The organism is Streptosporangium sp. NPDC000563 (genome assembly GCF_040299985.1).
Lineage (GTDB): Bacteria > Actinomycetota > Actinomycetes > Streptosporangiales > Streptosporangiaceae > Streptosporangium.
The window spans coordinates 37,793-153,135 of sequence record NZ_JBEPDA010000017.1; the positions used below are offsets into that span (position 1 = coordinate 37,793).

The 115,343-nt window shown below is 68.8% G+C and carries 83 protein-coding genes and 1 tRNA gene (1 of these 84 cut by a window edge); 46 read left to right on the top strand and 38 right to left on the bottom strand.

The window, feature by feature from the left end; all coding sequences use genetic code 11:
• A partial coding sequence (locus tag ABT352_RS29290; RefSeq protein WP_350948178.1) for a hypothetical protein occupies nt 1-192 on the bottom strand: 192 nt, incomplete at its 3' end.
• Between the two features lie 34 nt (nt 193-226).
• Between ABT352_RS29290 and ABT352_RS29295 the strand changes: the two genes are divergently transcribed.
• The 5 genes from ABT352_RS29295 to ABT352_RS29315 all read left to right on the top strand — a co-directional run bounded on the left by ABT352_RS29295 (nt 227) and on the right by ABT352_RS29315 (nt 7,811).
• Nucleotides 227-3,703: a non-ribosomal peptide synthetase gene (locus ABT352_RS29295; RefSeq protein WP_350948179.1), complete on the top strand. Its 3,477-nt coding sequence runs from the start codon at nt 227-229 to the stop codon at nt 3,701-3,703.
• A gap of 85 nt (nt 3,704-3,788) precedes the next feature.
• Nucleotides 3,789-4,724: a thioesterase II family protein gene (locus ABT352_RS29300; RefSeq protein WP_350948180.1), complete on the top strand. Its 936-nt coding sequence runs from the start codon at nt 3,789-3,791 to the stop codon at nt 4,722-4,724.
• Entirely contained in the window at nt 4,703-5,740 is a 1,038-nt protein-coding gene (locus tag ABT352_RS29305; RefSeq protein ID WP_350948181.1) for an LLM class F420-dependent oxidoreductase, read from the top strand. Before ABT352_RS29300 ends, ABT352_RS29305 begins: the two co-directional genes overlap by 22 nt.
• Nucleotides 5,741-6,136: 396 nt before the next feature.
• Nucleotides 6,137-6,919, top strand: coding sequence for a HipA family kinase (locus ABT352_RS29310; RefSeq protein WP_350948182.1), 783 nt, complete (start codon nt 6,137-6,139; stop codon nt 6,917-6,919).
• A 22-nt stretch (nt 6,920-6,941) separates the two neighbouring features.
• Nucleotides 6,942-7,811 carry a DUF3037 domain-containing protein gene (locus ABT352_RS29315; protein ID WP_350948183.1) on the top strand — a complete coding sequence of 290 codons (870 nt, stop codon included), beginning with the start codon at nt 6,942-6,944 and terminating at the stop codon, nt 7,809-7,811.
• Nucleotides 7,812-7,967: 156 nt separating this feature from the next.
• Here the strand turns inward: ABT352_RS29315 and ABT352_RS29320 are convergent, their stop codons facing one another.
• Together ABT352_RS29320 and ABT352_RS29325 are read right to left on the bottom strand one after the other, a co-directional pair.
• The gene (locus ABT352_RS29320; protein ID WP_350948184.1) at nt 7,968-8,165 is read right to left on the bottom strand and encodes a DUF397 domain-containing protein; all 198 of its coding nucleotides are present in this window, start codon (nt 8,163-8,165) and stop codon (nt 7,968-7,970) included.
• A gap of 200 nt (nt 8,166-8,365) precedes the next feature.
• Nucleotides 8,366-8,989, bottom strand: coding sequence for an O-methyltransferase (locus ABT352_RS29325; RefSeq protein ID WP_350948185.1), 624 nt, complete (start codon nt 8,987-8,989; stop codon nt 8,366-8,368).
• Nucleotides 8,990-9,403: 414 nt separating this feature from the next.
• On the opposite strand from ABT352_RS29325, the gene ABT352_RS29330 reads away from it, so the two are divergent.
• On the top strand, nt 9,404-13,978 hold the full coding sequence (locus ABT352_RS29330) for a bifunctional nitrate reductase/sulfite reductase flavoprotein subunit alpha (protein WP_350948186.1): 4,575 nt from the start codon (nt 9,404-9,406) through the stop codon (nt 13,976-13,978).
• 223 nt (nt 13,979-14,201) lie between these two features.
• Here the strand turns inward: ABT352_RS29330 and ABT352_RS29335 are convergent, their stop codons facing one another.
• From ABT352_RS29335 to ABT352_RS29365, 7 genes are all read right to left on the bottom strand, one after another.
• A complete protein-coding gene (locus tag ABT352_RS29335) occupies nt 14,202-14,411 on the bottom strand; it encodes an MbtH family protein (RefSeq protein WP_350948187.1) in 210 nt (69 codons plus the stop codon).
• A complete protein-coding gene (locus ABT352_RS29340) occupies nt 14,408-20,062 on the bottom strand; it encodes a type I polyketide synthase (RefSeq protein ID WP_350948188.1) in 5,655 nt (1,884 codons plus the stop codon). The genes ABT352_RS29335 and ABT352_RS29340 overlap by 4 nt, the downstream gene beginning before the upstream one ends.
• Before the next feature lie 201 nt (nt 20,063-20,263).
• A complete protein-coding gene (locus ABT352_RS29345; RefSeq protein WP_350948189.1) occupies nt 20,264-25,555 on the bottom strand; it encodes a non-ribosomal peptide synthetase in 5,292 nt (1,763 codons plus the stop codon).
• A gap of 348 nt (nt 25,556-25,903) precedes the next feature.
• On the bottom strand, nt 25,904-29,089 hold the full coding sequence (locus ABT352_RS29350) for a non-ribosomal peptide synthetase (protein ID WP_350948190.1): 3,186 nt from the start codon (nt 29,087-29,089) through the stop codon (nt 25,904-25,906).
• Nucleotides 29,086-36,129 (bottom strand): non-ribosomal peptide synthetase, encoded by a 7,044-nt coding sequence (locus ABT352_RS29355; RefSeq protein WP_350948191.1) that lies wholly within the window; start codon nt 36,127-36,129, stop codon nt 29,086-29,088. The genes ABT352_RS29350 and ABT352_RS29355 overlap by 4 nt, the downstream gene beginning before the upstream one ends.
• 145 nt (nt 36,130-36,274) lie before the next feature.
• Entirely contained in the window at nt 36,275-36,889 is a 615-nt protein-coding gene (locus ABT352_RS29360; RefSeq protein ID WP_350948192.1) for a GNAT family N-acetyltransferase, read from the bottom strand.
• Between the two features lie 346 nt (nt 36,890-37,235).
• Nucleotides 37,236-37,312 (bottom strand) — tRNA-Leu (locus ABT352_RS29365).
• Between the two features lie 113 nt (nt 37,313-37,425).
• On the opposite strand from ABT352_RS29365, the gene ABT352_RS29370 reads away from it, so the two are divergent.
• From ABT352_RS29370 to ABT352_RS29395, 6 genes are all read left to right on the top strand, one after another.
• Nucleotides 37,426-38,028, top strand: coding sequence for an ANTAR domain-containing response regulator (locus tag ABT352_RS29370; protein WP_350948193.1), 603 nt, complete (start codon nt 37,426-37,428; stop codon nt 38,026-38,028).
• Nucleotides 38,029-38,383: 355 nt separating this feature from the next.
• Nucleotides 38,384-39,538, top strand: a complete 1,155-nt coding sequence (locus ABT352_RS29375; RefSeq protein ID WP_350948282.1) for a branched-chain amino acid ABC transporter substrate-binding protein — start codon at nt 38,384-38,386, stop codon at nt 39,536-39,538.
• Nucleotides 39,539-39,756: 218 nt separating this feature from the next.
• On the top strand, nt 39,757-40,725 hold the full coding sequence (locus tag ABT352_RS29380) for a branched-chain amino acid ABC transporter permease (protein WP_350948194.1): 969 nt from the start codon (nt 39,757-39,759) through the stop codon (nt 40,723-40,725).
• On the top strand, nt 40,722-41,891 hold the full coding sequence (locus ABT352_RS29385; RefSeq protein ID WP_350948195.1) for a branched-chain amino acid ABC transporter permease: 1,170 nt from the start codon (nt 40,722-40,724) through the stop codon (nt 41,889-41,891). The genes ABT352_RS29380 and ABT352_RS29385 overlap by 4 nt, the downstream gene beginning before the upstream one ends.
• An 80-nt stretch (nt 41,892-41,971) precedes the next feature.
• Nucleotides 41,972-42,736 (top strand): ABC transporter ATP-binding protein, encoded by a 765-nt coding sequence (locus ABT352_RS29390; protein ID WP_350948283.1) that lies wholly within the window; start codon nt 41,972-41,974, stop codon nt 42,734-42,736.
• Nucleotides 42,726-43,544 (top strand): ABC transporter ATP-binding protein, encoded by an 819-nt coding sequence (locus ABT352_RS29395; RefSeq protein ID WP_350948196.1) that lies wholly within the window; start codon nt 42,726-42,728, stop codon nt 43,542-43,544. The genes ABT352_RS29390 and ABT352_RS29395 overlap by 11 nt, the downstream gene beginning before the upstream one ends.
• A gap of 285 nt (nt 43,545-43,829) precedes the next feature.
• Here ABT352_RS29395 and ABT352_RS29400 read toward each other — a convergent pair whose 3' ends face one another.
• Nucleotides 43,830-44,399, bottom strand: a complete 570-nt coding sequence (locus tag ABT352_RS29400) for a DUF4352 domain-containing protein (RefSeq protein ID WP_350948197.1) — start codon at nt 44,397-44,399, stop codon at nt 43,830-43,832.
• Nucleotides 44,400-44,639: 240 nt separating this feature from the next.
• On the opposite strand from ABT352_RS29400, the gene ABT352_RS29405 reads away from it, so the two are divergent.
• The 3 genes from ABT352_RS29405 to ABT352_RS29415 are packed head-to-tail and all read left to right on the top strand — an operon-like array spanning nt 44,640 to nt 47,146.
• Nucleotides 44,640-45,503, top strand: a complete 864-nt coding sequence (locus tag ABT352_RS29405) for an ABC transporter substrate-binding protein (RefSeq protein ID WP_350948198.1) — start codon at nt 44,640-44,642, stop codon at nt 45,501-45,503.
• 3 nt (nt 45,504-45,506) lie between these two features.
• A complete protein-coding gene (locus ABT352_RS29410; RefSeq protein ID WP_350948199.1) occupies nt 45,507-46,355 on the top strand; it encodes an amino acid ABC transporter permease in 849 nt (282 codons plus the stop codon).
• A gap of 2 nt (nt 46,356-46,357) precedes the next feature.
• On the top strand, nt 46,358-47,146 hold the full coding sequence (locus tag ABT352_RS29415; RefSeq protein ID WP_350948200.1) for an amino acid ABC transporter ATP-binding protein: 789 nt from the start codon (nt 46,358-46,360) through the stop codon (nt 47,144-47,146).
• A gap of 294 nt (nt 47,147-47,440) precedes the next feature.
• On the opposite strand, the gene ABT352_RS29420 is transcribed toward ABT352_RS29415, so the two are convergent.
• A complete protein-coding gene (locus ABT352_RS29420; RefSeq protein WP_502992902.1) occupies nt 47,441-47,863 on the bottom strand; it encodes a hotdog fold thioesterase in 423 nt (140 codons plus the stop codon).
• Nucleotides 47,864-47,931: 68 nt separating this feature from the next.
• Here ABT352_RS29420 and polA point away from each other — a divergent pair, with 68 nt between their 5' ends.
• From polA to ABT352_RS29485, 13 genes are all read left to right on the top strand, one after another.
• Nucleotides 47,932-50,667, top strand: coding sequence for a DNA polymerase I (gene polA, locus ABT352_RS29425; protein ID WP_350948201.1), 2,736 nt, complete (start codon nt 47,932-47,934; stop codon nt 50,665-50,667).
• A 486-nt stretch (nt 50,668-51,153) separates the two neighbouring features.
• Nucleotides 51,154-52,239, top strand: a complete 1,086-nt coding sequence (locus ABT352_RS29430; RefSeq protein ID WP_350948202.1) for a polysaccharide deacetylase family protein — start codon at nt 51,154-51,156, stop codon at nt 52,237-52,239.
• Nucleotides 52,240-52,460: 221 nt separating this feature from the next.
• Entirely contained in the window at nt 52,461-53,969 is a 1,509-nt protein-coding gene (gene rpsA, locus ABT352_RS29435) for a 30S ribosomal protein S1 (RefSeq protein WP_350948203.1), read from the top strand.
• 193 nt (nt 53,970-54,162) lie between these two features.
• Nucleotides 54,163-54,612, top strand: coding sequence for a GNAT family N-acetyltransferase (locus ABT352_RS29440; protein ID WP_350948285.1), 450 nt, complete (start codon nt 54,163-54,165; stop codon nt 54,610-54,612).
• Nucleotides 54,613-54,769: 157 nt separating this feature from the next.
• A complete protein-coding gene (coaE, locus tag ABT352_RS29445) occupies nt 54,770-55,369 on the top strand; it encodes a dephospho-CoA kinase (protein WP_350948204.1) in 600 nt (199 codons plus the stop codon).
• A 57-nt stretch (nt 55,370-55,426) separates the two neighbouring features.
• Nucleotides 55,427-56,605, top strand: a complete 1,179-nt coding sequence (locus ABT352_RS29450; RefSeq protein WP_350948205.1) for an ArsB/NhaD family transporter — start codon at nt 55,427-55,429, stop codon at nt 56,603-56,605.
• 295 nt (nt 56,606-56,900) lie between these two features.
• Nucleotides 56,901-59,960 (top strand): AfsR/SARP family transcriptional regulator, encoded by a 3,060-nt coding sequence (locus tag ABT352_RS29455; protein WP_350948206.1) that lies wholly within the window; start codon nt 56,901-56,903, stop codon nt 59,958-59,960.
• Between the two features lie 429 nt (nt 59,961-60,389).
• On the top strand, nt 60,390-65,825 hold the full coding sequence (locus ABT352_RS29460; protein ID WP_350948207.1) for a LamG-like jellyroll fold domain-containing protein: 5,436 nt from the start codon (nt 60,390-60,392) through the stop codon (nt 65,823-65,825).
• 567 nt (nt 65,826-66,392) lie between these two features.
• Nucleotides 66,393-66,641, top strand: a complete 249-nt coding sequence (locus ABT352_RS29465) for a hypothetical protein (protein WP_350948208.1) — start codon at nt 66,393-66,395, stop codon at nt 66,639-66,641.
• 830 nt (nt 66,642-67,471) lie between these two features.
• Nucleotides 67,472-68,785, top strand: a complete 1,314-nt coding sequence (locus ABT352_RS29470; protein WP_350948209.1) for a CE1 family esterase — start codon at nt 67,472-67,474, stop codon at nt 68,783-68,785.
• Nucleotides 68,786-69,146: 361 nt separating this feature from the next.
• Entirely contained in the window at nt 69,147-70,397 is a 1,251-nt protein-coding gene (locus ABT352_RS29475; protein ID WP_350948210.1) for a cellulose binding domain-containing protein, read from the top strand.
• Nucleotides 70,398-70,554: 157 nt separating this feature from the next.
• Nucleotides 70,555-71,940: a glycoside hydrolase family 10 protein gene (locus ABT352_RS29480; protein WP_350948211.1), complete on the top strand. Its 1,386-nt coding sequence runs from the start codon at nt 70,555-70,557 to the stop codon at nt 71,938-71,940.
• A 316-nt stretch (nt 71,941-72,256) separates the two neighbouring features.
• Complete coding sequence (locus tag ABT352_RS29485; RefSeq protein WP_350948212.1) at nt 72,257-73,114, top strand: SAM-dependent methyltransferase; 858 nt, start codon at nt 72,257-72,259, stop codon at nt 73,112-73,114.
• Between the two features lie 127 nt (nt 73,115-73,241).
• Here ABT352_RS29485 and ABT352_RS29490 read toward each other — a convergent pair whose 3' ends face one another.
• Nucleotides 73,242-73,460, bottom strand: coding sequence for a DUF397 domain-containing protein (locus tag ABT352_RS29490; RefSeq protein WP_350948213.1), 219 nt, complete (start codon nt 73,458-73,460; stop codon nt 73,242-73,244).
• Nucleotides 73,442-74,269, bottom strand: coding sequence for a helix-turn-helix domain-containing protein (locus ABT352_RS29495; RefSeq protein WP_350948214.1), 828 nt, complete (start codon nt 74,267-74,269; stop codon nt 73,442-73,444). Before ABT352_RS29495 ends, ABT352_RS29490 begins: the two co-directional genes overlap by 19 nt.
• Nucleotides 74,270-74,521: 252 nt before the next feature.
• On the opposite strand from ABT352_RS29495, the gene ABT352_RS29500 reads away from it, so the two are divergent.
• Complete coding sequence (locus ABT352_RS29500) at nt 74,522-74,941, top strand: ATP-binding protein (protein WP_350948216.1); 420 nt, start codon at nt 74,522-74,524, stop codon at nt 74,939-74,941.
• Entirely contained in the window at nt 74,938-75,156 is a 219-nt protein-coding gene (locus tag ABT352_RS29505; RefSeq protein ID WP_350948217.1) for a hypothetical protein, read from the top strand. The genes ABT352_RS29500 and ABT352_RS29505 overlap by 4 nt, the downstream gene beginning before the upstream one ends.
• 304 nt (nt 75,157-75,460) lie before the next feature.
• Here the strand turns inward: ABT352_RS29505 and ABT352_RS29510 are convergent, their stop codons facing one another.
• From ABT352_RS29510 to ABT352_RS29545, 8 genes are all read right to left on the bottom strand, one after another.
• The gene (locus ABT352_RS29510) at nt 75,461-76,258 is read right to left on the bottom strand and encodes a neutral zinc metallopeptidase (RefSeq protein ID WP_350948218.1); all 798 of its coding nucleotides are present in this window, start codon (nt 76,256-76,258) and stop codon (nt 75,461-75,463) included.
• Between the two features lie 130 nt (nt 76,259-76,388).
• Nucleotides 76,389-77,210 carry a DUF4259 domain-containing protein gene (locus tag ABT352_RS29515; protein ID WP_350948219.1) on the bottom strand — a complete coding sequence of 274 codons (822 nt, stop codon included), beginning with the start codon at nt 77,208-77,210 and terminating at the stop codon, nt 76,389-76,391.
• A 169-nt stretch (nt 77,211-77,379) separates the two neighbouring features.
• Nucleotides 77,380-78,636: an amidohydrolase gene (locus tag ABT352_RS29520; RefSeq protein ID WP_350948220.1), complete on the bottom strand. Its 1,257-nt coding sequence runs from the start codon at nt 78,634-78,636 to the stop codon at nt 77,380-77,382.
• 48 nt (nt 78,637-78,684) lie between these two features.
• On the bottom strand, nt 78,685-79,404 hold the full coding sequence (locus tag ABT352_RS29525; protein ID WP_350948221.1) for a trimeric intracellular cation channel family protein: 720 nt from the start codon (nt 79,402-79,404) through the stop codon (nt 78,685-78,687).
• A gap of 145 nt (nt 79,405-79,549) precedes the next feature.
• Complete coding sequence (locus tag ABT352_RS29530; RefSeq protein ID WP_350948222.1) at nt 79,550-79,756, bottom strand: hypothetical protein; 207 nt, start codon at nt 79,754-79,756, stop codon at nt 79,550-79,552.
• Between the two features lie 413 nt (nt 79,757-80,169).
• Complete coding sequence (locus tag ABT352_RS29535; protein WP_350948223.1) at nt 80,170-80,943, bottom strand: sporulation protein; 774 nt, start codon at nt 80,941-80,943, stop codon at nt 80,170-80,172.
• Nucleotides 80,944-80,973: 30 nt separating this feature from the next.
• A complete protein-coding gene (locus tag ABT352_RS29540) occupies nt 80,974-82,224 on the bottom strand; it encodes an SPFH domain-containing protein (RefSeq protein WP_350948224.1) in 1,251 nt (416 codons plus the stop codon).
• Nucleotides 82,224-83,849, bottom strand: a complete 1,626-nt coding sequence (locus ABT352_RS29545) for an SPFH domain-containing protein (protein WP_350948225.1) — start codon at nt 83,847-83,849, stop codon at nt 82,224-82,226. The genes ABT352_RS29540 and ABT352_RS29545 overlap by 1 nt, the downstream gene beginning before the upstream one ends.
• A gap of 199 nt (nt 83,850-84,048) precedes the next feature.
• On the opposite strand from ABT352_RS29545, the gene uvrB reads away from it, so the two are divergent.
• Nucleotides 84,049-86,160: an excinuclease ABC subunit UvrB gene (gene uvrB / locus ABT352_RS29550; RefSeq protein WP_350948226.1), complete on the top strand. Its 2,112-nt coding sequence runs from the start codon at nt 84,049-84,051 to the stop codon at nt 86,158-86,160.
• A gap of 1 nt (nt 86,161) precedes the next feature.
• Here uvrB and ABT352_RS29555 read toward each other — a convergent pair whose 3' ends face one another.
• From ABT352_RS29555 to ABT352_RS29570, 4 genes are all read right to left on the bottom strand, one after another.
• Complete coding sequence (locus ABT352_RS29555) at nt 86,162-86,761, bottom strand: Uma2 family endonuclease (RefSeq protein WP_350948227.1); 600 nt, start codon at nt 86,759-86,761, stop codon at nt 86,162-86,164.
• A gap of 264 nt (nt 86,762-87,025) precedes the next feature.
• On the bottom strand, nt 87,026-87,640 hold the full coding sequence (locus ABT352_RS29560; protein WP_350948228.1) for a hypothetical protein: 615 nt from the start codon (nt 87,638-87,640) through the stop codon (nt 87,026-87,028).
• Nucleotides 87,641-87,857: 217 nt separating this feature from the next.
• Nucleotides 87,858-88,451, bottom strand: a complete 594-nt coding sequence (locus tag ABT352_RS29565; protein ID WP_350948229.1) for a DUF4126 domain-containing protein — start codon at nt 88,449-88,451, stop codon at nt 87,858-87,860.
• A 28-nt stretch (nt 88,452-88,479) separates the two neighbouring features.
• On the bottom strand, nt 88,480-89,301 hold the full coding sequence (locus ABT352_RS29570; protein WP_350948230.1) for an acyltransferase: 822 nt from the start codon (nt 89,299-89,301) through the stop codon (nt 88,480-88,482).
• 186 nt (nt 89,302-89,487) lie between these two features.
• On the opposite strand from ABT352_RS29570, the gene pyrG reads away from it, so the two are divergent.
• The 11 genes from pyrG to der all read left to right on the top strand — a co-directional run bounded on the left by pyrG (nt 89,488) and on the right by der (nt 101,168).
• Nucleotides 89,488-91,158, top strand: coding sequence for a CTP synthase (gene pyrG / locus ABT352_RS29575; RefSeq protein WP_350948231.1), 1,671 nt, complete (start codon nt 89,488-89,490; stop codon nt 91,156-91,158).
• An 80-nt stretch (nt 91,159-91,238) separates the two neighbouring features.
• Complete coding sequence (locus ABT352_RS29580) at nt 91,239-91,862, top strand: NUDIX domain-containing protein (RefSeq protein ID WP_389770175.1); 624 nt, start codon at nt 91,239-91,241, stop codon at nt 91,860-91,862.
• A gap of 12 nt (nt 91,863-91,874) precedes the next feature.
• Nucleotides 91,875-92,801, top strand: a complete 927-nt coding sequence (locus ABT352_RS29585) for a tyrosine recombinase (protein ID WP_350948287.1) — start codon at nt 91,875-91,877, stop codon at nt 92,799-92,801.
• Nucleotides 92,802-92,900: 99 nt separating this feature from the next.
• Nucleotides 92,901-93,848 (top strand): ParA family protein, encoded by a 948-nt coding sequence (locus ABT352_RS29590; RefSeq protein ID WP_350948232.1) that lies wholly within the window; start codon nt 92,901-92,903, stop codon nt 93,846-93,848.
• A 30-nt stretch (nt 93,849-93,878) separates the two neighbouring features.
• Nucleotides 93,879-94,712 carry a segregation and condensation protein A gene (locus tag ABT352_RS29595; RefSeq protein WP_350948233.1) on the top strand — a complete coding sequence of 278 codons (834 nt, stop codon included), beginning with the start codon at nt 93,879-93,881 and terminating at the stop codon, nt 94,710-94,712.
• Complete coding sequence (scpB, locus tag ABT352_RS29600) at nt 94,705-95,334, top strand: SMC-Scp complex subunit ScpB (RefSeq protein WP_350948234.1); 630 nt, start codon at nt 94,705-94,707, stop codon at nt 95,332-95,334. The genes ABT352_RS29595 and scpB overlap by 8 nt, the downstream gene beginning before the upstream one ends.
• Nucleotides 95,334-97,268 (top strand): pseudouridine synthase, encoded by a 1,935-nt coding sequence (locus tag ABT352_RS29605; RefSeq protein ID WP_350948235.1) that lies wholly within the window; start codon nt 95,334-95,336, stop codon nt 97,266-97,268. Before scpB ends, ABT352_RS29605 begins: the two co-directional genes overlap by 1 nt.
• A 75-nt stretch (nt 97,269-97,343) precedes the next feature.
• Nucleotides 97,344-97,703, top strand: coding sequence for a chorismate mutase (aroH, locus tag ABT352_RS29610; protein ID WP_350948236.1), 360 nt, complete (start codon nt 97,344-97,346; stop codon nt 97,701-97,703).
• Between the two features lie 34 nt (nt 97,704-97,737).
• Entirely contained in the window at nt 97,738-98,820 is a 1,083-nt protein-coding gene (locus ABT352_RS29615) for a prephenate dehydrogenase (protein ID WP_350948237.1), read from the top strand.
• A gap of 291 nt (nt 98,821-99,111) precedes the next feature.
• Nucleotides 99,112-99,747: a (d)CMP kinase gene (gene cmk / locus ABT352_RS29620; RefSeq protein WP_502992904.1), complete on the top strand. Its 636-nt coding sequence runs from the start codon at nt 99,112-99,114 to the stop codon at nt 99,745-99,747.
• A complete protein-coding gene (der, locus tag ABT352_RS29625) occupies nt 99,744-101,168 on the top strand; it encodes a ribosome biogenesis GTPase Der (protein ID WP_350948239.1) in 1,425 nt (474 codons plus the stop codon). Before cmk ends, der begins: the two co-directional genes overlap by 4 nt.
• Nucleotides 101,169-101,223: 55 nt before the next feature.
• Here der and ABT352_RS29630 read toward each other — a convergent pair whose 3' ends face one another.
• From ABT352_RS29630 to ABT352_RS29640, 3 genes are all read right to left on the bottom strand, one after another.
• Nucleotides 101,224-101,634: a DUF397 domain-containing protein gene (locus ABT352_RS29630; protein ID WP_350948240.1), complete on the bottom strand. Its 411-nt coding sequence runs from the start codon at nt 101,632-101,634 to the stop codon at nt 101,224-101,226.
• A 94-nt stretch (nt 101,635-101,728) separates the two neighbouring features.
• A complete protein-coding gene (locus tag ABT352_RS29635) occupies nt 101,729-102,424 on the bottom strand; it encodes a response regulator (RefSeq protein ID WP_350948241.1) in 696 nt (231 codons plus the stop codon).
• The gene (locus ABT352_RS29640) at nt 102,421-103,425 is read right to left on the bottom strand and encodes a sensor histidine kinase (protein WP_350948242.1); all 1,005 of its coding nucleotides are present in this window, start codon (nt 103,423-103,425) and stop codon (nt 102,421-102,423) included. The genes ABT352_RS29635 and ABT352_RS29640 overlap by 4 nt, the downstream gene beginning before the upstream one ends.
• A gap of 173 nt (nt 103,426-103,598) precedes the next feature.
• On the opposite strand from ABT352_RS29640, the gene ABT352_RS29645 reads away from it, so the two are divergent.
• From ABT352_RS29645 to ABT352_RS29660, 4 genes are read left to right on the top strand one after another with little or no spacing between them, the layout of a single operon-like run.
• A complete protein-coding gene (locus tag ABT352_RS29645) occupies nt 103,599-103,943 on the top strand; it encodes an SPFH domain-containing protein (RefSeq protein WP_350948243.1) in 345 nt (114 codons plus the stop codon).
• Nucleotides 103,944-103,977: 34 nt separating this feature from the next.
• Nucleotides 103,978-104,280, top strand: coding sequence for a cation:proton antiporter regulatory subunit (locus ABT352_RS29650; RefSeq protein WP_350948244.1), 303 nt, complete (start codon nt 103,978-103,980; stop codon nt 104,278-104,280).
• Nucleotides 104,281-104,324: 44 nt separating this feature from the next.
• Entirely contained in the window at nt 104,325-104,786 is a 462-nt protein-coding gene (locus ABT352_RS29655) for a CBS domain-containing protein (protein ID WP_350948245.1), read from the top strand.
• Complete coding sequence (locus tag ABT352_RS29660; RefSeq protein WP_350948246.1) at nt 104,783-106,069, top strand: ArsB/NhaD family transporter; 1,287 nt, start codon at nt 104,783-104,785, stop codon at nt 106,067-106,069. Before ABT352_RS29655 ends, ABT352_RS29660 begins: the two co-directional genes overlap by 4 nt.
• 162 nt (nt 106,070-106,231) lie before the next feature.
• Here the strand turns inward: ABT352_RS29660 and ABT352_RS29665 are convergent, their stop codons facing one another.
• The 9 genes from ABT352_RS29665 to ABT352_RS29705 form a co-directional block, all read right to left on the bottom strand.
• Nucleotides 106,232-107,782 (bottom strand): MFS transporter, encoded by a 1,551-nt coding sequence (locus ABT352_RS29665; protein ID WP_350948247.1) that lies wholly within the window; start codon nt 107,780-107,782, stop codon nt 106,232-106,234.
• A 37-nt stretch (nt 107,783-107,819) separates the two neighbouring features.
• The gene (locus ABT352_RS29670; RefSeq protein WP_350948248.1) at nt 107,820-108,500 is read right to left on the bottom strand and encodes an LppX_LprAFG lipoprotein; all 681 of its coding nucleotides are present in this window, start codon (nt 108,498-108,500) and stop codon (nt 107,820-107,822) included.
• A gap of 59 nt (nt 108,501-108,559) precedes the next feature.
• On the bottom strand, nt 108,560-109,024 hold the full coding sequence (locus ABT352_RS29675) for a MarR family winged helix-turn-helix transcriptional regulator (RefSeq protein WP_350948249.1): 465 nt from the start codon (nt 109,022-109,024) through the stop codon (nt 108,560-108,562).
• Nucleotides 109,025-109,144: 120 nt separating this feature from the next.
• Entirely contained in the window at nt 109,145-110,587 is a 1,443-nt protein-coding gene (locus ABT352_RS29680; protein WP_350948250.1) for an aminopeptidase P family protein, read from the bottom strand.
• A gap of 157 nt (nt 110,588-110,744) precedes the next feature.
• Nucleotides 110,745-112,037 (bottom strand): ABC transporter substrate-binding protein, encoded by a 1,293-nt coding sequence (locus ABT352_RS29685; protein ID WP_350948251.1) that lies wholly within the window; start codon nt 112,035-112,037, stop codon nt 110,745-110,747.
• 4 nt (nt 112,038-112,041) lie between these two features.
• Nucleotides 112,042-113,217 carry a branched-chain amino acid ABC transporter permease gene (locus ABT352_RS29690; protein ID WP_350948252.1) on the bottom strand — a complete coding sequence of 392 codons (1,176 nt, stop codon included), beginning with the start codon at nt 113,215-113,217 and terminating at the stop codon, nt 112,042-112,044.
• Nucleotides 113,210-114,100 (bottom strand): branched-chain amino acid ABC transporter permease, encoded by an 891-nt coding sequence (locus tag ABT352_RS29695; protein WP_350948253.1) that lies wholly within the window; start codon nt 114,098-114,100, stop codon nt 113,210-113,212. The genes ABT352_RS29690 and ABT352_RS29695 overlap by 8 nt, the downstream gene beginning before the upstream one ends.
• Nucleotides 114,097-115,041: an ABC transporter ATP-binding protein gene (locus ABT352_RS29700; RefSeq protein WP_502992903.1), complete on the bottom strand. Its 945-nt coding sequence runs from the start codon at nt 115,039-115,041 to the stop codon at nt 114,097-114,099. Before ABT352_RS29700 ends, ABT352_RS29695 begins: the two co-directional genes overlap by 4 nt.
• Nucleotides 115,038-115,343, bottom strand: the end of a protein-coding gene (locus tag ABT352_RS29705; protein WP_350948254.1) for an ABC transporter ATP-binding protein. Its footprint extends 522 nt past the window's final position; only the last 306 of its 828 coding nucleotides appear in the window; the start codon falls outside the window, past its right edge; the stop codon is at nt 115,038-115,040. The genes ABT352_RS29700 and ABT352_RS29705 overlap by 4 nt, the downstream gene beginning before the upstream one ends.

The window sequence follows — 115,343 nt, forward strand, 5'->3', positions numbered from 1 at the left end:
GACGGCGGGGACGGCGGGGACGGCGGGGACGGCGGGGACGGCGGGGACGGCGGGGACGGCGGGGACGGCGGGGACGGCGGGGACGGCGGGGACGGCGGGGACGGCAGGGACGGCAGGGACGGCAGGGACGGCGGGAATATCACCGGGCGAGGAGACGATCCGTTGCGGGGACGACCGCCGGGGTCTGCTCACGGCGCTCGCCCGGCTGTGGACGCTCGGCTGTCCGGTGGACTGGGTCGCGCTCGACCCCGACCACCCTCTGCAGCGACTGCCCGTCCCCGGCGGGCACCGCCCCGCCGAGGTGACGCCCGTTCCCGTACCGGCACCCGAAGTGCGGGAACGTGGGAATGCGTCGCCGGCTCCCGAGGCGCGGGAACGCGAGAACGCGTCACGGCTCCCCGAGGGCCTGCCGGAGCCCGCGGAGCCACTGCGCAGGCCCGAGGCGGTCCCGTACTCGTTCTGGGTGCTGGAGCAGCTCGCCGGGTCGAGCGGGGTGTCCAACCTGGCGGTGGCGTTCAGGACCCGGCAGCCGCTGCGCAGGCTCCCGCTGCAGATCGCGGTGAACCGCCTGCTCAAGCGGCACCCGGCGCTGCGCCTGCGGTTTCCCGAGGTGGACGGCGCACCCGTACGGCACCTCACCGCCCCGAAGGACGCGCAGATCAAGCTGGTGAACGGCGAGACCACGCCGGAGACGCTCGTCGCCGACCTGCAGAGTTTCCTGGACGAACCCTTCGACCTGGGCCGTGACCTGCTCTTTCGGGCCGGGCACTTCACGCTGCCCGACGGCGGCGGGAGCGTGGTCTGCCTGGTCGCGCACCACATCGTGATCGACGCCACCTCGATGCAGTTCCTCGTCGAGGAACTGGGCGGTTTCTACGACGCGCAGACGAGCCAGGAGCCGCTCCCCGCCGCGCTCGCGGGCACCGCGCCCATGCTGGAGCCCAAAGCGGCGTCCCGGGAGTCGCTGGACTACTGGCTCGACAGGCTCAGGGACGTCGACCCGGCCGCGATGGTGCTCCCCGGCAGCAGGCCGTCGCCCGCCCGGCCCACCTTCGCCGGGCACACCTGCTCCTGGGAGGTGGACGCGGACACGCGCCGGGCGCTCGACACGCTGCGGACCGGCCTGCGCACCACCGACAACATCGTGCTCGCCGCCGCGTTCATGCTCACCCTGCGCGCGCACGGCGCCGGTCCCGATCTGGTGGCCGCGATGCCGGTCACCACCAGGACGGCCGCGATGCGCGGCCATGTCGGCTACGGCGTCAGCACCCTGCCGATCCGGGTGCGCGCCGATCCGCAGGAGGGTTTCGCGGCCCTGGTCAGACGGGTCGAGGACGTCTTCTTCGAGGGCGTAGAGCACGCGGACGCCTCGGTGGAGGCGGTGCTGGTCGAGCGCGGGCACGGCACCGGCGACTGGAGGGTGCCGCTGTTCCGGCACATGTTCAACTACCGGCCGTGGACCGACGACCAGGTGAGCATCCTGGGCTCCGTCCCCGAGTACGTCGAGGACCTGTTCGACCGCAGCCGCCTGGACCTGCAGTGCATCGCGGTGCAGGAGCCCGGCAGGCTCACGCTCAGGGTCTGGCACAGCACGGAGGTCCACGACGAGGCCGAGATCGCCGCGTTCGTCGCGCGGATGACCGCGCTGCTGCGGCGGGCCGCGAAGGACGCGCACCGGCCCCAGCGGGAGCTGGACTCCCTCTCGGCGGGCGACCGGAGGCTGCTCGACCGGCTCAACGACACCGCGCGGACCTGGGAAGGACCGGCCACGCTGCTGGAGCGGATCGTCACCCGCACCGGGGGCTTCGAAACCGGCGACGGGCAGGTCGGCCGCGAGCGCGGTGTCGGGGCGGTGATCCGTGACGGTCTGCCCGGGGTCGTTCGCGAGAGCGGTGCCGGGGCGGTGATCCGTGACGGCCTCCCGGAGGTCGTGCACGGGAGCGATGCCCAGGCGGTCATCGGTGACGGCGATCCGGAGGCCGCCCGCGAGCCTCGCACCGTGACGGCGATCCGTGACGGCGACCGGGAGGTCACCTACGGCGAGCTGCTCGACTGGGCGGCCTCCGTGCGGGACACCCTCGTCGCGCACGGCGCGGGCCCCGGCGACATCGTGGCGCTCGGCCTGAGCCGTTCGGCGGAGATGGTCGCCGCCGTGCTCGGCGTCTGGGCGGCCGGAGCCGCCTACCTGCCGCTGGACCCGCGCCAGCCCGAGCTGCGCCTCGCCTACCAGGTGGAGGACTGCGGTGCCCGCCTGGTCGTCGCCGACTCCGAGGCTCCCTGGGCGGGGGAGACGCCCGTACTCCTCATGCCGCAGGCCCCCGCGTCCGGCGCCGAGGCGGATCAGGGGGCGCGAAGACCGCTGGATCCGGCCGAGGTCTCCGCGACGATATCCGGGGAGTCGATCGCCTACGTGATCTACACCTCGGGGTCCACCGGCAGGCCCAAGGGAGTGGCCGTCACCCACGGCAACCTGGCCAACCTCGTCCTCGACTTCGCCGGCCGGCTGGGATCGGGCGCGGCCGACGCGGTGCTGTGGTCCACCACGACCTCCTTCGACATCTCGGCCCTGGAGCTGATGCTCCCGCTCACCGTCGGCGGCACCCTGGTCGTCGCCTCCGACGACGACCAGCTGCAGCCGCGCAGGTTCCTGGAACTCATCGCGGCACGGGACGTACGCGTCGTGCAGGCCACCCCGACGGCGTGGCGGCTCATCGCCCCCGAGGCGCGCGACGAGCTGGCCGGGCGCGTCGTGCTCTGTGGCGGAGAGCCCATGCCGGCCGCGCTCGCCACTGACCTGCTGGGCCTGGGCTGCCGGTTGTTCAACGTCTACGGGCCGACCGAGACGACCATCTGGTCCACCGCCGCCGAGATCCTCGGCCCCCCGGCCGATCCGGTGCCGATCGGGGTGCCGCTCGCCAACACCCGGATCTTCGTCAGGGACGCCGACGGGCGCGAGGCCCCGCCGGGCGTGCCCGGCGAGCTGTGCGTGGCGGGCGACGGGGTGGGCGCAGGGTACGTCAACCGCCCTGAGCTGACCGCCGAGCGGTTCGGCGAACATCCCCGCCACGGGCGCTTCTACCGGACAGGGGACATGGCCAGGCTCAGGCACGACGCGACCCTGGAACTCCTCGGCCGCGACGACCGCCAGATCAAGCTGCGCGGACACCGCATCGAGCTGGGCGAGATCGAGGCGGTGCTGCACCACCACGACGCCGTAAAGGTCGCGGCCGTCATCGTCCACGACGACCGGCTGGTGGCGTTCGTGCAGCCCACGGACCCGCCCGACGGGGAGACCGAGGCCGCGCTGCGGGAGGAGCTGTGGAGGTACGCGGGGACGCGGCTGCCGGACTACGCGGTCCCCTCGGGGATCGTCCTGGCCGGCGAGTTCCCGACGACCGCGAACGGCAAGATCGACTATCGGGGGCTCACCGTCCCCGAGGACGCCTCCCCGTCCGGCCCCCGTGCCCCGGCGAGCTCGGAACTCGCCGAGGGGGTGCTGCGGCTCTGGCGGGAGGCACTGCGCCGCCCGGGACTCGGCGAGCACGACAACTTCTTCCTCAACGGGGGGCACTCGGTGCTCGCCGTACGGCTGATCGCACCGCTGGAGGAGCTCGCGGGCCGGGCGATCAACGTCCGCGCGGTCTTCGACCATCCCACCCCGGCCGAGCTGGCCGCGTTCATCCAGGAAGGGGCGGGTTCGTGACGTCCATCCCCGTCGTACGGCTCCCGGCCTCCTTCGCGGGACCGGGCTCCCCGGAGTCCGGCGTCTCGGCACCGGAAGGAACGCGATGACCGCGCCGTGGTTCGTGCCGGTGGGGGAGCGGCAGGGGGGCCGGATCCGCCTGTACGTCTTCCCCAACGCGGGCAGCGGTCCCGCCTCGCTCACCGACCTGGCCGGGCGGTTCCCCGACGAGGTCGACGTGTGGTCGGTGAACCTCCCCGGCCGCCAGGCCAGGCTGGCGGAGCCGCCCGTCGAGGACCTGGACGCGCTCGTCGACGTCCTGGCCCGCGACCTGCTGGCGAACGCCCGCGAGCCGTACGCGCTGTTCGGCTACTGCAGCGGCGCGCTGCTGGCCTACCTGGTCTGCCGCCGCCTCACCGAACTCGCCCCCGCCTCCGGGCCGTCCGGGACCGTACCCCCGGGGCCGTCCGGGACCGTACCCCCGGGGTCATCCGGGACCGTACCCCCGGGGGCGTCCGGACCCGTACCCCCGGACTCGTCCGGGCCCGCCGTACGCGCAGAAGACCCGCCACCGGAGTCCGCCGGATCGGATCCCTCGGCCGGGCCGGGAGGGCGATGGCCCCAGCGGCTGCTCGTGGGGTCCTTCGCCGCGCCGGACGTCACGCTCCTGCTGCGCAGGCTGCCCTCCCTGCCGTCGTGGCTGTTCTGGGACCAGCTGATCGAGCTGGGCGGGGTTCCGGCGGAGGTGGCCGAGCGCGAGGTGCTCAGGCCGATCCTCGAACCCGCACTCCGCGCCGACTTCGGGATGCTCGCCCGGTACCGGCACCGGCAGGGGCCGCCGCTGCCCGTACCCGTCACCGTCCTGTACGGCAGCCGCGACGGCTCCATGTCGCGCGGCGGGCTGCTCGGCTGGCGCAGGCAGAGCGTCTTTCGGCCGTCGATGCGCGAGCTCGACGCCTCACACTGGCTGGCGGAGGAGACCCCCGACCTGCTCGCCACCGTCATCGCAGAGGAGATCGGATGCGTCTCGGTTACAGCATGAGCTACTGGGGCGGTGCCGGGCTCGGTCCCGCCGACCACCTCACCCTGGTCCGCGAGGCCGAGAGGCTGGGCTACGAGTCGGTGTGGGCCGCCGAGACCTACGGCACCGACCCCGCGAGCCTGATGGCGTGGATCGCGGGACAGACCGAGCGGATCGCGCTGGGCACCGGCGTGCTGCAGATGTCGGGCCGCAAGCCCGTGGTGGCGGCGATGACGGCCGCCACCGTCGACCAGATCTCCGGCGGCCGGGCCCGGCTGGGTGTGGGCGTGTCGGGGCCGCAGGTCGTGGAGGGCTGGCACGGGGAGCGTTTCGACCGGCCGGTGGCCCGCGCCCGCGACTACCTGTCGGTGCTGCGTCTCGCCCTGGCCGGACGCCCGGTGAGCTACTCGGGCGAGACCGTGACGCTGCCGCTCCCCGGCGGGCAGGGCAAGGAGCTGTCCCTGGGCGTCTCCCCGGTCCAGAAGCACCTCCCCGTCTATCTCGGCGCGATGGGCCCGCAGACGACCGCGCTCGCCGGGGAGCTGGCCGACGGCTGGCTCGCGATCCACTTCCCGCCCGAGCACCTCGCCGAGCGCACGGCCCAGCTGCGCGCCGGCGCGGCACGGGCGGGCCGTACCCTGGACGGCTTCGACGTCGCCCCGATGATCCTCACCCTCGTCGACGACGACGAGGAACTCGCCTTCGACATGATGCGGCCGATGCTCGCCCTCTATCTGGGCGGCATGGGCTCGCGCCGTACCAACTTCTACAACCGTCTGGCCCGCTCCCTCGGCTTCGAGAAGGAGGCCGAGGCGGTCCAGGAGGCGTTCCTGGGCGGGCGTCAGGGCGAGGCGATGTCGCTGCTCCCCGACGGCCTGGTCGACGCGATGACGATGTGCGGGCCGCCCGGCAAGCTCCGCGAACGGGTCGCCGCCTACCGCGAGGCGGGCGCCACCTCCCTCGTCGTCGGCCTGGTCACCCCGACCCTCCGCCTCCGCCTGGAACAACTGGAACTGGTGGCGGACCTGGTCGCCTGACGTTCCATCGGATCCGCCGGGATCGTACGGCCCACGGCAAGGGATGCGACTGCCTCAGGTGGCCCTCCAAGCAGGGTGCCGTCGCTGATGTAATCGGCCATTCTTTCGGCTATTTACTCATTTAGGATGTTAGATATATCTCTTGGGTAATCTGTGTTTTTTCGTGGCGACTCTTGTGGGTTGCGTCGCCCGTTTGGATCGACAAAAATAATTATCTAACGTGCTGAATCAGTAAAAACACGGATCGACTGAGATGTGGTTCACTCTCGCCTGCGGTTAATTTGAAAAGGTGAGACCATTGGATTCTTGTATGGCAAAATCGGGTGACGGGTCACCGCTGCTGTTCTATGGTTACGGCAGGCGAAGCCCTTCGGATCGATTAAGAAAAGGGCGGCCGTGTTGGTTGGGCTGGAAGACTGGGCTGGGCTGGTCGGCAGTCGAGATGACAGCTTCAACGATTTGATTATGACCATGCCCTTAACCCCCGGTGGGAACACTTTCGCGAGCCCGTTTCTGGCCGTTGCCAGTGATGATCGCCGTTATTGGGTCAAATGCGTTGACGCCTGCGAAGATCACACCAAGATGTCGGTGGCTATCGAGTATGTGGTGTCGGGCGTTGGTCGACTGATCGGTGCGCCCGTGTGTAACGGCAGCCTCATCCGCATTCCTGAGGAATTCGTCGGCTGGCCGGTAGGTCGAGGACACCTTGAAGCAGGGCTCGCACACGCCAGCCTCGCCATCCCCAATGCGATCGAACGCCGTCCCGTCCTGGCCTCCCGATCGCGAGACGACAACCAGAGGCGACAGGTGGCTGTGTATGCGTTATGGGACTGGTGCTTCGGCTGCGACCCGCAGTGGCTGTACGACCTCGAAAACGACGAAAGCATCTACAGCCATGATCATGGCCTGTACTTTCCGGCGAACGATGGACAGTGGAAGAAGCCCTACCTGATCCAGTGTGCCGACGAACCCAACGAGCTCCCCGACGCCTCGGATGGTCTCAGCGAGGAGGCGGTCGAGCAAGTGGCAGCAGCACTTGAGAAAATCAACCGTGATGCTCTCGTCAACGTCCTGCGTGGCGTGCCAGCATCGTGGCCAGTTAGTGACGACGATCTGGAGGCACCGGCTGGTTCCTTGAGTACAGGGCACCTGCTGTTGCCGATCGCGTTCGAGCACTGATGGGAAGGGAGGTCGAGTCAAGATGAGCCGTTACCTATATTCGATCATCAGATGTCTTCCCGATCCACGCACGGGCGAGTTCGTCAACTACGGGGCGATAGCCGGAGATCCCGTCACGGGGGACTGGGAGATCCGTCAACTCAGCAAGACTGACCGGATACGCAAGTTCGCGCCTGTCGCGGTGCTGGAGATCGCCGGTAGCTTCATGCTGCAACTTGGTGCGGACATCGACGCGCATCGCGCGCTCATGGAAGAGGGTGGCGAACCTCTGGGCGAGGAGTGGTTGCAGAGGCTGCACCACGACCATCGCAACGTTGTTCAGCTCAGCCCGCCGACGCCGATCCTGGCTGACAACGCCCGCGAGGCGCTGGAACGCGTGTTCCAACACGTGATCATTGATCCTGTCACCCAACCCCGCCTGGGAGTGACAAAGGACGTCCTCACTCGTCGGTTGCGTGATGTCTACCATCGTGCGGACATCGACGAGTCGTTGATACACCACCGTCCCCATGTGTTCGTCGGCGCTCATGTCAACTACACGATGGACTTTGCGATCGCGAACGGTCGCGCGGTGCAGTTGACGCAGGCATGGTCGTTCAGGCGATCGAGCTTGGATGGTGTGTCCATGCAGGTCAAGGCGTGGGGATACGCCATAGACAGACTCCGTCAGGGCGATGAGGCCCGGGTGATCGACTCGAACAATCAGCGAGTCAGCACAATCGACAGGAACGTGGACCTGCAGGTGGTCATCGCCCCCCCTGAGACATCGGCGCAGGAACATGTCTTTGAGGAAGCTCAGGAAATTTTCGCCAGCCTGTCCGCCCAGGTTCACTCACTCGAGGACGTCGAAGCTGTGGGCGCTCGCGCCGAGATGCTTTTGAGGCGTTTGTAACCGATGCCCTTCTCGCCCCGACCTGGTCACCTGACGGTCTTTGTTGGGATCGTGCGGCCCATGGCCCGTACGATCCCAACGCCGGGTGCCCAAAACTCACCGCCCGTCGAGGCGAGCGGCCGTCTCCCCTCCGGCTCCGGTCCCGGTCCCGGGGAGTTACACGTCGTTCTTCAGCTGCGTGACGAAGGCCGACCAGGTGCCACGGGTGAAGACGAGCCTGGGGCCGCCGGGGTTCTTGGAGTCGCGGACGGCCACGACGTCGCCCAGGTTCGCGACCTCCACACAGTCGCCGTTGGCTCCGCTGAGCGAACTCTTGTGCCACGCTGCGGTGGTCAGGTCTACCGGATCGGACATCGCTCGCCCCTTCGGTCGGACACTCACGCCGGGTTGTTCAGCGCGTTTGTCAGCATAGTCGCCGTGTCGGCAGGACTGAGGGCCGCTGCCCGAAGGTAATCGAACACCGAGACGTACCGCCGCGCACCGACAACCGCGATCGGGTCTACCCGGGCACCGTCGATGTCGCCTCGATCAGGAAGCCGGCTGCGTGACCCGGTTCAGTGATCCGTCATGCTGGACGTCTCGGTGAAACGGCGAGTGGCCACGAGCGCGGCCAGATCCGGCGCGAGCCGAAGTTCCGCCGCATCCAGCCCGGGGTGATCAAGCCAGTGCATCCGCGCCTGGTCGACAGCGCCGTCGAATCGCGGTGGCCAGTGCCGGGCCGGGGTCAGGTCGTCAATGACCAGAGTGCCTCCTGGCCTGAGTAACCTGTGCGGATCAGCGGGCTTCTCACCGCCCTTGCCTTGGCCGCCTCCATCGAGCACGAGCAGGTCATAGGGGCCGTCTCGATAGATCTCCCGCCAGTCGCCACGGATCACCAAGACCTGTGGATGATCGAGGAAGACCTGGGCAGCCAGGGACGCTCGATGTGCGTCCCGTTCAACGCTGACCAGGCGTGCCTCCGGTCGGGCGCCTGAGGCCAGCCATGCCAGGCCCACTCCGCACCCGGTGCCGGTCTCTCCGATCACGTCGGCGCCGGCCGCCAGGGCGTACAGCAGTCGCCCCTGCTCAGGACGGCAGGAAGGAGCGAAGCCCGCCCCCTGTGCTGTTTGGAGCGCACGCCTGACCAGTGGAGGTAATCCCGCGAGATCGACATACGCCGCCGTACCGCCAACCGACATCGCCCCAGGTTAAGGCGATTGACGTCACAGATCCATGGGCCGGTCTCCAATGCGTGCGAATTGCTGAAGTCGCGATGTGGTCGATCCTGCCTTTCCGGGAGGTGCTCACCGCCCAACACGGGGATGCCCATGCCGAGAGGCTCATGAAGCACCTGGAGTTAGGGGAGTACGTTCCGCTTCGGTATGGCGTGGGGCGTTTTCGGGTGTTCGAGGCCAGGAGAGTCTCGGAGAGAGTCGCGCGTGGCCGGGGGAGATCGGCGGTGATGTGGATGTAACAGGCGGACGCGGACAGATGTGACATCTACGTAACGCCTGTTTCTTATGTTTCCGTCGTTGGATCCGCCCGATGCGGCTTTGGTGTCCCCGCTGTTCGGCGGAGGGCGTCACGGGCCCCTGCTCAGGGAGAAGGGACCTATGGCGGCGTCAGAGAAAGTGAAGACGGTCTGCTCGTACTGCGGTGTCGGCTGCGGGATCGTCCTGGAGGTGGACGGGCGGCGCCGGGTCGTCAAGGCATCCGGTGACAAGAGCCACCCGGCCAACGCCGGTCGGCTGTGCACCAAGGGGGCGACCACCGCGGACATGCTCGCCGCCCCCGGCCGCCTGGAAAGCGGGCTGGTCAGGCCGGATCGGGGCGCCGAGCCCAGGCCGACGAGTGTGGACGCGGCGATCGGCGAGACCGCTCGCGGGCTGCGGCGGATCCTGGACGAGCACGGGCCGGACGCCCTGTCGTTCTACGTGTCCGGCCAGATGACGCTGGAGGCGCAGTATCTGGTCAACAAGCTCGCCAAGGGCTTCGTCGGCACCAACCAGATCGAGTCGAACTCCCGGCTGTGCATGGCCAGCGCGGGCAGCGGCTACAAGCTGTCGCTGGGGTCGGACGGCCCGCCGGGCTCTTACGAGGACTTCGACCGCGCCGACCTGTTCTTCGTGATCGGCGCGAACATGGCCGACTGCCATCCGATCCTGTTCCTGCGCATGATGGAGCGGGTCAAGGCCGGTGCCAAGCTCATCGTGGTCGATCCCCGCCGTACCGCCACCGCCGACAAGGCCGACCTGTTCCTGCGGATCAGGCCGGGCACCGACCTCGCCCTGCTCAACGGGCTGCTCCATCTGCTGGTCGAGGGCGGCCACGTCGACCACGAGTTCGTCGAGCGGCACACCGAGGGATGGGAGGCGATGCCGGACTTCCTGCGGGACTATCCCCCCGAGACGGTCGCCGGCCTCACCGGTATCCCCGAGGACGACCTGCGCCGGGCGGCCGAGTGGATCGGCGCGGCGGGGGAGTGGATGAGCTGCTGGACGATGGGGCTCAACCAGAGCACGCACGGCACCTGGAACACCAACGCGCTGTGCAACCTGCACCTCGCCACCGGCGCGATCTGCCGCCCCGGCAGCGGCCCGTTCTCCCTGACCGGTCAGCCCAACGCGATGGGCGGACGCGAGATGGGCTACATGGGGCCGGGCCTGCCGGGCCAGCGCTCGGTGCTGGTGGAGGAGGACCGCCGTTTCACCGAGGAGCTGTGGAACCTGCCGTCCGGCACGCTGCGCACCGAGGTCGGCCAGGGGACCATCGAGATGTTCTCCCGCATGGCCGAGGGTGAGATCAAGGCGTGCTGGATCATCTGCACCAACCCGGTCGCCAGCGTCGCCAACCGCAGGACCGTCATCGCGGGCCTGGAGGCCGCCGAGTTCGTCGTCACCCAGGACGTCTTCGCCGCCACCGAGACCAACGCCTACGCCGACGTGGTCCTGCCCGCGGCCATGTGGGCCGAGACCGAAGGCGTGATGGTCAACTCCGAGCGGAACCTCACCCTGCTGCGGCAGGCCGTGGAACCGCCGGGACAGGCGCTGCCCGACTGGCAGATCATCGCCCGCGTCGCCTGCGAGATGGGCTTCGAGGACGCCTTCTCCTACACCTGCGCGGAGGAGGTGTTCGAGGAGATCAAGCGGGCGTGGAATCCCAAGACCGGCTACGACCTGCGGGGCGTCACCTACGAGCGGCTGCGCGAGACCCCCGTCCAGTGGCCGAGCGCGCCCGACGGCGGTGAACGCAACCCCGTCCGCTACCTCAACGACGGCACCAGCCAGGCGACGCTGACCCGGCCCGACGGCAGCCGTCCGCGTCTCGCCTTCGCCACCCCGAGCGGCAGGGCCGCCTTCCTGCCCCGCCCGCACCTGCCCGCCGCCGAGCTGCCCGACGACGCCTACCCGTTCCTCCTCAACACCGGCAGGCTGCAGCACCAGTGGCACACCCTGACCAAGACGGGAAGGGTCGCCAAGCTCAACAAGCTCAACCCCGGGCCCTTCGTCGAGATCAACCCGCGCGACGCCGCCGAGCAGGGGATCGGCGAGGGCGACCTGGTGGAGATCGCCTCCCGGCGCGGCAGGGCCGTGCTGCCCGCCCGCCTGACCGACCGGGTCATGCCGGGCGACTGCTTCGCGCCGTTCCACTGGAACGACCTGTTCGGCGAGTATCTCAGCGTCAACGCGGTCACCAGCGACGCCGTCGATCCCATCTCGTTCCAGCCCGAGCTCAAGGTGTGCGCGGTCTCCCTCACCAGGGTCGCCTCCGAGGCGTCCCCCGCGGCTCCCGAACACGGGGCCTCCTCGGTTTCCGGGCACACAGGGAGGGCGGGAGCCCTCGCGGTACCCGAGCAGGCCGGGGCGTCCGCGTTCCCCACGGTTCCCGGGTACGCGGGGGCGTCGGCCTTCCCGGCGTCCTCAGCGGCCCCGGGATACACGGGAACCGCCCCGGAGAGTTCCCGGCCCGCCCGGATCGCCGCGCTGGCCGGTCTGCTCGGGGTGGCCGACCTGACGCCGCCGGTGCTCGCCGACCACGAGCGCCGCTACATGGCCGGTTTCCTGTCGGCGCTCGACGGCGCGGCGTTCGCCATGGAGGGAGCGGGGTCCGCTCACGACGGTTCGGCGTCCGCGGGTACGCTCGTGCCGGTCCTGCCGGACCACGCCCCCGTCGATCCCGCCCACGCCCTGTGGATCAACGGGGTGCTGGCCGGGATGTTCTCCCGGACCCTCGCGCCGCCACCCGGGCGAGCGAGCGGCGATCCGGTGCCGCCGACGCGCGACATCGTCGTCCTGTGGGCCTCCCAGACCGGAAACGCCGAGGAGTTCGCCGTCGCCAGCGCCGACAGGCTGACCGGCGCGGGGCGCGCCCCCCGGCTGATCAGCATGGCCGACTGCGCTCCGGACAGCATCCCCCGTGGCGCGGACCTGCTCGTCATCTCCAGCACCTTCGGTGACGGCGAGGCCCCCGACAACGGCGTCGGGTTCTGGGAGGCCCTCATCGGGTCCGGCGCGCCCCGGCTCGACGGCGTGCGCTACGCCGTACTCGCCTTCGGCGACTCCAGCTACGACGACTTCTGCGGTCACGGCCGGCGGCTCGACCAGCGCCTTGAGGAGCTGGGCGCCCAGCGCCTGGCACCCCGGGTGGACTGCGAGCCCGATGACCACTCGCGGGCCCTCGGCTGGCTTGAGCGGTTGCTCACCGCCCTCGCCGAACCTTCAGTCCCCTCCCCGACGACACCTTCCGCCTCCTCCCCGGCGAGTTCGGCGCCCGAGCCCACGCGCGCGGGGGTGGAGGCGACGCTCTCACCTTCCGATCCGGCCCTCTCGGGCCACGGATCGACACCTCCGGGACTCGATCCGTCTCCCTCGGCCTCCGGCCCGACGCCGGACTCCGGTCCGATGTCAGGTCCGGGACGCACGTCGAGTCCCGGTCCGATGTCAGGTTCGGGACGCACGTCAGGTCCTGGTCCGATGTCAGCCTTCGGTTCGACGTCGTCCGGGCCTGAGCCGACGCCTTCGGGTCTCGGGGCGACGCCCGCGGTGCCCTCGGGCACCGAGTCGCCGGCGGGGTCCGGCAGGGCCGCGCCGTTCGGCGCGCCCCTGGCCGGTAACCGGCTGCTCAGCCTGCCGGGGTCCGCCAAGGAGGTGCGGCGGTTCACCTTCGACACCGGGGGCGAGCTGACCTACCAGGCCGGCGACGCGCTCGGGGTGCTGCCGGTCAACGGCGCCGACCTGGTCGCGGAATGGCTCGCCGTGACCGGCCTCGATCCCACGGACACCGTCGAGATCCCCGACGTCGGCCCCCTCCCGTTCGGTGAGGCCCTGCGGAGCCGACTGGAGATCACCAGGATCACCCCCGGTCTGCTCAGGTTCGTCGCCGACCGTACCCGCGACCGCGACCTCACCCGGTTCCTGCGCCCGGGCAACGGGGGCGAGCTGGCGAAGTGGACGTGGGGCCGCCAGGCCGTCGACGTGGTCGGTGAGCTTCCCGTCCGGGCCACCGCCCAGGAGTGGGCGGACGTACTCAAACGCCTGAAGCCGCGCCTGTACTCCATCTCCTCCAGCCCGCTCGTCGCCCCCGACCGGGTGAGCCTGACGGTCTCGGTCGTCCGGTTCGAGAACCCACGGGGTACGGAGCGCAGAGGGGTGTGCTCGTCCTTCCTCGCGGACAGCCCTGAGCACACCCCGGTGCCCGTCTTCGTCCAGCGCAACAGGCACTTCCGTCCTCCCGCGGATCCGGCCGCGTCGATGATAATGATCGGCCCGGGTACGGGTGTCGCGCCCTTTCTCGGTTTCCTGGACGAGCGCCGGGCACTGGGGCACTCCGGCCGCAACTGGCTCTTCTTCGGCGAGCAACGCCGCTCCACCGACTTCTACTACCGCGACGAACTCGACGCCTCGTACCGCGGCGGGCTGCTCACCCGGCTGGATCTCGCCTTCTCCCGCGACCAGCGCGCCAAGGTCTACGTCCAGGACCGCATGCGCGAGCACGGCGGCCGGCTCTGGTCCTGGCTTCAGGACGGCGCCCACCTGTACGTCTGCGGCGACGCCAGCCGGATGGCCAAGGACGTCGACCGGACCCTGCGCGAGATCGCCGTCACCCACGGCGGCCTCGGCGACGACGAGGCCACCCTCTACGTCAAACAGCTCGCCGCGAGCAGACGCTACGTGCGCGACGTGTACTGAGGCCGCGCCGCCCTAGTGTTCGCGAGGACCGATGCCCGGACCACCGGGGGAAGCGGGACATCCGAGATGCGCGCCGACCGGTGCGGATCGACCGGTCGGCGCGCTCGTCGGTATGGGCACGCCGATGTCGTGGACGGCGGACTCGGGTTCGAAGCGGGCGGGAACCACGTTCGCTCCCGCCCGGAACCCGGAGGAGGACGGGAAGACGTCCTCCTCTATTCGGTCATCCCGCCCCTCCCGCGTTCATCGCCTCGCGCAGGCTGCGCGGACGCATGTCGGTCCAGACCTGCTCGATGTGGGCCAGGCACTCGTCCTTGGTGCCGGTGAAGCCCGCGTCGTGCCAGCCGTCCGGATTGTCGCGGCCCGAGGGCCAGATGGAGTACTGCTCCTCGTCGTTGAGGACGACCTTGGTGTCGGGAAGGGATTCGGTCACTGCTGCTCACTCCTGCGGGGGAGACGGGGGATCGTGGACTGGGTGGACTGGTTCGCGGCCGGGGCGGTCTCCGCCGCCGGCGTGGTGGCACGGGCCTGCTCGATCAGCGAGGTGACCCCGGCCACCGTGGGCTCCTCGAAGAGGCTGCGCATCGGCAGCCGCACACCGAGCTCCTTGCGGATGAGGGCGATGAGCTGCACGGCGATGAGCGAGTTGCCGCCGAGCTCGAAGAAGTCGTCGTCGACGCCGATGCGCTCGCCGCCGAGCACCTCGCTCCACAGCCGGGCGATGGCGGCCTCGACCTCACCGCGCGGCGCCACGTAGTCGTCGGTCGCCGCGCCGGTACGGGGACGGTCCGACACGGCGGCCGGGTCCAGCTCCGTCTCGACCGTCTCCTGGGTGACCGACCCGACACCGGCCAGGTAGGCGGCGATCGGGGTCGCGGCGATCACCACCTGCGCGCCGAGCGGGGTGGCGAGCAGCCGGTGGAACGCCTCGGCGCCCTCGGCGGGGCGGATGCCGACCGCGTCGGGTCCTCCGGCGGCCGTCGTGACCTGGCCGCCGGAGTCGGGGGCGGCGACGGTGCCGGTGCCGGCCCGCTGGGCTCCGGCGTCGGCCGTCACCCCGGCCACCACGGCGTCGGTGTTGATGCGGCGCAGCACGTAGTCGGAGATCTCGGTGACGATCGCGCCTTCTGCGTCGATGAGCGTCACGTCGACCGCGAGCACCTCGTCGGTGCCGCTGTCGCGGAAGCGCATGTGGCTCCAGAACCTGCCGGGCAGCCGGTCCCTGACGGTGATGCGGCCGTAGCCGAGCGGCAGGTAGTGGCCGACGACGTCGACCCAGGTGAAGGAGGTGGCGCTGTCGAGCAGTGCCGGGTGCAGGCCCCAGCCGTCCAGGTCCTCGGACAGCTCCTCGGGCAGATCGAACAGTCCCAGGGCCTCGTTCTGGCCGATGTACCACTTCTGCATGTGACCCCAGTGGGGGCCGAGCGTGAGCAGCCCGGACAGCGGCACCCCGCCCTGCTCGTCGGACGCGAGGGTGCAGCGGTCGATGATCGCCGCCACGTCGGCGTGCCCGGCGGATCCGGCGTCGACCTTGGCCGCGGTGCCGCGCGCGTGGGTGCGCTGCTCGCCGCCGATGACGCTGCGCACCTGGAAGTCGGCGCCGTCCGTCTCGGTGCTGAACGTCACGCGTATCTCGGCGGAGGCGCCGTCGGCCACCGAGAGCGGTTCGACGAACACCACGTCGCGCAACTCGATGGCGCCGGTGCCGGGCAGCACCACCTCTCCGGCGCAGCGGGCCAGCTCCAGATGCCCGGTGCCGGGCAGCACCGGCACCCCGGAGATGCGGTGCCCGTCGAGCGCCCAGTGGGTGTCGGGGGAGAGGCTGCCCCCGGCCCAGCCGAGCCCTTCGCCGTCGGCCTCGTGCCAGGCGGACAGCACCGGGTGGTCCACGGCCCTGATCCGGTCGCCGCGCTGCAGCGCCACGAACCCGGCGGGCGCGGCGACCTCGGCCGCCATGCCGACCTCGAGCCACTTGCCCCAGTTGGCGGAGACGACCGTGGCCGCGCCCCAGCCGTGCTCGCCCCTGGCGTGCGCGTCGAGGAAGTTGTTGGCCGCGCAGTAGTCGACCTGGCCGAATCCGCCCGCGACCGCGGTGATCGACGAGCAGAGCACGACGGCCTCCAGGTCGAGGTCGCCGAAGGCCTCGCGCAGCGCGAGCGTGCCGACCACCTTGGGTGCGAGCACCTCTTCGGCGGCGGCCCGCTCCTTGATCTCGGCCATGCCGCCGCCGGGCAGTCCCGCGGCGTGCACGATCACGTCCACCCGGCCGAACCCGGCGATCGTCTCCTCCCGCACCCTGCGCATGTCGGCGGGGGAGGTGACGTCGGCGGCGAGCACCAGGACCTCGGCCCCGGCCTCCTCCATCCTGCGGATCGCGGCGATCGCCCGGCCCGCGCGGCCGGTCTCGTGCGCGTCCCACTCCGCCCGGTCGGGCAGCCCGGTCCTGGACAGCAGGACCAGCCGTACCCGGGCCCGCGCGGCGAGGTCCTCGGCGAGCGAGACGCCGATGCCGCCCAGGCCGCCGGTGATCAGGTAGACCTGCCCGTCCCGGGGGCCCGCCTGCCCGCCGACCGCCTCGGCCGTCTCCGGCGAGGACGTCCCGGCCGCGGGCACCTCCAGCTGCTCGTAGTGCTGCAGCCAGCGGCGGCCGCCCCTGATGCTCACGGTGGGCAGCAGTCCCGCCTCGTCCGGTTCCGGCCTCCTGCCCAGCTCCGCGGCGGCGTGCCTGATCCAGTCGCGTCCCTCGACGTCGATGTGGCGCACCCGCAGCCACGGCGTCTCCAGCGGCACCACCCGGGGGAAACCGGCGAGGGTCGCGTGCTCGGGGCGGAGCAGGTCGCCGCCGGTGACGTCCTGCGCCCCCGAGGTGAGCAGAGTCAGCTCCACCCCGCCGGTGGAGTCGGCGGGCTGCGCCGAGGTCAGCGCCTGCACCAGCGCGAGCACGCTGAAGAAGCCGCGGTCCTGCGCCCGCCAGGTCCCCTCGGCGCCGGCGGCCGGCTCGTCGCCGACGGTCCACGCGTGGACCACCCGCCCCGGCACCTCGCCCACGGCCGCCAGCAGCGCGTCGTAGTCGGCGCGCTCGGCGGGACGGACGGTGTGGACGCCGTCGGAGCGCTCCGCGGAGAACCCGTCGCCCGGCCTCACCTCGATCACCTCGGCCCCCGTCGCGCGCAGCGCGTCCACCAGGGCGGCCGAGCCGTCGTCGGCGAAGACCAGGGCGCGGGTGACCGGCGACAGGGGCGCCGGCCCCGGCGGGACCTGCCGCCACACCGGCACGCTGAACCAGCGGTCCAGCGGCAGGTCCTCCTCGACCGGCGCGTGGTTGGCCACGCCGCCGACGAACGTCCCGTGCGGGTCGGGGTCGATCCAGGCGCGCCGGCGCTCCCACGGGTAGGTCGGCAGCGAGACCCGGTGCCCCTCCTCGCCGAACGCCTCCAGCGCGACACCGTTCACCCACAGGGTGCCGTACGCGGCCGACAGCACGCCCACGTCGCCGGCGGCGTCCTTGGGGCCGGGCAGGGAGGGCAGCGGCGCGACCGCGCCCGGCGGGGTCTGTGCCCTGGCGAGCCCCGCCAGCTGCTTGCCGGGGCCGCACTCGATCATGATCCAGTCGCCCTCGGCGAGCAGGGCCGTCACGCAGTCGCCGAACAGCACCGGCTCGCGCATGTGCCGCGCCCAGTACGACGGGTCCGTCGCCTCGGCCGCGGTGATCCAGGTGCCGGTCACGTTCGACAGGAACGGCAGGCTCGGCGCCGACCGTTCGACACCGGCGACCAGCGCGCGGAACTCACCCAGGATCGGGTCCATCATCGAGGAGTGGAAGGCGTGCGAGGTACGCAGCTCCATCCGGCCGATGCCCTCCTCCTCCAGCATGTCCGCCAGCTCGGCGATCGAGGCACCGGGACCGGCCACCACACACGTCCCGGGGCCGTTGACGGTCGCCACCGACACGTCGTCGGGCAGCAGCGGCCCGATCTCGTCCGGTGCGAGCTGCACGGCGAGCATCGCTCCGGCGGGCATGCTCTGCACCAGGCGTCCCCTCGCGGCCACCAGCCGCAACGCGTCCGGCAGGCTGAAGACCCCGGCCACGGTCGCCGCGACGTACTCGCCGATGCTGTGGCCGATCATCCCGGCGGGCTCGACGCCCAGCGAGCGCCAGAGCGCGGCCAGGGCGTACTCCACGGTGAACAGGGCGGGCTGGGTCAGCGCCGTCTGCCGCAGCCGCTCACCGGCCTCCTCGCCGGTGGCGAAGATCAGCTCACGCAGGTCCTCGCCCAGCACGGGCCGCAGGATCTCGGCGCACTCGTCGACCGCGTCCCTGAAGACCTCCTCGGTGCGGTACAGCTCGGCGCCCATGCCCGCGTACTGCGACCCCTGCCCCGAGAACAGGAACGCGATGCTCGGGGTGCGCCGGGAGGCGGCACCGGAGATCGTCCGCTTGGGGTCGCGGAGCGCGGCGATCGCGTCGGCGACGTCGGAGGCGACCACCGCGCTCCTGCGCGACAGTTCCCTGCGCCCCACCCGCAGGGTGTGGGCGACGTCGGCCAGGTCGACGCCGGGGTGGGCCTCCAGGTGCGCGGCGAGGCGCTCGGCGGCGGCGGCGAGCGCGGTGTCGGTCCTGCCCGACAGCCGCAGCAGGTGCGCCGGGCGGGCTTCGCGCTCCTCGCGGACCGGTGCCGGAGCCTCCTCCAGCACGATGTGCGCGTTGGTGCCGCCGATGCCGAACGAGCTGACGCCCGCGCGCCGGGGGAAGCCGTTGCGCTCCCACTTGGTGGGCGTCCCCGTCACGTAGAACGGGCTCCTGGGGAAGTCGATCTTCGGGTTGGGGCTCTCGTAGTGCAGCGTGGGCGGGATCAGACCGTTCTCCAGGGCGAGCACCGCCTTGATGATGCTCGCGATGCCCGCCGACTGGCCCAGGTGTCCGATGTTGCTCTTGACCGAGCCGATGCCGCACCACTGGGTGTCGTCGGTGTCCTGGCCGAACACGCTGCTCAGCGCCGCGACCTCGATCGGGTCGCCCAGCGCGGTGCCCGTGCCGTGCGCTTCGACGTAGGTGACCGTGCGCGGGTCGACCCCGCCCACCCCGAGCGCCTGGGCGATCACCGCGGCCTGGCCGTCCATGCTGGGCGCGGAGAACCCGACCTTGCCCGCGCCGTCGTTGTTGATCGCGTTGCCCAGGATGACCGCCCGGACGTTGTCGCCGTCCTCGATCGCCTCCGACAATCGCTTCAGCACGATCACACCGCCGCCGCTGCCCCAGATCGTCCCGGCCGCCTTGGCGTCGAAGGCCCGGCAGTGGCCGTCGGGGGAGACGATGCCGTCCTCGTCGTACACATATCCCTGGCCCTGCGGCAGGTCGAGCATCGCGCTGCCCGCCAGGGCCATGTCGCACTCGCCGTTGCGCAGTGCCTCGGCGGCGACGTGGATCGCGACCAGCGAGGTCGAGCACGCGGTGTGCAGGGTGTAGCTCGGGCCACGCAGGTCCAGTTTGTACGACGACAGCGTGGCGCAGTAGTCGACGTGGTTGCCGACCATGACGGCGAGCCAGCCCGCGTTCGCGTGGGCCTGCGCGTTGCTCCTGATGTTGATCCACTGGTAGAAGTCCGAGCCGGAACCGGCGTAGACGCCGATCTCGCCCGGATACCTGAACGGGTCGTAGCCCGCGTCCTCCAGGGCGGTGTGCGACAGTTCGAGGAAGAGCCGGTGCTGCGGGTCCCGGATCTCCGCCTCCCTGATCGACATGCCGAAGAACGCGGCGTCGAATCCCTGGTGGTCGTCGAGCATCATCGCGGCCGGTACGAAGTCGGGGTCGTCGAGAACGTGGTCGGGCACGCCGAGCGCGCGCTGTTCCTCACGGGTGAAGTGCGTCAGCGACTCGACGCCGTCGGCGAGGTTGCGCCAGAACTGCCTGGCGTCCCCGGCTCCGGGCACCCGGCACGAAAGGCCGATGATCGCGATCGGTTCGACGGTGGGCTCCTCGGCCATGCGGGGGTCCCTTTCTTCCTTGCCGGTCGCGGTCGGCTCCGGCGCGGGGGGTTGGACGGGCATCAACTCGGTCTCCGGCGGGGTCGCCGGTTCGGTCACCGGCTCGACGGTCTGCCGGGCGCCGGTCGGGTCGGCGGGTCGGTTCGTGGCTCGGTTCGCGGTGCGGGACGTCGTGCGGTCGCCGGTCGGGGCGCCGCCCCGGTCGCGGGAGAGGGCGGGGGGACGGGGTCCGGTCCGGCCGCGAGGGCCGGAGGGGGGCGGACGTCGGTTCGAGGTCGGATACGGGGGATCGTGCGGCTGTCAGCTCGGCTTCCTTGAGCGGTCCTTGAGGCGGTCTCGCCGCACGGCGAGCCGCCGTGCGGCGCGGTCGAGGCCGGCGGTGGGGCCCCCGCCGTCGAGGTGCGCGGCGAGGGCGCGGATGGTCGGGTGGCGGAACAGGTCCACGATCGGGATCTCCCTGCCGAGGGCCCTGCCCAGGCGGGCCTGGACGGCGGCGATCGCGAGCGAGTGGCCGCCGATCTCGAAGAAGTTGTCGGCCGCCCCCACCCGAGGCACGCCGAGCACGGCCCGCCACACCTCGGCCACGGCCCGCTCGGTCGGGCCGGACACCTCCCCGCCCGCCTCGCCTCCCGGCCGGGACACGGGCCGGCGCAGCGCGGCGCGGTCGACCTTGCCGTTGGGGGTGAGCGGGAGCGCGGGAACCACGAACACCTCGGCGGGCACCGCGTGCTCGGGCAGCACCGCGCGCAGGTGGTCGAGCAGCCCCGGCGGGGCCGGACCCGGCCTGCGCGGCACCGCGTAGGCGTGCAGCACCGTCTCGCGCCGCTCGTCCCGGTCGGCCACCGCGACGGCGGCGCGGACCTCGGGGTGGGCCGACAGGGCCGCCTCCACCTCGCCCAGCTCCACCCGGAAGCCGCGGATCTTCACCTGGTCGTCGCGCCGTCCGGCGATCGTCACGGTCCCGTCGGGGTTGAGGCGGCCGAGGTCGCCGGTGGCGAAGGCGTCACCGGTGAAGCGACGCCGGGTGAGTTCGGCGTCGAGATAGCCGTTCGCCAGGTTGGCGCTGCGGACGACCACCTCGCCCAGCTCACCCACCCCGGCCCGGCCACCGTGCTCGGCGGTCACGACCAGCTCGCTGCCCTCGATGCCACGTCCGGCGGGGACGGGTTCGGCGCTCTCACGCACCCCGGAGGGGATCTCGTACCAGGCGTGGGCCTGCGGGGTCTCGGTGGTGCCGTAGAAGGCCACCAGCCGGGCGGCGGGGACGAGGCGGCGCAGCCGCGCGGCGTCGGCGTGGGTGAGCCGGTCGCCGCCGGTCGCCACCAGCCGCACCTCGGGCAGCACCGCGCCGGTCCCGCAGAGCATCCTGGCCAGCTGCGGGGTCAGGTGCGCCACGGTGACGCGGTGCTCGCGCAGCCACGCGACCAGCCGGACGGGGTCGCGCAGCAGGTCCCCCTCCGGCACGCACAGCCGGGCGCCGGTGGCGAGCGGCACGAACACGTCGCGCAGCGCGGGGTCGTGCGCCAGGCCCGACAGCAGGGCGAAGCGATCGGCGGGGGTCACCGCGAAGGTCGCCGCGTACCAGGCGACGAAGTGGGCGAGCGGCCCCTCACCGGTCACCACCGGCTTGGGGTCGCCGGTGGTCCCCGAGGTGAGCGAGAGATAGCCCCGCTCGGGATGCGGCGTGGTTCCCGGGGGCGAGGTCTGCGGGAGCTCGATCTCCGGAAGGCCCGTCAGAGGGGGCGCGCCCGGACAGCGCAGGGCCGCCACGGCGCCGGCGGCGGCGGCCTGGCGGGCCAGCACCGGAGCCGGGTGCGCCGGGTCGAGGATCACCCAGCGGGCCCCGGCGGCCAGCACTCCCAGCAGCAGCCCGGGAAGCTCGGGGACCCGCGCGGCGAGCACCGCGACCGCCTGGCCGGGTTGCACCCCGGCCGCGCGCAGCGCCGAGGTCGTACGGTGGCGCAGCATGGTGAGCTCCGCGTGTCCCAGGCTCCGCCCCGCTCCCTCCACCACGACGTCGCCGTGCAGGGTGTCCAGCGGCCCGGGACCGTCCCAGACCGGCAGCGCGGCGGCAGGTTCTCCCGGGGTGAGCCGGGCCTCGCGCGCCGCCTGTCCCGGGTCGGCGAGCAGGTCGCCCAGCAGGTGCGCGTAACCGGCCAGCAGGGCGTCCATCCTGGCGGCGGAGAACAGGTCGGGGTTGTAGACGAGCTGCAGGGCGTATCCGTCGCCGCGCTCGCTGACGTACATCGTCAGGTCGAACAGCGCGCCAGGCAGCCCGGCGGGCAGCGGCTCGGTCACGCACCCGGGCAGGTCCAGCTTGGCCTCGGCGAAGTTGTACATGTTGAACAGCACCTGCGTCACCGGGTTGCGTCCCAGGTCGCGCGGGACGCGCAGCGCCTCCACGACGCGCTCCAGCGGTACGTCGCCGTGGGAGACGACCTCGGCGAGCTCGTCGCGGCAGCGCCTCACGTGCTCCTCGAACGAGACCCCGGGGTCCTGACGCAGCCGTAGCGGCAGCATCCGCACGCACATGCCGATCAGCGACTCGAACGCGACGTGCCCCCGGTCGGCGTACGGGGTGCCGACGAGCAGGTCCCGCTGCCCGGACAGCCTGGAGAGCAGCTGCGCGAAGGCGGCGAGCAGCACCGGGTACGGGGTGACCCCCAGCCGGACCGCGAGCCGCCTGACACGATCTGCGGTCTCGTTGTCAATCTCCGCGGTTCGGAGCGCTCCAAAAAAAGTCTGGACGGGAGGGCGCGGGGTGTCCCTGGGCAGGTCGAGCACCATCGGGGCGTCCTTCAGGTGCTCACGCCACCAGTCGACCCCGTCGCCGTCCGGCCGCTCCCTCGCCCAGCGCGCGTAGTCGGCGAAGGACGCACCCGTCGGCCCCTGGAGGTCGCCGCGGTAGGCGGCGCTCAGGTCACGGTAGAAGACGTCCTGGGACCAGCCGTCGAAGACGATGTGATGCGCGGTCACCGCGAGCACGTGGTCGTCCTCGGCCAGCCGGATCAGCCTGGCTCGCAGCAGCGGATCGCGCGCCAGGTCGAACCGCGTCCGCGCCTCCGTCTCCAGAATCGTTTCAAGAGCCTTCTGCAGTGCGGCCTCCGGAGCCGCCTCCGGTGTGCTCTCCGGAGCGGTCTTCAGCGTGGTCTCCGGAACCGCTTCCGGCTCGCTCTCCGAAGCCGGTTTCGACGTGCTCCCCGGAGTCGTCTCCGGCGTGCTCTGTGGAACCGTCTTCGGCGCGGTCTCCCAAGCCGGTTTCGACGTGCTTGCCGGAGTCGTCTCCGGAGCGGTCTCGGGACGGGCGAGCGCCGAGAGGTCGTCGAGCGGGAGCGGCACCTCGCCCGGCGGGACGACCGACACGTGGGGCACGCCGTCGCGGGAGGTGATCCGCCAGCGCAGCGTCTCGTGCCTCGCCACCACCGACTCCAGGGCGCTGCGCAGCGCGCCGTGGTCCAGCGGGCCGCGTAGGCGCTCGGCCATCGCGATGTTGTGGGCGGGGGTGTCGGGGGCGAGTCGCTCCACGAACCACATGCGTCGTTGCGCGGGCGACAGCGTGGGGGGCGCCGAGCCCGCCGAGTTCGCCGAGGTCCTCGCCGGCGGGGTCTCTCCCGCCGGCGCGGTGTCCCGCGCGCCGGCGTTCTCGACGCCGGACGAGAGGATGTTCTCGACGTCGGAGAAGGGGGCGTTCTCGACACCGGACGAGAGGGCGCCGTAGGTGCGGGCCGTGTAGACGTCCTCGACCGAGACGTCCCTGCCGAGTTCCGCCCTGATGGCCGACACCAGGCGCATCGCCCGCAACGAGTGCCCGCCGCGTTCGAAGAAGTCGTCGTCGGGGCCGGGGGGAGGCGCGTCGAGCACCCGTGCCCAGATCCCCGCCAGCCCTGAGAGCTCCGAGAGCCCGGCCGCGCCGCCGGTCGTACCCCCGGCCGTGTTCCCGGCCGTGCCCCCTGCGGTGTCCCCGTCGCCGTCCCGGTCACCGGTCGTGTTCCGGGAGGTGCCCGAGGATTGCCCGGCGAGGTCGCGCAGGGCGGCGAGGTCGACCTTGCCCGAGGAGTTCAGCGGCAGGGCGGGCACGTGCACCACGCGGGTGGGCAACATGTAGATCGGCAGCCGTCCCGCGCAGTGCACCCGCAGGGCCGCGAGTCCGGGAGCGTCCAGCGGCGCGACGTAGGCGACCAGCTCGCCCGGGGCGTCGACCACCGCCTGCGTCACCTCGGGGTGCGCCCGCACCACGGACTCGACCTCGCCGATCTCGACCCGCTGTCCCTGGATCTTCACCTGCCGGTCCAGCCGCCCCATGAAGGCGATCCGGCCGTCCGCCTGCCAGGCGACGTGGTCGCCGGTGCGGTAGAGCCGCGCGCCGGGCGCGGACTCGAAGGGGTCGGGTACGAACCTCTCGGCCGTCATGCCGGGCAGGCCCAGGTAGCCGCGGCTCACCTGAGGCCCGCCGATGTACAGCTCGCCGGGGACGCCGACGGGACACTCGCGCATGTCCTCGTCCAGGACGTGCGCCCGGCAGCCGCGCAGGGGGTACCCGATCGGCAGCGAACGCTCCCAGGTCCCCGACAGCTCGGTGCCGACCACGCAGACGGTCGTCTCCGTGGGGCCGTACCAGTTGTGGAAACGGGTGTGCGCCGACCAGCGGGCCACCTGCTCGGGACCCGGCGGCTCCCCTGCCGTGATCAGGTCGCGCAGGTGCGGCAGCCGGGCCGGGTCGACCAGCGGCAGCAGTGCGGGCGGGACGAACCCCCAGGTGACGTCGTGCGCCTCCAGGAACCGCTGCAGCCGCGCCGGGTCGGTCCTGTCCTCGTCCGGCACCAGCTGCGCGCAGCCGCCCACGGTGAGCGGCGCGAGCATGTCGAGCACCGAGACGTCGAAGCCGAGTGCGGAGAACGCGATCGACCGGCATGTGCCGTCCAGGCCGAAGTGGGCCGTCGCGGCGGAGGCGAACGCGACCGCGGAGGCGTGGCTCACCACCACGCCCTTGGGCCGCCCGGTCGATCCGGACGTGTACAGAACATAGGCGGCGTTCCCCGGCAGCGCAGGACCGCCGCCGACGTTCTCGCCGCTTCCCGTCCCCGTTACGGCAGAGGGCCCGGAGGCGGTTCCGGAAGTAATTTCGGACACGGCCGCGACGCCCGTCTCCGGCTCGACCAGGGGGCGCCCGCATCCGTCCAGCATCGCGCGGCCGTGGCCGTCGGCCACGACGACCGCGATTCCCGCGTCGTCGAGGACCTCGTCGAGTCGCCGGCGTGGATGCGCGGGGTCGAGAGGGACGTACGCGCCGCCCGCCATCATGATGCCGAGGGCGGCGACGGTCATCAGCGGTGTGCGCCTGGCGCAGAGCCCGACCCGATCCTCAGGGCCCACCCCGAGGGCACGTAATCGCAGCGCGAGCGTGGTGGCGGCGTCGACCAGTTCGCGGTAGGTGAGGCCGGCGTCCCACTGACGGATCGCCGGCGCGGAGGGCGTACGCGCCGCCTGGGCGACGATCAGGTCGCACAGCAGCGCGTCCGGGGCGATGTGGGGTGGCCCGGTCGTCCAGGCGACGGGCGCGGGAGCCGGTGAGGTGAATGACGGACCGGGCAAAGAGGCGGACGACGAGTCCCCCCGCATCGCTTCGAGCATCCACCCCCCATAGCCCCAAACAGGGTTTTTGCCCTGCCAAGTATTCACAAGCAATAAGCCAGGTCATTCCTATTATTTGCGTCATCGGACAGTCAAGGATTGAAAGTTAAACGTGTGGCGTAATGCCGGTTTCGGCCGTAGGGGAAGATCTTCGAGCGTCGTGACGCTCCGGGATCGCCGCAGTTGGTGGCGATCCGGTGAACGGAAGGTGACCTACCGCTTCCGTGCGTCGTGAAGCGTCTCACTCCGTGGACACCGGCCGTGGCCGGAGGCTACCAAGAGCAAGTGTCCTAAATACCTATTTCGGTCCTAGTTCACTCCGCCGTCATTGTGGTCGTACTCCTCGGCGATCCGCTCGGCCTCCTCGTCCGTGAGCCGGTCGATCTCGGCGGCCAGGCACTCCTCGACCACCAGCGCGAGCCCGCGGACCGAGCGCGTGGTGAACAGGGCGTTGAGCGGCAGGTCGACGCCCACCGTCGAGCAGATCCTGGCGACGACCTTGGTACCGAGCAGCGAGTGCCCGCCGACGTCGAAGAAGTCGTCGTCGATCCCGATGCCGCTCCTGCCCAGCACCTCGCACCAGATCTCGTGCACCAGCTCCTCACTCGCCGTGCCCGGTCTCGTGGGTGCCGCCGGGACCTCCTCGGAGACGGGGGAGGGCAGCGAGGCGCGGTCGAGCTTGCCGTTGGGCAGCTTCGGGAAATCCCGTACCGGCACGAAGAGGCTCGGCACCATCGTGGCGGGCAGCCGCGTCGCCAGGAACGCCCTGAGCTCCCCGGCCGTCGCCTCCGCGCCCCTCCCGGCGCCCGCGGCCGGGCTCACCCCGGTGCCCGCGCCCGTCTCGGCGTCCGTGTCCATGTCCAGGTACGCGACCAGCGCCCGGCCGCCGGGGGCGTCGTCCCTGACCGCGGCGACCGCCCGGCGCACCCCCGGGTAGGCCGCCAGCGCCGCCTCCACCTCGCCCAGCTCGATCCGCACCCCCCGCACCTTCACCTGGTCGTCCGCGCGTCCGAGGAACTCCAGGGTGCCGTCGGGCAGCCGCCGCACGAGGTCACCCGTCCGGTAGAGACGCCCACCCCGGCCGAACGGGTCGGGGACGAACCGCTCGGCGGTCAGCCCCGGCCGCCCCCGGTAGCCGCGGGCGACCCCGTCGCCGCCCAAAAACAGCTCCCCCACCACACCGGAGGGCACCGGCTCCATCGCCTCGTCCAGCACGTACGCGGTGGTGCCCGCGACCGGCATGCCGATCGACATCGACTCCGTGCCCTTCGGCACCCGGTGCGCGAACGACCAGATCGTCGTCTCCGTCGGCCCGTAGAGGTTCCACAGCTCGTCGGTGACCCGGTGGATCCGCCCGGCGAGCGACACCGGGAGGGGCTCCCCGCCGCTGAACACGCGCGGCAGCCCCGCGGGCAGCCGTTCCAGGATCTCCTCCAGCACCGACGGCGGCGCCTGCACCGTCGTCACCCCCGCCTCCGCCACCAGCTCGCCCAGCCGGCCCGTGCCGTACGGGGGAGCGAGCACCACCGCGCCGCCCGCCGTGAGCGGGCCGAAGATCTCCAGCGCGGCGATGTCGAACGACAGCGAGGTGAGCAGCAGCATCCGCTCCCGCTCGGTGAACCCCAGGGCGGTGACCAGGTTCACCACCCCGCGGTGCGGCACCACCACCCCCTTGGGCACCCCCGTCGACCCCGAGGTGTAGATCACGTAGGCGGGCGAGTCCGGGGAGACGGGGTCGGGGACGAACTCGGACGTTCCGCCCGAGGGCATCGCGTCGAGCAGGATCGCCGGGGGATGGTTGGACGGCAGCCGCTCCACCAGCGTCGCGCGGGTCAGCAGCAGACGGGTCCCCGAGTCGGCCAGCATGAGCCCCAGCCGCTCCTTCGGATACTCCGGGTCGAGCGGCACGTAGCAGCCACCGGTCTTCAGCACCGCGAGCAGCGCCACGATCAGCTCGGCGCTCCTCGGCAGGCACACGGCGACCGGGCTCTCCGCCCCCACCCCGCGCTCGCGCAGCCGCCGGGCCAGCGCGTTCGCCCGCTCCTCAAGCCGCCCGTAGGTGAGCGTCCCCTCCGAGGAGACGACCGCGGGGGCGTCCGGCGTCCGCCGCGCCCGCTCGGCGATCAGCTCGTGCAGGCAGCGCTGCGGGTAGGCGGCCTCGGGGCCGTGCCAGGAGGACAGCAGACGGGCACGCTCGGCCCCGTCCAGCAGCGGCAGCCGGGAGATCGGCAGCCCCGGGTCGTCGACGGCCGCGCCGAGCAGCGTCAGGTACGCCGACACCAGGCGGCGGATCGTGTCCTCGTCGAACAGGTCCGTGCTGTACTCGACCCAGCCCTCCAGCCTGCCGTCCGGATTGTGGAGCTCCATGGTGAGATCGGCCTTGGAGGTGCCGTTGCCGTACCGGCCGCGCGCGTCCACCGCGATCTGGTTGAACCCCACCTGGAACAGCGGCGTCCTGCCGGGGTCGCGGGGCGGGCTCACCGCCTCCACGAGCTTCGCGAACGGCACGTTCTGGTGGTCGAACGCCTCGAGCACGGTCGTGCGGACCCGGTCCAGCGCTTCGTCGAACGCGGGGTCGCCGCCCAGGTCGGTACGGAGCGGCAGCGTGTTGACGAACATGCCGATCAGCGCGTCCAGCTCCGGCAGCTCCCGCCCGGCGACGGGGGAGCCCACCACGACGTCGCTCCGCCCGCTCCAGCGCGCCAGCAGCACCGAGAACGCGGTGAGCAGCACCGTGAACGGCGTGGTGTTCCGCCCTCTCGCCAGCGCGCCCACCCGCTCGGTGAGCTCCTCCGGCACCGCGAAGTCCAGCACCGAGCCGGTGTATCTCATCTCCGCGGGGCGCGGCCGGTCGGACGGCAGCTCCAGCGGTACGCTGCCGCGCAGCCGCTCCCGCCAGTAGGCCAGGTCGCCGTCCAGTTCGCCGCCGCCCAGCCGGTCGCGCTGCCAGACCGCGTAGTCGGCGTACTGGATCGCCGGTTCGGGCAGCTTGGGGTCGCGGTCCTCGCGCAGCGCCTGGTAGACCTCCACCAGCTCCCGCCACAGGATGGTCGACGACCAGGCGTCGAAGATCGTGTGATGCAGGACGAGCAGCAGCCGGCACTCCTCGCCGCCCATCGTCACCAGCCGCACCCGCCAGAGCGGGGCCTGGTCCAGCCGGAACGGCGCGCGCGCCTCCGCCGCCGCGACCCGCTCGAACTCCTCGGCCGCCTCCCGTGGGGGCAGCCCGGAAAGGTCGGTCCTGGCCACCGAGACCGGTACCCGGTCCGCGATCGTCTGCACGACCTGCTCGTCGCGCAGCTCGAACGACGTCCGCATCGACTCGTGCCTGTTCACGAGCACCGCCAGGGCCCGCTCCAGGAGATCGGGGTCCACCGGCCGCAGGTCGGTCGCCTCCAGGCGGACGGGGATGTTGTACACGGCCAGGTCCGGCAGGAGCTCGTGCAGGAACCAGATCCGCTCCTGGGCGAACGAGGCGGGAAAGACGTCTGTCACACCTTCTCCTTGAGACACTCACGAAGCTGTTCCGCGATCACGGGCAGGGCGGCGGTCTCGCCCAGGGTGGCCAGCCAGTGCCACTGCTCCAGGGCGTGGCAGAGCCGGTAGAACGCGAGGCGCTCCGGCCAGTCGCCGGGCAGGTCGCCGTACCCCTCGAGCAGGTACCGCCGACGCTCCGCGTCACCCCTGACCGCGAAGTAGTCGGTCCGCGCCAGGTCCATCAGCGGGTCGCCGCCCAGCGCGTTCTCCATGTCGATGACCCCGGTCATCCGCAGCGGGCTACCGGGGCCTTCGCTCTCGGCGACCATGACGTTGCGCTCGTGGAAGTCGTTGTGGCACAGCACGGGCGCGTCGCAGCGCGTCAGGAGGTGGCGGTCGCGCCGCACGTGGGCGCTCAGCTCCGCGTGCAGCTCGGGATCCCCGCCGAACTCGACGAACTGCGCGAGCCTCAGGTCCAGCTGCCCGCCCACGTACGCCTCGTTGGAGCTCTCCTGCGGCCCGTCGATCGGCCCGAACCTCTCCACCCGAACCCCGTGCACCGCCCGCAGCGTGCGGCCCATCTCCCGGTACAGACCCGCGATCTCCGCAGCCGAGAGCCCGCCGGAGACCTCCGACAGCGGGCGGCCGGGAACCTTCGTCATCACCGCGTACGCGTGCGGCAGGTCGCGTCGCGAGACGTCCCAGTGCACCATCTCGGGACAGGAGGCGCCGCTGCCGCGCAGCAGCTCGTAGACGTGCACCTCCTTGTGCAGCCGCGCCGTCAGCACATCGGGGTAGATCTTCACGATGAGGTCGCGGTCGGCGCACCTCACCTCGTACACCGCGCTGATCTCCCCGCCGGTGCGCAGCACGACCTCCCGCACCTCCGCGTCCGGATACGGGGTGCGCAGCAGCACCTGTGCGCGTTCCGGCGACAGCGGCATGGTGATCGCCTTGGCGAACGCGGGGGCGGTCCAGGCCACGCTCACCCGGTTGCCCGCCCGCTCCCGCAGGATCTGGGCGCCGACCAGGTCGTCCGCCGGGGCGTCCGGCATCTCGTCGTCGAACGTCGACAGCACCCGCGTGCGCATCGAGATCAGCACGTGCACCGCGATGCCCAGGCCCAGCACGATGTACATGAGCGCCACGCCACGGCCGGGCCCGACGCCGATCACCGAGCCGACCGTCGGTGCGAGCGCGCCGCCGGGCACCAGCAGCGGGTTGAGCAGTCGCTCGCCCAGCGGCGCGACCACCGCCATGCCGATCGGCAGCGTCGACCACGACACCATCTGGTTGAGCGACTGCACGCGGCCGTGGAAACGCTGGGGCACCTTCGTGTGGATGATCGTCAGGAAGGTGCCGTTCACGATCGACAGGCAGCCCCACAGGCCGAACGCCCCGATGCCCACCACCCACGCCGAGGGCCGCAACCCGGTGATCACCGCGAAGACCGAGAGTCCCAGCGTCGCCAGCATCACCCCGCGCATCCGCCGCCGCTTCGGCCCGCCCCACAGCGCGATCACCATGCCGCCCAGCGCCCCGCCCAGGCCGCCGACGAAGGAGATCTGCCCGGCGACGGTCAGCGTGGAGAACGACAGCACCAACGGGGTTATCGAGAGCAGCAGCGCCGCGAGCATCACGTTGAGCGAGGCGAAGTAGATCATCGCCGCCCGCAGGTGGCGGTTGCCGATCGACATCCGCAATCCCTGCGCGATCTCCTTCGAGAGCGGTTCCCTGGGCGAGTGCGCCATCGTGTCGGGGAAGCGGATGAGCAGCAGGGCGCCCAGCACCAGGAGGAAACTCGCCACGTCGACGACGAGGATGCCGCCCAGGCCGATGCCGGACAGCAGCGCGACGGCCAGCAGCGGTGCGGCGAACTGCGCGGTGCCGATCACCATCTGCACCACCCCGGCCGCGTGCCCCATGTACTCCTTGGGGACGAGCTGGGGGAGCGCGGTGGTGAAGCCGAGCCGCTGGAAGATCAGCGCGATCGACAGGCACGCGGTGAGCGGGTAGATGTGCCAGATCTCCAGCGTGCCCGTCCAGAACAGGGCGCCCAGGACGAGCTGGGTGCCCCCGGCCATGCAGTTGCCGAGGATCATCATCGAGCGACGGCTCGACCGGTCGACGATCGCTCCCGCGAGCGGCGCGATCACCACTCCCGGCATGATCGACAACGCGACGAACAGGGCGAAGTCCACCAGTGACCCGGTGGTCAGGTAGATCCACACCGGGATCGCGAAGTCGGTGACCGCGGTGCCCACCATCGACACCAGCTGGAACCCCGCCACCACCAGGAACCGCCGCAGGCTCGGCGGCGGTGCCTTCGTCCCGATTCGTGACCCGATTCGTGACCCGGCTTGTGGCCCGGTGCCGGGACGTGCGGCCCCCGCTTTCCCACGACCCGCCGCTCGTCCCGGGCCACTCCCGTTGGTTCTCCCGACGCCGTTTCCGTTCGTTCTCCCGAGACCGCCTCCGCCCGCCGAACCCGCACTCCCGACGGCCGCGTCCTTCTTTTCCGAGTCCGGATCTTCGGGAGAGGCGGCGACCGTCACGGAGTCGGGCGCGCCCTCGCAGTCCCCTTCCCGCGCGAGATCCGGGCCGGGGGAGAGAACGGAGACCTCCTCGACCCACCAGCCGGCCCCGGGACCCCGCGACGGCCGGTCGAGCGTGCCGGCCGCGCCGTACCCCATCGCGATGTGGGTGTTGGTGAGGATCTCCGACAGCTCCGTAGCACGATATTTCAGGAAATAGTGACCTGCCTCGTCCAGGATCACCAGCGCCGTGGTGTCACTCAGGAAGTGCCACTCCCGGTAACGCTCCTGGTAGTAGTCGGTCGTCGGGTCCTGCTCGCCCACCACCGAGATCACCGGTGCCCGCAGCCGCTCCACCCGTTCGGCCAGCACCCGCGTGAAGATCTCCTCCGCGATGAGGGTGTCACGCCGCTGGTTGCGCACCATGAACCGGATCTGCTCGTCGTCGAGCCCGGAGATGTCGGTGCCCATCGACCTCATCCGGTTCTCGTACACCCGGTCGCCGCGCAACCGGTCGTAGCGCGTCAGCCGCGCCAGCGGCCCGGCGATCCTGCCCCTGGGCTTGGCGAACGGGAAGATCGCCCCGATGTACACCGCCTCCAGCGCGCGGCCCCGCTCCTCCAGCCGCCGCGCCACCTCCACCACGAGCGCGCCGCCGATGCCGCAGTGCCCGTACAGGGCGAGAGGGCCCTCGACGTTCTGCAGGATCTCGGTCACGCACAGGTCCGCGACCTCGTCGATCGGCCTGGTCTCCTCGTCGGGCAACCCGGGGTCGTGCCCGGGGAAGGCGAGCGCGTGCAGCGAGCACCCGTCGGGAAGCGCGTCGGCGAGAGGCTGGAAGATCAGCGGACTGCCGCCGCCGTACGGTATGCACACGTACGTCATCAGCGCGGGTCCCGGCCTGGTCAGCTCGTACAGCAGGCTGCGCGGCCCTGCGGGACCCGCGGGCCGCTCCACCAGGGCCGCCAACTCGCGCACCGTCGGATGCTTGAACAGGTCCATCACCCCGACCGCGCGCCCGCCGACCACCGGCAGCGCCTTGCGCATCCGCGCCACCGCCTGGATCGCGACGAGCGAGTGACCGCCCAACTCGAAGAAGTCACCGTCGGCGCCGACCGACTCCACGTCGAGCAGTTCACGCCAGATGTCGGCGATCGCCCGTTCCACCGGCGTCCGCGGCTCGGCACCTGCTCCCGCCGCCTCGGCGGCCCGCCGCTCCGGCGCGGGCAGCGCTCCGCGATCCAGCTTGCCGTTCGGGCTCAGCGGCAGCGCGTCCAGCACCACGAACGCCGAAGGCACCATGTGCTCGGGCAGCGTCACCTTCAACGCCCGCCGCAACTCCGCCCCGTCCAGCACCGTCCCGCCTGGCGCCGTCCCACTCGGTCCTGTCCCGCCCAACGCTGTCCCGCCCGGTGCCGCTTCGCCCGGCGCGGTCCCGCTCGCTCCTGTCTCGCCCGGCGCCCTCTCGTCCAGCGCCGTCCCGTTCGCCGCCGTCCTGTCGGTCGCGGTCCCGCTCGGTTCCGCCCTCGCCGGACCGTCCCCGGCCGTGCCCGTCGTCACGGCGGCGGGCACCACGTACGCGACCAGCCGCCTGTCGCCCGGCGCGCCGTCCTCCCGCACCGTCACCACCGCCTCGCGCACCCCCGCGAGCCCGCGCAGCACCGTCTCGATCTCGCCCAGCTCGATCCGCTGCCCGCGGATCTTCACCTGGTGGTCGATCCGCCCCAGGAACTCGATCGCGCCGTCGCGGCGGAGCCGCACGAGGTCGCCCGTCCGGTACAGGCGTGCCCCCGCCGTCCCGAACGGGTCGGGCACGAACCGCTCGGCCGTCAGGCCGGGCCGGGCGTGATAGCCCACCGCCACCTGCGTCCCGCCGATGTGCAGCTCACCGGGAACCCCGAAGGGCACCGGCCGCAGGTGGCGATCCAGCACGTACAGCGAGGTGTTCCGCACCGGGTGCCCGATCGGCACCGTCGCGTCACCCGGGCGGCACCGCCACAGGCTCACGTCGATCGCCGCCTCCGTCGGCCCGTACAGGTTGTACAGCCCCGTCCCCGGCAGCCGCGCGAAGAAGCGTTCGGCCACGTGCGCCGTGAGCTCCTCGCCGCTGCACACCACCCGGCGCAGCGACCCGCACACCTCGACGCCCTCCTCCTCCAGGAACGCCGCGAGCATCGAGGGGACGAAATGCGCCGTCGTCACCCCGCGGTCCACGATCAGGTCCCGCAGGTACGCCGCGTCCCTGTGCCCGCCGGGACGGGCCAGCACCAGCCGCGCGCCCGTCACCAGCGGCCAGAAGAACTCCCACACCGACACGTCGAAACCCGCCGGGGTCTTCTGCACCACCGCGTCGTCGCCGGTCAGCCCGTAGACGTCCTGCATCCAGCCCAGCCGGTTGCGGATGCCCCCGTGCGTGTTGGGCACCCCCTTGGGCCGTCCCGTCGACCCCGAGGTGTAGATCATGTACGCCGCGTCGGCCGAGGTCGCCGACGGCTCCACGGGCGTGTCCGGCCCGTCCAGCGGATCGTCCAGGACGACCGTCGTCATCCCGCCGTCCCGGGGCATCCTCGCGGCCTCCGCATCCGCGAGGGTGTCCACCGAGCCGGCGGGAGGCGCGCCCCCCGGATCCTCGGGGATTACGTCGAGCACCGCCCGCTGCGCGAGCAGCACCGGCACCGCCGCGTCGGCCAGCATGAACGCCAGCCGCTCGGGCGGATACTCCGGATCCAGCGGCACGTACGCACCCCCGGCCTTCACCACCCCCAGCAGCGCCACCACCAGCTCGACCGACCGCTCCGCGCACACCGCCACCAGCGAGCCCGGCCCCACCCCCAGCCCGCGCAGCCGGTGCGCGAGCCGGTTGGCCCGCGCCTCCAGCTGCGCGTACGTCAGGCGTTCGTCCTCGAACTCCAGCGCCACCGCCCCCGGCGTCCTGGCCACCTGCGCCTCGAACATCCCGCCCAGCGTCGCCCCGTCCGGGTACGGCTCCCCGGGACCCGCCGCGCACGCCAGCACCCGGTCCCGCTCCTCGGCGGGAAGGACGTCCAGCTCCGAGATCCGCGCCGCCGGAGTGGCCGTCACCGCTCCCAGCAGCGTCTCCAGCTGCGCGGCCATCCCCTCGATCGTGGCCGCGTCGAACAGGTCGCGGTTGTAGACGAAGAGCCCGCCCATCCCGTCCGGCTGCTCGCTCAGGAACAGCTCCAGGTCGAAACGCGTCGCCCTCGCCTCGAAGTCGAAGGGCTCCACCGACAACCCCGGCCAGCGCGTCCCCTCCCTGCGCCCGTAACTCTGCAGCGCGAACACCGCCTGGAACACCGGAGACCTGCTCACGTCCCGCTCGATGCCCAGCTCCCCGACCAGTTGCTCGAACGGCAGCTCCTGGTGCTCGTACGCCTCCGTCGTGGTCCGCCTGACCCTCTCCAGCAGCTCCAGGAACCCCGGGTCGCCCGACAGGTCCGCGCGCATCGCGAGCACGTTCACGAACATGCCGATCACGCTCTCCAGCTCCCGCCGGGGGCGCCCGCCGACCGGGGAGCCGATCGCGAAGTCGTCCTGGCGCGCGTACCGGCCGAGCAGCACCTGGTAGGCCGCGAGCAGAACCATGTACAGGGTCGCGCCGGACTCCCGTGCCAGCCGCGTCAGCCCTTCCACCAGTTCCGGTCCCAGCGTGAAACCGTGTGAGGCCCCCGCGAACGTCTGCTCGCCCCGACGTCGCCCGTCCAGCGGAAGCTCCAGCGGCACCACCCCGGCGAGCCGCGACCGCCAGTAGGACAGGGCGGCCTCGGAGGCCGGCCGTTCCCGCTGCCACAGCGCGTAGTCGCCGTACTGCAACGGCGGCTCGGGAAGCTCCGTCCCCGCGTAGCAGGCCCCCAGCTCCTCGGCGAGGATGTCGGTGGACCAGCCGTCACCGCAGATGTGGTGCAGCGCCACCAGCAGCACGTGATCCTCGGCGCCCGCGGTGTCCTCCGCGGTCCCGCCTTCTCCCGGCTTCCCGGCTTTCGCCGCGTCCGGAGCGCCAGGGGGGGCGGCGTTCCCGCCGCCCACCCGTACCAGCAGCGTCCGCAGCAGCGGCCCCCGCGCCAGGTCGAACGGCAGCGCGGCCGCGTCGCTCACCAGTCGTATCGCGGACCGTTCGCCGTCCGCCTCGGCCCTCTCCAACGGGACCTCGACCCGCTCCTCCACCACCGCGGTCGGGCGCCCGTCCTCGTCGGGGGGGAAACGCGTCCGCAGGCTCTCGTGCCTGGCGACCACCGCCGCGATCGCCCGCTCCAGCGCCGCGACGTCCAGGGGCCCCGTCAACCGCAACGTCATCGGGATCGTGTACGCGGCGGTGCCGGGAGCGAACTGGTCCATGAACCACAGCCGCTCCTGCCCGAAGGACAGCGGCGCCCCTCGCCCCGGGGGGCGACGAGGGATCGTGAACACCGGGTCCGGCGCGCGACGGCGCAGCCGTTTCTCCAGTAGTGCTCGCTTGGCGTCGGAAAGCTGGGTGCTGCTCAGGGATCGGCCAGGCGAGGACGTCAACGTGGCTCACTTTCGGGGGTGGGGCTGAGACGGGCTCCGCGGCCGGGGAGCGCGTCGGATCTCTCCAGACCGCTTACCTTTCCTCGTGATTAATGACATTCATACATATCTGTCTGACCGAGTCGAGATCAACAACACACACGACTCATCCGCAAGTCTGGGGCTCCTCGTACTCCCATGTCCGCAACATGATTGATCGTCCCTTTTCCTCCGTGGGGACCGGTGGCGCGTCGGTGAGGCGGTACCCCGCAGCACGGGCCACCGCCACGCTCGCCGCGTTGGCGTCCTCGATCTCCAGCAGCAGCCGTGAGACACGCACCGTCTTCCTGGCGAACTCCGTCATCATCCGTACCGCCTCCGAGGCGAGCCCTCGCCCTCGGTAGGCGGCTCCCAGGCTGTAACCGATCTCCGCGACGTCCAGACCGAGCCCGCTCATCATCAGCAGCACCTCACCGGCCGGCTCGCCTCCGTCCACGGTGATCGCCAGTTGTATCCGCTCCCCGGACGCCCGCCGCCGCCTGGCACGCTCCAGATAGGCGCGCGCCGCCTCGAAGTCGAACGGAGAGACGAGCGGCGTCCAGTACGCCACCTGCGGGTCGTCGAACAGCTTCACCATCGCCGCCAGGTCGCCGTCCTCCCACTCCCGCAGCACCACCCCGTGCCCGCTGAGCCTCACCCGCTCCGGAAGACGCACCCGCCCGGCACCGAACCCGACATCGAGTTCACCCCGCCCGGCCCGGCCGTTCCCCGCAGCTTCCATGCCGCCACCTCCCGTTACGCCGTCTGACACGACTTGCGAGCAACCTACTCCGCCCGCGGAGCCCGCATTCGTGCCTGGGAAGCCGAAGTCGGCGGTACGCCGTCTCCCGCCGCTCCCTCCAGGACGCCTCGGGCCTCGCGGTGCCGGTCCGCGAAGGTGGACGGAGGGCGGGGCCGACGGTTTTCACGAGGGCGGGCGGGAGCGCCGGCTCGCCCACTCGCCCGAAGGAGGGCTCCGGGGTTTTCACGGGAGACGGGCGGGGTCACCGCCCCAGGTGGTCTTCCGGCGTCTCGACGCCGCGCGGGAGAGGTCCGCATCGGCCGACCTCGGACGGCCGAGTCGAACATGGTGCCCCGAGTGGGATTCGAACCCACACTGAATGGATTTTGAGTCCATCGACTCTGCCGATTGGTCTATCGGGGCATTTTTCCGTTTTTGTCCGGATCTTACGTACCAGTGAAGAGCTTACCTAGAAGTAGATCACTCTCGGGCACCGGCGTGGTCTCAATCTAGCGGACGTCGGTACTCTCTTGCTCGTGAGTACGCAGCGGCGAGTGGTGATCGCGGAAGACGAGGCGTTGATCCGCCTCGACCTCAAGGAGATGCTGGAGGAGGAGGGGTATGCGGTCGTCGCGGAGGCCGGAGACGGGGAGTCCGCGGTCAAGCTGGCGATGGAGCAGCGGCCGGATCTGGTGATCCTGGATGTGAAGATGCCCGTCCTGGACGGGATCTCGGCGGCCGAGCAGATCGTGTCGCAGCGGATCGCGCCGTGTCTCATCCTCACCGCCTTCTCCCAGCGGGACCTGGTCGAGCGGGCGAGGGACGCCGGGGCGATGGCGTACCTCGTGAAGCCGTTCACCAAGTCGGACCTGGTTCCGGCGATCGAGATGGCGGTGAGCAGGCATCAGGAGATCGCCGCGCTGGAGCGGGAGGTCGGGACGCTCTCGGAGCGGCTGGAGACGCGCAAGCTGGTCGAGCGGGCCAAGGGGCTGCTGATGGAGCGCCACGGGTGGAGTGAGCCGCAGGCGTTCCGGTGGATCCAGAAGGCGTCGATGGATCGCAGGCTGAGCATGCGACAGGTGGCGCAGATCGTGGTGACCGACGGGGCGGAGCCCGAGACGCGGGCCCCTGAGGCCTGATCGGGCGTTTTGACCCTTTTGGGGGTAGAGGGCCGTCGGGTGGCCGCAGGGCGCGTCTCAGGGGCGTCAGAGGGCCTCCGGGCGGTCGGCGCGACCCCCCGCGGAAGCCGTGAGGTCGCCAGTGACCACGGCTTTTGTGTCTGATAGCCGAAAAGGATCGGTGTAATAACGAAGCGGTAACGGTGGGCCGTCCTGTATCGACCCGTGACATCCGCTAGTTGTACTAACCGACACAACCCCTGGCCACCCGCCAGGGAAGGGTATCTGTGAACTCGGTCCTGACGAGGGACCGGGCGAAAGGAAGGCAACCTTGCGGCTTAAGACTGCACGCCTCGGTGGAGTGCTTGCCGCCGGTGTGGCGCTCACCCTCGGTCTCGCTGCCTGTGGCAGCGGTGGTACGGAGGCCACGCCGGCTGAGGGCGGCTCCAGCGCTGCCGCCCCCGGTACCGTCAAGATTGGCTTCATGGGAGACCTGACCGGCGCCAACGCCGGCATCGTCATTCCCCCCAGGAACGGTGCGAAGCTCGCCATTGACGAGTACAACAAGACCAACCCGGCTGTGAAGATCGAGCTGGTCGAATATGACAGCCAGGCGGACCCGTCGAAGGCCGTCGCCCTGGCTCAGCAGGCCATCAAGACCGACAAGATCGTCGCGATGATCGGCCCCGCGTTCTCCGGTGAGTCCGCCCAGGTGGCTCCGGTGCTGGAGGAGGCGCAGCTGCCGAGCGTCTCGGCCTCCGCCACCAACGCCGCGCTGTCGACGAACGGCTGGAAGTTCTGGCACCGCGTGCTGCCGAGCGACAGCGTCCAGGGCCCCGGCATCGGCGCCTTCATCGCGGAAGGCGTCGCCGCGAAGAAGGTCTTCGTGATCGACGACAAGTCCGAGTACGGCAAGCCGCTCGCCGACGCCGTCAAGGCCGAGCTCGAGGCCAAGGGCGTGAAGCCCGAGACCGACTCGCTCGACCCGGCCGAGAGTGACTTCTCCTCCGTGGTGAACAAGGTCGCGGCGTCCAAGCCCGAAGCGATCTTCTTCGGCGGTTACTACGCCGCGGGCGGCAACCTGCTCAAGCAGCTCCGCGACAAGGGCGTGACCGCGAAGTTCCTCTCCGGTGACGGTTCGCTGGACAAGGGCCTGATCGACGGCGCCGGTGCCGACAACGCCGAGGGTGCCCTCGTTGGCTGCCCCTGCTACATCGCCACCCCGGACGTCACCGACGAGAAGGTGAAGGGCTTCGCCGACGCCTACAAGGCCGCCTACAGCGCCGACCCGGCCATCTACGCGGCCGAGGGCTACGACGCCGCGACGGTCTTCGTCGAGGCGATCAAGGCGGGCAACGTCACTCCTGACAAGATCAACGAGTTCATCGCCACGGTGGACTTCGCGGGTGTCTCGAAGCAGGTCAAGTTCGAGGCCAACGGTGAGGTCTCGGCGAAGGACATCTACATCTACCAGGTCAAGGACGGTGCCATCGGCCTGCTGGGCAAGGCCAACGAGGCCAAGCTGGGCTAGTCGAGCGCTGAAGGAGATTTAGGTAGCCGACGCGCGGGGAGCGGGAACGCCGCGAATGCGTTCCCGCTCCTCTCGCGCCTCCAGAGAATCCGCGGGATTCCGCTGAATCCACGAGATTCCGCAGAGTCCACGGGATTCCGCCGAATCCACGAGATTCCGCTGGAGGCGGTGTGCTACCCGGACGTGCAGGCGACCCCCGCTAGAAGTGGTAAACCCTAGTGCTCAATGACTTCATCAATCTGTTCTGGCCGGCGACGATCGACGGCCTGTCCTTCGGATCGATCTATGCCCTGATCGCGCTCGGCTACACGATGGTGTACGGCGTGCTGCGGCTGATCAACTTTGCGCATTCCGAAGTCTTCATGATCGGGACCTTCGGTGCGATGCTCGTACCGTTCGTGTTCGGCATCAACTCCCCCCTCACGGGCATCGCGCTGGTCGGCCTCGTCGTCGCGATGATCCTGGCCGGCATGATCGCCTCGGCGACCGTCGCGGTGGGGCTGGAGCGCATCGCCTACCGGCCGCTGCGCAAGCGCGGCGCCTCCCGGCTGGCGGCGCTGATCTCGGCGATCGGCGCCTCGATCTTCCTGCAGGAGCTGTTCGCGCTCCTGGTGATCCCGAACGTCTTCAACCGTCCCGAGCAGGGCAGGATCCAGATGGCCCTGCCCCGCATCATGGAGCGGACCGAGCTTTTCTCGATCTTCGGCCACACGGTCCGGGTCGACCAGGTCTTCGTCATCGTCGCCGCCATCGGCATGATGATCGCGCTGGACGCCCTGGTGAACCGGACGAAGATCGGCCGGGGTATCCGCGCCACCGCGCAGAACCCCGAGGCGGCCGTCCTGATGGGTGTCGACATCAACAGGGTCGTGCGGATGACCTTCCTCGTCGGTGGCAGCATGGCCGGCGTGGCGGGAGCGCTCTACCTGATCTCATATGAGAACACGCATTACTACGTCGGATTCCTCTTCGGTATCAAGGCGTTCACCGCGGCGGTCCTGGGCGGTATCGGTAACCTGCGAGGCGCTCTGGTCGGCGGAATCACGCTCGGGCTGGTGGAGAACTACGGAGCCATCTTCTTCGGCTCCGACTGGAAACACGTGATCTCCTTCACCATCCTCATCTTGGTCCTGATGTTCCGCCCCACCGGCATCCTCGGTGAATCACTCCAGCAGGCGCGCGCATGAACCAGAAGAATCCCCTGGCAAGTTTCCGTACGGGTCTCGGCCGCTTCGGTGACGTCATGCACGATCGCTGGCAGACCACACCTGGCTGGCAGCGCTGGATCCTCTATGTGCTCCTGATCGTCGCGGCGCTGCTGCTGCCCTCGGAGAGCCTCGCCCCCTTCATGTCGCCCTACACCGACTGGGCGAGCATCCTGTTCTTCCCGATCGGGACGTACGTGGTCCTGGCGATCGGCCTGAACGTGGTGGTCGGCCAGGCGGGCCTGCTCGACCTGGGCTTCGTCGCGTTCTACGCGGTCGGCGGCTACGCGATGGCGCTGCTCGGCACCAGACTGGGCTGGAACTTCTGGCTCATCATGCTGGTCGGCATCGGGATCTGCGCCCTGTCGGGCCTCACCCTGGGCGCTCCGACGCTGCGGTTGCGCGGTGACTATCTGGCGATCGTCACGCTGGGCTTCGGTGAGATCATTCGCATCACCGCCCGCAACACCGACGAGATCGGCGGCCCGAACGGCATCCGCGGCATCCCGCACCCGCCGAGCGTCGAGGACTTCCACTTCCTGGGCTTCAACTTCTCCGAGGTGTTCGGGGTCGATCCATTCAAGTACGGTGTGCTGGATCCGCGGCCCTATTACTACCTGCTGGTCGCGCTCGCCGTCGTTGTGATCATCCTGGTGAAGCGCTGGGAGAAGAGCCGGGTCGGTCGTGCCTGGGCGGCGATCCGCGAGGACGAGGACGCGGCCGAGGTCATGGGCGTGCCGACGTTCCGCTTCAAGATGCTCGCCTTCGCCATCGGCGCCTCCATCGGTGGCCTGATGGGCGTGCTGTGGGCGGCGAAGGCCATCTCGATCAACCCGAACGACTTCCAGTTCCTGCTGTCGGCGACGATCCTGGCCGCCGTGGTCATGGGCGGCGCGGGCAACCTGCCGGGTGTCATGCTGGGAGCCTTCGTGGTGGCGTGGCTGCCCGAGCGGTTCCGCGGCCTGCAGGAATACCGCATGCTGATCTTCGGTGCGGTGCTCGTGGCGCTGATGATCTTCCGTCCGGAGGGTCTGCTGCCATCGCGCCAACGCAAGGCGGAGCTGAAAGAGGGGTCAGGCGGGATGGGTACGCTCGGAGCCGAGGTTCCCGGGCCCGAGTCGCACGGTGAGGAGGTGGCTTCCAAGTGAGCACCGAGGTGAATCCGGCCGAGGTGAATCCGGAAGGTAAGAACCCCGAGGCGGTCCAGGCGGAACGCGCCGGCCGCGCCATGCTGGAGTTGAGGGGCCTCGTCATGCGGTTCGGCGGTGTCACGGCACTGCGCGAGGTGAACCTCACCGTCAACGAGGGAGAGATCTTCGCTCTCATCGGCCCGAACGGCGCGGGAAAGACCACGGTCTTCAACGTGGTGACCGGCGTCTACCAGCCGACCGAGGGCGAGGTCCGCTTCCTGGACGAGAAGATCAGCGGCATCAAGCGGTTCAAGATCACCAAGCGGGGCATCGCCCGCACGTTCCAGAACATCCGGCTGTTCCACAACATGACGGCGATCGAGAACGTGATGGTGGGCGCGGACGCGCACCACAAGTCGGGCATGGTCAGCGTGGCGCTGGGGCTTCCCTGGCACCGCAGGGCCGAGAAGGACGGGCGCAGGCTCGCGATGGAGCTGCTCGACTTCGTCGGCATCTCGCACCGAGCCAACGAGCACGCCAAGAACCTGCCCTACGGTGACCAGCGCCGCCTGGAGATCGCCCGCGCGCTCGCGACCAACCCGAAGCTGCTGCTGCTCGACGAGCCCGCCGCCGGTATGAACCCGGCGGAGAAGGTGGCGCTGCAGCAGCTGATCCGGGACATCCGCGACGCGGGCCGGACGATTCTGATCATCGAGCACGACATGAGCCTCATCATGGGCATCAGCGACCGCATCGCGGTGCTGGACTTCGGCCAGAAGATCGCCGATGGCCTGCCGGACGAGGTGCGGACCGACCCCCGGGTCGTCGAGGCGTATTTGGGAGCTCCCGCCGATGCTTCTTGAGGTCAAGGACATCCGTGTCCACTACGGCAAGATCGAGGCGCTCAAGGGCATCTCGGTCGAGGTGAACGAGGGCGAGATCGTCACGCTCATCGGGGCGAACGGGGCGGGCAAGACCACGACCCTGAAGACGATCTCGGGCCTGCGCGGCCTGACGTCGGGGAGCATCGTCTTCGACGGCAAGGACATCAGCAAGATGCCCGGCCACCAGCGGGTCATCGCGGGTCTGGGGCAGTCGCCCGAGGGCCGGGGAGTGTTCCCCGGCATGACGGTGCACGACAACCTGCTCATGGGCGCCTACACCCGCTCCGGAGACTTCAGCGCCGACCTGGCCGAGGTCTACGAGCTGTTCCCCCGCCTGGCCGAGCGCAGAAACCAGATGGGCGGCACGATGTCCGGCGGCGAGCAGCAGATGCTCGCCATCGGGCGCGCGCTGATGGCCAAGCCCAAGGTGCTGCTGCTCGACGAGCCGTCGATGGGCCTGGCGCCGCTGCTGGTGCAGCAGATCTTCGAGATCATCGAGGAGATCAACCGCCGGGGCACCACGGTGCTGCTGGTGGAGCAGAACGCCCAGCAGGCGCTGAAGCTGGCCCACCGCGCCTACGTCCTGGAGACCGGGAAGGTGGTCAAGAGCGCGCCCGCGGACGAGCTGCTCAACGACCCCGCCGTGCAGGCCGCCTACCTGGGCGGCGGCGCGGAGATCGACCTGGAGGCGGAGGCACAGGCACAGGCCGCTCCGGCGGCCTCGGCTCCGGCTCCCGCTCCGAAGGAGAGCCCCGCTCCCAAGGAGAGCAAGGAAGAGCTGACCTGAGGCCGTGATTCCACGGCCCACCCGGGCCTGAGGGCACCTGACGGGCCCGTCGCGCACTCCGCGCGGCGGGCCCGTTCGTGTGAGCACGGCGAGGAGCAGCCGGGGAGCCTCCCCTGCCTGCGGGAAGCCCGCGGGAAGTCCAAGGCTCCCCGCGGGAAGCCCGTCGGGGAGCCGCGGGGAGAACGTCAGGGCGTCTCGGGCTTGAAGGCCCCTTCACACGGGCCCCTGGGTCATACAGGCCCCTGGGCCGCTCCGCGCGGCGCCGGGGTGGGGGTGGGGGCCGGCTCAGGGCAGCGGCACCTGCACACCGTCGGTGCTGCCGCCCACGCCGAGAGGCGGGTCGCCGAACAGCCGGATCGCGGAGACCTTCGCCTCCTTGGGGATGTCGTACCAGAGGTCCAGCTCGATCCTGACCTGGGCGCCGAGCGGGAGCTCGTCGGGCTGCCGCTTGATGGCCTGCGCGAACTTGTCGACCGTGTAGGTGGCGCCGTCGGCGGCGACGAGCTTCTGCCGCTTGGCGTCGAAGCGGGAGTTGGTGCGGCCGGGGTTCTCCACGAGGATCCGCACGACCACGTACTGCCCCTTCGCCTGCCACTCGGCGTGGCTGCCGAAGAAGCCGCTCAGGCCCTTCTGCAGGCCGATCACCTGGAACCGGGTGTCACCGTCGGTGACCGGCGCGGCCTTGACGGCACTCTCACCCGGCCGCACCGGGCGCGGCGGGAGCTCGTAGGTCGGGGTGGGCGTGGCCTGGGGGGAGGCGGGGTTCGCCTGGGGTGCTCCCGAGCAGCCGGACAGGCTGGACAGGAGGAGGGCGGCGAGGGCGGCACCGGCGATCGGTTTCAGGGGATCACGCACATCCGGCAAGGTAGTCGAGGTAGATCCTCTGGTTCAACGGCTCCCCGGATCACGGTTGACGATCGGGCAAGTACCGGCGCCCGGATCCGCGCGGGGGCAGGGTATCGACCAGAAACCCTTGACCGCGGTTGTTGTCCGAATTGTGTCGTAGTGGTGATCTGCATGATTATGCAGGTGATGAAGCATGACCTGCACTGAGGTATCCATACAAGAAGCGACATTGACCGTAAGGAGGCCTTCGTGGGCCTGAGTTTTGTTTCCCGTCGTGCGATGGCGGTGGGTGCCATGGTCGTCGCCGGTGCGCTCGGCCTTTCGGCCTGCGGCGGTGGCACGTCCACCACCGCCAGCCCAAGCGATGGTGCCTCGGCAAGTGCTCCCGCGGCCGCGGAGGGCCCCAAGCTCGTCACCCCCGGCAAGCTGACCACCTGCACCAACCTTCCGTACGAGCCCTTCCAGTTCAAGGAGGGCGACAAGGTCGTCGGCTTCGACGTCGACATCGTCGACCTCGCCGCCAAGAAGCTCGGCCTGACGCAGGAGATCGTCGACATCGACTTCGCCGTCATCAAGAGCGGTGCGGCGATGGCCACCAACAAGTGTGACGTCGCCGCCGCCGGTATGACGATCACCGAGGAGCGCAAGGCCAACATCGACTTCTCCGTGCCCTACTTCGACGCCACGCAGGCTCTGCTGGCCAAGAAGGGGACCGGCGTCACCACCCTCGACGACGTGAAGGCGAAGAACCTCAAGCTCGGCGCCCAGGCCTCGACCACGGGCCTCGACTACGTCAAGGAGAAGGGCTTCGACCCCAAGGAGTTCGCCGACTCTCCCAAGGAGCTGCTCGGCCTGCAGTCCGGCCAGGTCGACGTGATCGTCCAGGACCTCCCGGTCGTCCTGACCTGGCTGAAGAAGCCCGAGATCGCCGACAAGTTCGAGCTGGTCGCCAGCCTCGACACCGGCGAGCAGTACGGCGTCGGCCTGAAGAAGAACGCCGACCCGATCCTGCTCAAGGCGATCAACGACTCGATCACCGAGGCCAAGGCCGACGGCACCTACGAGCAGATCTTCGTCAAGTGGTTCGGTAAGAAGCCCGGCGAGCTCGGTTAATCGATGACCGACCAGCCAAAGACGACAGAGCCCGCTCCTGCCGGGGGCGCCCCCGGCAGGAGCGGGCTCAGCCCCCGCAAGAGGCAGCAGATCAGCAGGGCCGTCCAGTACGTCGTACTGGCGGCCGTGGCGGTCTTCCTCGCCCTGCGCATCGAGTGGGGCAAGCTCGGTGAGAACTTCACCAAGCTCGACGTCGCCGAGAAGACGCTTCCCGACCTGTTCACGGTCGCGCTGAAGAACACGATCATCTACTCGGTCGGCGGTTTCGTCTTCGCCTTCCTGCTCGGCCTGGTGCTCGCGCTGATGAGGCTGTCGTCGGTGCGTCCCTACCGGTGGATCGCGGTCGCCTACATCGAGATCTTCCGCGGCCTGCCCGCGCTGCTGATCTTCCTGCTCATCCTGTTCCTGCCGCTCGCCATCACCGGCCTGGAGATCCCCGGCGGCACGTACGGCCAGGGCATCCTGGGCCTGACGATCGTCGGCTCGGCCTACATGGCCGAGACGCTCCGCGCCGGGCTCCAGGCGGTGCCCAAGGGGCAGATGGAGGCGGCGCGCTCGCTGGGCATGTCGTACACGCGGGCCATGGTCTCCATCGTCATCCCGCAGGCCGTTCGCATCGTCATCCCGCCGACGACCAACCAGTTCGTGTCCCTGCTCAAGGACTCCTCGCTGGTGTTGTTCCTCGGCGTCTCCGGCGACTACGTCGAGCTCACCAAGTTCGGCAACGACACGGCCTCGACCTATGCCAACGCCACGCCCATCCTGGTCGTAGGCGTGACGTATCTACTGGTCACCATCCCGCTGGGCTACCTCGCGTCCCGGCTGGAGAGGCGACAGGCGAGGGGACGGTGACAGTGAGCTCAGCGAATCCGGAAACCTCGGAGGCCCCGGCGAACCACGCGGTCGAGATCCGTGACCTGCACAAGTACTTCGGCAAGAACGAAGTCCTGCGGGGCATCGACTTCGCCGTCGAACCCGGCCAGGTGGTCTGCGTGATCGGCCCCTCGGGCTCTGGCAAGTCCACGCTGCTGCGCTGCGTGAACCTCCTGGAACAACCCACGTCGGGCAAGGTCGTCGTCCACGGCGTGGAGCTGACCGACCGCGACGTCGACATCGACGCCGCCCGCCGGGGCGTCGGCATGGTCTTCCAGCAGTTCAACCTGTTCCCGCACATGACCGTCCTGCAGAACGTGATGATCTCGCAGCGCCGGGTGCTGAAGCGGGGCAAGGCGGAGGCCGAGCGGATCGCGAGGGAGAACCTGGAGAAGGTCGGCATCGGCGAGAAGTGCGACGCCTTCCCCGCCCAGCTCTCCGGCGGGCAGCAGCAGCGCGTGGCCATCGCGAGGGCACTCGCGATGAGCCCGGCGCTGATGCTCTTCGACGAGCCGACCTCGGCGCTCGACCCCGAGCTCGTCGGAGACGTGCTCACGGTCATGCGCAAACTCGCCGAGGAGGGGATGACCATGCTCGTGGTCACCCACGAGATGGCGTTCGCCCGCGACGTGGCCGACCGGGTCGTGTTCATGGACGGCGGCGTGATCGTGGAGGACGGCAGCCCCGAGCAGGTGATCGGCGCCCCCCAGCACGAGCGTACGAAGACCTTCCTGCGCCGCGTGCTCGACCCGACGCACACCGACATCTGACGCGCGTCGGCGGCCAGGACCGCCCCCGTACGGCCCGCGCCCGCCCGGCGCGGGCCGCACGGCAGGCCCGCGAACCCCAGGGCGTGTGGACCCGGCGAGCCCGGGGGAGACCTTTGGCGCCATACGGAGCTTCCCCGACCCCGTACGTTTTCTACTCGGCCTCCCCACGGGCATCACCGTCACCCACCGTAGCGGACCGGTTGCGCGAGGAAGGCAAAAAGGCGGTCGGAATATGATCGAGGACGAGATGTGATCAGGTGATCGGCGGACGTGATCGGGTCCGATTCGGACGCCTCAGGCGTCGCGGAGCATGCACGTGAGGCGTGAGGTGCACACCCTGCGGCCCTGCTCGTCGAGGATCTCGACGTCGTAGGTGGCGAGCGTACGGCCGCCGTGGATCCGGGTGGCGATCCCGGTGACCAGCCCTGACGTGGCCGCGCGGTGGTGGGTGGCGTTGATCTCGATACCCATCGCGACCCGCCCGGGACCCGCGTGGAGGGTCGCTCCCGTCGACCCCAGGGTCTCCGCCAGCACGCACGAGGCACCGCCGTGCAGCAGACCGAAGGGCTGGATGTTGCCCTTGACCGGCATCGTGCCCACCACCCGCTCGGCATCGGCCTCGGTGATGACGATGCCCATCAGCTCCACCAGCGTGTTCTTGTACGAGGCGCCGAGCGCCTCCTCGATCCGCCGAGCGGCTTCCTCGGGGTCTGTCACGGTCAAAGGGAAGTCTCCTGTCGTGCGAGGCCAGGTTTTCTGTCGCACCAGGAGACTAGGCTTTCTTTGTGCCGAAGAGCGAAGCGACCCCCACTCGACCGTGTCTCCTGCTGCTGGATGGGCATTCACTGGCCTATCGGGCGTTCTATGCCCTGCCGGAGGAGAATTTCTCCACCAGCACGGGCCAGACGACCAACGCGGTCTACGGTTTCACCTCGATGCTGGTCAACGTGCTCCGCGACGAGCGGCCGACCCACGTGGCGGTCTGCTTCGACCGCTCCGAGCCGACGTTCCGCCACGAGGAATACGCCGACTACAAGGCGAACCGGAGCGCGAGCCCCGACAGTTTCCGCAGCCAGATGAGCCTGATCCATGAGGTGCTCGACGCGATGGGCGTGCCGCACCTGTCGCTCGCCGGATACGAGGCCGACGACCTGATCGCCACCCTCGCCACCCGCGCAGCCGAGCAGGGCATGAACGTGCTCGTCGTCACCGGCGACCGCGACGCGCTGCAGCTCGTCGACGAGCGGATCACCGTGCTGATGACCCGCGTCGGCATCAGCAACATGACCCGCTTCACCCCCGAGGCGGTGCTGGAGAAGTACGAGCTCACCCCGGCCCAATATCCGGACTTCGCGGCCATCCGCGGCGACTCCAGCGACAACCTGAAGAACATCCCCGGCGTGGGCGAGAAGACCGCGGCCAAGTGGATCCGCGAGTTCGGCTCGCTGGAGGAGCTGGTCAACCGCGTCGACGAGGTCAAGGGCAAGGTCGGCGACAAGCTCCGCGACCACCTCGACCAGGTGCTGATGAACCGGCGCCTCACCCAGCTGATCCGCGACGTGCCGCTGGAGCGCGAGGTCACCAGCCTGGAGATCGGCACGGCCGACCGCGACGAGATCAACAAGATCCTCGACACGCTGGAGTTCCGCGGCGAGATCCGCGACCGGGTGTTCAAGACGATCGGCTCGCCCGAGACCGAGGCCGAGGAGGGCTTCGAGGTCGAGGTCGTCACCCTGGGCCCCGACGAGGTGGCCCCGTGGCTGCGCGCGCTGCCCGAGGGCCGCGCCGGCCTCGCCTTCAAGGGCACGTACGGCAGCGGCACCGGCCGCATCGACAGCATCGCCGTCGCGGCGGCCGGAGCGGGAGCCGGCACGGGGGAGGGGAAGGCGGCCCCGGGCGGTCCCGGCGCCGCGTTCATCGACCCGACCACACTGACCGAGGCCGACGAGGCGGCCCTGCGCGAGTGGCTCGCCGACCCGTCGAAGCCCAAGGCCGTGCACGACGCCAAGGGCCCGATGCTCGCGCTGTGGGCGCAGGGCATGGAGCTGCGCGGCCTCACCTGCGACACCGCGCTCGCGGCCTACCTGGCGATGCCGGGGCAGCGCTCGTTCCCGCTGGAAGACCTCGTGCGGGTCTACCTGCGCCGCGAGCTGCGCGGTGAGACCGACAACGGCGGCCAGGCGAGTCTCTTCGACGACCAGGACGACGACGGCGCCCACGACCTCGCCCTGCGGGCGCTCGCGGTCGGCGAGCTCGCCGACGCGCTGGAGACGTTCCTGGAGCCGTTGGGCGGCACCCACCTCATGCGCGACGTGGAGCTGCCGCTCGTCACCGTGCTGGCCGAGCTGGAGCGGGCCGGCATCGCCGCCGACAGGGAGTATCTCAGCGGGCTGGAGGCCGAGTTCGGCGCCGCGGTCAAGCAGGCGATCGAGGCGGCGCACGCGTCCGTGGGCGGCGAGCAGTTCAACCTGGGCTCGCCCAAGCAGCTCCAGGAGATCCTGTTCGTCAGGCTCAACCTGCCCAAGACGAAGAAGACCAAGACGGGTTACACCACCGACGCCTCCGCGCTGGCCTGGCTCGCCGCCCAGACCGAGCACGAGCTGCCGACGATCATGCTGCGCCACCGCGACCAGGCCAAGCTGAAGGTCACGGTCGAGGGCCTGATCAAGGAGATCGCCGACGACGGCCGCATCCACACCACGTTCAACCAGATCGTCGCCGTCACCGGCCGGCTCAGCTCGGAGAAGCCCAACCTGCAGAACATCCCGATCCGCACCGCGGAGGGCCGCCGCATCCGGCAGGGCTTCGTGGTCGGCAAGGGCTTCGAGACCCTGCTCACCGCCGACTACAGCCAGATCGAGCTGCGCGTCATGGCCCACCTGTCCGGTGACGAGGCGCTCATCGCCTCCTTCGAGTCCGGGCACGACTTCCACATGGCCACCGCGGCGAGGGTCTTCGACGTCGAGCCCGAGAAGGTCACCGGGGAGATGCGGGCCAAGATCAAGGCGATGAACTACGGTCTCGCCTACGGCCTGTCCGACTTCGGGCTGTCGGAGCAGCTCAACATCCCGGTCTCCGAGGCGCGGGCGCTCAAGGAGGAATACTTCGAGGAGTTCGGCGGCGTCCGCGACTTCCTCAACGCGATCGTCGCGCAGGCCAGGAACGACGGCTACACCGAGACCATCCTCGGCCGCCGCCGCTACCTGCCCGACCTCAACAGCGACAACCGCCAGCGCCGCGAGATCGCCGAGCGGATGGCGCTCAACGCGCCCATCCAGGGGTCGGCCGCCGACATCATCAAGGTCGCGATGCTCAACGTGCAGAGCGCGCTGAAGGAGGCGGCCCTCGGCTCCCGGATGCTGCTGCAGGTCCACGACGAACTCGTGTTCGAGGTGGCCCCCGGCGAGCTGGAGACCCTGCGGGAGCTGGTCACCGACCGGATGAACGCCGCATACTCCCTGCGCGTCCCGCTCGCCGTCTCGGTGGGCGTCGGCCGCACCTGGGAGGACGCCGGCCACTGACGGGCCACTGACGGGGCCCTGGGCGGCTCCTGGGATGGCCGGCGGGCACCGACGGCCTCCGGAGTCGCCCGGAGACCGTCGGTGCCCGCCGCGTGCCCGCCGACCGCTCTCGGTCGCACCTGGGAGGACTCCGGACGCCGACGGTCCCGGGACCCCCATCCGGTGGGCGCCGTCCGGATCGGCTCTCGGCCGCCCCTGCGGGGACTCCGGGTGCCGGCGGCCCCGGCTCGTTCGGCGGCCACCGTCCCACAGGCTCTCTCACGAACTTGTGAGGACGCCGACCGTCGAGAGCCTCACCGGCCCCACCTGGGAGGACGCCGTGTCCTGGCGATCACCTCCCGGGTGGGGAGAGACCGTTTCCGCCCCGTCGGGCCCATCGATCGGCCAGGCCTGTCCGAAGCCTGTTCTAAGGTGGTGATCCAAGCCGAAAAGCTCGACGGGCACGGGAGTTCAGTGCGGAGTACGACCCCCCTGACGAAGATCATCATGATGGCCAACGTACTGGTCGTCGCGGTGGCGCTGATAGGGCTCCTGGTCCTCCCGTCCGCCTCGGCGCCGCCCGGCGCTCCCCGGCAGGGAGTGGCGGTGAGTGGCCCGTCCCCGACCTCCTCCGCGTCCCCCTCGCCGACACCCGACCTGCCCTCGGCCGAGCTGCCGCCGCCGATCACCGCCTCGGCGGAGTTCGCGCGGCAGGTGAAGGCGAACGAGGCCGGAGCGGTCCCGATCCTGATGTACCACCGGATCACCCGCAAGCGGCTGGCGTCGATCGACCGCACCCCCGCCCAGGTACGCAAGGAACTGGAGAGGCTCGCCAGGGACGGCTATGTGCCGGTCACCGCCCAGGAGTTCGCCACCGGCAGGATGGACATCCCGGCGGGCAAGTATCCGGTCGTGCTCACCTTCGACGACGGCCATCCCAGCCACTTCGCCCTCGAGGCGGACGGCACCCCGGTCAAGGACACCGCGGTCGGCATCATCTACCAGGTCGCCGTGAAGTATCCCGGCTTCCGGCCCGTCGCCACCTTCTGGGTCAACCAGCACCCGTTCGGCCTGCGCGAGGAGAAGGACCAGGAGCGGGCCGTGCAGTGGCTGGTCTCGCGGGGCTTCGAGGTGGCCAACCACACCTGGAGCCACCCCCACCTGCCGAGCCTGCCCAAGAAGAAGATCGCCGAGCAGCTCGCCAGGGTCGAGCGGCTGCTGAAGAGGCTCGGTGTGCCCCCCTCGGAGACGATGGCGCTGCCGTTCGGTGCGATGCCCCGCAAAAGATCTACCGTGCAGTCGGGAAAATGGCGTGACGTTTCCTATCGGTTCAAGGGCGTCTTCCTGGCCGGCGCCGAACCGTCGGTCTCGCCGTTCGTCAAGGGCCACGACTGGCGCGCGATCCAGCGGATCCAGAGCAACGGCAAAAAGGGGGAGTGCCGCAAGTGGTGTTCGGACTACTGGCTCGGGTGGTTGGACAAGCATCCCGGCGAGCGTTACACGGCCGACGGCGACCCCGAACGCATCTCCATCCCGGACAGGCTTCGGGGTAGTATCAGGGCGGACCAGAGGAAGAAGATCAACGCTTATTGAGCGAGATCGTTATCCTTCTGGCACGTGGGCGCGTAGAGTCGTTGGATTGACCATACCCGTCTGGTCTCATATGCTGATCGCTGCGTTGTGGGCTCGCGCGTGTCTCGGACGGAGTGGGCTCGCGCTCGATCACGCCGATACTTTTTTCTTCGGCTGACGGTAAGAAGCCTGCCGCGCGTTCGCCACATCGACATCTGTCCGCGTTCGGAGCAACTCCACACATGACGAGCAGCACTGAGGCCACCTCGAGCACCCCGCAGGTAGCGGTCAACGACATCGGCTCCGAGGAAGAGTTCCTCGCAGCGATCGACCTGACCATCAAGTACTTCAACGACGGCGACATCGTCGAGGGCACCGTCGTCAAGGTCGATCGAGACGAAGTTTTGCTCGACATCGGCTACAAGACCGAGGGTGTCATCCCCTCGCGAGAGCTCTCGATCAAGCACGATGTCGACCCGGCGGATGTCGTCGAGGTTGGCGAGCACGTCGAGGCCCTTGTTCTCCAGAAGGAAGACAAGGAAGGCCGCCTGATCCTGTCCAAGAAGCGCGCTCAGTACGAGCGGGCCTGGGGCACGATCGAGAAGATCAAGGACGAGGACGGCATCGTCACCGGCACGGTCATCGAGGTCGTCAAGGGTGGTCTCATCCTCGACATCGGCCTGCGCGGCTTCCTGCCGGCGTCCCTGGTCGAGATGCGGCGCGTCCGCGACCTCCAGCCGTACGTGGGCCGCGAGCTCGAAGCGAAGATCATCGAGCTCGACAAGAACCGCAACAACGTGGTTCTCTCCCGCCGCGCCTGGCTTGAGCAGACCCAGTCCGAGGTTCGCCAGACGTTCCTCAACACCCTGCAGAAGGGTCAGGTCCGCAAGGGCGTCGTCTCCTCGATCGTCAACTTCGGTGCGTTCGTCGATCTCGGCGGCGTCGACGGTCTGGTCCACGTCTCCGAGCTCTCCTGGAAGCACATCGACCACCCCTCCGAGGTCGTCGAGGTCGGCCAGGAGGTCACCGTCGAGGTGCTCGACGTCGACATGGAGCGCGAGCGCGTCTCCCTGTCGCTCAAGGCGACGCAGGAAGACCCCTGGCAGCAGTTCGCCCGCACCCACCAGATCGGTCAGGTCGTTCCGGGCCGCGTCACCAAGCTGGTGCCGTTCGGTGCGTTCGTCCGCGTCGAGGAGGGCATCGAGGGCCTGGTCCACATCTCCGAGCTGGCCGAGCGCCACGTCGAGATCCCCGAGCAGGTCGTCCAGGTCGGCGACGAGATCTTCGTGAAGATCATCGACATCGACCTTGAGCGCCGCCGGATCTCGCTCTCGCTCAAGCAGGCGAACGAGGGTGCGATCGGCGCCGACGTCGAGTTCGACCCCACGCTGTACGGCATGGCGGCGACCTACGACGACTCGGGCAACTACATCTACCCCGAGGGTTTCGACTCCGAGACCGGCGAGTGGCTCGAAGGCTTCGACAAGCAGCGCGAGGAGTGGGAGCGGCAGTACGCCGAGGCTCAGACCCGCTTCGAGGCTCACAAGAAGCAGGTCGAGGAGGCCCGCAAGGCCGAGGCCGAGGCGGGCGAGGCGGCCCCCACGTCCTACTCCGGCGAGACCCCGTCCTCGGGTTCCACCGGTGCCTCCACCAGCGGCAGCAGCGGCTCCTCCGCTCCGGCGGCGGGCGCCCTCGCCTCCGACGAGGCTCTCGCGGCCCTGCGCGAGAAGCTCGCGGGCGGCCAGAGCTGACCCGGTGCCGACGGCGCTGACAACGCGGTAGAAGATCGAAGAAAGGGCCCCGCTCCGGCGGGGCCCTTTCCGCGTCTCGGGGTGGTCTCCCGCCGGGCAGGCGCTTGACCTTTCCGCTCACCTCGTTCTTCCCCCCGGTGCCGAGGGGGCCTCCTGAGGTCTCTCGCCCGGCCGCTAGGGTGGCGCCGTGACCATGATCGAGTGGGCGGAGCCCGAGGACGCGGGCGAGATCCTGACCGTGCAGCGCGCCGCCTACGTGAGCGAGGCCCAGCTCTACGGCGACCCGTTCATCGCGCCGCTCGTGGAGTCGATCGCCCAGGTCCGTCAGGCCGTCGAGACGGCCACCGTGCTCGTCGCCCGCGACGGAGCGCGGATCGTGGGCGCGGTCCGCGGCCGGATGTCCGGCACGACCTGCCTGGTCGGCCGCCTGGTGGTCGCCCCCGACCGGCAGGGCGAGGGCATCGGCGGAGAACTGCTGGCCGCCCTGCACGAGGAGGCCGCCACGGCACTCGCCTTCGACCTGTTCACCGGCCACCTGTCGGAGGGCAACCTGCGTCTCTACCGCCGCCACGGCTACCGCGAGACGCGCAGGGAGCGGATGACCGACCACCTCACCCTGGTGCACATGCGCAGGGAGCTCTGAGGGCACCCAGGAGCGTCTTCGTGCGCGAATCGATCCCGTTGGAGCGTTCTGCGCCTGAAGGGCGGCAGGCGTGACCTCCGGCGCCGAGAGGGGCGGCGACTCCGGCTTCCGAGCCGACCATGCCGCAGCACGGCCGGTACGGCGTATGCTGCGGATCATGTTGATGGTGGGGCTTACCGGTGGCATCGGGTCGGGCAAGAGCGAGGTCTCCCGGAGGCTGGGCGCCCGCGGCGCCGTGATCATCGACGCCGACAAGATCGCCAGAGAGGTGGTCGAGCCGGGAACCCCCGGGCTGGCGCGAGTGACCGGGGTCTTCGGCACGGGCATCCTGCGCGAGGACGGCTCGCTCGACCGGGAGAAGCTCGGCTCGATCGTCTTCTCCGACTCCGAGAAGCTCGCCTCGCTCAACGCCATCGTCCACCCCCTCGTCGGCGCGCGAGTCGCCGAGCTGCAGGAGCAGACGGCCCCCGGCAGCATCGTGATCTACGACGTGCCGCTGCTGACGGAGAACAAGCTCGCCCCCATGTACGAGGTGGTGATCGTCGTCGACGCCTCCGACGAGGTGCGCCTCGCTCGGCTGGTCGAGCTGCGCGGCATGAGCGAGCAGGACGCGAGGGCGAGGCTCGCGGCCCAGGCGACCCGCGAGGAGCGGCTGGAGATCGCCGACATCGTGGTGCCGAACGAGGGCACCCTGGAGGAGCTGGAGGCCCGGATGGACGGCCTCTGGTCCGACCTGAAGGCCCGCGCCACCGACTGAGCCCCCTCACCCCTCCTGGAGCGATCCGCCCAGGTGAGGCGTGCGATCATTTCCGATGTGCTGCGACGACTGACCCTCCTGGACTGGATCCGGCTCGCGCTGCTGGGCCTCGGACTCCTGTTCGTCGCGACCGGCCTGCTTCCCCTGCGGGAGGCCGAGAGCCAGATGGAGCGGATCGCCCCCATCCTGCTCTTCCTCGCCGCGGTGGTCGTCCTCGCCGACCTCGTCAAGGAGGCCGGGCTCTTCGACGTGATCGCGACCCGGCTGGCGATGCTGGGCGGCGGTGGGTACGCCGTGCTCTTCCTGCTCTGCACGGCCTTCGCGTCGCTGGTCACGATCTTCCTGAACCTGGACACCACCGCGGTACTGCTCACGCCCGTGATGCTCGCCCTCGCGGCCAGGACCGGGATCGCCGCACTGCCGCTGGCCATGACGACCCTCTGGCTGTCCAACACCGCCAGCCTGCTGCTGCCGGTCTCGAACCTGACGAACCTCCTGGTCCTGGGACGGGTGGAGATGTCCACCCGCGAGTTCGCGGGAAGGCTCTGGATCCCCCAACTCGTCGCGATCGCGATCACCATGATCTTCCTGTGGGTGTTCTTCTGGCGCCGGGGCCGGCGCGGCGCCGATCGCTACACCCCGCCGATCCCCGAGCCGGTCGCGGATCGGGCGCTGTTCGCAATCGCGGCCGGGGTCTGTGCGCTTTTCGTCGCCGCGATCCTGTTGGAACTGCCGATCCAGTTCGCCGCCCTGGCCGGGGCGGCCCTGATGATTGCCGCCTTCGCCTGGCGGGACCGTGCCAAGCTCACCTTCGCCCTGTTCCCCTGGCAACTGCTCGTCTTCGTGGTGGGCCTGTTCCTGGTGGTGCCCACGCTGAGCCGGCACGGCCTGGCCTCGGTGATGGGCACCTTGATCGGAACCCACACGGGTGACGGGGCCTACGGAGTGGTGGCCGTCGGCGCGGTGCTGTCCAACCTGATCAACAACCTGCCCGCCTACACCGCGGTGGAGCAGGTCATCCCCGTCGGCGACCGGGAGGCGCTGTTCGCCCTGCTCATCGGCACCAACGTCGGCGCGGTGATCACCCCGTGGGCCTCCCTCGCCACCCTGCTCTGGTTCGAGTGGTGCCGCCGCAGGGGAGTGCGGGTACCGATACGCACCTTCCTGCTGGCGGGGACCGCACTGGTCGTGGTAGCCGTCCCGGCCACCGTGGCGGCCCTGCTGCTCACAGCCTGAGCCGTCGGGGCGACAGATCGCCCCTTCGGTTTCGCCACGACATCGACGAGTGGTCCATGTAGCGGAACCTTGATCGAGCGTCGCATTCAGCGGTGCTCACCTGAACACTCTCCGATCTTTATGAAGCAGCGAAAAGAGCTTCGCGGGTATCCGGGAGAGGTTTCATCATCTCATTTCTTGTAAATATCTTGATCTTGCATGGCTTGGCGCCCTATATCTGTGTATCGCGGCAGACCCGAACGGGTGTGACTGTATGTGCATGGACTAGAACAGTGCGCCATAATTTTCTTGTGTTTTGATACGTATCGAAGAAACCTGGAGAGACATGGAGTTTCGCGTACTCGGACCGGTGGGGATCTGGCGTGACGAACGATTCGTGTCAGTCGTTGGACAGAAACAGCGAACCCTGCTGGCAGTCTTGGTGTTGAACGCGAACCGCGTTGTCTCCCACGATCGACTGCTGGTCGCGCTATGGGGGAGCGCTGTTCCCGCTTCCGGTCGACGATTGCTTCACAACCATCTATGGTCTCTGCGCCGCCTGTTGGGTGATGCCGCTGTTATCGCGAGTTCCCCTACGGGATACGCGTTGCAGATTCCTGCCGACTCCTCGGACCTTGATGTCTTCGACAGTGAAGTGGACCTGGCGCGAACAGCCCTGTCGGCGGGCGATGTCGTACGGGCGGCGGAGCGGTTCCGTGAAGCCCTGATGCTCTGGCGTGGTCCAGCGCTCGCTGGTACTCACCCCGAGTTTCAGATGACCGAAGGTCCCGCGTTGGAAGAACGGCGGATCATCACTCTCGCCGAGCGGATAGACGTCGATCTCGCCTTGGGCGGGAACTCCGAACTCATCGGTGAGCTAAGACGATTCGTTGCCGAAAATCCGCTGCACGAAAGGTTCCGTGGTCAGCTAATGCTCGCCCTCTACCGTGAGGGGCGAGTAGCGGAGGCGTTGGAGGAATACCGGATCGTGCATCGGTACTTCCGGAGCGAGTTAGGGCTAGAACCGGGAGAGGATCTGGCCCGACTTCATCAGGCAATTCTTTCGGCCGACCCGTCGCTCGATCCGGAGCCACGGCACCTTGAAGTGGCTGTTGTTCCACGCTCGATGCCAATTCCCCGTCAGTTGCCCTCCGACATCGCCCGGTTCACCGGTAGGAAGGATGATCTGCGGCAACTGGACCTGATGTTATCCAGGGGCGAAGGCGGTATCCAGGCCACGGTGATCACCTCCATCGCTGGTACGGCGGGGATCGGGAAGACCGCGCTCGCGACACACTGGGGACACCGGGTGGCGGGGCTGTTTCCAGACGGGCAGTTGTACATGAACCTTCGCGGTTATTCGCAGGGGCAGCCTGTGGAGGCGGCGCAGGCTTTGCATCGTCTCCTGCGCGGGCTTGGTATGGCGGTGGAGGAGATTCCGCAGGAGGCGGACGAACGAGAGACCCTCTATAGGTCGATCCTGGCCGACAGGCGAGTTCTCATCATTCTCGACAACGCGGCGAGTCCTGATCAGGTCCGTCCGCTGCTCCCCGGTTCACCTTCGTGCAAAGTGGTCATCACCAGTCGCGACTCCTTACGAGGACTCTGGGTTACCCATGATGTCCGCAATATTACTCTCGGTGTCCTCTCGGCCGATGAGGCACGAGGCCTACTCGTCGAAATCCTGGGAACCGAGCAGACCCGTGGAGAAATCGAGGCCCTGTCCCAGCTGGCTGAGCTCTGTGGTCACCTGCCTTTGGCACTCCGCCTGGCGGCGGCTCATCTCGCAGGACAGCCGAGCCTGTCCATCGCCGACTTCGTGGCAAGGCTCCGAAATGAGAACCCACTCGTCGTCTTGGATATCGGAGAGGATCCACACACTGGAGTCAGCGCCGCTTTCGAGCTTTCCTACCGAGCATTGCCCGAAACCGCGCGAAAAGTCTTTCGGCTGATGGGCTTTCACCCTGGGCCTGACATCGGTGTCGACGCCGTTCTGGCGCTGGCGAGTCTGTCCTCCGGCGAGGGGCGAGCCGCGATCGACAGGCTCGTGGCCGCTCACCTGATCCAGCGCGGGGACGGGGGACGGCTGACGATACACGATCTGGTGCGAGTCTACGCGCGTGATCGTAGCGAACTTGACGATCGAGTGGTTGACCGGCGTGACGCGTTGTCGCGTCTCTTCGACTGGTATTTGTACATGGCTGACGAGGCTATGAACCTCTTCGACCCAGGCCGGATCAGTATGCTGACAGACGTTCCAGCCGAATACAGCTTTAAGAAGATATTCGGTCGGCCTGAGGCGGCTGCCTTCTGGTTGGAGGAGGAATACCCGTCGCTTGTCTCGATGATTTCTTACTGCGCTGTTCAAGGCTGGCGTGACCATGCTTGGAAGATGGCTCGAACCCTGTCTCGTTTTTTCTATCTGAACGATCGTATAGACGATTGGATCGCTACTCATCGGATTAGTCTTATCGCAACCCGAGAACTTGATGATCTGCATGCTGAAGCTGAAGTACTGGGTGCCCTGGGATACGCATATATTTTTGTTGGAAAATACGATGACTATCTAGAGCTACAGCAACGGGCTCTCTCTTTGCGACGTGCGACAGGGGACCGCAGAGGTGAGGCAAAGGCGTTGCGCGACATCGGATACGGTCTTATCCGTACGGGGCGGCCAGGCGAGGCGATTAAAATCTGTCAGCAGTCTCTCGCGATCGAGCGTGCGCTCGGCGAACGTCCTGACGGGCAAGGTGCGCTGTACCATCTGGCAATAGCCAACCTGCAGCTAGGGCGGTTTGAGGAGGCTGTTGAAAGCCTTCAGGAGTGCCGCTCCTATGTACGAAAAGAGGATGGTCGGCATAAAGATGCTTACATTCTCTTGTATCAAGGGGAAGCCTATTTACGGCTCGGTCGGATCGATGAGGCTTTGAAATGTCATACGGAAGCCCTTCGGGTCGGGCGAGAGATGAAAAATGCTCGCCTTGAAGCGGATGCCATCAATAATCTCGGCAGGGATCACGGGCGGAGCGGGCTTCACGCCAAGGCGATCGAATATCACGAGAGGGCTCTCGCTCAGGTAAGGGAAGTGCGCGACCGGGAGCTCGAATGTGAAATTCTTTGCGATCTGAGCAATGCTCTTCTTGCCAGTGGAAATCCGAGCGAGGCGGTGAAGAGCTCTCGGGCCGCCCTGCAGTTGGCCATGGATTTGAAGTATGTCTACTTCCAAGGGTACGCTCACAAGGGAATTGCCGAAGCCATGGAAGCCTTGGGCGAAAAGGAAGAATTCAAGATCCACCTAGAGAAAGCCCTTGCTGTTTTTACCCCTATGGGAATTCCCGAGGCGGATGCTGTTGCCAAACGGCTGGCGGCGCTCTGAATAAATGCTACAGAGGCATTCCTGTATCGCGAGCCATGGGATGGCGCTCCAAGTGCCCTGCGATCTCAAGGCTCGACCTGATCCGTTGGTCGATCATCGCTTCAAGAGGATCTTTCCCATCGGGTGTGGATGCGTGACCCAGGGGCGGAACGTTTGGCGATGCTCCGCGAGGGATGCCGGAGGCCCCGACTCCTGCTGTGAGCAGGCGAAGTCCGAGTTCGACCAAGATCGCGACATTTTGCCAGACAAGATCAACAGCACCGGCAGGGATGCTTATCGCGATCATCTTCGGCCGGGCCCTCCTGTTTTCTTGCCCGGCCGGTCAATCTCCCTTTCACGATGGAGGCACCGGTGGGGTTTCCCTTACCGAACCGTCCCTTCGCGCCGCCTCGGCGGCGCAGACCGAACAGGCGGGTCACGACCACGATCGTGACCGTCTCGGCCCTGGTCGCCTCGCTTCTGGTGTCGGGCGGCGTCCTGCCCGCACAGGCCGCCGACCCCGGCCCTGCCCCCTCGGCGCCGCCCCAGACGCCGTTCCCTCGCCCGAAAGACCCCGATGCTCCGCTGCGCGCGGCGGTCGCGGAGGCGAGGAAGCAGAACAAGCCGATCGAGGCCATCGGAGCTTTTACCGAGACCTCGCGAACCTGGGCCTTCCCGGACGGCAGCCTGAAGACGGAGTCGTACTCGGGTCCCGCGCAGGTCAGAGATGACAACGGCCGGTGGGCGTGGATCGACACCACGCTGGTGGAGCAGGACGGCGTCCTCAAGCCCAAGGTGGCCAAGGCCGACCTCGCCTTCTCCCTCGGCGGGACCGACGTTCCGTTCGCGGTGATGAAGCGTGATACGGACCAGAGCCTCAGCTTCTCCTGGGACGGAAAGCTGCCCCGTCCTGTGGTGAAGGGCAACGTCGCCACCTACCTGAACGCCGCCGGACCTGCGGCCGACCTGGTCGTCACCGCCCTGCCCACCGGTTTTCAGCATGACGTCGTACTGCGTGAGCGTCCCAAGAAGGCGCTGGAGATCCGCATCCCGGTGGAGTCTCAGGATCTGACCCTCGCCGTGTCCAAGCGAGGGGGCCTGGAACTCACCGAAGGTAAGGACAAGAAGGTCGTCGCCCAGGCGCCGAAACCGGTGATGTGGGACAGCACCGGCGTCGGCACGCAGGATCCCAAGGCCGGCGAGGCTCCGCGTAACGCTCCGATCGCCACCTCCGTCATCGAGGAGAATGGCAAACGGACGCTGGTCCTCAAACCGGACGCCGACTGGTTGGCCGACCCCGCCACCGTCTATCCCGTCGTGGTGGACCCCACCTCCACCCTGACCGTCAAAACCGACACTCTGCTCTCCAGCGGTGCGGACTGTAAGACAAACGACCAGCCGGGCGCCACACTGCTGAAGATCGGCGCCGTTTACTCCGGCTGTAACGGAGTGGACGCGGTCAACTACTGGCGCTCGTATCTGACGTTCGACGTCGCCAGCCTGGCCAACAAGCCCATCATCTCCTCCACCATGCAGTTGTGGCGCACCGAGTCACCCGCCTGTCACCAGCGCGGCAACGGCAGGGTGTACGCCACCCGGGTCAACACCGGCTGGACACCGGGCAGGATGACCTGGTCCAACAAACCTTCCAGTCTCGACTTCGTGGCCACCCCGTGCCCGACCACGAATGTCCTCACTCCCGGTGTGATGACCTGGCCGATCACCAACTGGGTCAAGGACTGGGTCGCAGGCCAGCCCAACTACGGCGTCGGGCTTGAGGGCCCCACCGAGAACGTCGATCGCTACAGCGGTTACTCGGCGGTTTTCCACTCCGCGGAGATGACCGGTGCCGGTGCCACCCCGCCCAAGCTGATCACTCAGTACATCCTGCCGCCCGAGATCCCCACGGTCACCGCCGAGTCGGTCGACTCGATGGACGGCGACCACGCGATCGTGCGCGAGAGCTCGGCCAAGGTCAGCTACAAGTCCACCTCCGTCGACGGCAGGAACATCGACTACTACGTGTCCGTGGTCGAGTCCACCGCGCCGCTTCCCTCCTGGACGACCGGCGGCGGTGAGGTCGGGAAGTGGAGCTTCACCGACGGCACCGGAGGCACCGATTCCAGCGGTAAGGGCAACCTGCTGACCTTCGTCGACGGACGCTACTCGTGGATCGACGGCAAGGACGGGAAGGCGCTTCTTCTCAACGGCTCCGCCGGGGTTCCCTCCCATGCCTCGACCGCAGGTCCGGTGCTGCGAACGGACAAGAGCTTCTCCGCAGCAGGTTGGGTCAGGCTGGATGTCGGGACCAGCACGATCCCGCTGATCAGCCAGAACGGAACCGTCAACAGCGCCTTCAGCGTTGGCTACGACTCCACCGCTCGCAAGTGGAACATGCAGATGTACCACAACAACACCGCCACCAGTCCGGTGACGGAGATCAAGTCCTCCGCGACGGCGTCGATCGGCACCTGGACCCACCTGGCCGGTGTCTACGACGCCACCGCCAAGAAGATCCGCCTGTACGTCAACGGTGTCCAGGCCGCGGAAGCCGACTACACCGTCACTCCGTGGCGGGCCGACCGGTCCTTCGAACTCGGCGACGGTAGGCGCGGCGGCGTCGCCTACTCCTCGGTCAAGGCCGCCTATGACGAGATCCGCGCCTACGACCGCGCTCTGAGCCCCACCGAGATCCAGTGGATGCTCAACCTCACCCCGCCCACCAACGCCAACCTGCCCTCTGGTCAGGCCGCGTCCATCACCTACGACGTCAGCAACGTCGACAGCTTCAAGTTCTCCGTCCGGGCCTGTATCAACGGGGCCACCCCGATGACCTGCAGCGAGAGCCCTTACTACCGCATCACCACCGACGCACCGTACGTTCCCACGGACGCCGAGACCGGTATGGCCGACCCCACCAGGCCGATCCTGTCGGGCATGGTCAACCGCCCCTCGGGCGGCCCCGTCACCGCCAAGTACTTCCTGTACGACAACGCTGGCACGCCGATCGGATCGAGCCCCCTGGGGGCTAGGACGGTCAACGGCGGTGAGCGCGCATCGTTCCAGGTGGCGGAGAACACCGTCCAGGCCGGTCGCACCTACAAGTGGCAGATGCAGGCCTGCGTCGTCGGAGGCGGCACGTCACCCGGTCCGGATCCCAACCCGACCCCGACTCCCACCCCGACGGTCACCTCGACCCCGACCCCGACCCCGAGCGTGACTCCGACTCCCACCCCGACGGGAGACACGACCCCTCCCACGGTGGTGAGGACCGCTCCGGCCAACGGTGCGAGGGAAGTCACCCCTTATACCGATCTGGTGGTGACGTTCAGCGAGAGGGTGGCAGGCGCCCAGATCGAGGTTATCGGCTACCATCCCGACTTCCCTCCCATCACGATAGACGGCCCGGTGCGGATGGACGCGACCGGCAAAATCCTGACTCTTGACCCTGTCTACCTGCCGGAAGAGGGGAGATACGTAGCCAAGGTAACCGGCGCCAAGGACCTCGCCGGCAACACCATGGCGCCTTACCAGTGGACGTTCTACACCCTCGGCGCCCAGGCCTCTGCAGCCTCGAAGTCGAACGCCGCTCCTCCTGCCAGGGAAGGTGCCGCACCGACCGCTCAGGACGAAGGCGTGGAGGAAATCTGCACCGCCAAAACCGCCTTTGTCACCTTCACCACCCCGGGCACTCCAACGGAGCCTCCGGCCGAAACCGTCAACCACCTGACCCTGCTCAAGGACAACTTCGTCATCAAGACCGCCAAGACCGACCCCACCGCCTGCGACGGTTCGCCCTGTGCGGTGACCGACTCGACCGCCATGCAGATTGGGGGTACTGGCACGAACAAGACGGCAGCGGTGATCGGGTTCAGGCTCAACGAGCTTCCAGATGGCGCGGGTGTCTCGGAAGGCATCCTTAAACTTGGCACTCCGGTTTGCCCAGCCGGGATCTGTCCAGCGGACGCGATCATCACTGCTACCCCGTTGAAAAGCCAGGTTACTGGTGAGACCAAGGGCTCGGGTCTGGCAGGCGACGTAGATACTAGTGCTACGCCCCACTCCCTGCCGTTAAATGATCCTCAGGCGGACATCGTCGGCACTGAATACCAATGGTTGATGCTTACCTCCAATAAGGAGGAGGTCATCAGCTTCGGTGATGCGACAGCGGCGGAGCAGCCAACACTCGCACTTACCTATCTACCTGCTGGTCCTCCCAGTAAGGTGCTCAACCTCACCGCACAGGCAGGCGACGCGGGGGCGATCGCTAGCTGGGGTCTCCCGGAGAGCAACGGCAGTGTTGCCATGCTTAGCGGTTATGATATTCAGGTCACTAACAGTAGTGATGCGGTCGTCAAAACCCTGGAGGTCAAGGATCCTTACGCGGCCATCTCGGGACTGACCAACGGCGAAAGCCATACCGTCAAGGTGCGAGCCAAGACCGTGTTTGGCGTCAGCGGCTGGGAAAGTGCATCTGTCACGCCTAAAGTCGTACCTCCTCCTCCGCCACCGAGGTCGGTTACCTCTTGTGTACCGTTCCTCGATGCGTCTTCTGTAACCGCCAACTTTAGCGCATCATCGGAATCCGGGACGCAAGAATATATTGACAGGATTAAAGCCTATTATCAGGCGCAAGACGCTGTGCTGGAAGGCCGAGCGGACACAGTGTGGGATGCGCCCGGGGTGACTCCTGATGCACCGGTCGCCGCCAGACTCTCCCTGCTCGACGCATCCCTGATCAGGGATAGACAAGCTTTGGAGATCGCAGGTGTCAGCCGCTCGAACTCCACGGTCACTCTCGACGATGTGGTTGCCCAAGAAGGCGGTAACGGCACAACTCGTGTGATAGCGAGGGTGACACGCAGTTGGGAGGAGACCGCTACGGAGGAAGAGGTTGCGGTAGCGAGAGGGGCGTCTGCAAAAACACGTGTGACCTCCGCCGGTCAGGTTGAGCCGAGCGATCCGACCATCTCGATATTCGTTTTCGACCGTTGCGGTGGACTAACCATCATCGATGTTCCGCTGCCAAACTACGAGGATACAACCGACGGTCATGACCCATGCTCCGGGGCCGTCAATCCTGATGGAACGGTAGAGATAGTCTGTGGCGTTTCCGAGGGAGGTAACACGGGCGGATCTACTGCTGGGGGCTGCCGTGCAAAGCCATATGACATTTATTGTCAGCAAATAGAGAGTCTGGGGATAAAAAATTGGCACCTGCGTTCGTCGATCTATTCTGAGTGGTCCACGCCGGTGGATTGGGGCACAAAGAAAGCTCATGAATGGTGGGCGGTGCGTCGCTTCGAAAACATGTTCTTCGCTTACCCGAATTCTGATCGATACTGGAATACCGAATTCGGCAAGATGATGCAAAAGGCAACTTTCGGTACAAATAAGAAAAAGGGGATGGAGGTTATTGCCAAAGGATGCTTCCTTCAGGAAACCCTAAATATAGGAAGCAGTATAGGGACAGATATTGCCCCTGAGGTCTTCAATAACTCTCCCGATTACAGGTTCAATTTTTCCCTTCCGGTTGGGCGTGAGGTCGGAGGGAGCTGCCATGAAACGAAACTCACAAATAACCTCGCGAATGCTAAGACAACAGTCAGGCGCAGTGAACCTGAAGTTGTAGCCGAGTGCAGCACAAGTCCACTTATCGGGTTTTGTGGACTTACTCGATTCGGGCACCACTTCCGCGGTGTCCTGAGCGCTGAATTCAAACTATCGGGCATGAAGTATACTCTCATGGCAGATCATTCCATCGTGTGCCACACTGAACGCACGTTCGTCGTGGAAATAGGATGGATATGGCATAAAGAAAACAAGGGGGTAGGGTGCCGTCCTACGCGTGGGCGGTTGCTCGCGGAAGCGGTAAGGGATAAATGATAAGTTCGGAAATCAGCTCATTTTGAAATAGGAGGTATTCCGGAGGCGCTCTGAACGCTCGAGCGCCTCCGGAATGCACCTTTTGGCTCACCATCCATTATTTAGGCGTATATTTGTGATTTTTATTCATCAAACAATAGCTGCATTCACTGATGTGCGGACTGGTGATCCATAGGTCTTTTCGAAACCCTCAATTTAGTGTTCATATCTGCAAATATAGGGGACTTTCTCATGGAAATCGGATTTTCTTTGACAATCTTCCTTTTCTTGCTTGCGGTCGCATTTGTGGCGGCGCTGCTCTGGATCCTGTATTGGGTTATCAGACTATCTATTAGGCACGAGGTGGTGAGACTCCATCGTGTAGGAAAATTTCCTATACAAAATTCCGAATAGACGCCTCTGGTTGTCCAGGGTAATCCGAGTATCTATGGGGAGCTCGACGTGCGATATCGACTCAGGCATGTGTCCGCCAGGAGAGCCTGACCTACCAAGATCAGTCAAGCCATCCGAGGCAGGTTGGCCGCCGCGAGTCGTGCTGCCGTCGGCCCTTCTGCGGAATCTGTCCGGGTGGCTACCGAAGGGATCATCTATTACGGCGTGGTCTACGGCGAAAGCGAGACGGCCGATACATACTACGTGATCGCGTCGCTGAGCATGCTGCACTTCTGGACCCCTGAGGGGAGCGGCGACTGGCGTTTTCGGGGCGACTGCGATGTGCGGGTCTGCGCGCCTCCCACACCCACCTCGATGTATGTCGCGTGGGGGTTGAATTTCTCGATACGGGAACCGGGTGAATACGATCTTTGTCGTGAATAACCATGGTTTCTAATCAGATGCCCAATCCGTTCCTTCAGGCCGAAAGGCCATTTTCGGTGTTGGGTCTTCCCGCGCGAAGAGGGTGACGTGTCCTGCCCCGAGGCGACCGAACCTCAACCTGCGAGAGGTGCGGAGCCGGGACCTGCCAGGACGGGCCGCAGACGCAGGCGGGATACAGGGGCGGCAGGACGTGGAAGCGGGCAATCATATCGATTGTCATCACCAATGTCTTGTTGGCAAAATCCGCCCTCGCAACAGTCTCTATAAAAGACGGTTTCACGGAGTGCATCCAATGATGTTGGGCCTGTCGACATAAGCTTATTCATCGAAATAACGACTCGCGGTGCTTCAACGCCGTGACCTGCGTTCTCGTTGCCGGTCGGGGTCACCTGCCGGCGCCTCGGGATGAAAGTTTCACCCCGCTGGCCGGATCCGCGCATGAACCCCACTACCTTGCTTGACAGCCAGGCTTTCTCGCGCCTACCGTAACGCGCAATCCGACGCGCTGAAATGCTAGCGTTAACAATCACCGACCTTACTTTGGAGATATAGCCAGGACTGTGATCGGCTGGTGCGCCGATTTGCCGATGGCGCATGCCGAATCATGATGTCGGCGCTGCTTTCTCCGACGATTGCCGCCGTGTGCGAGAAACATGCGGCAAAGGTTCGACGGCCGATTCGGTCCGCCGGGCTGAACCCCCCCACCACAGGCCGGCGACGGCCTGCGCGCAGACCCTGGTGTGCTGTCATCGGCACCTCGGTGCCTGGTCCGAGAGGAAGGAGTGAGGGTTCCCAGCCACGTCGTCGAGACCAACTCCAGAGAAGGCAACGTGATCTCACGAACTCAGTCCATTTTCGCCGCTGCCGGCATCGCGGCGCTCCTCGTCCTGACTCAGGTTCATGCGGCGCTGAGCCACAGCGCCGGCACCACCTCGTCCGGAAGCCTGGCCGCGATGGCCCCGACCGCCGGGTGCGGCAAGGCGCCGACCCTGCGCAGCGGCACCTACTCGATCCAGAACAACGGCAAGAACCGCTCCTACATCCTGCGGATTCCCGACGGCTACGACAACAACCGTCCCTACCGGCTGATCTTCGGGTTCCACTGGCTGGGTGGCACCGCCACCGATGTGGCGACCGGGCAGACCGTCCAGCGCGACGTATGGGCCTACTACGGGTTGCAGAGGCTGGCCAACAACAGCGCCATCTTCGTCGCCCCGCAGGGGCTCAACAACGGATGGGCCAACTCCGGTGGTGAGGATGTCGCCCTGGTCGACAACATCCTCCGGCAGCTCGAAGCCGATCTGTGCGTCGACACCTCCCAGCGTTTCGCGCTGGGGTTCAGCTACGGCGGGGCGATGTCCTACTCGCTGGCGTGTTCCCGGCCCACCGTCTTCCGCGCCGTCGCGGTGCAGTCCGGCGGGCTGCTCAGCGGCTGTAGCGGCGGCACCCAGCCCATCGCCTACCTGGGAATTCACGGGATCAGGGATTCGGTCCTCGGTGTCGGCAGCGGCCGGTCTCTGCGGGACACGTTCGTCCGCAACAACGGATGCACCGCGCAGAACCCTCCCGAGCCCAGCCAGGGCAGTCTGACGCACCGCGTCACCACCTACTCCGGGTGCCGGGCGGGTTATCCGGTCGCCTGGGCCGCCTTCGACGAAGGCCACATCGCCGCCCCGCAGGACGGCGCCCCCGGTGACAGCGGCTCCAGGACATGGGTGCCGGCGGAGGTGTGGAAGTTCTTCACGCAGTTCTCCACCACCACTCCCTCACCAAGTCCGTCGCCGAGCGCCACCCCAAGCCCGTCACCAAGCCCCACACCTGGGACAGGGGCCTGCCGGGTGGCGTACACGATGAACAGCTGGAACAACGGTTTCACCACCGCCATCAGCATCACCAACACCGGCTCGACGGCGTTGAACGGCTGGTCCCTGAGCTTCACCCTGCCCTCGGGCCAGGCCATCACCAGCGGCTGGAACGCCACCTACAGTCCCACCACCGGCACCGTGAACGCGACCAATGTCGGCTACAACGCCGCCCTGGCCCCCGGGGCCAGCCTTGAGATCGGCTTCCAGGCCACTCACACCGGCAACACTTCCAAACCCAGCTCCTTCACCCTCAACGGCAATACCTGCACCACCGCCTGACCCGGTCACCAGCGGCGAGGGGATGGGAGCCAACGCTCCCATCCCCTCGCCAGGGCACCGTGGCAGGCCGGGGTGACCGTTCGTCGCGACGACGCATGGCCTCGCCCTCTGGCCGGGCCAGGAAACCCCGTACCACGTGGAACAGCCCGCCACTCCGGTCGTCGGGCGGCCCGCAGGCGAGCAGCGGAACCTCGGCTACCGCCGTAGCGAGTCCTCAGCCGGGGTTCCGCGAAGTCGCGCTCGTCCTGCGGAACGCCATGTCTCGAGATTGGAATGATCGATGCGACACCTCACTTCCCTCCGCCTGCGGTTAAGGCCGTCGGCAGCCGTCGCAGCCGCGCTGTTGATGGTCGGTGCCGGTGTGGCCGGTACACACATCGCGTCGGCGTCGGCGTCGGCGTCGGCGTCGGCGGCCGGATGCCGGGTCAATTACACGGTCACCAACCAGTGGCAGGGTGGCTTCGGCGCGAGTGTGAACGTCGACAACCTCGGGGACCCGATCAGCGGCTGGAGACTGACCTGGTCGTTCCCCGCAGGGCAGACCATCACCCAGCTGTGGAACGGCACCGTTGCCCAGTCCGGGGCGCAGGTCACGGTGACGAACGCCCCCTACAACGGCAGCATCCCCAGTGGAGGCAGCACGAGCTTCGGGTTCAACGGAAGTTGGAACGGCTCCAACCCGGTGCCGTCCAGTTTTGCCTTGAACGGCGTGACCTGCACCGGCGTCATCGCCTCACCCACCCCGACGCCCACTCCTTCTCCCTCTCCGACGCCGACCCCCACACCGACCCCCACACCGACGCCGACCCCCACGCCGACTCCCGATCCTTCCAACCGGCCACTCATCGAGAACAACTTCCCGGTCACGCGGGAGGGGGCGTACGGCACCAACCGCTACACGGTGTACAGGCCGACGAATCCGGCGGCCCTCGGGCGCGCCATGCCCGTGCTGCTCTTCGGTAACGGGGCGTGCGCCCACACCAACGGGAGCGAGGTCGTCCGAGCGCTGACGTTCGTCGCGGCCCGCGGAATCGTCGTGGTGAACACCGCGTCGGTCGACAACTCGCCGAACGGGGTGGCGAGCGGGTCTCCGATCCCGTCGCTGTTGACCGACGGGATCGGCTGGGCCGAACGGGAGAACGCCCGCGCCGGCTCACCGCTCTACCAGCGCCTCGATCTGTCCAGGGTCGCCACAGCCGGCCACTCCTGCGGAGGGCTGGAAGCGCTGATCGCCGCCCAGGACCAGCGGGTCAAGAGTGTCGTCTCACTGGACAGCGGACTCTTCGCGGACGGCTCGTTCGGGTATCCGCGTTCGGAACTGTCCAAGCTGCACACCCCGGCGATGTTCATGCACGGCGGACCCTCCGACATCGCCTACGACAACAGCCGGGCCAACTACGACCTCGCGCGCGTACCGTCCGTGCTGGCCGAGCATCCGCAGGCCGGTCACGTCGGGTTCATCACCGGCGCGCAGATGAACGAGGGCATGACCGCGCTGGTCCAGTTCCTGGACATGACCCTCAACGACAACGCCACGGCACGCGCCTACATCCTCAGCCCCTCGGGACTGGCGGCGAGGGCCCCCTGGACGGTCCGCACCAAGAACTTCTGACCCGCGTACCCGCACCGTCGACCACCGATCCTCAAGGGAGCGAGAGTGAGAATTCGGCCCCGGCCGCCGATGGACCCGGCGACCGGGGCCGAGAGGCCGTACACGCGAACGCTCCCGTGACCTCCCGCATCGTCGGTCCAGCCATGGAGGCTCAGGCATGAGTTCGCACGCGTCACCCCCTTCCCGAACCCGCGGACTTTCCCGTGGCCTGCGACGTGCGCTGCTGGCCACAACTGTCGGAATCCTCGGCATCGTCTCCACGCAGACGATGCCACTCCCGGCCGACGCGGCCGCGTCCACGCTGGCCGCGGCGGCCCAGCGGAGCGGGCGATACTTCGGCACCGCGATCAGCGCCGGCAAGCTCGGCGACTCGGCGTACACCGCGATCGCGAACCGTGAGTTTGACATGATCACCGCCGAGAACGAGATGAAGATCGACGCCACCGAGCCGAGGCGGGGCCAGTTCACCTTCACCGGCGGCGACCGCATCCACGACTGGGCGGTGCAGAACGGCAAGCGGGTGCGCGGACACACCCTGCTCTGGCACCCCGGCCAGCCGGCCTGGATGCAGTCGCTCTCGGGCAGCGGCCTTCGTCAGGCGATGATCGACCACATCAACGGCGTGATGAACCACTACAAGGGCAAGATCTACGCCTGGGACGTGGTGAACGAGGCCTTCGCCGACGGTAACTCCGGCAGCCGGCGCGACTCCAACTTCCAGCGCACCGGCAACGACTGGATCGAGGTCGCCTTCCGCACCGCGCGGGCCGCCGACCCGGCCGCCAAGCTCTGCTACAACGACTACAACATCGACAACTGGAGCTGGGCCAAGACCCAGGCCGTCTACAACATGGTCCGTGACTTCAAGGCGCGCGGCGTGCCGATCGACTGCGTCGGCCTGCAGGCCCACTTCAACAGCGGCAGCCCGTACAACAGCAATTTCCGCACCACCATCTCCAGCTTCGCCGCCCTGGGTGTGGACGTGCAGATCACCGAGCTGGACATCCAGGGTGCCCCCGCGCAGACCTACGCCGCGGTGGTCAACGACTGTCTGGCGGTGGCGCGCTGCACCGGCATCACCGTGTGGGGGGTGCGCGACCAGGACTCCTGGCGTTCGAGTGACACCCCGCTGCTGTTCAGCGGCAGTGACAAGAAGCCGGCCTACAACGCCGTCCTGGACGCGCTCAACGCCGCGAGCCCGAACCTCGACCCCACCCCGACACCCACGCCGACCCCCAGGATCGGCGAGTGTTCGGCGACGATGCGGACGAACAACGTCTGGCCGGGTGGCTTCCGGTCGACGGTGACGGTGAGCGCAGGCAGCGCGCCGATCAACGGGTGGACCGTGCGGTGGACCTGGCCGGGCGGGCAGGGCATCAGCAGCCTGTGGAGCGGCGAGCACACCGTATCCGGCTCCAACGTGACCGTCCGCAACGTCGACTACAACGGTTCCGTCGCGGCGGGAGCCTCGACCACCTTCGGCTTCATCGCTCACGGCACGGCGGTCACCCCGTCGATCACCTGCGACGGCCTGACGGGATGAACCCCGGCCCGGCGGCGAGAGCACGCCTTCACCGGAGACGAAACCGTTTCAATGGTCACGCGCCGTACCCCGCGAACAATGAAATGGTTCAATCGAATCGCGAAGGATGGCATTTTTTGAGAGCTTGATGTGGATATGAGCTGTATGCGCCGGAGATAGGTTCATCGGGTCGCCCCACCCATTGGTCATGAGCATCGACGCAGTCCATCAGTCGATACGCATAAGCGGCGAACTGGTTGGTAACGGGCTACAGTGTGCGATGTCGCATTCTGTATAGACGGCCGCGTCGGTACAGTCGCATCTTCGAGGAGCATCAATGGCCGATTCCATCAACCGATTAAGTGCGCAGGCGGCCGATGCCAATGCGCCCGGCGCGCGAATCGACCCGACGATCCCTCATCCGGCACGCATATATGACTATCTCCTGGGCGGCAAAGACCACTTCGCCGCCGACCGCGAGGTGGGGGAGCAACTCGTCAAACTCTCACCCGGCACGCGGGAAGGGGTACGCGCCCATCGGGCGTTTCTCGGCCGAGGCGTACGCCATCTGGCCGCCGACGCCAAAATCACCCAGTTTCTGGACATCGGCACCGGCATCCCCACGCAGGGGAACACCCACGAGATCGCTCAGCAGGTCAACCCAGCAGCTCGCGTGGCGTATGTGGACAACGATCCCATCGTCCTGGTGCATGGGCGCGCTCTGCTGGCGAGCAGCGAAGAAGGTATGACCACGGTGATCGAGGCCGATCTGCGGGATCCGGACCGGATCCTGTCGCATCCCGAGATCACCGAAGTCATCGACTTCACCCGGCCGGTGGCGCTCATCTTGGCCGGTGTCCTGCACTTCATCACCGAGGAAGAAAGGCCCCACGAGCTGGTCGAGCGATACAAGGCCGCCGTCCCCTCGGGCAGCCAACTGCTGCTGTCGCACGTCACGCTCGACTTCGCACCGAAGGGGCCAGAAGAGCAGTTCACCAAGCCCTTCGACAAGGGGGCGGCGCCCATGGTCCCGCGAAGCCACGCGCAGGTGACGGAATTCTTCCAAGGCTGGACGATGGCGGCTCCCGGACTCGTCGAAGTGGTCACCTGGCGACCGGACGAGGACGAATACCAAGAACCGATTCCCGGCGGCGGCCACGCGTGGGCCTACGGTGGCCTGGCCGTAAAACCGTAAGACCTCGCGGGCGGTCACCTCGAACGACCGCCCGCCCATCGACCCACGCCGCCATCTGCCGACCGTCGTTCTGGACGCTTTCTGCCGTTGGCGTGTTCGGAGGCGAGAGCCGGGATGGCTCTGCCGGTCAGTCGAACCGGCCCGACTTCACGGCGGACAGGAAAGCACCCCATTCGCCCGGAGAGAGGACGAGGGCCGGGGCGGTGGGGTTTTTGCTGTCGCGGATGGCGATGGTTCGGGGGAGGTTGGCGACTTCGACGCAGTTTCCGCCGCTTCCGCCGCTGAGGGAGCTCTTCTTCCAGGTGGCGTTGGAGAGGTCGGGGCCGGTCAGGTCTGTTGCTTCCATTGGTCCCTCGCTTCTTTGATCATTTCTAGCGACAGGCTGGAACGAAGTGCTTCTGCCCGAAGCCGGTCATATCTGTCCCATACGGTGGTTACCAGATTGTGCTCCGCTGACACTTCGCCTTCGCCGGCAGACTCTATGGAGACGGCGGTCGGTGCGTCCGGCATTTGGGCGAGTACGAATCCGGACATCAGGCCCGCAGTGCAGAAGGTGTCGTGAGGGACGAGTTGCACTTTCACGTTCTGCCGACCGGCGACGGTAGCGAGATGGTCGAGCTGTTCGTACATGACCTCCCGGCCTCCGATGGGGCGACGGAGGATCCACTCGTCGAGAAGCGCCCACAGCATGGGTGGACCGTCCTTTGTGAGGATGATTTGCCGTCGCATGCGGGCGCTGACCTGGTCTTCGACCTCCTGTTCCGAGGTGGCCAAGTCGCCGCGGAATACGGCTCGCGCGTAGTTCTCCGTCTGGAGCAGGCCGGGGACCAGGAGCGGGTCCCAGCAGCGCAGCACGCGGGCGCGGGGCTCGATCTCCTCGGACCATCTGACGTACCAGCGTGGCCCGGTGGGGGCGGTGATGTTTCGGCAGAGATGGGTGAAGTGGTCGTCCGTCTTGAAGAGCTCGTCGCAGCGGGCCGCCATGTCGAGGCCGGGCTTCCGGTTGCCGGTCTCGATGTGTCCGATGAGCGATGTCGAGACGCCCAGGTGGATGCCGAGCCGCTCCTGTGACAGGCCCGCCTCCCTGCGGGCTCGGCCGAGCTCGCGGCCGAAGCGTTGGGCCGGGGTCAGATGTGGGTCGAAGCCGTTTCCCATGTCATCACTCCAACGTTTCGATGACGCCGGCCGTCGAATAAATGACAAATTACTACACCGGGTGTAGGGGTTAGTCGTTCATTTGTCGGCCGATTCTTTCTGTAACGGCAGCCTAACTCTGCGCACTCTATGGTGCCAAGCTTTTATCCGGACGATGTCAAAGAACTAAATGGACAATTCGCCCGGTTAGCGGAGACATTGTGACAGGCGAATTTATGACGTCTGGCACCTCGCAGGAATGGCGGTGGTCCAATGGGTGCCGAAGCGGTTCCCGTGCTCGGTCTGCTGGGCAGTGTCGAGCTGCCAGGGGTGGCCGAGTCGGTCGGTGCGGCCCGGCGATATGTCAGGGACGTGCTGGAGAACTCGGGGCGACGGGATACCTATGACGCCGAGCTTCTGGTCAGCGAGCTGGTGTCGAACGCGGTGAGGCACTCCGAGTCGGGACGCGTCGGCGGACTGGTGACGGTCGTGGTCGCGAACTGCGGTGAGACCATCCAGATAGCGGTGGCAGACAAGGGCTCCGCCACCTGCGCACCCGAGATCCCGGCCGAGCCGGACGAGGAGGCCGAGGGAGGCCGTGGGCTCTGGCTGGTGAGCGAGGTGGCCCTGGCCTGGGGTTGGCACGAGGGCGCGGCGGGCCGGATCGTCTGGTTCCGACTGGCGCGGCGGTGACCGGGGGACCGGGCGAGATCGCCATCCTCGTCGCCAGGTACGGCAGGTACTGGCTCATCTCAGAGGCGGCTGAAGGCGGATATCACGCGGTACGCCGACACAGCCTGTCCGAGGAGAGCGGCCTGTCCAACGTACTGTGCGCGGCCACTCTCGGTGAAATGGCGCGTCGCCTGGCGGCCGAGAACGAACGTGAGAATCGGCTGCCGGCACAATGACCCGAGAAGCGGCAGGGGAAACCGGTGTGGGCGGGTTCTTCTCCGGCTCCGGTCGCGGTTCTTCGCACGCAGATGAGGCGACAGGCGCGGCGAATTGCGATCAACGATCGTTCGAATTTCCGAGGAGGATTCCGAGAACGCCGATCATCGCCTGCCGGATTCAATCCGCCCCGAGAAAAGGCGAGACCCCCGAGAGGCCGGCCTGGATTCCGGAAAACGGAAGCCGGGCCGGTCACGCGGGGGTGGCGTGGGGCGCCGCCGTGATGGTGGAAACCCCGGGAAGCCAGGAAGCCCAGGAAATCGGTTACGAGACCTTGGCGGAAGGAGCCGTCCAGGTCTTGCAGGATCCGGGGTTGGCGGTGGAGTAACCCCGCTTGGTCCAGTGGACGAGGTTGGCGCTCTTGCCGAAGTAACGGGGCTTGCCCTTGGGGTCGGCCTCGGCCTTGGCGAGGTCCAACAGACGGCGGGCGTCCTTGGCAGGGTAGCCGAGGGCGGACCACATGCTCCTCGCGGTCACTCCGCCCAGACACTTCGCCTGCAGGTTGAAGCGGCGGAGCTGCTCCAGGATCTCGTCGCCGTTGTCGGCGTGCAGGGCGTTGTAGCCCTCGGTGATGTCGACCAGGCTCAGCACGTGCTCGGCGTAGGCGGAACTCAACTCCGCGAAGATCGGGACGTCGTCGGAAGATTTGATCCAGTCGGGACGGATATGCACGGAGAGGAAGGTCCCGAAGCAGTGGACCACCTCCGACTTGGCGGGATTCATTTTGGCCCCGAAGCAGTAGCGCTCGTACTTCTTCTCCAGGGTGGTTCCGTACATCTCCACCTTGGGCGCTACGAACGACAGGTCGGCCTGCTTCAAGTAGGGGCCCCAGGTGTCGTTCATGCAGGTGACGAGCGCTTTGACGTGCCTCTTCACCGAGGCGAGGCTCTTGCCCTTGGCGGGTTTCCTCGCGCAGCTCGCGGCGGGGAGCTTGCCGGCGGAGTAAAGGGGGTTGCCGGTCAGGAGCGGGGCGTCCTCGACCGGATATGCGAAGGCGGTGGCCGTACCTGGGAAAAGCAGAATGAAGGCGACGGCCATCGCCATGATCGTGCGGATTTTCATAGTCACCGACATTAGGGCATATAGCAGCACTTGATCAGCTAATTTACTGCATATCTGGGCAAGCTAGACAATGCCTCGCGCCTGGCTTCCCTACGCCGGTTGGACCCGACTGGCGGACGAAAACCTGGTGTCACCCCGGCAGGGTGGGAAGCCGGGGGACGGGATCGAGGCGGAGATAGCGGCTCACGGCGGCCAGAGCCTGGTGGGCATCGTCGAAGACCTGCTGGGTGACGGATTCTCCGAAACCCTCGTGAGGGTGGCCGAAACCGATCCAGGCTTCGGCCGTGGTGCGGCCACGAGAGATCCGCTCCGTGTACGCGCCCGGCTTGAGCTCCCCGAAAACAGTGAGCTTCTGCAGTCCGGCGGGACGCCACCACGCGAGCCAGGCCGATGCCTCGTTGACGGCCAGGACGAGGCGTTCCGCCACGTCCGCGTAGATGGCGTCGTGCGGCAGGCTTCGGTCGCCGATGCTCCAGTACGCCTGCAACCACTGCCTCTTCTGACCGGAGAAGTCCGGCACGAACGGGGCGGGCGGGTCCTGTGGCTCCCCGTGGAGAGCTTTACGGTAGGGCTCCAGGTGCTCCAGGAACACCTGCCAGTCCCCGGCCCGGACTTCGCCGAGCCAGTTGTCCCGCGAACGGGTGGCCAGAGCGAACGCGGCTACGGCCGGCCGCCGCAGGCTCTCGGAGACGATGAAGGGGATGCGGTCCAGCCAGTGATGGGCGGCCTCGTCTGGGGCGATGCCGGAGATCCGGGCGGCGACCAGGCACGCGAACGCCAGGGCCTCCTCCACTGCGCCCTCCTCGACGTACTCCTCGTTGTCGCGGACGAACGCGTCAAGCGCCTCCGCCATCGCCGCGGCGACGTCGTCCTCCCCCTCCAGGTCCGCGATGGCGTCGGAGGCATCGTCACTGTCGAAGGGCTCCCCGAAGAGAGGGGGCCGGTCGTCCATGCCATAGATTCCTTCCCGGGGGTTGGGCGATCATCGTACGTGCCGATCGCGCGCCGGCCCGGCGATGGGAGCCCGGGAGCGGGCTACGAGACCGTGCTGGAACGACGGAGGATTCACGACATCGACGACTGGCTCGCTGACTCCGAGCGTCACACCCTCCTGCTCACCCTCACGTGCCGAGCCAGGCGAGGGCTGCGACGGTCAGGGCGCTGACACCGGTGTCCAGGGTGGGCTGTATGACGGGGGCGAAGGTGGGGCTGTGGTTGACCGGGATGTCCTGGGCGACGGTGCCGTTCCTGGCGGCCTGGGCGTACCGGGCGGGGTCGATGCCGCCGATGCCCCAGTAGGTGAACGGCGCGCCGAACGCTTTAGGGATCTCGCTCATGTCCTCGCTGGCGGTCTGCAGGTCGATGGTGTGCGCGTCGTCGCCGAAGTGGGCGGCGAATGCCTCGGCGACGCGCCGGGTCGGGGCCTCATCGTTGACCGTGGGCGGGAAGGTGGCGATCTTCTCGATCTCGGGTGCTTTCGGCGACCCGGACGCCTCGCACTCAGCCCTGACGATCCGCTCGATCGCGTGCAGGACCTGGGTGCGCGAGGCGTCGTCGTAGGTGCGGACGTTGAGCTGGATGACGGCGCTGTCGGGGATGACGTTGAAGCCGGTGCCGGTGTGGAGGCTGCCCACGGTGACGACGGCGGGGGTGGTGGCGGCCAGTTCCCGGGAGACGATGGCCTGCAGGCGCACGACGATCATCGCGGCCAGCACCACGGGGTCCACCGCGGCTTGGGGCATGGAGCCGTGCGCGCCCCGGCCGTGGACGGTGACGCGCAGGCTGTCCGCGGCCGACAGGAACGATCCGGAGCGGGTGCCGACATAGCCGGCCGGATAGGGCAGGACGTGTTGGGCGAGTATCACGTCGGGTCGGGGCGATGTGGACGTCAGACCGTCGTTGATCATGGCATCGGCGCCGTCGCCGTTCTCCTCCGAGGGCTGGAAGAGCGCCACGAAGGTGCCCCGCCAGGCATCCTTGGCCTGGGCCATCAGCCGTGCGCAGCCGATCAGGCAGGTCACGTGCACATCGTGCCCGCAGGCGTGCGTAACCGGCTGCTCGGTGCCGTCGTCGCCGGTCACGGTGACCGTGGAGGCGTAGGGCAGGCCGGTCTGCTCGCGTACCGGAAGGGCGTCCATGTCGGCGCGGGCCATGACGATCGGGCCCTCGCCGTTGGCCAGAATCCCGATCACGCCGGTGCCGCCGACGCCGTCGACGACCTCATAGCCGAGGTCCCGCAAGGCGTCGGACGCCTTCTTCGCCGTGCGGTGCTCCCGCAGGCCGAGTTCGGGGTGTCCGTGCAGGTCCCTGTAGAGGTCCTCCAGGCCGGAGCGGATGCCGTCGAGGCCGGTCAGTACGGTGTGGGCACGGTTGGGCATCAGATACCTCCAGCGTGGAGTCCCCCGGCTTCAGCTGTGGGGAGGAGGTCATGAGGACTCCTTGCGCGACTGGGACTTTCCCCCGCGGCGGTAGCGGCGTCGCATCAGCGTGACCAGTTTGGAGTGGGGCTGCCAGTTCAGGCCGTTGGGCAGGTTCCAGCCGTAGTGCACGGCGGTGATCCGGAAGAGCAGGGCCAAGGCGATGCCCAGGCCGATGCCGATCTTGGGGATGCCGAGGTACGAGCAGAGCACCGTGACTGCGGCGACCGCCAGGGCGACGGTGGCGTACAGGCCGTTGCCGCCGAACACGGCGGGTATCCGGCCGAGCATGACGTCGCGCAGGGCGCCGCCGCCGACGGCGGTGAGGCTGCCCAGCAGGATGGCCGGGAGCCAGCCCAGGCCGACCGCCAGCGTCTTCTGGGCGCCCGCGACCGCCCAGAATCCGATCACCGCGGCGTCGAGCGCGGTGAACAGCCGGTTCCAGGACTGTTCGCTGACACGGATGAGGAAGGCGATCACGATACCGGCGAAGGAGGTCAGCAGGTAGGCGTAGTCGGTCAGGGCGACCGGTGTGCCGTGCTGCAGCAGCACGTCCCGCATCACGCCTCCGCCCAGGCCGGAGACCATGCCGACTACCAAGAACCCGAACAGGTCCAAGCCGACCGTACGGGCCACGGCGCCACCGAGCAGCGCGCACGAGAAGACGCCGGCGAGGTCCAGGTAACGCGTCGCAATATCAACCCCGACAAAAGTCGAAGAAGTCGACATTGCAGACACAATGGACATGGGACGAGCCTACTCCGTCGGTCCGCCGCGGCAGCTGGTCGACCTTGCGTCTGTGATGTCGCTTCAATCAGGGCCCCGTGGAGGTCGCCGATGGCCTGGGCCACCTCGGAGATCTCGTGGGAGCGGGCTACGAGACCTTGCCGGCAGGAGCGGTCCAGGTCTTGCATGACCCGGGGGTGGCGGTGGAGTAGTCCCGCTTGGTCCAGTAGACGAGGTTGGTGCCCTTGCCGAGATGGCGGATCTTGCTCTTGGCGGCGTCCGGCTTGGCCCCGAAGCGGTAGCGCTCGGACTTCGCCTCCAGAGCGGTCCCGTACGTCTCCACCACGGGCGGCACGAACGACAGCCTTCTTCAGGTAGGGGCGCCAGGTGTCGTTCATGCAGGTGATGAGCGCGTTGACGTGCTTCTTGACCGAGGCGAGGCTGCTGCCCTTGGCGGGTTTCCCGGCGCACTTCGCGACGGGGAGCCTGCCGACGGTGTAGAGGGGGTTGCCGGTCAGGAGCGGGGCGTCCTCGACCGGATATGCCGAGGCGGTGGCCGTACCGGGGAAGAGCAGAACGGAGACGGCTGTCGCCGCCATGATCGTGCGAATTTTCATGGTCATTAGGTCATATAGCTGTATTCGGTAAGCCGCCGGGGTCCGATGGGAGATCGAACACGCTTCCCCTGGCATCGCCGAGCCGGACGGACCCTCCGGAACGCGAAACGGCCGGGCCCGGATGAGGGGGCCCGGCCGCGTGCGTGAAAGGTCAGAACCAGCCGCGCCGCTGGGCCATGGCCTGCAGGCCGGCGCGCAGCGACTGCTCGACCTGGCCGGGGTGGTCGTTGTAGTGGACGGTGAAGCGGCTGTAGGTGTCGTGGCTGGAGGACAGGAAGCCGCCGCGCTTGTCGGCCTCCAGGATGACGTCCATCGCCTGGGGGCCGGAGATGAAGGTGAGCTCAAGCTCGTTGAAGTGGCGGTGGTACTCGCCGCCGGCGTAGTACTCGATCTCCTGGAAGAACGGCATCCGCGAGCCGTGCAGGGTGCCCCGCTCCAGGTCGGCCTTCTTGAAGCGGAAGCCCATCCGGTCCAGCGCGCCGAGCAGGTGGTCCTGGGCGGGCAGCGGGTTGACGAACAGCGGGTCGAGGTCACCCTTGTCGAGCGCGCCGGCGAGGGCGAGCTCGGTGGAGACGCCGAGCTTCATACCGTGCAGCGGGTGGCCGCCGACGGCGCTGATCGGGGTCTCCCAGGGGACCTGGATCTGGAAGGGGGCCGACTGCGGGGCGCCCGCGGCGAGGTGGAACGGCCCGGTGATCTGCTGGCGCAGGAAGCTGTACGTCGACTTGTACTCGCTGTCGCCGCTCTCGACCTCGACGACGGCGGTGAAGTCGATGAAGATGCCCTCCACCTTGTAGTCGGAGCCGCCTCCGCGGAAGTTGACCTGCCCGCGCAGGACCTCGCCGGGCCGCACGTGCGAGTTCTGCAGCACGGTGTCGACCTCGACACCGGCGCCGAACGCGGCCATCAGCTTACGGAACACCATCTGGACTCCTGGGGTCTGGAGAATTTCTCATCAGGGGGTTTGACTCTGTGGCTTGGTCTGGCCGTTGCCGCTGCTCAGCTCGGGCAGGATCTGGGCCAGAAGCATGGTGGACAGTACGGAGGGGTCGCCGGAGGCGCCGGAGGTGCGGACGACGACGGGACGCGGGGCGCTGTCGGCGAGTTTGGCGCCCACGTCGAGCCTGCGGCGGGCCAGCTCGTACTGGAGCACCGCGCGGTTGTCGCGGTAGGAGTCGGCGAGCCTGCGCAGCCCCTTCGCCTCGTTCTCGGCGGAGGTGAGCTCGGCCCGGCCCTTCGCCTCGATCTCCCAGCGCACCCGCTGCGCCTCGGTCTCGTGCTCCTCCAGCATGCGGGCCACGTCCTTACGCGCGGTGTTGGCGGCTGCTCTGACCTCGACGATACGCGCGTCCCGCGTCTTTTTGGAACGTTCGATCTCCATCAGCAGGGTGTCGATCCTGCGCTTGCGGGTGAGCTCCCACTCGCGCTCGAACGCCGACAGCTCCTTGGCGACCTTCTCGCGGGTGGCGAGGTGCTGCTGGTACTGGTCGGGCAACTGCACGTCGGGGATGTTGGCGCCGGTGATGCGCACGCCGTACCGGCCGAGCTGGCGGGTGAGGAGCTCCTGCATGTCGCCGACGTCGGAGCCGCGCAGGTCGTAGGCGCGCTCGGTGTTCACCCGGCGGCTGCGCTGGCGGATGGCGTCCTGTACGGCGCTGCTGAGCACCAGGTCGAAGTTGCCGGCGCCGATCGTACGGACGAAGGCGACAGGGTCGACGATGCGGAACTTCAGGAAGAACTCGATCGACTTGAGCGGGACGTTCTCCGCCGTCGGGCAGGCGACGATCGGCGCGGAGTAGGGGATCTCGGTGGAGGTGTCGACCACCGCGTCCACCCGGTCCCACGGCAGCCACAGGTAGTGGCGCCCGGGGGGCAGCGTGCCGACGATGGCGCCCCACCGGCTGCGCACGCCGGTGGTGCCCTCCTCGATCTCGATGATCGCCCGGCGCCACAGCCACACCAGTGCCGCGATCAGTGAGAACACCGCTCCGATCGCGGCGAGGAAGGAGAGCGCCCCTCCGGCGAACGCCGCCGTACCGGCGAGGTACAGGGAGAAGAAGAGCAGCGTCACCCAGGCGAAGCCGCGGCGGTCCTTGGGGATCACCACGGGGACCAGCTGGCCGGACTCGCCGCCGCGCAGCAGCTGGCGGATCTCCGACCAGGAGGCGAGGGATTCCTTGATCTTGGAGAACTCTCTGCCGCTCATCAGACCTCATCTTCCTGCGCGACGCGTCCCGCGACGGGGACGGGGATGGGGACGGTGGTGTCGGCGGGCGGGTTGAGAAGGGAGCTGATCTCCGCCCCGCGCCTCTCGACACGGTCGCCGATCTCGATCATCCGTGCCCTGATCGCGGCCATGTCCGCCTGGGAGAACAGCTGGGCCTCGGGGTTGCCGACCAACTGCCTGGCGAGGGCGAGCAGGTCGATGTCGACGGTGTCGCCGACCTGCACCAGGCGGGGCAGGTGCGAGGCGACGGACTCCAGCTTGTCGAGCAGGTCCTGCTGGAAGCGGTAGTCGAGGATCTCCGGCGCCTCGGCGGCGCTCAGCGAGCGGATGTCCAGCGCCTGGGCCTCAAGCAGCGCCGCGTTCGCCTTCGCGATGGACTCCGCCTCCACCAGCCGCTGGCCGCCCTGGGCCTTGGCCTGGTGGGAGGCACGCTCCAACGCGGTGTCGATCCTGGCCTGGTGCCCGGCGATCTCGGCGTGGATGGCCGACAGCTGCTCCTGCAGCCCGGCGAGCTCCCTGATCAGGTCGCCCTCGTTCTGCTCCTTGCGCAGCTGCAGCTCGTACTCGTAGGTGTACGCCTCCTTCGCGACCCTGATCATCTCGGGGGCCGCCAGGTCCATCCGGTACTCCTGGCTGGAGGGCTCGGCGTGCGTGATGTTGACGTCGGTGAGGCGCACGGCGGGCATGAACTGCTGGTTGAGGTTGTCCAGCATGCCCATGGTGCTCTCGCCCACCAGGTCGTAGATCTCCTCGGCGCGCTGGGCGTAGATGAGGGAGCGGGTGACCTCGCTGACGGCGTTCTGCAGCTTGGCCTGAAAACCGCTCACCGAGCCGAGCACGAAGATGAACTCGGCGGGGTTCTCGATCCGGAACTGCAGGAACAGGTCGACGCTCGCCTTGACGCCCTGCTGGGTGGGGGCCTCGCGGATGGGGGCGTTGAAGGGATACTCACGGGTGGTGTTGACGATGTAGCTGACCCGCTTCCACGGGTTGAACAGCGTCACCCGGCCGGGCTCGGCGATGGTCACGAGCTTGCCGAACTTCGTGATCAGGGCCTTGCAGCCCTCGGGCACCATGACCACGCTCCTGCGCCACCACAGGAACGCCGCGGCGAGCACCAGCACGGCCCAGTAGTGCGGGCCGAACAGCACGCGGAAGGCGTCGGGCAGCCCGGTGGCGACGAGCCCGACCAGGCCGAGCCCGGCCAGCACGACGAGCGGGACGACCACCCTGGCGGTGGTGCTCTTGGGGATGACCACGGGGGAGATGACGTGGACCGGCTCCCCGGCGGGGCCCCTGCCGCTGAAGCTCTGGTTGACGATCTCCCCGGCCTCGTTGAGCGCGGCGCTGCGGGCCTCGATGATCGTGCCCATGGAGGATCCCTGATCACGGGCGGCCATGAAGTCGGAGGGGTCGAGGGAGAAGCTCCCGTCACCGGCGGACCTGGTGCCTCTGGCCTGCCCCTGTCCGGCCACCTGCTCGGCCACCTGCCCGGCGTACTGCCCCGCGGACTGGCCGGCGTACTGCCCCACGGCCTGCCCGACCATCTGGCGTACGTCGCCCCCCTGTCCTATGGTTTGCGCCGCGGCTCTCGCGTACTGCATGGCTTCTCTTGGGCGGGACATCACACCTCCAGGTTCGGGATACGTCGAGAGCTCGATATATCACGCTTTGTGATCGTTGGCACGCGGGACAGTAAAGGGGATCCGACTTGCGGATCGCTTGCCACGCGGTTGACACCTGCCCACTCGTACGTGGACCTGTGAGGAAGAATTGTCGGTCACGCCGCCTACAGTGGGACAGGTGAGGCCGGTAACAGATTTGCAGCGCAGGGTGGCACCCTTCGAGGTCGTCACCGACATGACCCCCTCGGGCGACCAGCCCGCCGCGATCGCCGAGCTCGAACGGCGCGTCAAGGCCGGTGACAGGGACAACGTCCTGCTGGGTGCCACGGGCACGGGCAAGACCGCCACCGTCGCCTGGCTGATCGAGCGCCTCCAGCGGCCCACCCTGGTCATCCAGCCCAACAAGACGCTCGCCGCCCAGTTCGCCAACGAGCTGCGCGAGATGATGCCCAACAACGCGGTCGAATACTTCGTCTCCTACTACGACTACTACCAGCCCGAGGCGTACGTCCCGCAGAGTGACACCTACATCGAGAAGGACTCCTCGATCAACGAGGAGGTCGAGCGGCTGCGCCACTCGGCGACCAACTCGCTGCTGACCCGCCGAGACACGGTCGTGGTGGCCTCCGTCTCCTGCATCTACGGCCTCGGCACCCCGCAGGAGTACGTCGACCGCATGGTGAGGCTCAAGGTCGGCCAGGAGATCGACCGCGACACCCTGCTGCGCCGCCTGGTCGACATGCAGTACACCCGCAACGACATGGCCTTCACCCGGGGCACCTTCCGGGTGCGCGGCGACACCGTCGAGATCATCCCCAAGTACGAGGAGCTCGCCGTCCGGATCGAGATGTTCGGCGACGAGATCGAGAAGCTCGCGACCATGCACCCGCTCACCGGCGAGGTCATCACCGAGGACACCGAGCTCTACATCTTCCCCGCCTCCCACTACGTCGCGGGCGCCGAGCGGATGGAGAGCGCGATCCGGGGCATCGAGGCCGAGCTCGCCGAGACCCTGGAGACGATGGAGCGCCAGGGCAAGCTCCTGGAGGCCCAGCGGCTGCGCATGCGCACCACCTACGACCTGGAGATGATGCGCCAGATCGGCACCTGCTCCGGCATCGAGAACTACTCGCGCCACATGGACGGGCGCACCCCGGGCAGCGCACCCAACACCCTGCTCGACTACTTCCCCGAAGACTTCATGCTGGTCCTGGACGAGTCCCACCAGACCGTCCCGCAGATCGGCGCGATGTACGAGGGAGACGCCTCCCGCAAGCGCACGCTCGTCGACCACGGCTTCCGCCTGCCCTCCGCGATGGACAACCGCCCGCTGAAGTGGGAGGAGTTCCTGGAGCGGATCGGACAGACGGTCTACCTGTCGGCCACCCCCGGCTCCTATGAGCTGGGCCGTTCCAAGGGCGACGTGGTCGAGCAGGTCATCCGGCCGACCGGGCTGATCGACCCCGAGGTGATCGTGAAGCCGACCAAGTCGCAGATCGACGACCTGGTCCACGAGATCCGCACCCGCACGGAGAAGGACGAGCGGGTCCTGGTCACCACGCTGACCAAGAAGATGTCGGAAGACCTCACCGACTACCTGCTGGAGCTCGGCATCCGGGTCCGCTACCTGCACAGCGAGGTCGACACCCTGCGCCGCATCGAGCTGCTGCGCGAGCTGCGGATGGGCGAGTTCGACGTGCTGGTCGGCATCAACCTGCTCCGCGAGGGCCTCGACCTGCCCGAGGTCTCGCTGGTGGCCATCCTCGACGCCGACAAGGAGGGCTTCCTGCGCTCGGAGACCTCCCTGATCCAGACCATCGGCCGCGCGGCCAGAAACGTCTCCGGCCAGGTGCACATGTACGCCGACCGGGTCACCCCCTCCATGGAGCGGGCGATCGACGAGACCAACCGCCGCCGGGCCAAGCAGATCGCCTACAACGAGGCCAACGGCATCGACCCGCAGCCGCTCCGCAAGAAGATCGCCGACATCCTCGACTCGCTCAACCGCGAGGACGCCGACACCGCCCAGCTCCTCGGCGGCAGCGGCCGTCAGCAGTCGCGCGGCAAGGCCCCCGTCCCGGGCTTCGCGGTCAAGCAGGCGGGCCAGCACGCAAGGGCGATCGCCGGAGAGATGCCCAGGGCTCAGCTGGAGGCGCTGATGGAGTCGCTCACCGAGCAGATGCACCAGGCCGCCACCGACCTGCAGTTCGAGGTCGCCGCCCGGCTCCGCGACGAGATCAAGGAGCTCAAGCGCGAGGTGCGCGACATGCGCGAGGCGGGAGTCTCCTGATTCACGAGTCTTCCGAGCCGATGAACCTTCCGAGGTCGAGATCGATGTCGACGTCGAAGCCGATGTCCGTCTTCAACCGCTCCCGGTGAATGCCCGTGGGGACGTAGGCCTTGACGGAGGGTTCCAGCTCGAAGGTGTAGACGACGGGTTTGTCGTCCTCCTGCTCCACGCGCCACAGGTGCCTGATCCCGGCGCCGGAGTATTTGATCGGCTTGGTGGTGCGGTCTCGCTCCAGCGACTCGGGAGAGACCACCTCGACCACCAGGTGCACGTCCTCAGGCTTGAACGAGGTCGTTCTCAGGCTGGTCAGGGCGGAGCTCGCCACCACCATGATGTCGGGCTCGGGTCGCTGTCTCATCCCCAGGGTCACGGTCATCTCGCGAACGATCATGAGATGAGCCGGTGGTCGTATGCCGCGTTGCTGGTCGGTCATCAGATTGACGGCGAACATGTGGAAGGCGGTCTGCGGAGGCCTCATGATGAGCGACCCGTCGATCAGTTCGACATGATGGGGTGCGTCGGGGGGAAGGTGATCGAGCATGTCGGCGGTCCACCCGCCTGCCGGCCCCGGGTAGAACCATTCGGGGAAAACAGCTGTCATCAGAACCCCTTCGGCGACACCCGAGAGCATTACCTGGCGGAGTCATTTTGCCACTCACCGTGTGCGGCGCGTGCGTCGTTCGAGATGCGGTGACCACAGGGGGAGACGGGTTTCGCCGGTGATCTGCCCGGCGGTGGTCCCCTCACGGTGAGAGCCGCAGTGAGGGGCGAAACGGGAATCCCGGAAACGTCGAACGCTCCCGCGCACGTCGGAAGTCGCCTGAGAGTGCGCTTACCGAAGCACACTCACAGGCAGCCGGAATACTCAGCGGGAGTCGTCGGGGCGGGCGCGGTTGACCATCGTGCGGTTGTAGAGCTCGTCGATCTGTTCCAGGGGGTCGGGGGCGCGGCGGCGCGCCTCGATCTCCAGGTCGGTGCGGCCCTGGATCGCGTCGATGCTCCCGGCCGAGTGCGCCATCTGGTCGTTGCGCAGGTCGGCCCTGATCCTGGCGCAGGAGGTGGTCAGCTTGGCGTGGTGCTCACGCAGGCGGTCCAGCGCCGTGTGGTCGACGTAGGGCGAGACCCGGCGTTCCTGGGCGTAGTGGGCGAGCTGGGCGTCGAGTTGCTCGGCGTGCACCGCGATCTCGGCCACGAGGTGGGGCAGGTCGCCCAGGCCCCAGCCGTCGCGCAGCGCGTGGTCGACGGCCTGGCGGGTGAGGGAGACCTCGCGCCGCAGGTCGAGGCGCATCCGCTCGGTCTCCGCGGCGTCGCCGGTGCCCATCGCCGCCACGTGATTGGCGACCCTGGTGGAGACGCTCCTCGCCTTCTTCGTGGCCTTCTTGCCGATCTTGACCAGCAGGTAGATCCCGGCCGCTCCCAGGAGAAGGAAGAACAGCAGGATCACCATCAGGACGATGAGGAAATCGCCGATCGGAGCCACCTCCCTGCGGGGACTGGACGGGATGTTTCGAGCATAGCCCGCGCCGCGATCCTCACGCGGTGCTCGAACCCTACGGAGCCGGTCGGCGCGGACGGGGGTGCCGCGCGCCCTGCGGAGGGCGTGGCGTCAACCGTGAAGGGCACCATGGCACCGTCTCTGGTGGGGATCGCGGCGTGATGTCCGGTGTGGCCCGTGACGCGGGCGCGTGGACGCGGTCTCATCGTGGGCTCGGGACGGCCGTTCGCCGTCGTCGTCGTATCCTGCGGGTCGCCCACCAGGCGAACAGCGCCAGTCCCGCCACCATCACGATGACCAGGACCGGTAGGAAGATCGCCACCAGGGCGATGCCCAGTGATCCGGCGTCCTCGACCGTGCTGGCCACGGGGGCGCCCACCCCGGCCGTGGTGGTGTTCACCACGGGTCTGGTGACCGCCTTCATGGTGTGTACGGCCAGGGCGATCGCGATCCCCAGGACCCAGCTGAGCCAGGGGTTGTGGCTCATCCAGGTCGAGCCGTCCAGCCGGGCCGCCGCCTCGGTGGCGCTGAAGACCACGCCGCCGGAGGCGGGGCGGACGACGGTCTGGATCATGTCGTTGACGCTGTCGACCACCGGGACCTTGTCGAGCACGAACTCCGCCAGGAGCAGCACGCCGATGATCCCGAGCACCCAGCCGTTGGACAGCCAGGCGAACTCCTGCGGCAGCCGTACCTGGTCGGTGAAGTTGGCGAGCAGGCCGACCACCAGCAGCGGGATGTAGGCGTTGAGCCCGGCCGCCGTGGAGAGTCCAAGGCCCGTCAGTGCCGCGAGCATCGCACCTCCGTAGTGTCTCTCTCCCCCTTCAACGGTTACCGGCCGTCGATCGATCCCGATCCGTCCCCTCGCGGGGTATCACTCCGGTCTCGGTGTCGATGCCCTCCGCCGCCCCCGAGGCCCCGAGGGCCGTGCCCTCTGTGCCCTCCGCGACCGTGCCCTCTGTGCCCTCCGCGACCCTCGTGACCTGCACGGTCCTCGCCGTTTCCACGGCGTCCACTGTTTCCGCGCTCTCCACGGTGTCCGGGTGGGGCGGCAGCCAGCCCTGGCCGGGCACGTAGTGGCGCACCACCTTGGCGGGGATGCCCGCGATCACGCTGTGGTCGGGGAACTCCCCGCGCACCACCGCCCCGCCCGCCACCACGCTCTGCCTGCCGATCCGGGTGCCGGGCAGGATGATCGCGCCGGTGCCCAGCCACGATCCCGACCCGATGGACACCGGGTTGTTGCGCGGCCACTGGCGGCCGATCGGTGCCTCGGGGTCGTCGTAGACGTGGTTCTGGTCGGTGATGTAGACGTACGGGCCGGTGAAGACGTCGTCGCCGATGTCGATCGACTGGTGGCCCACGATGTGGGTGCCCCTGCCGATGGAGCAGCTTCCGCCGATCCGTACGATCGAGTCCGGGCCCAGGTCCACCCCGGGGCCCATCCCCGCGGAGATGGAGACCCGCTCGCCGATCAGGGTGTGGTCGCCGATCTCGATCCAGGCCTCGCCGAAGATGGCTCCTGGCGGGAACGACAGGCAGGCGCCCTCGCCGAGGCGCCTGAAGCGGTATCCGGCGGGGCTGGCGGGGGTGATGGTGCCGGCCGCGCGAACCGCCGCCCAGAGCCGGTGCACGAGGCTGCCCATGGCCCGCCTTACCACACCATGAAGTGACATAACGGATCAAATTACCGCTTGGTTGGGTTTGAGAAAAATGCGGGTGGGGGGTTGTTAGGGCAGTTCGCCTGCACCGTTTGATATTCTGAGAGCCCGTGGACCTGTAGGCCATTCACAAGGGTGAGCCGACGATCTGTAACGACCACGGGAGCCTTCTTGCGCAGCGCCGCACACACCAAGCATCTGTTCGTCACCGGCGGCGTCGCCTCCAGTCTCGGGAAGGGACTGACGGCCTCCAGCCTCGGGCGCCTTCTCAAGCTGCGCGGCCTGCGGGTCACCATGCAGAAACTCGACCCCTACCTCAACGTCGACCCCGGCACCATGAACCCGTTCCAGCACGGTGAGGTGTTCGTCACCGACGACGGCGCGGAGACCGACCTCGACGTCGGCCACTACGAGCGCTTCCTCGACACCGAGCTGCACGGCTCGGCCAACGTGACCACCGGCCAGGTCTACTCCAACGTCATCGCCAAGGAGCGCCGCGGCGAGTATCTCGGCGACACCGTGCAGGTCATCCCGCACATCACCAACGAGATCAAGGACCGCATCCGGTCGATGGCCGGGCCCGACGTGGACGTGGTCATCACCGAGGTCGGCGGCACCGTGGGCGACATCGAGTCGCTGCCCTTCCTGGAGGCCGTCCGCCAGGTCCGCCACGAGGTCGGCCGTGACAACGTGTTCTTCCTCCACGTCTCGCTGCTGCCGTACATCGGGCCGAGCGGCGAGCTGAAGACCAAGCCGACCCAGCACTCGGTCGCCGCGCTGCGCAGCATCGGCATCCAGCCCGACGCGATCGTGTGCCGTTCCGACCGGCCGATCACCAACTCGCTCAAGCGCAAGATCAGCCTGATGTGCGACGTGGACGAGGACGCGGTCGTCTCCGCCATCGACGCCGCCAGCATCTACGACATCCCCAAGGTCCTGCACTCCGAGGGCCTGGACGCCTACGTGGTGCGCCGTCTGGGCCTGCCCTTCAGGGACGTCGACTGGAAGGAGTGGGAGCAGCTCCTGCGCCGGGTGCACCGCCCGGCCAACGAGGTCACGATCGCGCTCGTCGGCAAGTACATCGACCTGCCCGACGCCTACCTGTCGGTCACCGAGGCGCTGCGCGCGGGCGGCTTCGCCAACGACGCCCGCGTCAACATCCGCTGGGTGAAGAGCGACGACTGCGAGACCCCCGAGGGGGCGGCCCGCGAGCTCGACGGCGTCGACGGGGTCCTGGTCCCCGGCGGCTTCGGCGTACGCGGGATCGAGGGCAAGGTCGGCGCGATCCGGCACGTCAGGGAGAACAAGATCCCGCTGCTCGGCATCTGCCTCGGCATGCAGTGCATGGTCATCGAGGCCGCCCGCAACCTCGCGGGCATCGAGGACGCGGGAAGCACCGAGTTCGACACGGAGACCACCCACCCGGTCATCTCCACCATGGCCGACCAGGAGGACGTCGTCTCCGGCGAGCGCGACATGGGCGGCACCATGAGGCTGGGCCTCTACCCGGCCAGGCTGGGGGAGGACACGCTCGCCCGCCGGCTGTACGGCATGGCGAAGGTGGACGAGCGCCACCGTCACCGCTACGAGGTCAACAACTCCTACCGCGAGCAGCTGGAGAAGGCCGGCATGGTCTTCTCCGGCCTCTCGCCCGACGGCCGCCTGGTGGAGTACGCCGAGCTGCCCGCCGACATCCATCCCTTCTTCATCGGCACCCAGGCGCACCCGGAGTTCCGTTCCCGGCCGACCCGGGCGCATCCGCTGTTCAAGGGCCTGATCGGTGCCGCCCTCACGTACGCCGACATCCGCGGCACCGTCGCCAAGGCGGGGCGGGGAAAGTGAGCGGTTCGCGAGCGGGTGCCGGGGAGGACCGGAAGGCCCACGAGGTCGACAAAAGACAGGACATCCCGGTGGCTCAAGAGGTGAGGGACGATCTGGAGGTCGTGGACGCCTGCGAGGAATGGAAGGTCGTCTCCTCCACCGAGCACTTCCGTGCCCGTGTCATCACCGGGGTCACCGACGCGGTCGTGATGCCGGACGGAGAGGTCGTCAACCGCGACTACGTCCTCCACCCGGGCTCCGTGGCCGTCGTGGCCCTCGACGACAGGGACCGGGTCCTGCTGATCCGCCAGTACCGCCACCCCGTACGGCGGCTGCTGTGGGAGCTGCCCGCGGGGCTGCGCGACGTCGAGGGCGAGCCCCTGCGGGTCGGGGCGGCCCGCGAGCTCGCCGAGGAGGCGGGCTACCGGGCGGACACCTGGCACACGCTGGTCGACACCTTCGTCTCGCCGGGAATGAGCGACGAGCGCACCCGGATCTTCCTCGCCAGGGACGTCAGCCCCATTCCCGAAGGGGAGCTCGACTTCGTCCACCGGCATGAGGAGGCCGACATGCCGGTGGTGTGGATTCCCCTGTCCGACGCGGTTCGGCGTGCCATGGCGGGAATGATCCACAATTCCCAAGCCGTGACCGGTATTCTCGCCGCATACGCCGCTTCGGCGGATGGATTCGCCTCACTGCGGCCCGCCGACGCACCGGAGGCATGACAGGAGGACACCCTGAGCGAGACGGAGGCCGTCCTCTCCAGTTACCTCGCCCACCTGGCCGTGGAGCGGGGCCTGGCCGCCAACACCCTGGCCTCCTATCGCCGTGACCTCCTGCGATACGTGGAACATCTCAAGCGGCGCGGCCACGTCACCTTCGGCCAGATCGCCGAGGGTGACGTCGCCGCCTTCGTGGCGGCGCTCAGGGAAGGCGACGGCGAGCACCAGGCCCTCGTCGCCGCCTCGGCGGCGCGGGCCGTCTCCGCGGTGCGCGGCCTGCACCGCTTCGCGCTGAGCCAGGGAGTCTGCCGGCACGACCCGGCCCACGAGGTGCGCTCGCCGCGCCAGCTCAGGCGGCTTCCCAAGGCGATCAGCGTCCGCGACGTCGAGCGCCTGATCGCCGCCTCGGGACCGGACGGAGCCCCGCTCACACTGCGTAACCGGGCGCTGCTCGAACTGCTGTACGGCACCGGCGCGCGCATCTCCGAGGCCGTGGGGCTCGCCGTCGACGACGTCGAGCTGGGTGCCGAGGCCCGGCGGGTGTGCCTGCGCGGCAAGGGCGGACGCACCCGCCTGGTGCCGCTGGGAGGCTTCGCGGAGGAGGCGCTGCGCGCCTACCTCACCCGCGCGCGGCCCCGTATCGCCTCACACGGCCGGGGCACCTCGGGGCTCTTCCTCAACGCCAGGGGCGGGCGGCTCACCCGCCAGGGCGCCTGGGAGGTCCTTCAGGGCGCCGCCGAGCGTGGCGGGCTCGAAGGAGTGTCGCCACATATGTTGCGACATTCGTTCGCAACTCACCTCCTTGACGGGGGTGTGGACGTTAGGGTGGTTCAGGAACTACTCGGCCACGCCTCGGTGACCACCACCCAGGTCTACACGCAGGTCACGGTCGACAAGCTCCGCGAGGTCTATGCCACGGCGCATTCGCGCACGCGGGATTGACCTTGCTTATGTCCGGGCGTGCCGCCTTGCCGCATACGTGTTGACGCCATAGTGTCCGTCCGGACGGTCCGGTTAGAGGCCGTCAGGGAGGTTCGACTGGTGACTGTGACCGCCGACGGTTCTATCCGGGGAGCGACCCCGGCAAACCCCGAGAATCCCTGGGGCGACACCAAGACCGCCGGGACCCCTCGCAGTGGGGGAGTCCTCGGCCCGACCGGACGTCCCCGACCGGTCTTCCCCGACCCGCCCCCGCGCACGGTGCACGGGCCGGCGAGGGTCGTCGCCATGGTCAACCAGAAGGGCGGCGTCGGCAAGACGACCACCACCATCAACCTGGGCGCCGCGCTGGCCGAAGCCGGGCTCAAGGTCCTGCTGGTCGACTTCGACCCGCAGGGCGCCCTCTCGGTCGGCCTCGGGATCAACCCCCTCCAGCTCGACCTGACGGTCTACAACCTCCTCATGGAGCGGCAGATCACCGCAAGGGACGTGCTGCTGGAGACCGGCGTCGAGGGCATGGACCTGCTGCCCAGCAACATCGACCTGTCGGCCGCCGAGGTCCAGCTCGTCACGGAGGTCGCCCGTGAGCAGGTGCTCGGCCGGGTGATCAAACCCCTCCTGCCCGAGTACGACGTGTGCCTGATCGACTGCCAGCCCTCGCTGGGCCTGCTCACGATCAACGCGCTCGCCTGCGCGCACGGCGTCATGGTGCCGCTGGAGTGCGAGTTCTTCGCGTTGCGCGGTGTCGCGCTGCTGATGGACACCATCATCAAGGTCCAGGAGCGCATCAACGACGAGCTGGTCATCGAGGGCCTGCTCGCCACCATGTACGACGCGCGCACCCTGCACGGCCGCGAGGTGCTGGCCCGGGTCGTCGAGGCGTTCGACGACAAGGTCTACCACACGGTGATCAACCGGACGGTTCGCTTCCCCGACGCCACCGTGGCCGGTGAGCCCATCACCAGTTTCGACTCCTCCTCGCTCGGCGCCAGCGCGTACCGCGAACTGGCGAGGGAAGTCCTGGCCAGGTGGGCCGCGCTGGAGCAGTGATCTCGCCTCCGGGTGCGGGACAATGGAGGGATGACCGAGCCGCCGAAGACCGACGATGGCACCTTCAAGGTGCATCTGGAGGTCTTCGAGGGCCCCTTCGACCTCCTGCTCGGCCTGATCTCCAAGCACAAGCTGGACATCACCGAGGTCTCGCTCAGCCAGGTCACCGACGAGTTCATCTCCTACATCCGGGCGAGGGGCCCGGAGTGGGATCTGGACCAGACGAGTCACTTTCTGCTCGTCGCGGCGACCCTGCTCGATCTCAAGGCCGCGAGGCTGCTGCCCTCGGGCGAGGTCGACGACGAGGAGGACCTCGCCCTCCTGGAGGCCCGTGACCTGCTGTTCGCCCGCCTTCTGCAGTACCGGGCCTACAAGGAGGTCGTGAAGGTCTTCTCCGGCCGGATGGCCGAGGAGGCGCTGCGCTTCCCCCGTACGGTGCCGATGGAGGCCGAGTTCGCGAGCCTGCTGCCGGAGTTGATCCTCGGCATCGGCCCCGACCGCCTCGCGGAGATCGCCCGGCGGGCCTTCGCCCCCAAGGCGCCCCCGTCGGTCTCGGTGGCCCACATCTACCAACCGCTCGCCAATGTCCGCGAGCAGGCGGTTATCCTTGTCGAGCGGCTGCGGCGGTTGCGCCGGGCGACTTTCCGGGCCCTCACCTCCGACTGCGCCGGCACCTTCGAGGTCGTCGCGCGTTTCCTGGCCGTCCTGGAGCTCTACCGGGAGGCCGCCGTCTCCTTCGAGCAGGTGGAGCCTCTCGGGGAGTTGCACGTGACCTGGACCGGCAGCGACGACGGCGACGTCGCCGTGGCCGACGACTACGACGAGACCCTGAACAGCCAGAAGGAAGAGCCCGCCGATGACTGACCTGGCACCCGAGCCCGGTTCGAATGCCGGGGCGGGTCCGAGCGCTGAGGCCGGTTCGCGGGCCGAGGTCGGCCCGAGTGCCGAGCCGGACCTGCGCGCCGGGCTGGAGGCCATCCTGCTGGTGGTCGACGAGCCCGTCGCGGAGGTGACTCTCGCCCAGGTTCTGGAGCGGCCCGTCCACGAGATCAGCCGGGCGATTCGTGAGCTTTCGGCGGAATATACCGCTTCCGGGCGGGGTTTCGACCTGAGAGAGGTAGCGGGCGGCTGGCGGTTCTACACGCGGGCCGAGTGCGCGCCGCTCGTGGAGCGGTTCGTCCGCGACGGCCAGCAGACGCGCCTCACCCAGGCCGCTCTGGAGACCCTGGCCGTGGTCGCCTACCGGCAGCCGGTGAGCCGGGCCCGGGTGGCGGCCATCCGCGGTGTCAACAGCGACGGCGTCATGCGCACGCTGATGACGAGAGGGCTGGTCGAGGAGGCCGGCACCGAACCGGAGAGCCAAGCCGTGCTCTACCGGACAAGTTCGTATTTTCTCGAGCGGATGGGCCTGAGGGAGCTCGACGAGCTTCCCGAACTGGCGCCCTTCCTGCCCGACGACATGGAATCCCTAGAGGAGCAGAAGTAGTGAACGACAGGCGCAGTACCCCGTCCGGTGATGGACGCGGTCAAGGCCGTGGCGGAGCCCCGCGCGGTGGCAATCCCCGTGGGGGCTCGCAGTCCGGTGGATTCCGGGGAGGCTCCTCCCGAGGCGGATCCTCATCCGGCTCCTCCCGTGGAGGCTCCCAGGGCGGTTACCGCTCCGATGGTCCCCGTCGTGACGATCGTGGCGGTTTCCGCGCGGAGCGTGACGGTTCGCGGAGCCGGTACGAGCGGCCCTCCGGCGGCTCCCAGGGGGCTTCGCGGGGCGGTAACCGCTCCGAAGGCCCGCGCCGTGACGATCGCGGTGGCTCGCCCTCCGGTGGCTACCGTTCCGACGGTCCGCGTCGTGACGATCGTGGTGGTTCGTCCTTCGGTGGTTCGCAGGGCGGTTACCGTTCGGACGGTCCGCGTCGTGACGATCGTGGTGGTTCGTCCTTCGGTGGTTCGCAGGGCGGTTACCGTTCGGACGGTCCGCGTCGTGACGACCGCGGTGGTTTCCGCGCGGAGCGTGACGGTTCGCGGAGCCGGTACGAGCGGCCCTCCGGCGGCTCCCAGGGCGGTTACCGTTCCGACGGTCCCCGCCGCGACGACCGCGGTGGTTCGCAGAGTGGTTACCGTTCCGACGCTCCGCGCCGCGATGATCGCGGTGGTTTCCGCGCGGAGCGTGACGGTTCGCGGAGCCGGTACGAGCGGCCCTCCGGCGGCTCCCAGGGTGGTTACCGCTCCGACGCTCCCCGCCGCGACGACCGCGGCGGTTCACAGGGTGGCTACCGCTCCGACGCTCCGCGCCGCGACGATCGTGGCGGCTCGTCCTTCGGTGGTTCGCAGGGCGGTTACCGTTCCGACGGCCCGCGTCGGGACGACCGCGGTGGCTTCCGCGCGGAGCGCGACGGCTCGCGTGGCAGGCCCGACTCCGACCGTGGTCGCGGTGGTGCCCCCGCCGGTGGTTCCCGTGGCCGCTTCGGCAGGACCGGGCGCCGGGACGAGATCCAGACCATCGGCGGCAACCGCGCCGAGGCGTACGGCGAGCGCCGCGCACCCTCGGACCGGGCCGCCGACCGCGCGCCCAAGGCGAAGGCGCCGCTCAGGCCGGGGACGATCGCGAACGACCGGTTCAAGACCTCCCGTCAGCCCAAGCGCGACTCCGACTTCTACGACCGCGACTACACCGACGAGCGCGACACCACCGAGGTCCCCGACGGCATCCGGCTGCAGAAGGTGCTCGCCCAGGCGGGCGTCGCCAGCCGCCGGGCCTGCGAGGACATGATCGGCGAGGGCCGGGTGACGGTCGACGGTCAGGTGGTCCGCCGCTTCGGCGCCCGGGTCGATCCCACCAGGCAGGTCATCCACGTCGACGGCAAGCGCCTGCCGACCATGCCCGACCTGGTCTACCTCGCGATCAACAAGCCGATCGGCGTCGTCAGCACCATGTCCGACCCGGACGGCCGTCCCTCGCTGGCCGACTTCGTGGCCGACCGCACCGAGCGGTTGTTCCACGTGGGCCGCCTCGACACCGAGACCGAGGGCCTCATCCTGCTCACCAACGACGGAGAACTGGCCAACAGGCTCACCCATCCGAGCTACGGTGTCCAGAAGAAGTACTGGGCGAAGGTTCCCGGCCGGATCGAGCGCGACCTCGGCCGCCGCCTGAAGAAGGGCATCGAGCTGGAGGACGGCCTGGCCAAGGCCGACTCCTTCGCCCTGGTCCAGGAGCACGGCCAGCAGGCCCTGGTCGAGATCGTGCTGCACGAGGGGCGCAAGCACATCGTCCGGCGCATGCTGGAGGAGGTCGGGCACCCGGTCATCGACCTGGCACGCATCGAGTTCGGCCCGGTCAAGCTCGGCCGCCTCAAGCCGGGCACCGTCCGGGCACTGACCCTCACGGAAGTCGGAGAGCTCTACGCCGCCGTCGGGTTGTAGCCTTCCTGAAACATGTATTGAGACGCGCCGGATCACCCTGAGGGTGATCCGGCGCGGTGAAGTGGAGGTGCGGCGATGATGCGGGCGATCCGAGGAGCGATCCAGGTCGGTGCCAACGACCGGGACGAGATCCTCTCCGGCGTCACCGAGTTGGTGACGGAGGTGATGGGGCGCAACAGGCTCACCACCGATGACGTGATCAGCGTGATCTTCACGGCCACGCCCGATCTCACCGCGGAGTTTCCCGCTCTGGCCGCCCGCAAGCTCGGCTTTCACGACGTTCCGCTGATCTGCGCCTCCGAGATCGACGTTCCCGGCGCGCTGCCCCGCGTGGTGCGGCTGATGGCCCATGTCGACGTCGATCGGCCCCGCCAGGACATCCAGCACGTCTACCTTCGTGGCGCGGTCGCCCTGCGCGTGGACATCGCCCAGTGAATCCCACGTGCGTCACCATTTCGGAGGAACGCGCGTGAGCGGTCTCGAAAGCGTCCTGGTCGTCGGTACGGGCCTGATCGGCACCTCGATCGCCCTGGCTCTTCGCGAGCAGGGCGTGGCCGTCCATCTGGCCGATCGCGACGCGGGATCCCTGCGGCTGGCGCGGGAGCTGGGCGCCGGTGTCGAGTGGGCCGAGGGCGTGACCGTGGACATCGCGATCATCGCGGTCCCGCCACAGGCGGTCGCCGGGCAGCTCGCCGCCCTGCAGGGCGCCGGAGCGGCCCGTTTCTACACCGACGTGGCGAGCGTCAAGGCGCTCCCGATCAGGGAGGCCGCGAGCCTCGGCTGCGACCTGACGACCTATGTCGCCGGGCACCCGCTCGCCGGACGTGAGCGCTCCGGCCCCGCCGCGGCGCGCGCGGACCTGTTCCTCGGGCGCCCGTGGGCGCTGTGCCCGACCGAGGAGACCTCACCGGACGCCGTGGAGGCCCTGCACGGGCTCGTCAAGCTGTGCGGGGGCGAGGCGGTCAGGATCGCCGCCGCGGAGCACGACAGGGCCGTCGCGGTCGTCTCGCACGCCCCCCACGTGGCCGCCTCGGCGGTGGCCGCCCGCCTCGCGGAGGCGCCGGTCACCGCGCTCGGCCTCGCCGGCCCCGGGGTGCGCGACGTCACCCGCGTCGCGGCGAGCGACCCGAGGCTCTGGACCGGGATCCTGTCGGGTAACGCGCTGCCGGTGGCCGAGGTGCTGGAGGCGGTGGCGGCCGACCTCGCCGCCGCGGCGGCCTCTCTGCGTGCCTCGGCGGTCTCCGCCGATTCCGGCGCGATGACCCGGGTCACCGATCTGCTGCACCGGGGCGTCGCGGGTACGGGCAGGATTCCCGGCAAGCACGGTGGTCCCGCGCGCACCTACGCGGTCGTCCAGGTCATCATCGGCGACCGTCCCGGCGAGCTCGCCCGGCTGTTCCAGGTGGCCAAGGAGGCGGGCGTCAACATCGAGGACGTCCGGCTTGAGCACGCCCCCGGTCTGCCGCTGGGCGCCGCCGATCTGTGGGTGCAGCCTGAGGCGGTGACGGCGCTGGCCGAGGCGCTGCGCGCGAACGGCTGGCACCTGCCGTGATCCTCGCCCCTGCGTGATCACGCGGTGTTCGCACGACGATCCGCCAAGGGCTCGGTGGAGCCCGCCGCCGGACCCGCCCCGCCCTTCGGGGGATCTCGCGTGAGGCTCGCTCATATCCGGGTGGGCCTCGCGCATCCCGCGTCCTGAGCGGGCCTGTCCCGCAAGGCTCGCTCATCTCCGGAGCGGGCGCCCCTGTTCGATGCGCGGTTCCTTCCCGCCTCCCGGTAGCCTCGTACGGACAACTGAAGCGGGCTGTAAGGGAGAGGCGTCGTGACCGGACTGGTCGTCGCCATGGACGGTCCTTCGGGATCGGGTAAGTCGAGCGCGTCGCGAGGAGTGGCGCGAGCCTTGGGGCTTCGTTATCTCGATACCGGCGCGATGTACAGGGCGATCACCTGGTGGATGCTTCAGCGGGGCGTCGACCTCGCCGATCCCGAGGCGATCGCCGCCAGGGCGCTCGACCCGGTTCTCACGCTGGGCACCGACCCGGACGCGCCGGTGGTCGCGGTCGACGGCGTCGACGCCCTCGCGCCGATCCGCACCGCGGAGGTGACCGCGGCCGTCTCGGCGGTGAGCGCGGTGCCCGAGGTGCGGCGCCGTCTGGTGGCCGAGCAGCGTGAGATCATCGGCGAGGGCGGCATCGTCGTCGAGGGCCGTGACATCGGCACGGTGGTGGCGCCCGACGCCGCGGTCAAGATCTACCTGACCGCGAGCGCGGACGCCAGGGCCCTGCGTCGTACGGCGGAATTGAGCGGCACCACGGTGGACGCCCAGCGGGCCGCGATGGCCCGCCGCGACACCCTCGACTCGACCAGGAAGGCAGACCCGCTGGCGAAGGCGGCCGACGCCGTCGAGCTCGACACCACGGCGCTGAACCTCGAAGAGGTCATCGCCGAAATACTGCGTGTGATTAAGGAAAAAGCGTGACCGGGGAATACGACGACGACAACGGCTGGATCGACGCGGAGCTCGCCGATTCAGGGACCGATGACAGCTCGCAGCGGGAGGCGGGGCCCGACACCTCCCCGCAGCCGGTCGTGGCCGTGGTGGGCCGCCCCAACGTGGGCAAGTCCACCCTGGTCAACCGGATCATCGGCCGCCGGGAGGCGGTCGTGGAGGACGTGCCGGGAGTGACCCGCGACCGGGTCACCTACGACGCCACCTGGCGGGGGCGCCGGTTCACGGTGGTCGACACCGGAGGCTGGGACCCCGACGCGACCGGCATGGCGCTGAAGATCGCGGAGCAGGCCCAGATCGCGGCCGAGCTGGCCGACGTGATCCTGTTCGTGGTCGACGCCGTCGTGGGCGTGACCGACGCGGACGAGATCGTCGGCCACGTGCTGCGCGGATCGGGCAAGCCGGTCATCCTCGCCGCCAACAAGGTCGACAACCAGCAGATGGAGCTGGAGGCCGCCGGGCTGTGGTCCCTCGGCCTGGGCGAGCCGCAGCCGGTCTCGGCCCTGCACGGCCGCTCCAGCGGCGACCTGCTGGACGTGATCCTCGACAAGCTGCCCGAGACGCCCGAGCAGCGCTTCGGCCCCGAGCGCGGTCCGCGCAGGGTCGCCCTGGTCGGCAAGCCCAACGTGGGCAAGTCCTCGCTGCTGAACAAGCTGGCGGGTGCCGAGCGGGTGCTCGTCGACCCGATGGCGGGCACCACCCGCGACCCGGTGGACGAGCTGATCGAGCTCGGCGGCAAGACCTGGCGCTTCGTCGACACCGCCGGAATCCGGCGGCGCGACCGTGAGCTCAAGGGCGCCGACTTCTACGCGAGCATGCGCACCCGGGGGGCCCTGGAGCGCTCGGAGATCGCGGTCGTGCTCATCGACGCGAGCGAGGTGCTGACCGAGCAGGACCTGCGGATCATCTCCCTGGTGATCGAGTCCGGCCGGTGCATGGTCGTGGCGTTCAACAAGTGGGACCTGCTGGACGAGGACCGCCGCTACTACCTGGAGAAGGAGATCGACCGCCAGCTCGTCCGCGTGCCGTGGGCGCTGCGGATCAACATCTCCGCGAAGAACGGCTGGCATGTCGACCGGATCGTCCCCGCGATCGAGAAGGCGCTCGACTCCTGGTCGACCCGGGTGCCCACCGCCAGGCTCAACGCCTTCCTGACCGACCTGGTCGCGGCGACGCCGCCTCCGGTCCGCAGCGGCAAGCAGCCCAAGATCCTCTTCGCCACGCAGGCGTCGACGGAGCCGCCGAAGTTCGTGCTGTTCACCTCGGGCTTCCTGGAGGAGACCTACCGCCGCTTCATCGAGCGCCGGATCCGCGAGGAGTTCGGTTTCGCCGGGTCGCCCATCGAGGTCACCATGAAGATCCGCGAGAAGCGCCAGGGGCAGAAGAAGTAAGAGCCTCACCGCGAACGGCCCGGCCCACGCCGGGTCGTTCGTCGTTTCCTGAGGGTCAGGCGCCGATCGGGGTGCCGAGGAGCCAGGGGAGGGTGAACTCGTCGTCGTGGGTCACCCCGTCGAGGAACGCGTGCCATTCGCCGAGTGTGTAGGTGACGGTGGTTGTGGGCGGGGTGTCGCTGTCCTGGATGGTGACGCGGTCGCCGTCGAAGCCGATGAGGAGGTGGCCCGCGAAATGGACGGGGGTGCCCAGCTTCCGCGGAGCGAGATCGCCGGCGTGCACGTGGTCGAGGAGGGTGAGCCAGGTTTCCGGCGTGACGGCGATGACGGGACCATGGGGGGAGGGGTTGTTGGAGTTGTGCAGCCAGACGACGGTGCCGTCGAAGCGTGCTTCGACGCAGTTGCTCTGAGCGCCGCTGCGAGCGCTTTTACGCCAGATACCGCCCCAATTCTGACCGCCAGCCATACTCGGCACCCTTTCTTGAATGAATTGTGCCGATTAGAGCGTAACTGCTATCTCTCGACGAAAACTGAGCAATTGAAGGCGTGGGGGTGGCGGGTCAGGGTTCGATCAGGCCGGCGCGGATGGCGTAGCGGGTGAGGTCGAGCCGGTCGCGCATGCCGAGCTTCTGCAGGATGTTGGCGCGATGCCGGTCGACGGTCTTCACGCTGATGAAGAGGGTCTCGGCGACCTGCTTGGCGGAGTTGCCCTCGGCGATCAGCTTGACGATCTCCTCCTCGCGCGGGGTGAGGATGCTGTCGGGCATGCTCTGCCCCATCCTGTCGCGCTGCAGGTAGTGCCTGATCAGGGCGGTGACGGCGCCCGGGTAGAGGAACGGCTCGCCGCGCATCGCCGCCCTGCACGCCTCCAGCAGGTCGCGGTCGGCCACCGACTTCAGCACGTAGCCCGAGGCTCCCGCCTTGAGCGCCTCGAAGAAGTACTGCTCGTTGTCGTACATCGACAGGATCAGCAGCCGGATGCCGGGGGCGCGCCGTGAGATCTCGCGGGCCGCCTGCAGGCCGGTCATGCGAGGCATCGCGATGTCGAGGATGGCGAGGTCGACCCCCTCGGGGGTGGCCGCCTCCACCGCTTCGGCGCCGTTGGCGGCCTCGGCCACCACCGTGAGGTCGGGCTCGGCGTCCAGGATGAGCCGCAGTCCGCGGCGGACCAGGGCGTGGTCGTCGGCGAGCAGGATCCTGGTGGGGCTCGAGACGCTTACAGGGGTCACGGGGGTCCCGGGGGTCACAGTGCTCATGAGGGTCTCCGTTCGGTGTCGGCGACCGGTACGGTGAGGCGGACGTCGGTGCCGCCGTCCTGCGGAGAGGTCACGGTCAGCTGGGCGCCGATGAGCAGGGCGCGCTCCCGCATTCCGCGGATCCCCGCCCCGTCCTGGCGTACGCCGCCGCGGCCGTCGTCGGTGATGCGCAGCTCCAGGAGGCCGGGCCGGACGGTGAGCGACAGCTCGACGCTGGACGCCTTGGCGTGCCTGGCCGCGTTGGTCAGGCCCTCCTGGGCGATGCGGTAGAGGACCAGCTCGACGTCCTCGCTCAGCGAGGGCAGGTCCGCCTCGACCCTGCGTGTCACGGGAACGCCGGTGCTCTGGGAGAAGTCGCTGCTCAGCGCGCTGAGGGCGCTCTGCAGGCCGAGGTCTTCCAGGACGCCGGGACGCAGGCGTCGGGCGACCTGCCCCACCTCGTCCAGGCTCGCGCGGACGCTCTCCTGCACCGCGTGCAGGTCCTCTCGCAGATCTTCAGGCGCTCGGTTGGCGGCGTGTTTGAGGCTCAGCAGGACCACGGTCAGGCTCTGGCCGATCTCGTCGTGCAGCTCGCGGGCGATGCGGCGTCGCTCGCCCTCCTGAGCCGCGAGGGCGTGGGCGCTGCTGGCGCTGCGTTCGGCCTCCAGCCGGTCCAGCATCGCGTTGAAGGTGTCGATCAGGTGGGCGAGATCACGATTGCCGCCGCTGGGCAGCCGATCATGGGGATGCAGCAGGTCCACCCGCTGCATGAGGGCGGTGAGCGCGTCGAGCGGTGCCAGACTGGTGCGCAGGAGCAGGGCGTTCGCCGTCAGGATCACCGCCAGGCCGACCGTCAGCACCGGGATCTCGGTCAGGAGCACCGGGGAGGAGACGGTGGCCGGTGAGAGGGCGAGCACCAGCGTACCGACGGTGAAGACCAGCCCGTTGATCGCGAACAGCCGCCTGAACAGGATGCGCCCCGGACTGCGCGCCCCTGCTTGACGGTGGGTGCGTTCGCTCATCTGACCAGCTTCCTCGTTGCGGCACGGGCCTGTCCATTCGGGGTGCCTCCCATACCCCTGTGCCGTCCCTACATGTTTCACCCCTGCTCAGATGGGTGCCGACCCCAATGGCGGAGAAGAGGTGGGACCGATGGGATGAAAGGGCGGCGAGCACCGGCAGACGGGAGAGGGCCATGGGTACGAGCGATGTCGGCATTCTCTGGCTGGACGCCGTCACCCGCGACGGTGTCACGATCACGGTGAACGCGGCCGCCCGAGCCTTCATCGCCGATCCCGTGGCGTGCGCCTCCTACCCGGGCTCACCGGACGCCGCCAAACTCGCCGCCGTCGAGGCGGAGGTCCGCGACTACGTCGGGCGGCGCGACCTGTCCCGGCTGTCCAAGCGGGTCGACCTCGTCTGCGCGGCCGGCGACGAGGCACGCCACTGGGGCGTCGAGGTGGCACTGGTGGCGATCACCCGCGTCGAGGTGCGGCGCCGCGAGGACCTGATCCGCTGGGCGGAACGAATCGCGTCGTGACGGCGACCACGAGTGGAAGGAAGTGATCGCCGATATGGACATCACCCGCACGACCGTACCCGGTACGGGAACCCTGTTTCACTTCGCCACCCGAGACGGCCAGCGACTCGCGGTCATGGTGGAGGGCGACGGACCGCGGCGGCTTCTGGTGTACGGCGCGGGCGACGAGCCGGCGCAGGCCATCGCGCTGGAGCAGGACGAGGCCGACCAGATCGCGCAGGTCCTGCACAGCCGGTCGGTGGACGACAGGCTCGCCGCCCTCGAACGACGGATGGCCGACATCGCCAGGGCCACGAAGGCCGCAGGGGTCACAGGGAGCACAGGAGGGGCCTCGTGAGCACACCGCCCGCGGTACGCCACCTCCTCCGACGGGAAGGTGCCATGCAAGCGCGCGACATCGCGGTGACCATTCCGACGGTCACCAGGGGTGACTCCGTCGCGAAGGCGGTCAGGATCATGGTGATCGGCCGCCTGCCGGGGTTGATCATCGTGGACGACCTCTCGCGGCCCCGGGTGGTGCTTCCCGGCACCCAGGTGCTGCGGCTCGCCGTGCCCGGTTCCTACCAGGAGGATCCCGCCCTCGCCAGGACCATCGACGAGGACTACGCGGACCAGTTCTGGCAGGATCTGGGTAACCGCACGGTCGGTGACTGCCTGCCGCGCGATGCCACCAGGCCGGTGACCGTCTCCGCGAGCGCGAACCTGCTCGAGGTGGCCGCGCTGATGGCCAGGACGCGCAGCCCGATCGTGGCCGTGGTCGACCGGGACGCCTCGCTGATCGGGGCGATCACGCTGGAGCGGCTCCTCACCAGCCTGGCGGTCTTCGGTCTCGGTGAGTCTTGAGCGCCCTGCTCGCCCTGTCGATCTTTCTAGTCGCGTTCTTCTTCATCGCCACCGAGAAGGCCAACAAGGTCAAGGTGGTCCTCATCGCCGCCGGTGTGATGGCGGTCCTGGGGTTGATACCGGGTTCGGAGGTCTTCTTCTCCGAGCACGAGGGCATCGACTGGAACGTCATCTTCCTGCTGCTCGGAATGATGATCATCGTAGGGATCATCAAGCAGACGGGGATCTTCGACTACCTGGCGATCTGGGCCGCCAAGCGGTCCAAGGGCGATCCGTACCGGCTGATGGTCATGCTGATGGTGATCACAGCGATCGCCTCGCCGTTCCTCGACAACGTCACCACGATCATGCTGGTGGCGCCGGTCACGGTGGTCGTGTGCGACCGGCTGCGGATCCCGGCTCAGCCCTACCTGATCGCGGAGGTGCTCGCCTCCAACATCGGTGGCGCGGCCACCCTCATCGGGGACCCGCCCAACATCATCATCGGCAGCCGGGCGGGGCTCACGTTCAATGACTTCCTGGTGCACATGGCACCCATCGTGGTCGTCATCTTCGCCGCGTTCGTCCTGCTGACCAAGGTGTTGTTCAGGAGCTCCTTCCAGTACAACCCCGAGCACGTCTCCGCGGTGATGGCACTGCAGGAGAAGCGGGCGATCACCGATCCACGCCTGCTCGTGCGGTGCCTGGCGGTGCTCGCCGTGGTGGTGGTGGGGTTCGGGATGCACGCGGTGGTGCACATCGAGCCGTCCATCGTCGCCCTCGTGGGAGCGGGGGTGATGCTCCTGATATCGCGCCTGTCGGTCTCGGAGGTGCTGGCGGAGGTCGAGTGGCCGACGCTGGTGTTCTTCATGGGACTGTTCGTGATGGTCGCGGGTCTGGTGCAGACCGGTGTGATCGCGACGATCGGGACGTGGGCCATCAACGTGGTCGGCGACGACTACTTCCTCGCGGCGACGTCGCTGCTGTTCGGCTCCAGCGTGCTGGGGGCGTTCTTCGACAACATCCCCTACGTCGCGACGATGGCACCGGTCGTCGAGGGGATGGTGGCGCAGGCCCCCGACCCGGCGACCGGGCAGGCGCTGTGGTGGGCGTTCGCGCTGGGCGCCGACTTCGGCGGCAACGGTACGGCGGTCGCGGCCAGCGCGAACGTGGTCGCGATCGGCATCGCGGCGCGGACGGGACATCCGATCAGCTTCTGGCAGTTCACCAAGTACGGGATCGTGGTGACGGTGCTGAGCACGCTCATGGCGTGGGTGTACGTCTGGCTGCGTTACTTCACCTGACCGCCTCGCGGGGCTGGTTCCGGTCCGCGTCGGGGGCCGGAACCGGGCCGGTCCGTGTCGAGGTCGTGCCCGGTTCGGGATCGTGTCCGCTTCCGATCTCGACCCGCGCGGCCGGGTCCGCGCCCGGTTCCGGCTCGTGCCCGGTCGGCGCGGGTGTCGAGGTCAGGTCCGGTCGGCCTGCCGGGACCCGCGGGGCAGGAGCAGCGCGACCAGTGCGCCCACCCCGCACAGGACGGCCGTGATCAGGAAGATCTCGCTGTACTCGATGTGCAGCGCCTCCTTCACCTTCTCCTGGTACTCGGCGAGCCGCCCGGCGTACACGACGGGGTCCACCCCGAAGGGCAGCGGCGTGTCCAGGTCGGCGGTGAGTGACTGGAAGCGGTGGAAGCCCCACGCGGACAGCGCGGCGACGCCGAGCAGCATGCCCATCATCCGGGCCACGACCACCGCCGCCGAGGCCACCCCGTGCTGGACGGCGGGCACGGCCCGCAGCACCGCGGAGGAGACCGGTGCGATCACCAGGCCGAGACCCAGGCCGGCGACGACGAGGTCGACGTCCACGCGGTATCCGGCCGAGGCCAGGTCCAGGGGCCACTGGCCGATGCGCGCGTACCCGGCCGTGGCCACCGCGAGCCCGAGCACCGTCACCGCGCGCTCGCCGTAGCGGCGGGCCATCACGCCGCCCACCAGCGCGGCGACCGAGAGCGCGACGAGGAAGCGCGACAGCACCAGGGCGCCGTCCAGGCTGTCGAGCCCCAGCAGCGTCTGCGCCGACAGTTGCACGTCGACCAGGGTGACCAGCAGCGCGGCGCCGGTCAGGAAGCTCACCCCGAGCGTGGCGAAGAACGGGCCGCGCCGCACCCCCGTCATGTCGATCAGCCGGGTCGCGGAGCGCCACTCCCAGGCGACGAACGCCGCGCCGGACACGACCCCGGCGACGATCATGGGCATGCCCCACGGGGGGAGGACCGACCGGCCGGGGTCGGGGTTGTAGAGACCGGCCACGAGCAGGCCGAGTGAGAGCGCGAGCAGCAGCCCGCCCACCACGTCGACGCGCCTTCTCACCCCGGGTTCCCTGTCGCGGGAGGGCGGCGGCACCGACCGCTGCACGGCCACCGCCGCCAGGGCCACCAGCGGGACGTTCAGCCAGAAGATCGACCGCCAGCCGCCGAGTTGCACGCCGCCGATCTGGAGCCCGGCGGGGACGAGGGCGGCGAGGGCGGCGCCGTACAGGGGACCCAGCACGCTGCCGAGTTCCTGGGCCGACCCCACCGCGCCGAGCGCCACAGGGCGCTCGTCCTCCTCCCACAGGTCCCCGATCAGGGCCATGGTGATGGGCAGCAGCGCGCCGCCCGCCACTCCCTGCAGGGTCCGCCCCGCGACGAGCCAGGGCACGGTCTCGCCCAGCGCGGTGATCACCGAGCCCGCTGCGAAGCCCGCCAGGCACAGGTGGATGAGCGGGCGCCTGCCGTACCGGTCGGAGAGCTGGCCGAGCAGCGGCATGGCCGCGATGTAGCCGAGCAGGAAACCGGTGACGATCGGGGTGGCCCGCTCCAGGTGGTTGAGCGGAACGTCGACGTCCCTCGCGATGTCGACGAGGACGGTCACCACGACGTAGGCGTCCAGGGCCGCGAGCAGCACCGCGGTGCCGCCGACGCCGAGGGCGGTCCGTCGCCGGGTGGGGAGGGCGTCGCCCGAGACGGCGTGGGTCATCTGCGGGTCACCGTGCGGGTCACCGTGCGGGTCACCGTCACTCCGTCGGAGCGGTGATCTGGACCGGCACGTCGTAGTCGCCGAAGGTCACGATCACCTTGCCGTCGGTCAGTGGCAGGTCCGCCTTGAGCAGCCGGTTGGTGGCCTTGTCGATCCAGAGCACCGCGTCGACGTTCTGCGTGAGACCGGGCACCATCGTGGCGAGCACCTGCTGGGAGAGCGTCGCCGAGACCCGGTAGGTGTCGACGCCGTCCAGCTTCTCCGCCGCCTGGGTCTTCGCGTCGAGCGCGTTGGTCAGTAGCTGTACGACGCCCTTCTCCGGGTTGAGGATGGCGGACGGGTCGTAGATCGCCGCCAGCTGGCTCCGCGACATCTGCTGGAAGCCGCCGGTCACGCCCTTGAAGTGGACGGTCTCCCCGATCAGCACGAAGTTGATCTCCTGGAGACTGCCCAGTACGTCGATCTGGAGGGTGCCGTCCGCGTCGCCGGTCCCGCTGAGACGACCGGAGGCCTTCTTGACCGGTACGGGCGGGGTGCCCTCGGTCTCCAGGGAGAAGGTGGCGGACTTCACGGAGCGCGTCGCCTCCGCGGACTTCTTGACCAGATCCGCCCCGCTGGGAAGGGCTGTCGTGCCGTCGGAGGCACCGCCGCCACTGCATGCGGTGACCAGGGATAACGCGGCGATCACCGCGGTGATGAGGATCCGGCGAGCAGACATGGGCGGATCGTAACGACCTTCCGGTCTACTAACGAGGAACGACCGGTATCGGTTTCGCGTCAGCGGATGCTTTTGAGGTGCTTGACCACCGGCGCGTACGCCGCTTCCAGCTCGATCAACTGGTCGTCGGTGAGCAGGTCGATGAAGTGACGGCGCACGCCGGCCACGTGGTGGGGCGCGACCTTCTGGATGGTGGCCCAGCCGTGCTCGGTGAGGACGGCGAAGGTGCCGCGCCTGTCGTCGGCGCAGGTCTCCCTGGCGACCAGACCGGCGGCCTCCATCCGGGAGATCTGGTGTGACAGGCGGCTGCGGGACTGGATCGTGGCCTCCGCCAGATCACTCATCCGCATGCGGTGACCGGGGGTCTCCGAGAGGTTCACCAGGATCTCGTAGTCGTTGAACGAGAGCCCGAAGGGCTGGAACTCACGGTCGAGGCGATGCTCCAGGAGCTTGTGCGCGGCGAGGTGGGCACGCCATGCCCGCTGCTCGACGGAGGACAGCCAGCGAGGCTCCTGATCTTTCACCGGCCGCTCACCACTTTCGTTCACCGCGCGTGTGACCACGACTCCGACGGGTTCACCCCCCAGTCGACCACTCCGCTCGCCGGGCGGGGCTTGCTTCGCGGTCATAGATCAGAATCTACCTCAGAAGGCGTCGTTCGCTCGTGGTGGCTGTGCGGCGAGGTCCATCCATCTCTCCACCTCGTCGGGGTGGCGGGGCAGCCCGGCCGACATGAGGCGGGCGCCGTCGGAGGTGATGATCAGGTCGTCCTCGATGCGCACGCCGATACCGCGAAGCTCCGGCGGAAGCGTGAGGTCGTCCGGTTGCAGGTAGAGGCCGGGCTCGACGGTCAGCACCTGTCCCTCCTCCAGCACACCGTCCAGGTAGACCTCCGAGCGGGCCCTGGCGCAGTCGTGCACGTCCATGCCGAGCATGTGACCGCTGCTGCACAGCGTGTAGCGGCGGTACAGGCCGCTGCCGGGCTCCATCGCCTCGTCCGCGCCGATCTTCAGCACACCCCAGTCGTGCAGTCCCTCCGCGATGACCCTCATGGCCGCGCGGTGGAAGTCGCGAAAGCTCACACCGGGGCGCAGGGTGGCGATCGCCGCCTCCTGGGCCTCGTACACCAGCTCGTAGACCTGACGCTGGACCGGGCTGAAGCGCCCGGAGAGCGGGAGGGTCCTGGTGATGTCGGCGGTGTAGAGGTGGTCGGTCTCCACACCCGCGTCGAGGAGCAGCAGTTCGTTCGCGTCCAGCCGCCCGTCGTTGCGGATCCAGTGCAGGACGCATGCGTTGGCGCCGGAGGCCACGATGCTGTCGTAGCCGACCGCGTTGCCCTCCAGGCGGGCGCGGAGGCCGAAGACCCCCTCCAGATAGCGTTCGCCGCGCCGGTGTCCCAGCGCGGCCGGCAGGGCCCGCACCACGTCCTCGAACCCGCGCGTGGTGGCGTCGATCGAGAACTGCAGCTCGGCGACCTCCCACTCGTCCTTGATCAGTCGCATCTCGGACAGGAACGTCTCCAGCTCCTCGTCGCCGTCGCCGGGGGAGACCCGCGCGTCGACGGACGCGTCCACCCCGCGCAGCACCCGCGCCGGTCCGCCGAGCACGTCGTCCAGCCTGTCGATCGGCGCGCAGGCGATCTGGTGCAGGGCTTCGGCCTCGGCCAGGTCGGGGCGGCGGCCCACCCAGAACTCGCCGTAGCGGCGGTCGCGGTAGAACTCCTGCCCGGCCTCGCCCGGCGCCGATCTCGGTGAGCGGGGGCGCAGGAACAGCGTGGCCTCCCCCGAGGGCTCGACGACCAGCACGTCGTCGGGCTCCTGGTCGCCGGTGAGGTAGGCGAAGGCGCTGTGCGCCCGGAACCGGTAGTCGCTGTCGTTGCTGCGGACCTTGAGCGTGCCGGACGGGACGACCAGCCGCTCGCCGGGAAAGCGGGCGGCGAGCGCGGCGCGTCGCTTGGCGGTGTAGGCGGCCTGCGGCAGCGGGGCCAGGTCGTCGCGGTGCGTGTCGGCCCAGCCGGTGTTCATGAACGCGGCGAGGGCCTCGGAGACCGGCAGGTCGTGGCTGCCGGTGTTGAGCTTCTGGGTCATCGTGTTCCCGGGAGCGGAGGTCTCTGGTCGCCCCCACGCTAGCCCGGAGCGGTGCGGCCCGCACACCCGGCGCGTACCGGGCCGCACGGAGGACACGGAGGACACGGAGGACACGGGGGAGCACGGGGGAGCACCGGGGAGCACAGGGGGCCGTGGGTCAGCCCACCGGGACCCGGTACTCCCTGGCCAGGTCGGACGTCGCGGCCTCCTCGAAGACGACCGCGCCGCCCAGGGCCGCCTTGTCCGGCTTGGCCACGTACGACAGCAGCGAGGCGGGCCTGTCGAAGGTGGTGAAGTCCATGATCGTGCCGAACTCCTCGCCCCAGGCCGACTGGCCGCGGTGCGCGGCGACCACCGCCGCCCGGGTCAGGTCCTTGCCCTCGCAGGCCTTCTTGAGCGCGTCGACGACGATCGCCGCCGCCGAGTAACCCGCGGGGACGCCGCTGTCGATGGCCGTGTCCGGATATTTCGCCGTATAGTCGGCGGCCAGCTTTTTCAGGGCGGGCAGTTCTGAGCTGATCGGCGTGCCGGCGGTCATGTAGTAGAAGTCCTTCAGCAGGGCGGGCCCGGCCGGAGTGGGCAGCAGTTGCGGGGAGTAGGCCGAGTTGCTGCCGACGAACGGCACGTCCATGCCCTTGGCGAGCGAGACACCGACGAGCGAGGCGGTCTGCCTCGGGCCGACGGAGACGAGGACGGCCTTGACGCCCTCCGCCTTGAACGCGGCGACCTGGGCGCTCATGTCCTGGTCGGTGGCCTTGATCTTCTGTTCCACGAGCGTGAGGCCGAGCTTCTCCGAGGCGTACTTGGAGCCGTTGAGGGCGCTCTCACCGTAGTCGCCCTCGAAGTACAGGTGCCCGATTCTGTCCCCGGACCTGAGGCCCTTCTCCCTGGTCAGGAAGTCAACCCCGTTGATCATGTCGATGTCGTAGGTCGTCCCGGTGACCTGGATGGCCCTGCTGCCGAGCAGCCCGGTCGCCCAGGCCTGCGGGAGGGTGAGCATCTGGTCGGTCTCGATGCGCTGCTTGAGCGCGTTGACCATGGGCGAGCCGACGACGTGGGCGAGCGCCACCACCTTCGGGGCGATCTCGGTGTAGGCCGCGACCGCCTTCTGCGCGTCGTAGCCGTGGTCGCGCACCAGAGCCTCCAACTGCCGTCCGCACACGCCCCCGGCCGCGTTCGCCTGCTCGAAGTACAGCTGCTGCGCCTGGGTCAGGCTCTTGCCGAACGAGGCGTACGGGCCGGTGAGGTCGGTCATCAGACCGATCGTGATCTTGTCGGCGGTGACGCCGGGTCCCGTCTTCACACCGTCCCCCCCGACGGCGGAGGGGGCGGAGGCATCCCCGCCGCCCCCGGTGGCCTTCTCGCTGGCGCACGCGGTGACGGTCAGGGACAGGGCGGCCAGGGCGGCGAGCGCCGCGACGCCTCGGACCGGGGTTCTTGGGATTCCCATGTCATCAGTTCCTTGTGTCGGGGGAGTCGGGGGACGGCGGCGGCGATGGCGGGGCCTTCGTCGCCGCGGGAGCCGGGGAGGTGGGAGCGGAGGAAGCGGGGACGGGGGAAGCGGGGACGGGGGCGAGCCGCCGACCGGCGGCCGGGCGCAGGCGTCCGGCGAGGCCGAGCAGCCCGCCGGGCAGGAAGAGGACGATGACGACGACGGCGGCGCCGTACAGGACGCGGGCCGCCTCCGCGGGCGAGACTCCGCCGGAGCCCGGCTCGGCCACCAGCGGCAGGGCGTCGCTGTAGCGGCTGAGCAACTGGGGGAGCATCGAGACGAAGAACGCGCCGATCACCGCGCCCGCGACGGAGCCGAGTCCACCGATGACGATCATCGCAAGGTAGTCGAGGGAGAGCAGCAGGCCGAAGTAGTCGGGCACGGTGCGCTGGAAGATCAGCGCGAGCAGGACCCCGGCCAGCCCCCCGTACATCGACGAGAGCACGAACACCCCGGCGCGGTAGCGGGCCACGGGCACGCCCATCACCCCGGCCGCGATCTCATGGTCACGGATGGTGTTCATGGCCCTCCCAGGACGGCCGCGCAGCACCCCTCGGGCGAACAGCGCCGCGCCGGTCAGCAGGACCAGGCCCAGGAACCACAGCCGCTCCAGCGAACCGAAGGGCACTCGCGCGACCACCAGTTCGGGGGTGTCGGCGAACACGAACCCGAACAGCTCCATCGGTGGTACCGGGCGCCCGTTGTACCCGCCCGTCACAGGTTCGGCGTTGAACAGCACGTGCTGGCCGACGAAGATCAGTGCGAGGGTGGCGATGCCGAGGTAGGCGCCTTTCAGGCGTCCCGCGATGGGGCTGAACACGCCGCCCGCGACGCCCGCCGCGAGCACCGCGAGCAACGCCGCCACGGGCGTGGGCAGGCCCAGGCCACCGAGGGCGTGTGCGCCGCCCTCCGGCTCGGAGGCGAGGTAGACGTAGGCGTACGCGCCGACCGCCAGGAAGAAGGCGTGTCCCATGGACAGCTGGCCGGTGGCACCGGTCAGCAGGTTGACACCGATCGCCCCGATCGCCGCCGACATCGCGAAAAGTCCGGTCTGCAGCCAGAAGCCCTCCAGGTAGAACGGTACGGCGACCGCCACCACGGCCAGTGCGGCGCAGGAGAGGATGATCTTTCTAGACACGTGCCGGCTCCCTCGTCCCGAACAGTCCCGCGGGGCGGATGAGCAGGACCACGATCATCACGAGGAACGGCGCGACGTCGCCGATGCCGCGGCCGAGGAAGGCGAGGTCGTTCTGGTAGCCGCTCATCATGGCCTCGGTGACACCGATGATCAGCCCTCCGGCCAGCGCCCCCGTGGTGGAGTCGAGGCCGCCCAGGATCGCCGCGGGGAACGCCTTCATCGCCGCGAAGGCGGTGCCGCGGTCCAGCCCCGGGGTCGGGAAGACGCACAGGAAGAGCGCCGCGACGGCGGCGAGCGCCCCGGCGACCGCCCAGGCTCCCATCGAGACCCGCCCGCGCCGCACGCCCATCAGCGCGGCGGTCTCCGCGTCCTCCGCGGTGGCGCGCATGGCGATGCCCCAGTTCGTGTGCTTGAACGCCAGCAGGAACGCGGTGATCAGGGCCGCCGCGACGGCCAGTGCGACCACCCGGGTCTGGGCGACGCTGACGTCACCCAGGTGCAGCACCCGGTCGCGCCAAGGGTCGCCCATGGCGAGCACGTCGGTGCCGATCCGCCTGGTCAGCTCGGTCGTCAGCACGATGTCGACGCCGATCGTCACGATCGCCAGCACGCTGTGCGAGGCGGTGTTCGCCCTGCGGACGACCAGGAACTCGATGAGGGCGCCCACGGCGGCCGCACCGGCGACGCCCAGCAGCAGGGCGGTCCAGAAGCCCACCGACGGGTGCGTTCCGGCCACGATGAAGCCGCCGACCAGCAGTAGCGAGGCGTGCGCGAAGTTCACCACCTCGGTCGCCTTGAAGATGATGACGAAGCCCAGGGCGATCAACGCGTACACGGCTCCGACGGAGATCCCGTTCACCAGGAGTTCGAGAAAAGTGATCACGGAGCGACCTCCCCGTCCCCGCCCGCCGCGCTTCCGGCGTTCGTGTCCTTGCCCGTCGTGTTCTCCGCGCTCGCGTTCTCGACGGTCGTGTCCTCGGCGGTGGGAAGCACCGCGGTCGCGCTCTCGACCACGGTGCTTTCCACCGCCGCGCCCAGGTAGGCGCGGACCACCTCCGGATCGTTCTGCACCTCGCGGGGTGACCCGTCCGCGATGCGCCTGCCGAAGTCCAGGACCGTCACCGCGTCGGCGAGCCGCATGACGATCCCCATGTCGTGCTCGACCAGCAGGATCGAGATGCCGAGGCTCTCCCGTACCGCGACGATCAACTCGGCCATGTCGCGGCGCTCGCCGCCGTTCATGCCGGCGACCGGCTCGTCCAGCAGCAGCAGCCGGGGTTCCATGCACAGGGCCCGTGCCAGCTCCACGCGCTTCTGCACGCCGTACGGCAGCAGTCCGGCGGGCGTGGCCAGTCGTTCGGAGAGCCCGACGAACGCGGCGATCTCGGTCACCCGCTCGCCGTGCTCGGCCGCCTCGCGCCGGGCCGCCGGCAGTCGCAACCCGGCCGAGAGGAACCCGGCGCGGGTCAGCCGGTGGCGGCCGAGCATGAGGTTGTCCCTTACCGACAGGCGCGGTGACAGGGCGATGTTCTGGAAGGTGCGCGCCACGCCCAGGGCGGCGACACGGTGCGGGGCCAGGGAGGTCAGTTCCGCGCCGCCGAACCGCACGCTGCCCGAGGCGGCCCGGTAGACGCCCGACAGGACGTTGAAGAAGGTCGACTTTCCCGCCCCGTTGGGCCCGATCACCGCGTGGAGGCTGCCGGGCTCGACGGTGAAGCCGACCGCGTCCAGCGCGGTGAGCCCGGCGAAACGCACGGTCACGTCACGCACGTCGAGCCGGGGAATGTAAGGGGCCGTACCATCCGGTTGGTATGTGTCGCTCACGCCGACCACCTCGCCAGCGCGGGCCGAGCCGCCTTCCGCGTCCCACGTGCCGCGACCGGGGAGGTGTCCTCGATGCCAAGGTAGCGACGGCGCACCTCGTCGCTCGCGGCGAGTTCCGCGGCCGGCCCCGACAGCACCACCTCGCCGACCTCCAGCACGTAGGCGTACGAGGCCAGGGACAGGGCCATCGCGGCGTTCTGCTCCACCAGGAGCACGGTGGTGCCGTCGGCGTTGATCTCGCGGACGGTCTCGGCGATCCTGGCGGCCATCAGCGGCGCGAGACCGAGGGTGGGTTCGTCGAG

What these genes read in the sequence shown, in the direction of transcription:
- rpsA (WP_350948203.1), top strand. Translation starts at nt 52,461, where the DNA reads ATGACGAGCAGCACTGAGGCCACCTCGAGCACCCCGCAGGTAGCGGTC.
- ABT352_RS29495 (WP_350948214.1), bottom strand. Translation starts at nt 74,269, where the DNA reads ATGGGAAACGGCTTCGACCCACATCTGACCCCGGCCCAACGCTTCGGC.
- ABT352_RS29520 (WP_350948220.1), bottom strand. Translation starts at nt 78,636, where the DNA reads ATGCCCAACCGTGCCCACACCGTACTGACCGGCCTCGACGGCATCCGC.
- ABT352_RS29555 (WP_350948227.1), bottom strand. Translation starts at nt 86,761, where the DNA reads ATGACAGCTGTTTTCCCCGAATGGTTCTACCCGGGGCCGGCAGGCGGG.
- ABT352_RS29635 (WP_350948241.1), bottom strand. Translation starts at nt 102,424, where the DNA reads ATGAGCACTGTGACCCCCGGGACCCCCGTGACCCCTGTAAGCGTCTCG.
- ABT352_RS29525 (WP_350948221.1), bottom strand. Translation starts at nt 79,404, where the DNA reads ATGTCGACTTCTTCGACTTTTGTCGGGGTTGATATTGCGACGCGTTAC.
- ABT352_RS29670 (WP_350948248.1), bottom strand. Translation starts at nt 108,500, where the DNA reads ATGTCTGCTCGCCGGATCCTCATCACCGCGGTGATCGCCGCGTTATCC.
- ABT352_RS29570 (WP_350948230.1), bottom strand. Translation starts at nt 89,301, where the DNA reads ATGGGCAGCCTCGTGCACCGGCTCTGGGCGGCGGTTCGCGCGGCCGGC.
- ABT352_RS29630 (WP_350948240.1), bottom strand. Translation starts at nt 101,634, where the DNA reads ATGGCTGGCGGTCAGAATTGGGGCGGTATCTGGCGTAAAAGCGCTCGC.
- ABT352_RS29685 (WP_350948251.1), bottom strand. Translation starts at nt 112,037, where the DNA reads ATGGGAATCCCAAGAACCCCGGTCCGAGGCGTCGCGGCGCTCGCCGCC.
- ABT352_RS29565 (WP_350948229.1), bottom strand. Translation starts at nt 88,451, where the DNA reads ATGCTCGCGGCACTGACGGGCCTTGGACTCTCCACGGCGGCCGGGCTC.
- ABT352_RS29535 (WP_350948223.1), bottom strand. Translation starts at nt 80,943, where the DNA reads ATGGTGTTCCGTAAGCTGATGGCCGCGTTCGGCGCCGGTGTCGAGGTC.
- ABT352_RS29315 (WP_350948183.1), top strand. Translation starts at nt 6,942, where the DNA reads ATGAGCCGTTACCTATATTCGATCATCAGATGTCTTCCCGATCCACGC.
- ABT352_RS29360 (WP_350948192.1), bottom strand. Translation starts at nt 36,889, where the DNA reads ATGGAAGCTGCGGGGAACGGCCGGGCCGGGCGGGGTGAACTCGATGTC.
- ABT352_RS29500 (WP_350948216.1), top strand. Translation starts at nt 74,522, where the DNA reads ATGGGTGCCGAAGCGGTTCCCGTGCTCGGTCTGCTGGGCAGTGTCGAG.
- ABT352_RS29485 (WP_350948212.1), top strand. Translation starts at nt 72,257, where the DNA reads ATGGCCGATTCCATCAACCGATTAAGTGCGCAGGCGGCCGATGCCAAT.
- ABT352_RS29430 (WP_350948202.1), top strand. Translation starts at nt 51,154, where the DNA reads ATGATGGCCAACGTACTGGTCGTCGCGGTGGCGCTGATAGGGCTCCTG.
- ABT352_RS29490 (WP_350948213.1), bottom strand. Translation starts at nt 73,460, where the DNA reads ATGGAAGCAACAGACCTGACCGGCCCCGACCTCTCCAACGCCACCTGG.
- ABT352_RS29655 (WP_350948245.1), top strand. Translation starts at nt 104,325, where the DNA reads ATGCAAGCGCGCGACATCGCGGTGACCATTCCGACGGTCACCAGGGGT.
- ABT352_RS29395 (WP_350948196.1), top strand. Translation starts at nt 42,726, where the DNA reads ATGCTTCTTGAGGTCAAGGACATCCGTGTCCACTACGGCAAGATCGAG.
- aroH (WP_350948236.1), top strand. Translation starts at nt 97,344, where the DNA reads ATGATGCGGGCGATCCGAGGAGCGATCCAGGTCGGTGCCAACGACCGG.
- ABT352_RS29595 (WP_350948233.1), top strand. Translation starts at nt 93,879, where the DNA reads ATGACCGAGCCGCCGAAGACCGACGATGGCACCTTCAAGGTGCATCTG.
- ABT352_RS29305 (WP_350948181.1), top strand. Translation starts at nt 4,703, where the DNA reads ATGCGTCTCGGTTACAGCATGAGCTACTGGGGCGGTGCCGGGCTCGGT.
- ABT352_RS29330 (WP_350948186.1), top strand. Translation starts at nt 9,404, where the DNA reads ATGGCGGCGTCAGAGAAAGTGAAGACGGTCTGCTCGTACTGCGGTGTC.
- ABT352_RS29410 (WP_350948199.1), top strand. Translation starts at nt 45,507, where the DNA reads ATGACCGACCAGCCAAAGACGACAGAGCCCGCTCCTGCCGGGGGCGCC.
- ABT352_RS29640 (WP_350948242.1), bottom strand. Translation starts at nt 103,425, where the DNA reads ATGAGCGAACGCACCCACCGTCAAGCAGGGGCGCGCAGTCCGGGGCGC.
- ABT352_RS29645 (WP_350948243.1), top strand. Translation starts at nt 103,599, where the DNA reads ATGGGTACGAGCGATGTCGGCATTCTCTGGCTGGACGCCGTCACCCGC.
- ABT352_RS29325 (WP_350948185.1), bottom strand. Translation starts at nt 8,989, where the DNA reads ATGTCGGTTGGCGGTACGGCGGCGTATGTCGATCTCGCGGGATTACCT.
- ABT352_RS29385 (WP_350948195.1), top strand. Translation starts at nt 40,722, where the DNA reads ATGAACCAGAAGAATCCCCTGGCAAGTTTCCGTACGGGTCTCGGCCGC.
- ABT352_RS29515 (WP_350948219.1), bottom strand. Translation starts at nt 77,210, where the DNA reads ATGGACGACCGGCCCCCTCTCTTCGGGGAGCCCTTCGACAGTGACGAT.
- coaE (WP_350948204.1), top strand. Translation starts at nt 54,770, where the DNA reads ATGTTGATGGTGGGGCTTACCGGTGGCATCGGGTCGGGCAAGAGCGAG.
- ABT352_RS29665 (WP_350948247.1), bottom strand. Translation starts at nt 107,782, where the DNA reads ATGACCCACGCCGTCTCGGGCGACGCCCTCCCCACCCGGCGACGGACC.
- cmk (WP_502992904.1), top strand. Translation starts at nt 99,112, where the DNA reads ATGGACGGTCCTTCGGGATCGGGTAAGTCGAGCGCGTCGCGAGGAGTG.
- ABT352_RS29390 (WP_350948283.1), top strand. Translation starts at nt 41,972, where the DNA reads ATGCTGGAGTTGAGGGGCCTCGTCATGCGGTTCGGCGGTGTCACGGCA.
- ABT352_RS29510 (WP_350948218.1), bottom strand. Translation starts at nt 76,258, where the DNA reads ATGAAAATCCGCACGATCATGGCGATGGCCGTCGCCTTCATTCTGCTT.
- ABT352_RS29320 (WP_350948184.1), bottom strand. Translation starts at nt 8,165, where the DNA reads ATGTCCGATCCGGTAGACCTGACCACCGCAGCGTGGCACAAGAGTTCG.
- ABT352_RS29650 (WP_350948244.1), top strand. Translation starts at nt 103,978, where the DNA reads ATGGACATCACCCGCACGACCGTACCCGGTACGGGAACCCTGTTTCAC.
- ABT352_RS29540 (WP_350948224.1), bottom strand. Translation starts at nt 82,224, where the DNA reads ATGAGCGGCAGAGAGTTCTCCAAGATCAAGGAATCCCTCGCCTCCTGG.
- ABT352_RS29545 (WP_350948225.1), bottom strand. Translation starts at nt 83,849, where the DNA reads ATGCAGTACGCGAGAGCCGCGGCGCAAACCATAGGACAGGGGGGCGAC.
- ABT352_RS29480 (WP_350948211.1), top strand. Translation starts at nt 70,555, where the DNA reads ATGAGTTCGCACGCGTCACCCCCTTCCCGAACCCGCGGACTTTCCCGT.
- scpB (WP_350948234.1), top strand. Translation starts at nt 94,705, where the DNA reads ATGACTGACCTGGCACCCGAGCCCGGTTCGAATGCCGGGGCGGGTCCG.
- ABT352_RS29440 (WP_350948285.1), top strand. Translation starts at nt 54,163, where the DNA reads ATGATCGAGTGGGCGGAGCCCGAGGACGCGGGCGAGATCCTGACCGTG.
- ABT352_RS29680 (WP_350948250.1), bottom strand. Translation starts at nt 110,587, where the DNA reads ATGACCCAGAAGCTCAACACCGGCAGCCACGACCTGCCGGTCTCCGAG.
- ABT352_RS29300 (WP_350948180.1), top strand. Translation starts at nt 3,789, where the DNA reads ATGACCGCGCCGTGGTTCGTGCCGGTGGGGGAGCGGCAGGGGGGCCGG.